This is a genomic window from Bacillus cereus group sp. Bce019 (assembly GCF_051781745.1).
Taxonomy (GTDB): domain Bacteria; phylum Bacillota; class Bacilli; order Bacillales; family Bacillaceae_G; genus Bacillus_A; species Bacillus_A cereus.
Genome location: NZ_JBPWJX010000013.1, coordinates 1 through 115,343 on the forward strand (window position 1 = coordinate 1; position 115,343 = coordinate 115,343).

The following is a 115,343-nucleotide window of genomic DNA, read 5'->3' on the forward strand; positions in this document are numbered from 1 at the left end:
CCGGTACAATATCGAACTCATGCCCTAAAGGCTGCCTAATGAAACGACCTGTCTAACTTTATGGGGTCAGTTCATATGGATAGCTGTCTTTTTATTATTTGTGTTGACTTGACTACTTATATATATTCACAAGTGAAACAACATAATATTAATACGGAAAAATATATTAATATGAATTTTTGCATATTTTAAAATTCAATATATCCCTCAAAAACTTTTAATTGTATAATATATTTTGTCATATTTTTAGATTTTTCGACATAAATCAACAAAAAATAGAGAACGTATTGGGAGAAGACATTATGTATACAAAACTATTAAAATCAATTACATCATTATCACTTATTGGTGGTGCGTTGTTATATACAAATGGCAGCGATGTAAAAGCTGCTGAAGTGGGTGTTTTTTCTGATGTGCCGACATCACATTGGTCATATCCTGCAATTAAAGATTTAGCCAGTAAGAATATTATTTCCGGTTATGGAAATGGGATATTTGGTTTTGGAGATGTTGCGACAAGGGAGCAAGTTGCGGCTTTAATTTATCGAGTGTTAGTACCGAATAAACAAGGCGGTTCGTTTAGTAATGATGGAACTCGTTACGTATTAAAGGATGGGTCTACGTTTAAAAATCCTTACGGTGATATTAATCAAAGTTCTACAATGTTCCCAGAAGAGGTATTAACTTTAACGAATTTAGGAGTTTTTAAAGGTGATGAAAATGGCCAATTTAGACCGAAAGCTTCTGTGAGTCGTGCGGAAATGGCACAAATTCTTACAAATGCTTTCCATCTTGCGGCAAAACAAAAACATACCTTTAAGGATGTTCCAAATCCATTTTGGGCAGAAAACGCAATTAGTGCAGTGCAGTCAAATGGAATCGCAGATGGCACAGGGAACGGGAATTTTGAACCGTATGGCACAGTAACACGTGAACAGTATGCGCAGTTTTTATATAAAACTTTGAAGTATAAAAATGCTGATGTGAAAGACACAGGAGATGCGGCATTATTAACAGCTTTTAAAGAGGAAGTACAAAAGCGTATTAATACATACGAGACAAATATTACACTTCCATATAAAACGAAAAACAATAATACAGAAGAAGTGATGAATACACTCTTTAACGCATATAAAGAAGTTGCAAGTAAAAATGAGTATACAAATAATAATAGATCGAATGTTTCATATGGACTTTCTGGATCACCTGGAAATTATACGTTTACGCTTAAGATTACATATCGTGAAACGAAAGAACAGACGGAATATGTCATGAAACAAGCGAAAGCAATCGTTTCTTCTATTACTCAAATTGGAATGGATGATCACGAAAAAGTGAAGGCGATTCATGATTATGTAGTAAAACATGTTTCTTATGATACGTCTTATAAAGCTTACACAGCATATGAAGCACTTGTAAATCGTTCTGCGGTTTGCCAAGGTTACGCACTATTAACCTATCAATTATTAAAAGAAGCAGGAATTGAAAATCATTTCGTGACAGGAACTGGGGACGGACAACCTCATGCTTGGAATTTAGTGAAAATCGAAAACAAATGGTATCACCTTGATACAACATTCGATGATCCGGTTCCAGATGAGCAGGGCCGCGTAACGTATTCGTATTTCAATTTATCAGATGAACAAATCGCAAGAAATCATGAGTGGAACCGCGGAGACTACCCGCAAGCTACAACAAATTATTATAGTACACTGACAAACAAAATTGCGGCAGGTAGTACGAAAACGCCTGCATATCAGCAAATATTAAAAGATACAAAGTTAAACTATTTAGGAAATGAATATATCGCAAATAACTATACTGAATTAAAAAATAAAATGCAGCAGCGCTATAGTGCAAAGCCAGAAAAGATAGAAGTACTTTATAAGCAATCAATGAACGGTGCACTGCAAGATGTGAAAAAGGCAATTGGGGAAATCGGTTATCCGCAAGGGGCAAATCGAGTTTCTTATAAAGCGGAGCCTTACAATGCGAAAGAAGGATATTCTTTAGTGACGATTGCGTTTACGTATTAAGAATGAAAAAAAGCATCTGTTTTAGATGCTTTTTTTTATTGTATTAATTCGACAGAATGTGACAAGTGAAAGGGATTTGGTCTGTTATGATAATTTTTGTAATTTTACATTTTGGAGGATTAATCATGAATAAAAAGAAGATTTTCGCTGCGTTAATAGGAATTGTAGCCTTATTTGTAATTATTAATGTAGTTATTACGAAAGAGAAAACGACATCAACTAGTGAAAAAATGTACTCTGAGAAAGAATATAATAAATTAGTAGATGAACATTTTGAAGAAACGCAAAAGTTGAAAAGTGATATGAGTGTGTTAGAAACTGAAAAAAAATCTCTTGATGAGCAAGTGAAGAAGTTAAAAGATGAGTTAGCGAAAAAAGAGCAACAAGTAGCACAGCAGCCGGTTCAACAAGAACAACCAAAGCAGGAACCACAACAACCAGCACCAGCGCAACAGCCGGAAAAGAAAGAAGAGCCAAAACCAGAACAACCTACTGGAGCATTCGAAAATCCAATGAAAAGCATAAACAAAACAGAGGCAATGAATAAAGTAAAAGAAAAGGCGAAGAAAGACTTCCAAGATGATTATATGACACAAAACTTTGTTGCGGAGGAACAATCAAAAGCATTTGATTTCTTAAACAGTATTGAAATTAAATCACAAGAAGAATTAAATGTAATGAAGAATGCATTGAAAGATTTTTCTAACGACTTTATGACCGCGAAGTTTGTTTATGAAGAGCAAATGAAGGCGAAGAATAAGCAAGGGTAAAACAAAAACGCTATCTTTTAAAAAGGTAGCGTTTTTGTTTTGGGTTATAAAGCTATTCCTACATTTGACATATACAGTCTGACTGTATAAAATTTAACTATACAGTTTAACTATATAGTTTAGCTATATATTTATCGTTACATTGGAGGTCTTTATGAATAGAGATAAAAATTTACCATTAACGGAAACAACGTATTACGTTCTTTTAGCTTTATTAGAGCCAGCTCATGGATATTTAATTATGCAAAAGGTGGAGGAACTGAGTAATCATCAAGTGAAAATCGCAGCGGGTACATTGTATGGTGCGGTTGAAAATTTATTAAAACAAGGGTTAATTGAATCGGTAAAAAGTGAAGATAAACGAAGAAAAGTGTATGTCATTACGGAACGCGGGAAAGAAGTATTGCATTTAGATTTTATGAGAATGCAGCACATTATTGCGGTTACAAAGAGTTTATTACGCGTATAGTTAGGGGGAAACGATGATGTGGAGATTGAAATTCTTTTTAGATTTTGAGAAAGAGGAAAAATGGTTAGAAGAGATGGCTTGGAAAGGCTATCAACTGGAAAGCACTACATTTGGTTATACATTTAGATATACAGAGCCGGAAGATGCGACGATTAGAATAGACCATAGAGTATTTAGTAGAAAAAGTGAATTTATTAATTACTGCACGTTATTTGAAGATAGTGGTTGGGAGCATATAGCCGGTAATCGTTGGTCAGGTACGTACTATTTTAAAAAGGTAGATGAAGAAAGTGAAGATGACATTTTTTCAGATCCAATGTCACGAGCAGGGAAGTATAAGCGTCTATCTAAAACATTTTTAGAATTAGCAATCTGTTATTTGCCGATATTATTTTTATTTATGTATAGTAATACAATGAATTTAGGAGCCTTTGTAAATCCGAAAGAACTATACTTGACGCCAGGATTATGGGATAAGCAAGGTGTATCATTTCTATGGTCATTCTTATTTGAAACGCCATTTGCATTAATGAGAGGACTTTTTATGACATTTATCCCCGTTGCGACATGTATGTTTTTCGTTTGCTCGTATAAAGCAAATCGATTGTATGAAGAGAGAAGATGATAGGATGGATCCCCTGAAAGCTTAAACTCTTGGGATAGATGGGCATCTATAATGACACTTTTCAAAAGAATCAGCTTTATAGAGCATACCCATAGTTTATAGTCTACTATATACATTTTCATGAATATGTATAATTACATGAAATTTCAGTGAAAAAGAGAGTATACTTTCGTATTGTGTAATAAAGATAAAGTCCGCCTACGGAAATAGGCGGGCTTTTTTTACTTATAAAAAAAAGGCAACCTTTAAGGTGTCTTCCTTCGATTTGAAACATTTTACCAAGTTAAGTTTTTGTGATAATAAACTCTTTTAATTGGAATGAACCCACGTAGTAAATCACTTTATTTTTAAGCATCATTCTCAACAAAAGTGAATATTTTCATTATCCTTTTCACTACAAAGGGTAGTAATTTAGAAGCTAAAAATGCAAGTACGAAAGCAATTCCCCATGTTTTCATCCATGATTTGAGAAATAAAGCTGTATATCCAACATTCATTGAAACCATGACGAAAGAGATAATACTAGATATACCTAAAATCATAAAGATATTAAAAATTAATGGTTCGAATTTTTTATTGATTTTCAAAATTAACACCTATTTTCTATATATGCTTTGCTGCCTGATTTCACCAACATCTAATCTTACAGTTTGAAATCTAGGTTGTCCAGCTTGTTGTACTTTTCTGCAATAGGAACAATAGGTATATAACTAAAGCGTAAATAAACGTCTTCATAATATATCATTAATATTTCTGCTTTGGATGATAAGGAGCAGAACTCGATAGGCTGTATGAAGAGAGAAAGAATCCCCTTAAAGGAGATCCTTTTTACATTTTAAAGAAATCCTTCATCATTTTAGCATCTTTAATATTCACTATCACACCTTCTACCTTATCTTTCTTCTCATCTTTAGCAATTGTAATTTGTTCCTTATTATCAACCCAAACAAGAAATTCTTCTTTTGCGTCATCTTTATATGTAACGGTAATAGTAGAATGTGCAGATTCTCTCTTTTTTTGATCTAAAGTGATAGTTTTAGGTGTTCCATTTTGAACGGCTGAAACGATAGATTTTATCATTTCTTTATTATCTGTTTGAGATTTGGAAGTAGTATGATTTGTTGTTTTTAGTATTTCAATGTCTGAAATATTTGCGGAGTTTAATTGAAAGGTATATTGTGTATGTTCTTGCTTAACTTGTGAAGCTTTATCTGTAGCCGAGGTGCTTGTACAACCTATTAAAGTGAAAGATAGAGCGGTTAGTGCGCATATAGATATGATTTTTTTCATAGTATCCCTCCTTAAGATTAATTATAACAATATTCTGTAAAATTAGGTAGTTATTGTAAGGGGAAGATGTTTTAAAGTGGTAAATGATGTTGTTCATTTTCTATTAAAATCAAAATTCACATAACTTTTTTCATATTTTATGTTTAACATTTCGAAAATAGGTGTACTACATATAATATAACAAATAATTCATTTTAAAGGAGGAAGTTAAAGATGGAAACGAAGTATAGTAAACCTTTTGTATATGAATTTATTACGGAGAAAGAGGTCATGAATGCGGCGAATGATCTAGTAAAGAAAGGAATAGACCAAAAAGATATTTACGTATTAACACACGAGAAAGAGAGGACAGATAGAATCGCAGATAATGCAGACGTGAACACGATTGGAATAAAAGAGGAAGGACTTGGGACAAGCATTATTAATGTCTTTCAAAAAACGGGAGATCAGTTAAGAAATAAGATGCAGGAGTTAGGGCTTAATGAGGAAGAAGCAAACTTCTACGAAGAAAAGCTAGATGAAGGGAAGATCTTGTTATTCGTTAAAGATTTAGAAAGAGTCGGTGAATGGTTACACGAAAGAAGATGCATGTATTCTATTTAAATTTGTATCCTGTAAATCTATAAATCTATTACGAAAAGGAGATGGGAAATATGAGTGAGAGCGGACTAAAAGAACAAATTACGGGTAAAGTGGAAAAGACAAAGGGACAAGTAAAAGAAGGAATTGGTGAAGTTACAGAAGATAGAGAGTTGAAAAATGAAGGGAAGTGGGAGAAGACGAAGGGAACGATAAAAGAAAAAGTCGGAAAAGTGAAACAAAAGATAAGTGATGGATTGGATAATAAAGAATAATACATGTTTATCAGGCTTTGGTTACATACCAAAGCTTGATAAATCCAATATAAAACGAATATAGGAGGTTTAATTGTGGGACTTATTATTACGTGTATTGTAGGTGGACTTATTGGTGCGTTAGCTGGAATGATTACGGGAAAAGACTTTCCTTTAGGTATAGTTGGTAATGTGATTGCCGGATTAATTGGATCTTGGGTAGGTAGTGCGTTATTTGGTCATTGGGGTCCTGAATGGGGAGGCATTTTCGTTCTTCCAGCGTTATTAGGTGCAATCGTCTTTATTTTAATCGTTACATTCTTCTCTAGAATGTTGCGGAAAGCGTAAGTATGATAATGAATAGTAATCTTAAGTTTATTATATATAGCTATAAAATTAATGAACTGATAAATATACATAAAAAAAGCATCCAATTAAACTAATTTGGATGCTTTTTTTATGTAATCTGCATAGGAAAGAGTGGAGGATGAAGAACCCTCACTCATTAAAATTACACTTTCTATTATGTATTAAACCATCGTTACTTTTTCACAATTATTTATTTTTACGACCTGCCTCGGTTCTATATGAGATAAGTCTTCGCTATTACCGATATCTACTACAATTGTATTCGTTAGTATGTTAATAATGGAACCAATTAATTTTGTAGCATGATCGTGTCGATAAGAAAATTGAACAAAATCTCCCTTTTTAAAGTTGTGCTCTTCCATAGATAGATCCCCCTAAAAATAATGTTTATACATTATACATACACAAATTTATAAGTTTTAAACATTTGATAGTATTTTTTACGTGTTAAGCCGAGAAAGGTGTAGAAAATTTATTTATAATGAAAATAAAAAAATATGTTTAAAACTAATTTTTATGGGTAATTAAATAGTAAAAGTTCGAGATAAGGGGGCGGAAATGATGAATTTGGAAATAAATATTTTGCAAAATGATGTAGGTTATACGGTACAACTTAATGGTGAGATTGATGCGTATACGGCATCAGATTTGAAAAATAAGGTAATGCCTATTACAAGCGAAAAAGAGGTTCATATTGTAGTAGATTTTCATAACGTAGATTATATGGATAGTACTGGTTTAGGTGTTTTTATAGCGCTATTAAAAGCAGTTAAGAAAAATGATGGAAAACTAGAGTTTATCGGTGTATCTAAAAGGTTAAAAAGATTATTTGATATTACAGGGTTAACAGAAATATTAAATTTGAATTCCGATTTTGAAAAAGTAGAAAGAAGGTGACTAGGGATGATGGAGAGATTTGAAAAGATAGAAATGAAAATTCCTGCAAAGGCAGAATATGTGGCTATTATTCGTTTAACAATGGCTGGTGTTGCGAATCGAATGGGCTTTGCTTATGACGATATAGAAGATATGAAAATTGCTATTAGTGAAGCATGTACAAATATTGTACAACATGCATATAAAGAAGACGTTGGAGAAATTGCAATTGTCTTTGGACTATATGAAAATCGATTAGAAATTATGGTTGCGGATAATGGGGTTAGCTTTGATTTTAATAACTTAAAAAGGAAAGTTGGTCCGTATGATATTAGTAAACCAGTAGAACATTTGCCGGAAAATGGTTTAGGTTTATATTTAATTAATACGTTAATGGATGATATACAAATCATGCATGATGAGGGCATGACGGTTTTAATGACAAAATATATACAAAGAGAGCAGGTGGAGAATGATGGAAATCCAATCTCAACCTACGAATCTTACTAAAGAAGACGTTATTAAACTAATTGCAGACTTCCAACAAAACCAATGTGATGAAGCGCAGGAAAGGTTAGTTGAGCATTATAAAAATCTTGTCTATTCCATTGCATATCGCTATTCAAAAGGCGGACCGATGCATGAGGATATTATACAAGTAGGCATGTTAGGGCTCTTAGGCGCAATAAGAAGGTATGATTATTCGATAGGGAATGCCTTTGAGCCTTTTGCAATACCTACAATAGTAGGCGAAATAAAGAAGTATTTACGTGATAAAACTTGGGGCATTCACGTTCCAAGGCGAATTAAAGATTTAGGCGGAAAAATTAAACTTGCGATAGAGGAGTTAACAGATCATCTGCAACGTTCGCCGAAGATTATAGAAATCGCGGATCATTTAGGACTATCGGAAGAGGAAGTTCTAGAGATTATGGATGCGAAAAATAATTATCGAGTATCTTCCTTAGATGATGTAGTTGAAAATTCATCTGATGGAAGTTCGGTAGCGAGAATTGAATCTGTAGGTGAAGTAGAACAAGGATATGAAGAGACAGAAAGGCGTCTCGTTTTAAAGGATATTTTTAACGTATTAAATGATACGGAAAAGAGTGTTATTCATTATATATTTGGAGAAAATTTAAATCAAAAAGATACAGGGGAACGGTTAGGTATTTCACAAATGCACGTTTCTCGTATTAAAAGACAAGCGATAAGTAAATTGAAGCAAGCCGCATTTTTAGATACATAAAAAATTTAAAATAATGATGTTTAAAACATGAGAAAAGGGGTACTTATTAAGTATAGGAGGAGATATGAAAATGTCACACGATGTGAAAGAACTAATCGAAGGATTGAATGAAGATTTAGCAGGAGAATACTCAGCAATTATTATGTATAATCATAATGCAGCTACAGTTTCTGGTATATATAGACAAGTGTTAAAGCCTTTCTTTGAATCTGAAATTAGTGATGAACAAGGACATGCCCTATATTTAGCGGAGAAAATTAAGACGCTAGGTGGTACCCCCACTACGACCCCTTTACCAGTGAAACAAGTAGAAGATGTTAGAGAAATGTTAGAATCCGCTAGACAATCAGAATATGAAACAATTAAGCGTTATGAAACGAGAAAAGAACAGGCAGCGAAATTAAATATGACAGAGTTAGTTGTAAAACTAGAAGATATGATTGCCGATGAAACAAATCATATGGAAGAATTAGATCGTCTTTTAAATGATAAAGCAATGGTGTTAAATTAAAAGTAGAAATTTATAGAGTGAAAGAACAAATTCCTATTTCTAGGGGTTTGTTCTTTTGTTGTATAAATATGTTTGAGTAAGAAATTTTCATTTTGTAACTGAGTATGTAATACTAGAAAAATAGAAAATGATAATAGATTTACATTTTAAATAAGAAAAGGGGAAATAACTTGTGTCCATTTTAATTGTTGATGATAATCCGGTTAACATATTTGTAATTGAGAAGATTTTAAAACAAGCCGGATATCATGATCTTGTATCACTCAATTCTGCACAAGAGCTCTTCGAATACATACATTTTGGAAAAGATTCTTCCAGGCATAATGAAATTGATTTAATATTATTAGATATTATGATGCCTGAAATTGATGGACTTGAAGTTTGTAGGCGATTACAAAAAGAGGAGAAGTTTAAAGATATCCCTATTATTTTTGTTACAGCTTTAGAGGATGCAAATAAATTGGCCGAAGCTCTTGATATGGGGGCAATGGATTATATTACGAAACCTATAAATAAAGTTGAATTATTAGCACGTATGCGTGTAGCGTTACGCTTGAAATCGGAATTAAATTGGCATAAAGAACAAGAAGAAAACCTTCGGAATGAACTAGATTTAGCTACGCAAGTACAAAGAAACTTATTAAGTAGCCCATTAAGAGAAGATTATATAAAAATTGAAGCAAGTTACTTACCTTCATTTAAACTAGCTGGAGATATGTATTACTGGTATAAAATTGATGAAAACCGCTACGGTATTATATTATTAGATGTGATGGGACATGGCGTATCTGCTTCATTAGTTTGCATGTTTATTTCGTCTGTATTACGTGAAACGATTAAATGTTTAATTGATCCAGAACTTGTCATTAAAGACTTAAATAAATATATGACTCTTTTACATAATGAAAATGACAATATTCCCTATTATTTTACGGCCATATACTTAGTAGTTAATACAGAAAATAGAACGATTGAATATGTCAATGCAGGGCATCCTTCTGGATATGTTTTAGTTGATGAAACAAATGTAGTTGAACTAGATCGCGGGAGTTGTGCGGTAGGATTTTTTGATGAAATAAAAGTTGAAAAGACAGTTATACCTTTTGAGAAAAATGCTCAAATCGTATTATTTACAGATGGTGTTCTTGAAGCAATTGCAAATGATGAATTTGAGGCTGAAGAGAAATTACGTAATTTTACAGAAAGAAAATGGGGAGATTTAGAAGGCGAGATAGAAGGGTTTTACAAGGAAGAACAAAAGAAAGCGCAATCAGATGATATGTGTCTAATTATGATACAAACGAATGCGAAATAAAAAGCGTATGAAATCCAAACAGAGGATTTCATACGCTTTTTATTGTATTTTTTGATAAATTTGTTCGCTAGGATTAAATTGCGTATAATGCGGCATTATATTTGAAAAACGAAGAGTTTCTTTATTTCCTAAACATAGAAATCCATTGTGACCTAAGCTTTCATAAAATAGTTGCTGCACTTGATTTTGAAGTTTACTTGTAAAGTAAATTAAAACGTTACGACAAAGTATAATATGAAATTCGTTAAAAGATTGATCGGTTACTAAATTATGCTGTGCAAAAATAATGTTTTGTAAAAGTGATGGATTAAAATAAGCAAAACGATTATCTGTTGAATAATAGTTAGAAAATGCTTGTGTACCACCAGCTTGTAAATAGTTTTTCGTATAAGTTTGCATTTTATTTAACGGAAGGATAGCTTGTTTTGCTTTTTCTAACACATTTGTATTCATATCTGTTGCGTAAATAACCGACTTTTCACTTAATCCTTCTTCGTGAAGTAAGATGGACATTGATAATACTTCTTCACCAGTTGCGCATCCAGCATGCCAAATTCTAATTTCAGGATGCTTTTTTAATTCAGGAATAACATGCTCTCTAAGCGCTTTAAAAAAGGTAGGGTTACGGAACATCTCAGTTACATTAATTGAGAAATCATTTAATAACTGTTCTAAAACCCCTTCCTCGTGAATTACTTTTTCAATTAATTTTGAAATGGTTGGGATATTAGAGAGCTGCATTCGATTACAAATCCTTCTATAAATAGATGTGCGAGCATATTGGCGAAAATCAAATCCTGATAGTTTAAATACCGCTTCCAATAGTAATTCAATTTCTAAGTTCGTGCGCTCATCCGTATCTACTGATGGATCAAAATTATAATACTTATTTTCCACTCCAACTAAACCTCACTTATTTTATTAACCATACACTCATTACCGAATAGAGTTGATGTAGGTTTAATGGTTTACTTATATAATCTGAAGCGCCAGCAGATAAACATTTTTCCTTATCATTTGGCATTGCTTTAGCAGTTAATGCGATAATAGGTATTTCATTTAACCCTAAGTTCATTCGGATATTTTCCATCGTTTCATAACCGTCCATATTAGGCATCATAATATCCATTAAAATAAGGTCAATATTTGTATTGCTTTTTAGTATTTCTAAACACTCTATGCCGTTTTGGGCAGTAATAATGTTGGCATTTTGTTTTTTTAATGCATTTTGTAACGCAAATATATTTCGATGATCATCATCGACAATTAAAATTGTTTTCTTTTGGAAGACGTTATTTGTTTCGGTAGTAACAATAGTTTCTTCAACAACTTCAGCAGGAATAACATCTTCTATCGTTGCTGCGACTTCTAAATTGGATAACTGTATATCTGGTAATCCATTTGGAAGGTTAGGAATATATACCGTGAAAGTACTACCTTCTCCTATATTACTCTCTAACGTAATCCAACCACCTAATAATCTCGCAAACTCTTTACAAATAGATAAACCTAATCCTGTACCACCATACTTCCGAATCGTTGCGCCATCTGCCTGTTGAAAGGCTTCGAAAATAAGTTGATGCTGTTCTTTAGCGATACCAATACCAGTATCTTTTACTGAAATTGTAATCCAATCTTTACTTATAGACTGCATATCATGACTTAAATTACTTGTTTCTATCGAATCGAAATGTAAAGAAACGGATCCTTTTTCTGTAAATTTAAATGCATTGGATAATAAGTTTTTAATAATTTGCTCAATCCGTTTTGCATCTGTATAAAACAGATCAGGAATCGTATCACTGTCTTCAATAGTAAATTCGACATTTTTTTGTGCAGCTATATGTAAAAAGTTTTGATGCATATTGGCTGCCATGTCACTTATGTTCGTTGCTTCAAAAATGATGTCTAGTTTGCCTGCTTCTACTTTAGATAAATCGAGTATGTCATTAATTAAAGTAAGTAAGTCTTTCCCTGATGAATGAATGACAGTTGCTAATTCAATCTCATCGTCGGATAAATTGTTATCATGATTTTCTCTTAACATTTCAGATAATAGTAAAATACTATTTAACGGTGTGCGTAATTCATGTGACATATTTGCTAGGAACTCAGATTTGTATTTTGAGCTGCGTAACAACTCGCTTGCTTTTTCTTCTAATTCTGATTTGGTAATTTGTAAGTCAGCTGTCTTCTGCTCAGCCTCTTCAGTTCTAGACTCTAATTGTTCATTCGTTGTTCGTAATTCTTCTGCTTGCATTTGTAGTTCTTCCGCTTGCGTTTGCAATTCTTCTGATTGAACTTGTAACTCTTCTGTCATTGCTTGTGATTCATGTAAAAGAGTTTGAATTCGCATACGTCCCATAATGCTATGGATTGTTAAACCTAGATTATCAACGGTTTGTTGAATTAAATCTTGATGTAAATCTGAAATCTCAGTTACACTTACTAACTCCATTACTGCGATCACTTCATCCTCAAATAAGATAGGGATGACTAGTAGATTTTTAGGACGTATTTCTAATACTCCACTAGTGACATAACGAAACTCTTCGGGTATATCCCTGAGAATAAAACTTTTCTTTTCTAAGGCAGACTGTCCAATGAAACCTTCACCCATTTGAATGGATTGTTTCCCAATATCAGCACCTTGATCGGCGAAAGAAGCTTTTTTCACATAGTAGACAGTTTCTTCATATTCTTCACGTACATAAAATGCACCGCAAGAAGTTTGCGTTTTTTGTATAATTCCACTAAGAAGTTTTTTACCTAACATCTCAATAGAAGATACACCTTGATACAGTAAAATTAATTCTGCAAGCTCAGTTTGTAACCACTCTCTTTTTGATATTTCGTCTAGTAGGTGATTTGTTGTATGAGCAAGATCTTTTATTTCATCATGTGTATTTACATGAATTCTCTCCGTAATTTTTTCTTTAGAAGAAATGGATTTAATAGCTTGAATTACATTTTTAATCGTTTTTGTAATGGAATTCGAAATATAGAGTGAAACGATAATGGCAACACAAGAAAGTAAGAACAATAAACTGTATAACCAAATCTCTAATTTATTATTTTCAGTATCTAATTGTGCAGCTCTTTTTTTCGTTAGTTGCTCCTCAGTGCTCCGGAAGTTAGTTACCTGCGATTGTAATGATTGAATTTGAGTCGTGTCGATTGTTTGTACATTATTACTATTATTATTATTTGTAATGAGTGGGTGAATCTCTTTATTAATCCAACTAGTAATGTTTTCGTTAATTTGTTTTAATTTTTCTTGCTGAGAGGGGTTATCCTCTAATAAAGCAAAAAGATCTTGATAATGTTTTTCGTAATCCTTTTCCGCAGAGTTAAGGGATTGCACGTAATTAGGGTTATTAGAAATGATAAACCCTTTCGCTTTATTTTCAATTGTTAGTAACTCTTTCTCCACTTGATTCGTTAAATTGAGAACTTTAAAATCGTGATCAATAATAAAATTTCGAGATTTTTGTAAGCTGGAAATCTCATTGTTTAACATAATGAAAGAAACAAGCAAGAACAAAATGATAACTAAATAACCAGCCATAATTTTGTAGCGAATACTAAATTTTGCTTTCGAGTTCATTAAAAATTCCTACCTTCAAGGTTATTAAAACTTTTCTATTTTAAAGAATGAAAAACGTAATATATATTATATCAGTTTTCATAAGGTCAAACTAGAAATCCCCCTATTGTATTAGGGGGTTCTTTTTAATAGAGGAAATCATTTTGAAATATAAAAACATATATGAAAGGTAGTAGACGAGGGAATAGAGGATAACAAACATTCTAAGAAGGGAAGAGTGTTCTTAAAGCTCTTTTTGCATCTATTCCTTCAAAAATAAATAATACAAGATCTCTCTTTTTTACAGTAAGGAAAAATGATACTAATGTGCTTAAGTTTTTAATAGAAGTAAGTGTTCCGTGTTTACTTATAAATACATTCGTTTGAAATGTTGTCATTAAAGCATAAAAATGATGAATCTGGGTTATTGTAGGTGTTTCATTATAAAGAATAGTAGTAGAGTGAATGGCATTCATCGTAATATTCCTTTCCATATAATAAGCATAACAATATAAACATACCCGTTTTAAAAAATGTTAAACATATAAATAAGAAAAAATATAATTATAGTTTTTTACGTTTAGAAAGAGTTACGGAGGGTATACATATACTACAAAGAGATTGACCGAAGATGAATTGTAAGATTTTATACTTTTACTTTAAATAAAAAGGAGACTGTTACATATGGATAAAATGATAACGGATATTACATTTGATTTCATTTACTTGTTAAGTAGTTCTCTTGTAATCCTTTTATTATTGGCGTTTTTCGTAAATGGATATGTGAATGAAAAAATTAGTGTATATAAAAACGAAGAGTAATAAAGAAGCATTATATAAAACTTTAGGAGGTTAATAGTTATGAATATGGATAGAAAAATAGTAGGTGTTTTTCAAACAATTGATGATGCGGCACTCGTTATTAATGAATTAAAGGAAAAAGGATACTCGGCAGATAACATTTCAGCTATTGCGAAAGATCAAAAGGAAATTGAACATCTGGAAGAAAAATCAGGTGAGAAAGTGAATCATGAAACTGCACATAAAGCGGATATCTTTTCAGCGACAGGGCTTGTAGCTGGAGGAGTAGCAGGTGGACTCGGAGGTTTATTAACAGGTCTTGGTGTACTTGCCGTATCTGGACTGGGCCCAATTGTAGCAGCGGGACCTATCGCAGCAGCTATTGGAGGAGCCGGTATTGGCGGAGGAGCTGGAAGTTTAATAGGAGCATTTATCGGATTAGGCATTCCAGAAGAACACGCTAAGAAATATGAAGAATACATTTACGATGGAAATATATTAATTTTAGTAGATGCAAAATTAGATGATAAGTTAGAAATCTATAAAATATTTGATAAGCATCATGCTTATAACTCTGATTTCTTTAAATAAAATGTAAACAAAGTAAATATCGTTTTTTGGTCTTACAACTTTGGTGCGACCGAGGAGTCGTATGACTATAAGAGAGGAAGGGCTTATAGTAAAAGATCAAGTTCTATTACGTTATTTTAAAAGGAAAGAGGTGTCTATTCGTGATTGTAAAAATATTAAAAGATAGTAGTAATAGTTTCCTTTGTACAGTTCAAAATAAAAATGGAGATCAGTATGTGAAGAAATGGTTTCGTAAACATGAAAACAATGAAGAATTAGGACGACCAACTTTTAAAGAAGTAGAACGCGACTGGAAAGAAAATAGGGAATCGTTTATATATCCTAATGTTAAAGCACTTTATTAAACATAATAGGCATTTTATTCTTACAAAACTGTCACATTCCTGTAAGGTAATTCAATAGATTAGTTGTTTGTTCCATGTCATAATAAAGACATAAGAAAGCTTATTAAAACTACAACTTATTAGGAGAGTGTCAGTCATGATTGTAACAACAACGTCTGGAATTCAAGGTAAAGAAATTATTGAGTATATCGATATTGTAAATGGTGAAGCTATTATGGGTGCAAATATTGTCCGCGATTTATTCGCTTCTGTTCGTGATGTTGTCGGTGGTCGTGCTGGTTCTTACGAAAGTAAGCTAAAAGAAGCTCGTGATATCGCAATGGATGAAATGAAAGAACTTGCAAAACAAAAAGGTGCGAACGCTATCGTTGGCGTTGACGTAGATTACGAAGTAGTTCGTGATGGAATGTTAATGGTTGCTGTAAGTGGTACAGCTGTACGTATATAAGTAAATAAAAAAACAGGCTCACCCCTTGAAGTTTATGCTTTGAGGGGGGTTTTTTTGTTCATAACTAAAGTTAAGAGGGAAAAGAGCTGATTACTATCCTACTTATTTCAAATGTAGTATGTTATTTCTGACGGTAAAAGTACTAATATTTATGTATTTAACGAAGATGTTAACTTTATGACAAATAATAAAATTGCTATTTGATGTACGGCCAGAATGAGTGGTAGGAATAATTTTAGAGAGTGTATAGTTAATAGAAATAAACGATGGAGCATGTAAAGAGTTATATTACATAAAATTTATTATGAATGGAGGCGGTTACAATATGTTTTGGTTAGGATGTTTTTTAGGATACATTGTAGGTTCTGTTATTACATGTGCGCTACTTTACTTTGGATATAGATCCCATGAAAACAAAAAAGCGGATATACAACAGAGGGAGGAGAGGAAAATCAATAAAAAAGGTGTATAGTAGGTGAAAGGTAAGGTGATAGTTTTGATGCAAAAATAAAGGACAGTACATATTTTATATGACTATTATGTACTGTCCGGCTTATTCTTTTTGGATTAGGAAAAATTGTTGCCTGTCTTACTATAAATTTCATAGGCGAAATAACCAAATAAATAGCCTATTCCAGATCCTAAACTAACTGAAAGCAGGGAGAAGTCCGGGAAAAACATACCGAAAATCAAACCGATTATACAGCCAACAAGCATTCCTATAGGTATGAGACTATCTAATAAGTTTTGAGCTTCTTTTGATTTTTTCTTACCTAATTTTCCGTTCTTATATTTATGTTCCAATCTTTTTATTACAAATACTACAATTCCCCCGACTAGTATAACAGGCCAAATTGCCGAAATTAACCACATGTGAAAATCTCCTTTCACCTTTTAATAGAATTATACCAGATACTTACAAATGTTCGCTCTTAAAGGTATTATCTAGTCTATTTAAAAGGCCAATCAAAAAGACTCCTTCCTTTGCATTTAATAACTCGTCAAAAACACTTTCCGATACGATAAACTTAACTAAATCTATACAATTCAATCAAATTTACACAAGTTAGTGCTTCAAAGTGTTCTCGCAGCCCCAAAGGGACGAGGGGTATAACACTCCACACGAGGCAGTATCGTTACCTCCTATTATCAAGCATTTATTTTACCCATCTTGATAAATTTATCGAAGCATTCAAATCTCTATCGTGATGGCTATTGCATGAAGCACAACACCACTCACGTATTTTTAAACTCCACTGTCCTTCTGGTTGAACTGAATGGTCGTATTTTACGCCGCAACATGAACAAATCTTGCTTGAGGCGAACCATTTATCAGCTTTTACATACGCAATGCCATATTTCTCGCACTTGTATGATAAACATTGAAAGAAGAAGTTTAATTTTTGAAATAAAAATGCTTTCGATAGTTTTTTGTTTTTTAACAGGTTTGAAATAGGTAAGTCTTCCACTACAATCCTCATTGGTTTGGTTTTCACCAATTTAGCTGTTGCTTGATGGATATGGTTATTTCGGATATTCGTAATTTTCCTAGATAACCGCAGGTGCTCAGCTTTCGCTTTTTCATATCCGGCGGATTGAATTTTCACACCTTTTTTAAATCTCCTAGACATATCTCTTTGCGCTGACTTTTTCCTTTTCAAAAGTTTTTTAACCTTAGCATCTTTGTTTATATTTCGTTCTTTCATACCATTAGAAGCTACAAACAGCTCTTTTAAACCAACATCCACACCAATCGACTCATCGGTTAGTTCTTGGGATTCAAAATCTTCTTGGAATCCTACACTTATCCACCAGTGACGACCATCAAATGTAACTCTTGGATTGGATGGTTTTTTGTTTCTTGGTAGTTGTTGGCTTGTTTTCACTTCTCCAATAGACTGAATATGAACGACTTTTTTTCCTATAATCAGTCTTTCATAATTGGCATAAAATCCTTGGATCAAATCTTTTTTGGATTTATAAGAAGTGTGAGAACCATTTTTGTAATTTTTGAACGAATTTTTTCTCGCCGTATCAAAATCTTTTGAAGCCTGCTTGGGAACTTGTGCATTAATGTCTTTTAACCACTCATATCTCTTTCGCTTCTTGATCTTTGTAAATCGTTTCTGTAAAGCTAACTGTGAAACAGATTTTCCAAATAGCTTATAATATCTATCACTCATTCTTTTACAATAGTTATAAGCGAATCTTGCAGCACCAGCATGGTTTCTAAGCACTTGTTCTTGTTCAGGCGTTGGAATCATTCTAACTTTCTTCGCCAATATCATCAGAATGTAACTCCTTTAATGAAAGATTTGTTCTTCTGAATCGTAGCGTGTTCCACCAGCATTCTCCTGAGACTACTCGGATGCAAACCTGTTAATTCTGATACTTGACTAACTCGTAAAAATTTCATTATTATTCTTACCTCATTGAACCTATCATAGAATGTACGTTCGGTATATTCAATGAGGTTTGATAGATTTAATTAAATGTATCTCGTTCAACTAAGGGCGCAATTCCTTAGCTAGTTCTCTTATGAACTTCTCATATTTTCACATGAGCGCAGACTATATGTTTATCTCTTTAGAGATAGAGGATTTTTCCATCACCATAGGCTTGTGATGTACTCTCGTCAGTTATACGAGATAGTCGTTGAACGTTCATCTTATCCATTTTGACTTAGATGATTCGAGGCGGAAGACCCATTGTTCTAGTGTTTAGGATTTAACCTTGCACCATCTGATTGATTTTTTCTGCTTTCGCGACATTCACGCTCGCTATTTCTAGCCACGTTGTAGTTCAATCAGCTTTAGGGATTGCCCGCAGTTAACCCTCACTACTAGCCAATCACTTGACTAGCAGGGCTTACTGATATATTTAATTAACTTTGGTTATAATTGGTTAAATAAATCGTAACAGTTAGTTACCCTTTCGTTTTCTCAGCAGACTGCACAACATCAACCGCCGCTTGTACATCCGCTAAGTCATATGTAGAATGTACCGTCATAAAACGTAATTGCTCATTTTCAACTAAGCGAATTAAGTGACGAAACGTTTCTTGCCATTTATGTGGTGACACTTCTTTATTCCAATGTCGTAAATGAAATATGTTCGCGTGCACTTTTGCTTTCGTGACAATTTCGGCCCAGTTCACTTGTATTCCTGATAGAAGACCGATCGTTAAAAAGTGCCCGTTTGGACGTAAGGAGAAAGCTAATTCATTTCCATCCGGCCCTCCGATAGAATCAATCGCAGCATCTGCACCGAGACCGTTTGTTAATTCCATAACGGTTTCATAAAGCGGGGCAGTGGAAGTATCAATTACATATGCAGCACCAAGGCGCAGTAATTCTTCTGTATGCTTATTATTTCTTGTAACGGCAATTAATCGGAAGTTCAATATTTGTGATAACTGCGCAAATAGATGTCCAATAGCGGATCCGCAAGCATTCACTAATAAAACATCATTCCTCTGTAAGTTTAGCGTTTCTGTACAAGTAACCCACGCCGTAAGAGGATTAATATACATTTGTGCCGCTGTAAAATCATCAATAGAATCAGGAATAGGGACTACAAAATCAGCTGATGTTTTCACATACTCTTGCCAAGTACCTTCTCCACGTAACGGTAAAACACGTTTACCGATAAGTTCTCTAGAAACAAAAGCCCCTACATCTTCTACAATGCCAACACCTTCATAACCAGGTATGTTAGGTAACGGAATTCTATGGGCATACGCTCCGGTAACAGGAATTAAGTCAGACGGATTAATTGGTCTAATTAACATACGAACTAGCACTTCATTCTCTTTTAATGGTTCTATATTTTTATATTCAACTTGTAATACATCTTTTGGATTGCCAAACTTGTGAAATTGAATGCATGTTCCGTGCAACATAAATGTTCCCCCTTAGTTTGATTGGGTTTATTATAACATTTTTAGTTTGAGTAATTATTTCATTAGTACTAAATAAAAGGGAACAGAAAATCTTCTTTTATACTTTGAGGAGGGGTTTTGATTGTCTAAACTTTAAATAGATATATTAATTATGTAGTATTGTAGAATTGATTTTCTAAACAAGTTATTAGGTATATAGTAATATAAAAAAAGGCGCTCTTGTGAGCGTCTTTTTCCAACTTGAGATAGATGTATCATTATTATTATTATGCTGGGGTACATAATTTTCGTTTGAAGTTTTCTCACACAAATGATCTGTGTATCAATTTGTTTTTGATATACAGATCATTTGTATGATAATTCTTATAAATAATTGCTGAATAATAATCTTACATAAATGCTTTTAAAAGTTCTTGAACTAATGGAATTACCCCACCTACAAATTTTAAAACTGCCATTGCGATTTCCATATGAGTGCCTCCTTTTTTAATGGTAAGATGTAATGAATCTTTATACACCTATTATAGTGAGCGCTTACAAATACATCAATGCATTTCGATATGCAATATTTCATATTTTTATTCAGTAATGAGGATAAAGAGGAATTAATAATTTATCTCGCTATTTGTAGGGGGGATTGCCTGTAAAAGCACAATTGGTGAGGGCTAATAACCAATGGAGATAGACAAAAGCTCCACTGATTAAAGTTTCACTTTATCAAAATGTAAGCCGCATCTTGTATAATATAATGGTGGAGGTCGAATATGAAAAAAATAAATTCAAATATAGATTTGGATAAAAATGTATTGGAAGCGGTATTTATTCCAAGAAGGTTTATTATTTTATGGATTACACTCGTATATATAGCTTCACTGCTTTTAGAATTTCGTAATAATATTCTCTCGATGGATAGTTTCTTCTTTACAATGGTCATTGTTATTCATACTGTTTTTCATTGGTATGCTAGTTCATTAAGGAATAGGCAATTGTTATATTTCTTTTTTGTACAACTGTTCATTGTGTTTTTGGCTGCATTCATTGCATCAAATGCTTCGATAGCAATTTTTGTTGGATTAACCCCTATTTTAATTGCCCAAAGTCTATATGTTTATCACAATATATTTAAAGTAATAGCAGTTTTTACTCTTATGTATGCAATATTTTGTACTGCAATTAGTATAAATTATGGTGTGAATAAATTAGCTATTCTTATCTCTATGTTTCTGTTAGTGTTAGCAATTATTATTCCTTTTTCTTATATTAATAAGCAGCAATATGATGCACGGAATCGTATACAGAGCTACCTTCAAGAGTTAGAGTCTGCATATATGAGAGTAGAAGAATTGACATTAGCTAATGAAAGACAGCGAATGGCAAGAGATTTACATGATACGTTAGCGCAAGGTTTAGCCAGCTTAATTATGCAATTGGAAGCAATAGACGCCCATATGCAAAAAGGGAATACAGGGCGATCTCAAGAGATTATGAAACAAACTATGATAAGAGCGAGACAAACTTTACATGACGCAAGGCTGGTTATTGATGATTTGCGTCATACTACTAATTCATTTAATAAAGCTGTAGAGGAAGAAGTTCAACGTTTTTCTGAGGCTACGTCTATACATGTGAGATTTACTATTCAAAGCCCCCCGCATATTTCAAGATTAGTAAAGGAACATTGTTTATATGTAATTAGTGAATGTTTAACGAATATCGCAAAACATTCGCAGGCAACAGATGTAAATTTGAAAGTTGAATATAGCGATAACCTTGAAAAACTTACTATTGAAGTTGAAGATAATGGAATTGGTTTTGACACTGGATATATCGGTAAGAATCCTGGACATTACGGCTTAATTGGCTTAAATGAGCGAGTTCGATTGATTAATGGAGAAATACATATATTGAGTGAAAAGATGAAGGGTACGAAAGTGTGTATTCAAGTACCTATCAATAATGAAGGAGATAGCGATGAAGTATAACGTATTAATTGTGGATGATCATTTCGTTGTAAGAGAAGGTCTGAAATTAATAATAGAAACGAGTGATTCATTTCAAATTATAGGTGAGGCTGCAAACGGAGAAGAAGCCCTTTCTTTCATAGAAAAAAAGAAACCTGATGTTATTTTAATGGATTTAAATATGCCTAAAATGAGTGGTTTAGAAACAATTGAGGCTTTAAATAAAAAACAAAATCATACGCCGATTATTATATTAACTACTTATAACGAAGATGAATTAATGTTAAAGGGAATTGAGCTAGGAGCAAAAGGGTATTTGTTAAAAGATACGGATCGTGAGAATTTGTTTCGAACATTGGAAGCGGCTATTCGAGGTGAGATTTTACTACAACCCAATATTATGGAAAAAATAGTGAATTATAAAAGGAAAGAAGTATATGCTGATAAGGTTGAAGAAAATAACTTAACAGAAAAAGAATTGTTTGTGTTGAAAGCTATTGCGCGTGGAAATAAGAATAAAGAAATTGCATTCGATATGGGAATAGCTGAGCGAACAGTAAAAGCGTATTTAACAAATATATACAATAAATTAGGTGTTAATTCACGGTCAGAAGCAGTAGCTGTATCTATTGAAAGGAAGTTAATTCATTTTTAAAACATTATATATGCCCAATCGTACATTATAGGCTTGCCCTTTTGTACGATTTTTTTATTATTTTCTCATGTTATGCTTTAGAAAGCATGAGAGATTTAAGAACGCTCTAATTGCATTACACAGACGTTTTTAATGTGGGAAAGGAAGAAAATAATTAAATGGCAACTTTGTTTTTAATTTCTGTAGTTATTTTCTTTATTTGGCTGCAAAGTAAACAAACAAAATTAAACTGGATACATATTATTACTTTTCTCATGATGATAGGGATTATTACTTATACGGCGCCGCAACCGATGACTAGAGATTTACAAGCAGAGTTATTGGCAGTTACGCTTTTTTCTTTCGCTATTGGTGTTTGGCAAGGTGGAGGAATTACAGTTTGTTATGAGGATGGAGTTTTATATATTACAAATGGAAAACAGTATTCCATTTCATGGATTCTTTTAATAATCGGCAACATAATTATTATTAACACATTTGAAGGTGGATTTACATTTAATGGATTGTGGATTATTTTGTGTAGTGTTGTCATTGCATCTGGGTTGAAAAACAGTATTCTATGCATTCTGTACAAATTAACAGTGCGAAATTGAATGGGAAAAGGATATTTTTTTATGTTGATATAGAAATTAATACTATAAGTTCATCAAAAGATTGTAGTCGATAAAAACGAGAAGGAAGAATGGGGGAGTTAGCGTAGATGTTTCTACCTATTACTACATTTGATAGGTTTATTTGGCTGGGGAATGTTGCTTCGTCTTCAGAAAAGATTAACAGGAATCTGGCGTTTTCGAGGGCTGAAGAAAGTAATGTTAATTTGTGTAAAAAGAAATGTATAGGTTCAATTAATAATATGCATCAAAAAATAACGATAGCTTCTGTGGAATATGGTCATAATTTTGTGTTGGGTCGTGCAGAACCTCATTCAACAATTGTCATAACAAGTGGTGATATGTATGTTGGAAGCGGACGGGTTAATAAGTATGGGGAATTTAAAGTATGTACGAATGATTATCTAGAAAGAAATTTAGTAATAGAGATTCAGTTAATAATGGATGGTTTTTATCAAGAGAGTATAACGGTAAAGATAGAACGTTAAGATAGGATTATTTCTTTTTTTCCACTATATAAAAAGGAAGCAACCGTAGTTGCTTCCTACATTAATTAAGCTGAAGCTTTCTTCATTCTCTCAAGTAAACTAGATAACACATGCGTACGATACGATTCTAGTTTTTTACCTTCATAAGTACGGATACCTAATTTTTTAAGTTCTTTTACATACCAACCTTTGCTTCCGAAATACATGTGATCGCTCCCCTTCAACTTTGTTTTATTTGTTCTGATTGCACATGGAGGTCCAGGTAATATAATGAAGGAAATGAATTTCGCGCGAAAATGGTTAACTTTGTTGCAAAAGACATATATACTAAAGATAGTATACAACGAGGTGGACAAGACGTGATTATAGAGAAGCACGAAATTCAAATTGACCAAATTACGAGTGGTAAGGTGAATATCTTTACTTTCTATCGAAATAGAAAGCAAATTGATGATCAGTTTTTACGATTGCAAGAACCATCGCTTACAGCAAACTACTTCTTCCATTTTCATTTTGATGCAGAGAGCTTGCATCTACTGCAGAAAGAGTTTCCAAGCGTATATCCGTACGACGGTAGTGAAACGATTCACGACTGGACGGAAAAGATGAAAGCAGAATTGCAACATCAGATCCAAACAGGAAAATGGAATAAACGCGTACGTATCGGTAATCGCATTCTAGATGTGGTGTTTACGTGGTGTGACGAAGATATAGTAGAGTGAAAAAGAAGCGGATGACGCTTCTTTTTTTAGCGCTGGAATAAAACGAGCTTACCTGCAGAAGATGTGCAGCGATGTGTTTTTTCATACAATCCTTTTTCTTGTAAAATAGATTCACCTTTTGCTTTCGCTTCTTTTTCAGTTGCCGCCTCGAATGATTCGTCTAATGCTTTTGAACCATCTTTTTCAAAGACTGTTAGAACGTATACTCCCATGAAAATTCCCTCCAATAATAAAAATCAGAATCTTATAACTATTTTGGCATAAATCACTAGAATATGCAAAGAAATATATGACATTGCGTGGTAAAATAAAGTGAAAGTTTTATGGACATTAGATTTACTATTCGTAGTAAAGTACGGAAAAAGAAAGGATCGTTATTTGTGAAACAAGTGAAGTTTATACATGCGGCTGATTTGCATTTGGATAGTCCGTTTAAAGGAATGGAGATGAATGTACCGCAGTCTGTTTGGGAGAGAATGAAGCAGAGTACGTTTGAATCGTTCGAACGTATTGTTGATAAAGCGATTCAAGAGCGCGTTGATTTCGTATTGCTAGCCGGGGATTTGTATGATGCGGAGACGAGAAGTTTGAGGGCGCAAGTGTTTGTGCGCGAGCAAATGAAGAGACTATCGCAGTACGATATCCCTGTTTTTATTATTCACGGTAACCACGATCATTTAGGGGGAAGCTGGGCAGCAATTGAGTTTCCGGAAAATGTTCACGTGTTTACGGAGCCTTACGTAGAAGAGAAATCATTTTATAAAAATGGTGAGCTATTAGCTTCTATTTACGGGTTTAGTTATTTGCAGCAAGCGGTAACGGATAATATGACAGCGCAGTATACGAAAATGAGTGATGCGCCTTTTCATATTGGCATGCTTCACGGAAGTGTGGAAGGGGATGCAGAGCATAATCGCTATGCACCGTTTCAAATTCGTGAGCTGAAAGAAAAGCAGTTTGATTATTGGGCTCTTGGCCATATACATAAACGTGAAATTTTATTAGAAGAGCCATACATCGTTTATCCAGGGAACATACAAGGTCGTCATCGTAAGGAAATAGGCGAGAAGGGTGCGTACCTGATTGAACTTACGAAACAAGGAACGCAATGTTCATTTTTCCATACGGCAGATGTTGTGTGGGATGAGATAGAAGTGAATATTGATGGACTTGAAACTGTTGATGATCTTATGACGGCAGTGTCAACAGCGATGAATGAATGTCGAAGAGAAGAGGAAGGGACGCTTTTAACTGCCGTATTTACAGGACAGGGACCACTTTCTCCTTATTTGCGTGATGAAAAACGTGTTGAAGAAATTTTTCATATTTTAGCAGCTGGCGAAGAGCGAAAAGATTTCGTGTATGCGATGAAGTGGAAAAATGAGACGGTCTCTTTTGCGGAAATCGAACGTTTGAAAGAAGAAAATCATTTCGTCGGTAGTGTGCTAAAGGAGTTAGAAGCTTTCACAAATATGGACGGCGTATTGCGCACCATTTGGACATCTCCTGTAGCGCGTAATAGTATTGAACCTTTTACAGAAGAAGAGAAGAAAGAGATTCAGAAGGAAGCGGAAAATATTATTTTAGAACAATTATTCCAGCAAGAGAGGGATAAAAAATGAGAATGGAAAAACTCCATATTTATGGGTACGGAAAATTAGAAAATGTGGAAATAGATCTTTCAACGCTGACGGTGTTGTACGGTGAAAATGAAGCGGGAAAATCGACAATTCGCTCGTTTATGAAAAGTATTTTGTTCGGCTTTCCGACGAGAGGACAGCGCCGTTATGAACCGAAAGAAGGCGGCAAGTATGGTGGTGCGATCACTGTACAAACAGAGAAGTACGGCCTTTTGAAAATTGAACGATTACCAAAGACAGCCAATGGCGAGGTAACCGTTTATTTTGAAGACGGGAAAACGGGTGGCGAAGAAATTTTACACGATATATTAACCGGGATGAATGAAAGTTTATTTGAATCAGTCTTTTCTTTTGATATGCATGGTCTTCAAAACATTCATCAGCTAGGCGAAGCGGATATCGGCAATTATTTATTTTCGGCAAGTGCAGTCGGAAGTGATGCGTTATTGCAGCTCGATAAAAAGCTAGAAAAAGAAATGGACCAGCGCTTTAAACCGAGCGGACGTAAACCAGAAATTAACGTGTCATTGCAAGAGATGAAGAAACTGGAAGAGAAGATGAAAGAGTGGCAAGGAAAAATTGGCACGTATGAAAAACAAGTTGAGCAGTTAAAAGAAAGTGAAGAGAAGCTTGTTTCTGTTCGCGCGGAAAAAGAGAATGCAGAAAAACGAAAGCAAGATTATGAAATATTAGCAGCGCTTGAACCTCTCGTTATTGAAAAACGTGCGTATGAGAAAGTGTTAGAAAATGAGAATGGGCAATTTCCTGTAGATGGAATGGCGCGCTATGAAGCGATTAAGGCAAAAATGGAGCCGCTTCAGTTGCAAGTTGATTCGCTCCATAAAAAAATAGAGAATGTGCAGTCAGAAATAGAATCGATTCAAATAGATGAAGAGTTTTTACAAAAAGAAAGTTATGTAGAAGACCTTCGTATGCAGCATATGTCTTACGAAAATGCACGCCAAGAAATGCGTGATGTAACAGGAACGATTACGAATATAAAAGAAGAGCTTGCAGAAATTGAGCAACAAATCGGCACTACTTTTGAAGAAGAAACAGTTCTTTCGTTTGATATGAGTTTGGCAACGAAAGAGTTAATTATGCAAACGGTGCAAAAGGCGCGCGAATTAGAAACGCAAAAAGCACAGCTTGATGATCGCTTTAAAGTAGCGCAGGAGCAATTAGAAGAACAAGAGGAAAACATAAGACAAATTCAGAAACAAATGTTAGCGGATGAAGAGCGAAATACGTTAGTTGAGAAAGAAAAGTCATTCCAAGATGCGGCGTTTATCGGTATGGGCGCTGAGCGAATAAAGCGCAAGTATGAGGAAAAAGCAGGAGCGGCGATGCAAAAGAAAAAACAGTGGCAAAGAGTTTGTCTTCTGTTACTTCTTATTAACACAGGCGTTTTGTTTACAAGCTTATTTATAGATAACCGAGCGCTCTTATTTATTAGTGTCATTGTTTTTGTAGGGATTGTTCTTGCTCTTGTTTTATATAAAGATCCGTCCAGTGGATTACAAGAAGAACTTCTTACTCTTCAGCAAAGTGCTGGCGGGAGACAAAGTGAAGAAGCGATGACTGTACGCTACCAGTTAGAAAAAGACGAAGAGATTCGTAAGTTATTTGAGCGTGAGTCTTATAAATTGCAGCAAATGGAGCGAGCGTATGATAAAGTCGTTTCATCGTATGAGGAATGGGAGAGAGAAACGTTCCGCATGAGCGAACAAGTCAATGTATATAAAAAGCGCTATACGTTCCCTGAATTTTATACGTATGCGCACATATTACCTGCGTTTGAGCGTATGGAAAAAATGCAGCAATTATATCGTGAATTAGAGAAACAAGCCAAGCGAAAATCTTCATTATATGAAATGATTTCGCAATTTGAACATAAACTAGAAACTGTTATCGGTAGTGCGGAGTATAGTAAGCTACACGAGGCACAAAGTCGTATGGAAAATGAGAAAGAGAAGCGCCAAACTTGTAAGCAGTTAAAAGAGAAGTTAGCTGAGTGGCAAGAAGAATATGAGTTCACACAGGAGCAATTGAAACAACTATTAGTAGAACGAGACAGTTTATGGCATATCGCAGTGTCTACAAATGAAGAGATGTTTTTAGAGGCAGGTAAGTTGGCAGAAAAACGTGAAGATGCTGAGAAACAAGTCGGGCGTTTATTACCGCAAATTGATCTGTTAGAACAACGTTTAACGAGTTTATCATTAGCTGAACATTATGAGGCTGATGGTTATGATGAAAAATTAAAGCAAGAAATGACAACCGCGCAAAACTGTCTTACGAAAGAGAAAGAACTGACAGAGCGCATTGCGAAACATCGTATGGAAATTGCGAATTTAGAAGAAGGTAGTACGTACGGTGATTTAATGCATGAATGGGAAATGAAAAAAGCGCAAGTGCGTGAACAAGTGAAGAAATGGGCTGCTTATGCGGCCGCCAAGACAGTGTTAACGAAAACGAAGCAATATTATCATGAAGTACATCTTCCTCGTATTTTACAAAAATCAGAAGAGTATTTCGTCTATTTAACAGGCGGCCGATATAGTAAAATCTTTTCACCGTCAGAGGCGGAGCCGTTTATTGTAGAGCGTAACGATGGTATGCGTTTTTATAGTCATGAACTAAGCCAAGCGACAGCTGAGCAGTTGTATTTATCGCTGAGATTTGCGTTAGCGAACACATTTGAACATGATTATCCATTTATTATTGATGACAGTTTCGTGCACTTTGATGCGGTAAGGACGAATCGTACGATTGAACTTATAAAGGAAATTGCAAAGGATAGACAAGTCATATTCTTTACATGTCATGCGCATTTACTCGCGTATTTTACAGAAAAACAGATTATAAAATTAACGCATATGCGTAAAGAAAACGAGTTGTAGTGTGCTATACTAAAAGTAACTGATTTGGTGGAGGAATTCGAATGAAAAAGAAAATTGCAGAGTATGAAGTTGGTGAACAAGTCGATGTTTTCTTGTTAATTAAAACAGCGACAAAAGGTATCGCAAGCAATGGAAAGCCATTTTTAACAGTAATCTTACAAGATCCAAGTGGAGATATTGAAGCGAAGCTATGGGACGTATCACCAGAAGTTGAGAAACAATATGTAGCGGAAACAATCGTGAAAGTAGCTGGTGACATTCTAAACTACAAAGGACGTATTCAATTACGTGTGAAACAAATTCGTGTTGCGAATGAAAATGAAGTTACGGATATCTCAGATTTCGTAGAAAAAGCACCAGTGAAAAAAGAAGATATGGTTGAGAAAATTACGCAATACATATTTGAAATGAGAAATCCAAACATTCAACGTCTAACAAGACATTTATTAAATAAGCATCAAAACGAATTTTTAGACTATCCAGCAGCTACGAAGAATCATCACGAGTTCGTATCTGGACTAGCTTACCATGTCGTATCGATGCTTGATTTAGCAAAAGCTATCTCAAATCTATACCCATCATTAGATAAAGACTTACTATATGCAGGCGTTATTTTACATGACCTTGGTAAAGTAATCGAATTATCGGGCCCAATTTCTACAACATACACGTTAGAAGGAAATTTACTTGGCCACATTTCGATTATGGTGAACGAAATTGGTAAAGCAGCAGACGAGCTGCAAATCGATGCAGAAGAAGTATTAATTCTTCAACACATCGTCCTTTCTCACCACGGAAAAGCAGAATGGGGTAGCCCAAAACCACCATTAGTAAAAGAAGCAGAAATTCTGCATTACATCGATAACTTAGATGCAAAAATGAACATGATGGACCGCGCATTAGGACGCACAAAACCAGGTGAATACACTGAGCGTGTCTTTGCACTTGATAATCGATCTTTCTATAAGCCGTCGTTCCATAATTAATATTGTGAATAAAGTGGCCTCATTAAGTTTTGAAAGCTTAGTGAGGCTATTTTTATAGGAAGTAAATAGTATGATACGAAAAATATCTCGAATTTGAGATAAATCTCTTGCTTTTTAATCACTTGAGGTGTAAAGTGATAGTAACGAAAGCGATTGAGTCATATGAAAAACATACACTCAGTTGTTTTCGATTAAAAACAAAGTAACTTATACAGTAAAAACTAAGATGAATTTACAAAAACATAATTAAGAATAAATTGAAAAGCTAAAAACCATATTAGTTGTGGGAAATGTTATTTTTTTAGTTATCACTTGACTAGTAAAACGAAACGGAGGAATAACCAATGTATGAAATTAAAGGGCATCATCACATTTCAATGGTTACGAAAAATGCAAATGAAAATAATCACTTTTATAAAAACGTGCTTGGCTTACGTCGTGTGAAAATGACAGTAAACCAAGATGATCCGTCAATGTACCACTTATTTTATGGAGATAAAACAGGAAGTCCAGGCACGGAATTATCATTTTTTGAAATTCCATTAGTAGGAAGAACATATCGCGGCACGAATGCCATTACTCGAATTGGATTACTCGTTCCTTCAGAGGAAAGCTTACATTACTGGAAAGAACGATTTGAGAAATTTGATGTGAAACATAGTGAAATAACAACATATGCAAATCGTCCTGCTTTGCAATTTGAGGATGCTGAAGGTCTTCGCTTAGTACTACTCGTTTCAAACGGAGAAAAAGTAGAGCACTGGGAAACTTGGGAGAAATCAGAAGTTCCTGCAGAGCATCAAATTCAAGGAATGGGTTCTGTAGAAATGACCGTTCGTAGACTTGATAAAATGGCGAGTACACTTACAGACATGTTTGGTTATACAGAGGTTAGCCGCAGCGAAGAGGAAGCAATTTTCCAGTCCATTAAAGGAGAGGCTTTTGGAGAAATCGTTGTGAAATATTTAGATGGTCCTACTGAAAAACCGGGCCGCGGTAGCATTCACCATTTAGCAATTCGCGTGAAAAACGATGCAGAGCTTGCTTATTGGGAAGAACAGGTGAAACAAAGAGGCTTCCATTCTTCAGGAATCATCGACCGTTTCTATTTTAAAAGCTTATATTTCCGCGAATCAAACGGAATCCTATTTGAAATTGCGACAGATGGACCAGGGTTTACAGTTGATGGAGATGTGGAACATTTAGGAGAAAAACTTGATTTACCACCGTTCTTAGAAGATCAGCGTGCAGAGATTGAAGCGAATTTAGCACCGATTGAAGAGAAGTAATAGAAGAAAATATACAACTTTAACATATAAATGAAACCCATTGGAGGAATATAAAATGAACCAATTAAAAGGAATTCACCACGTTACAGCGATTACAAGTAGTGCAGAAAAAAACTATGAGTTTTTCACTCACGTTTTAGGAATGCGTTTAGTTAAAAAAACAGTAAACCAAGATGACATTCAAACGTATCATTTATTCTTTGCAGATGATAAAGGTAGTGCAGGAACAGATATGACATTCTTTGACTTCCCAGGTATTCCAAAAGGAGTACACGGTACGAATGAAATTTCAAAAACTTCATTCCGAGTGCCAACTGATGCAGCATTAGCATATTGGGTGAAACGTTTTGACCGTCTTGAAGTAGAACATACAGGAATTAAAGAGCAATTTGGTAAGAAAACTCTTTCTTTCGTTGACTTTGATGACCAACACTATCAATTAATCTCAGATGAACTTGATAACGGTATAGAATCAGGTACACCATGGCAAAACGGACCAGTTCCGTTAGAATATGCAATTACTGGTTTAGGCCCTGTATTCATTCGTATCGCGAACTTTAGTTTCTTCAAAGAAGTGTTAGAAAAAGTTTTATTATTTAAAGAGGTTGCGCAAGAAGGAGAATTCTATTTATTTGAAGTGAACGAAGGTGGAAACGGTGCTTCTGTCATTGTAGAACATAATACGGTTCTTCCAGAAGCACGACAAGGTTTTGGTACGGTTCACCATGCTGCATTCCGCGTAGAAGATCGCGCTGTATTAGAAGAATGGATTGAGAGAATCAGTAGCGTTGGACTTCCTTCATCTGGTTATGTAGACCGTCATTTCTTTGAATCATTATACGCAAGAGTTGCACCACAAATTTTATTTGAATTTGCAACAGATGGCCCAGGATTTATGGGAGATGAGCCATACGAAACACTTGGCGAAAAATTATCTTTACCTCCATTCCTAGAGCCAAAACGTGAAGAAATTGAAAAATTAGTTCGTCCGATTGATACAGTGAGAAGTACGAAGGAATTTATTAAAGAGTAAAAATATAGAGATAGTAAGTAGGAGAGCAAGTAGTTTTAGCGGAGTGCTGGAACTGCTTGCTTTTTTATTTATTCTAGTAAGTTTTCTGACAATTGTTTCTCAAGTTATTAAAAAGGAAAACTTTGGTATAATTAATTAAAATATTAAATTTTCTGATAATTATTTTTCAATGCATAGAAAAGGAGTGGTAATATACAATTTTGATAATTGTATAAAAATACTAATTTTGGAGAAAAGGGGATGCGGAGTGTATGGGAGCAGATGTAGTAACGCGGGAGCAAATGAAACATTCTTTAGATGATTGGTATCGTGTAATGTTGCAGCAAAATATAGAGAAAGCTACGGAAATGAAAGAGGAGATTGAAAGTAAGATTAGTGGTTTGGACGTGGATCAGGATGTATTGCTTTATCATGCGTTGTTGAATTTTAGATATGATGCATTAGTGGATTGGATTGGGGTTAGAGAAGATAGTTTTGATAAAGTGGAATCTTTTGAAATCCCGGCAGAAGGTGTTCTAGCTTATTACTATCACTTTTTTAAAGGGTTTCATTGCACATTAATTTCAAATTATAACGAAGCGAAAGAACAGTATGAGCAAGCTGAGAAGTTATTGAAATATATTGCAGATCCGATAGAACATGCGGAGTTTCATTATCGGATGGGGAATTTCTATTATCAAAAATATGACCAAGTTCATGCAATAGATTACTTGAATAGGGCAAAAGCAGCATTTTTACAATATCCAGGTTATGAAATAAAAGTAGGATTATGTGAAAATGCTTTTGGACTATGTTGTGTAGACATAGATCACTATGAATTAGCGGAAGAAAACTTTAATTCTGCTATGGAAGTATTGCAAAAAGCAGATCAAAAAAAATATATGCTAATGGTTCGGCATAATTTAGCTTGGCTTTATGCTAGTCAAAATCTTTCAGAATTAGCAATTCGTCACATATCTGAGGTGACCAAAAACTACCCAGAACACTTTAAAGCCTTATTTGTAGAAGCGCGTGAACATTACAAATTAGGACAATATAATTTAGCGAATCCAATCGTTGAAAAAGGTTTAAATATTTGTGTTGATTTAGGAGAAAAAGAATTTCAACATCGGTTTAAAATTTTGAAAGAACTCAATGGAAAATCTTCAGTATCAATTATTGAAGATGTAATTTTAGAAGGACTTTCTTATTTTGAGAGAGAAAGATTATGGGATTGTATTCAAGAATACACTGAAATTTTAGCACTGAAATTTTATGAATTTGATGATCATGTTAAGGCAAGTAAATATTTTTATATGAATAATAAGGCTCAAAAAAATATATTGGAAAAGGGAGCGTTAAAATAATGAAGAAATTTCGTTTGGCTATTGTTGGGACTGCATTAGTAGGGGTATTATCAATTGGGTTCAATAGTTCTTTTACAAATCAAGCTGTAAATATTGGTGACACAGGAGGGGCACCAGCAAGACCAGACTACGTTAATATTGGTGACACAGGAGGAGCACCAGCAAGACCAGACTACATTAACATTGGCGACACAGGCGGAGCACCAGCAGATAATAAAGGCGACGGCGGAGTAAGCCAACTATAATAACAAAGAAAGGGACTTCAACATGAAGTCCCTTTTTCTATTTTCAGGCCATGTAGAGAAAAGAATTGACTTACTTTAAATATGTAACTATAATAGTTACAAAATAACCATTAGTGACAGAAATGAGTTATATTTTTTTAGTTTAATTGTAACTGTATTAGTTACAATTAAAAAGAGAACATAAAATAACCAAAAAATGTAAAAACTTTTAAATAGCAACAAGAGAAAGGAGACGGGAACTTTGAAACGGTTTAAGTTTTATATGATTAGCGGTATTGTGCTCGTTTTGTTAATTGTTTGTAATTTCGTCGATAAGCCGATTGCGAAGGTTGGAGAAGTGAAAGATACTGTTATGATGAAGCTGAATACGAAAGAGAGTATGGCGCAAATTGATGGGCAGACGATTTATTTTAAACAAATTGGTGAGGGAAAACCTCCTTTACTTATGCTGCATGGGTTTGGTGGTTCTTCTGATGGGTTTAGTGATATTTATCCGGAACTAGCGCGAGACCATACGATTATTGCGGTTGATATTTTAGGGTTTGGGCGTTCTTCTAAGCCAGTTGATTTTCAGTATTCGTTTCCTGCGCAAGTGAATTTATATTATAAGTTAATGAAGAAGCTCGGATACGATCAGTTTGCAGTGCTCGGCCATTCAATGGGCGGAGAGATGTCCCTCAATTTAGCGTATTTATATCCAGACGCAGTGACGCATCTCATCTTGGCGGATGCTACAGGGATAGAGTCTTTCCAGCAAAAAGAAAGTTATGAAGTACCACCGCTATCGACGGACTTACAAACTGTAACTGAGATTACGAAGTATAATAAAAATGAAGTGAAAAATAGTCGTGATGATAAAGAGCATTATGATCAGCTTACGAAAATGAGAGAGCGCCGCATTGCGATGGAAGCTGATAAAATTAAGGTACCGACTTTAATTATATGGGGACGACATGATAAAAGTGTTTCTTGGAAAAATGGTGAACTGTATCATGAGCTATTTGCGAATAGTACGTTTCATATTATTGAAAAAGGATACCACGCACCGTTTCGTCAGGAACCAATTGAGTTTATGGAATATGTACAAGCATTTTTCGCGAAGCATCCACAATAAAAATTTTAAGCATAAATCCACTTCCTTCCTCATAAAGTGAAACTAATAAGGCTTGTCTAAGGAAAGGAATGAAGTGATTTGGAAACTTTACCATGGTGGGTGTATCTTGTGATTGTCGGGATTGTACTAAGTGGCTACATGGTTTTATATACTTCGAAAAAAGAGCAAGATATGGATAATGAGTTTATTGAAAAAGAAGGCGAAGTATATATGAAGCGTTTAGAAGAAGAGCGTGAGAAACGTAATCAGGATAGTGATAAAGATTCGGTATTGCTTTAATAAAAATTTTGAAAGGCTACCACCTAGTAGGATTTTATATCTAGGTGATAGCCTGTTTTTCTGGGGGAGCAGTATATGTTCATCAAGCTAAGGTTATATTAGTTTAATTTTACATGTATAAGAGAGTCATCATAAACTTTTATTGATGGTATTTATATATATTTTTACTCATAAGAATGGAACTAGTGGGGATTTTACTGGGGGGGGGATTAACAATGCATAGGGATGAAACTTCATTACATCCTGATACAGGTGTTACATCTGTAATGTTTGTTGAGCGTTCATTAAATGAAATTCGTTTTTGGTCTAGAATCATGAAAGAGCATTCTCTTTTTCTTCGCTTAGGGTTTAGATGCGAGGATACGCAATTAATCGAAGAGGCTAATCAATTTTATCGATTGTTTGAACATATTGAACAAATAGCGCATTCCTACACAAATGAAACAGATCCTGAGCAAATCAAAAGATTTAATGCAGAAGTACAACAAGCCGCAACTAATATTTGGGGGTTTAAACGAAAAATTTTAGGGTTGATTCTCACATGTAAATTGCCAGGACAAAATAACTTTCCACTGTTAGTTGACCATACAAGTAGGGAAGCTGATTATTTTAGAAAACGTTTAATACAATTAAATGAAGGTAAATTAGATGCTCTTCCTGATGCTATTATTAAAGAAAATGTTTTCTTTTTACGGATTATGGCAGACCATGCTAAATTTATTGGCCATCTTCTTGATCCGTCGGAAAGAAAGCTTGTAGATACAGCACGAAATTTTAGCAATGATTTTGATGAATTGATGTATCAAGCAATTGACTTAGAATCTATGAAACCACAATCCCAAACAGCTCCTCTTTTAGATCAATTTTTAGATCAAAATCGCGTGTCAGTTGCATCTCTTCGGGATTTTAAGAAAACAGCACGTGATTTAATTGAGCAATGTAAAATAAAGAGCATTATTCATCCATTATTAGCAGACCATGTTTTTCGTGAAGCTGATAGATTTCTTGAAATCATTGATATGTATGATGTTCATCTTACAAATATTCAATCACAACCTAGATATTAGAAGATAAGGAAAGATACTATTTTTCCTTAAGCTGAGAAGTTAACAATTTATTGTTAGCTTCTTTTCTTTGTGATTAAAATTTTCTTTTAAGGACTACATAAATCCCTTTGACCAAATATGTAATTCTTTGTAAAATGTTATATATGGAAAGATTATGAATATACAGGAAATCTATGGGTAGTAGATTCTAATAAATTACTCGGGGGAAATTTATTAATTAAGTATATTAACTTTTTTACATTAAATTTTACAACTAAAGGGGTATTAGTAATCATGAAAGCAAAAAAATTAGTAAGTTTAGCATTACCAGTTATGTTATTGAGTGGTTGTATTACAATTGAAACTGATGGTAAGAAAGCTGAAACAAAGAAAGAAGAGACGCAAAAGGTAGAGAAAGAGAATAAGACTTCTGAAAAAGAGAGTAAGTCAACTGATAGCAAGAAAGAGGATAGCTTATCTGTAGCGAAAGGTGAAGGTACAAACAGTAGTTCATCAAGTAGTCAACAAAGTTCCTCTTCTAATTCTTCAACTGGTAAGGTAACTGGTTCTGATGTTGAAAGGTATAAGGCAGATATCATAAACGGTGCTACTCAAATTGAAGATACAATGAAATTAATTGAAGGAATAGCAGATTCAGACGTAAAATCATACAAACAAAAGAAAAGTGAAGTACAACTAAGTTTAGGTGGAGCAAAGGCAACAACGAAGAAACTGAAGAATTTACAAGCGCCCCCTGAGTTACAGGGAGAACAGGCGAAGATAAAGCAATCGATGGAACTGTATGCGGATTGTTTTCAACTTCTTTTTGATGCATTGGACCAAGAAGACGAGAGTAAAATGCATCAATCATTAAGTAAAGCACAAGAAGGTTCAAAACTGTTTGAAGAGGCAGCGAAGAGTATCGGTAGTAAAACCAACTAAAAATAAAGTATTTAAAGGGGTATTTGTAAGTGCAGTTGGTGCAAGTGAAGAGTTAGGAATTAGTTATGGAAACACATTACAAATTTATCATATGGACGATAATGTTCGTATTCGATATGTAAAACAATAAATAATTGGTGAAAAACTCTGTAATAAATTTTACAGGGTTTTTTATTAGTTTTAATTTAATTTCTTCATTATCTTTCCAGACGCTGTCCATACTAGTATAAGTTGAGAAATGAACAAAACGATAATGATAGGAAGATAATGTAACTACATAGTAACTGTAACCATCTAAAGCCCAATTCATACACTATGGTGGAGGATTTTCACCTAATAAGCGGATGAAAAAGGAGCGTAATGATGAAAAAACGTATTGTTAATGAAGCGGGAGGAAGTATACCACAACCAATCCGCAGCGACGGAGCAGGTGCGATTGATTCTGGACCTCGTAATGTTATGCGGGATATTCAAAATCCGAATATGCTTGTTCCGCCTATAACGGATGCAGGGTTAGTTCCTAACTTGAAGTTTTCATTCTCGGACACTTCTATGATTTTGAAACAAGGCGGGTGGTCTCGGGAGATTACTGCTCGGGAACTACCGGTTTCGACGACGATTGCGGGAGTAAATATGAGTTTAACGGCTGGTGGAGTACGAGAACTACATTGGCATAAAGAAGCGGAATGGGCGTATATGCTTTTAGGACGGGCACGTATAACGGCTGTAGATCAAAATGGACGGAATTTTATTGCTGATGTTGGACCAGGTGATCTTTGGTATTTTCCGCCTGGTATTCCGCATTCCATTCAAGGATTGGAACATTGTGAGTTTTTGCTCGTTTTCGATGATGGGCATTTTTCTGATTTATCTACTTTAGCTATTTCTGATTGGTTTGCACATACGCCGAAAGAAGTGCTATCGGCTAACTTCGGAGTGCCGGAAAGTGCTTTTCATTCCATTCCTTCAGAGCAAGTGTATATTTATCAGGGAGAGGTACCAGGTTCGCTTGAGAGTCAGGAAGTTCAGTCGCCGAAAGGAGAAGTTCCTTTAACATTTAAACATGAATTGTTAAAACAAAAGCCGATTAAGACGCCTGGTGGTAGCGTTCGAATTGTAGATTCTACAAATTTCCCTATTTCGAAAACAATCGCAGCAGCGCTCGTTGAAGTGGAGCCTGGTGGAATGAGAGAGCTTCATTGGCACCCGAATAATGATGAGTGGCAATATTATCTTACCGGGCAAGCGAGAATGACGGTGTTTCTTGGAAATGGTACAGCTCGAACATTTGATTATAGAGCTGGTGATGTCGGATATGTACCATTTGCGACGGGGCATTATATCCAAAATACAGGTGACGAAACATTATGGTTTTTAGAGATGTTCAGAAGCAATCGTTTTGAAGATGTATCGTTAAATCAATGGATGGCACTGACTCCTAAAGAAATAGTGGAGAGTAATATACGTGTTGGGCCGCAAGTAATGGATTCTCTGCGTAAGGAGAAGTGGCCTGTTGTGAAATATCCGGGATTTTCATATAGTCCGAAAAATGATGAGTAAAATGAAAATTTACGTTATTCTTTCTGGAGAATGATAAGAAAGGATGGCGTATTTTTTTATGCTTAATCTAGTCTTAACTAGTATCTGTTCGTTGTATTATTGTTCGGGAAATTATTATAGAAGAAAAATATATGAAATCGACATACTACATAGCTTTATTTTTAGGTGTAACGCACAAGTTGCACAGCTAACGCAACGACAACTCGCTTTACTCTTCATTATGTATTTGTCCATACTAGACGTAGAGAGGTGATAAACACAGTATGATTTTTAGCGAACGTTTAAAAGAAGAACGAGAAAAACGAAATTGGTTGCAACATGATTTGGCTGAAAAAATTCATGTAAGTAGGCAATCTGTTTCGAAATGGGAGACGGGAAAGAACTATCCGAGCATTGAAATTATTATTCATTTAAGTGATCTGTTCGGTATTACAATTGATGAACTGCTAAGGAGTGATGAAGAATTGACGCAGAAAATAATTGAAGATAGTAAGCAATTGGCGTATCCAAAATGGAAGGTGTTTTTGGATAGTCTATTTATGATAGGAGTATTTTTGTTTATTGCAAAAATCGTTGTATGGATGCTAAATAAGTTTGCTGGAGCAAGTATTACAATTGTAGCAGATGCGCCATATGTAATGAATCTTTTGCCCCTTGTATTCATGATTATAGGTGGTATAGGTTCTGATAAGTTGAAGAAAATATATAGATAAGAGAAAGATTTGAAAGAAATCCCCGACACTAGCTGTTCTTTTCACTTAAATTGTGTACTATAAAGGATAGGATGACATAAAGAAGGGGACGTATAGAATGGAATTTCATGAACAGAAAATTTTGCCGGCAGTGAGGCAAATTAAAGATTTGGAAAAGCTATTACATAGTTCGTATGAATATATCGTTATTTTAGATATTCATGTCGGCCAATTGAAGAGTGTTATATCACTTGCGAAGCAATATTGTAAAAAGGTATTTTTACATGTGGATTTAATTCATGGTTTGCAGAGTGATGGGCATGCGACGGAATATTTATGTCAGGAGTTTAGACCGTACGGGTTACTTTCAACAAAGGCGAGTGTTATTATGAAGGCGAAGCAAAAAGGTGTTGTGGCAATACAACGCATCTTTTTAATCGATTCGAGTGCGATGGAGAAGAGCTGCAATCTTTTAGATAAGACGAAACCGGATTATATTGAGGTACTTCCTGGAGCATTAACGGATGTTATCGCTGAAGTGAAAGAGCGTACTGGTGTACCGATTTTAGCAGGTGGTTTTATTCGTACTGTAGAAGATGTGGAAAGAGCATTAAATGCTGGTGCGACAGCAATTACGACATCAAAACGTGAACTATGGAAACATTACCAAAAAAAGTGACGAAAATGTGAATTTTTTCGTTGACACCGCTTTCATTTACGGTTAACATTATAGACAAGTTAATAAACGTGACGGAGAAAAGTAGAGATCCACATTTCATTGTTTCTATATAAATTTATATAGAAGCGTGCAAGCTGTGGGTCTTTTTCTTTTGACAAAAACGAATGGCCATTCATTTTACCTCTATCACATTTGAAAGCGTTTAAATTGATTGTGGAGGGATACTATGTCAGCATTTTTAGGAGAGTTAATAGGGACTGCGTTGTTAATCGTACTTGGTGGCGGCGTTTGTGCTGGTGTAAGTTTAAAGAAATCGTTTGCGAAAGATTCAGGTTGGATTGTTATTACAATGGGCTGGGGCTTAGCAGTAGCGGTTGCAGCGTATGCGGTTGGATCAATTAGTGGGGCACATTTGAATCCAGCTTTAACGATAGGATTAGCATTTAAGGGAGCGTTCCCATGGAGCGACGTACCAGGTTATATCGTAGCACAAATGATTGGGGCAATTATCGGGGCAGTTATCGTATATTTACATTACTTACCACACTGGAAAGAAACAGAAGATCCAGGAACAAAGTTAGGTGTATTTGCAACAGGTCCAGCAATTCCGAACACATTTGCAAACCTTTTAAGTGAAATGATTGGAACATTCGTTTTAGTATTTGGTATATTAGCAATTGGTGCAAATAAATTTGCAGATGGATTAAATCCATTTATCGTAGGTTTCTTAATTGTAAGTATTGGTTTATCATTAGGTGGGACAACAGGATACGCAATTAACCCAGCGCGTGATTTAGGTCCGCGTATCGCACACTTCTTCCTTCCGATTGCAGGAAAAGGCGGTTCAAACTGGAAGTATGCATGGATTCCAGTAGTTGGTCCAATTTTAGGTGGATCACTTGCAGGTTTATTCCATCAAGTTGTATTTGAAGGAAAACAAAATTCAGCACTTATTTATGTGATTATCGCAACTGTGATTGTACTAGCAATCTCTTATATGACAAGTAAAAAAAGCGGAAGCAATACAAATAGTAGAAAAGTAGCATAAGGGGGAAACCGATATGAAAAAATATATTCTTTCATTAGACCAAGGAACAACAAGCTCACGCGCAATTCTTTTCAATAAAAAAGGTGAAATTGTTCATTCAGCTCAAAAAGAGTTTACACAACATTTTCCAAAGCCGGGCTGGGTAGAGCATAATGCACAAGAAATTTGGGGATCTATTTTAGCAGTTATCGCAACTTGCTTAAGCGAAGCAGATGTAAAACCAGAACAAATCGCAGGTATCGGTATTACGAACCAACGTGAAACAACGGTTGTATGGGATAAAACAACTAGTAAACCAATTTACAACGCAATCGTATGGCAATCTCGCCAAACAGCTGAAATTTGTGATGAGTTAAAAGAAAAAGGTTATAGCGAAATGGTTCGCGAAAAAACAGGTCTTTTAATTGATGCATACTTCTCTGGTACGAAAGTAAAATGGATTTTAGATAACGTTGAAGGTGCAAGAGAAAAAGCAGAAAACGGCGATCTATTATTCGGAACAATTGATTCGTGGCTTGTATGGAAACTATCTGGTGGTAAAGCACACGTAACAGATTACTCAAACGCATCACGTACGTTAATGTTTAATATTCACGACTTACAGTGGGATGATGAGCTTCTAGAAATGTTAACAGTACCAAAGAGCATGCTTCCAGAAGTGCGTCCATCATCTGAAATTTACGGAGAAACAATTGATTACCACTTCTTCGGCCAAAATGTACCGATTGCAGGTGTAGCTGGTGACCAACAAGCAGCATTATTTGGACAAGCTTGTTTCGGTGAAGGTATGGCGAAAAATACTTACGGAACTGGTTGCTTCATGTTAATGAACACTGGTGAAAAAGCAGTAGCTTCTGAGCACGGCCTATTAACAACAATTGCATGGGGAATAGATGGTAAAGTAAACTACGCATTAGAAGGAAGTATTTTCGTAGCAGGTTCTGCAATTCAATGGTTACGTGACGGAATGCGCATGTTTAAAGATGCAAGTGAGAGTGAAGTGTATGCGAGTCGCGTTGAATCAACTGACGGTGTATACGTTGTACCAGCATTCGTTGGACTAGGAACACCTTATTGGGATAGTGAAGTACGCGGCGCTATGTTTGGTGTAACACGCGGTACGACGAAAGAGCATTTCATTCGTGCAACGCTAGAATCTTTAGCTTACCAAACGAAAGATGTATTATGCGCAATGGAAGCAGATTCAGGTATTGAACTGAAAACATTACGCGTTGATGGCGGAGCGGTTAAAAATAACTTCTTAATGAAGTTCCAAAGTGATATTTTAGATGTTCCTGTAGAGCGTCCAGTAATCAACGAAACAACGGCTCTAGGTGCAGCATACTTAGCTGGTCTTGCGGTTGGATATTGGAAAAACCAAGATGAAATTAAAGAACAGTGGCATATGGACAAACGCTTTGAACCAACGATGGAAGCGAAAACAAGCGAAGAGCTATATGCTGGATGGAAAAAAGCAATTGAAGCAACAAAAGCTTTCAAATAATCATAAACAGTGTTATAATGGTGACAAGTTAATAATTCGGTAGGAGATTTGGAGAGACCACAACGCGCTATAGAGGCGAAATCTATAGCGGAGTTTGTGGTCTCTTTTTTCGTTATCAAAGGGAGGAATTACCATGAAATTTTCAAGTAAACAACGTAAAGACGTATTAAACGGAGTAAATAAACAAGAGTTAGATGTGATCGTAATTGGTGGAGGTATTACTGGTTCTGGTATTGCATTAGATGGAGCAACACGCGGGTTATCAACAATTGTGTTTGAAATGCAGGACTTTGCAGCAGGTACATCAAGTCGTTCAACGAAGCTTGTACACGGTGGTCTACGTTATTTAAAACAACTTGAAGTGAAAATGGTAGCAGAGGTGGGTAAAGAGCGCGCGATCGTATATGAGAACGGTCCCCATGTAACAACACCAGAGTGGATGTTACTTCCGTTCCATACAGGCGGTACGTTCGGATCATTTAGTACATCAATTGGTCTTCGTGTATACGACTTCTTAGCAGGTGTAAAACGAAGCGAGCGCAGAAAGATGTTTAACCGTGAAGAAACATTAAACAAAGAGCCTCTTGTAAAAAAAGAAGGATTAAAAGGCGGCGGTTACTACGTAGAATATCGTACAGATGATGCGCGTCTTACAATTGAAGTAATGAAAGAAGCAATTGAGCACGGTGCAAAAGCTGTTAACTACGCAAAAGTAGATAGTTTCTTATATAAAGATGGAAAAGTATGTGGTGTACGTGTAATCGATTTACTAGACGGAGAAGTATACGAAGTTTACGGTAAGAAAATTGTAAACGCAGCTGGCCCTTGGGTAGATACACTTCGTGAAAAAGATAACTCGAAAAAAGGAAAAGTACTTCAGTTATCAAAAGGTGTTCACTTAGTAATTGATCAAAAACGTTTCCCATTAGGTCAAGCGATTTACTTCGATACACCAGATAAACGTATGGTATTCGCGATTCCACGCGGCGGAAAAACATATGTAGGTACAACAGATACGTTCTATGATAAAGACGCAGCTGTACCACAAATGACAACAGAAGATCGCACGTACATTATTAATGCGATTAACTACATGTTCCCAAGCGTGAAAATTACAGAGAAAGACATCGAATCAAGCTGGGCTGGTGTACGTCCATTAATTTACGAAGAAGGTAAGAGTGCATCTGAAATTTCTCGTAAAGACGAAATTTGGACTTCTGAATCTGGTTTAATTACAATCGCAGGTGGTAAATTAACTGGATACCGTAAAATGGCTGAAATGGTAGTAGACTACGTAACGAACTTACTACAAAAAGAAGGTCATAGTGCATATCCGAAGAGCGACACGAAACATATGCCGATCTCTGGTGGACATGTAAGTGGTTCACAAGGATTCCCAGCATTCGTTGCGAAAAAAGCAGGAGAAGGTACGAAATACGGTTTAACGACAGCACAAGCAGAAGAATTCGCGAAATTCTACGGCTCTAACGTTGATGTACTATTCGACTTAGCGAAAAAACATAAAGACGAAGCGAAAGAATATAACATGCCGCTAGACGTTCTAATCCCACTTGTATACGCAATGGATTACGAAATGACAGCAAAACCAGTCGACTTCTTCGTACGCCGCAGAGGCGCTGTATTCTTCAACATCCACTGGGTATACGAGTGGAAAGAAGCAGTAATCAACTACATGGCTGCGAAACTAGGCTGGAGCAAAGAAGAACAAATGAAATATACAGCTGAACTAGAAAAAGCACTAACAGACGCTGTAATTCCTGTCGATCAACAAGAACAGGCGGCTGCTTTAGCGTAAAATAGAAAACCACCTGAAGGGGAGCCTTTAGGTGGTTTTTTCTCTTGACTAAAAATAAATAAAATGTGTTACAATGATGATAGAGTATTTAGTATGAATTTTGCATAAAATAAAGAAGACAGAAGCCTGAGAAACTTCTGCCTTTGTAACCTAACTTGCTATTGTGGTGGTAGTAGGTGCGGTTATAAGACAATTACATTAACGTTTTAGCCGAGAACCGCCCTTACCTTTTCCACGAAGCAGGGTGGTTCTCGCTTTTTTGTATACAGAAATTAGCCACGGACCGACGTATCTTCTACCGATGACAACGCCAGCTCCGGTTAGGATACCATACACTAATTTAATTACAAACATCGCGATCATATTATCACCTCCCCCCCTTTTTTCAAAATGGAAGAGATGATTACCACACCTACTAGTTATAGCTTATTAAGTTACGTATTCATTGTATTATGTTTTAAAATAGGGAACAAGACATATGGATGAAAAGCCCTAGTTTTAAATGGTTGGTTAGTGTGTAAAGTGAGGCTTGTCATCTACAACTTGTTTGTGAGGTGCCTACAAGTTAAGGTTTTCATTTGAGTTACGTTTCTTTTCTTTAATTTCATTAAGTTGTTCCATCAAGAATATAGCATCAGATTTTGTTAATTCAACTTTCGGAATGCCATTTTCAAAAATGATATATGTTTCTTTTAGTTCGTCAGTAAGTAAGCGTTTTTCACTATGGCTTACAGAAGCAATAACAGGTTGCTGGTTAATCTGAGTTTCTTTATGTTGCTTATCTTTTTGTATAGTTTCCTGTTCTTCACCATCATTGATATCTTCAAGCTCTTTTCTCCAATCGTTACGATCATCTATAATGGCTTTTATAAATCTATCCATAGCAGTAAATATTGTTATAGAAATCCATGTCATATAATCTGTGATTGGATTTGGAATATCCAGTTCTATTAATACACTAAAATCTTTAAAACTCTTCAAGATTACTAAAATAATGATTAAAAAGTAACTTATAATTCGCCTGACATTTTGTTCTACTTTATTTCTTGTTAAATAAACAAACATAACTAAAAAAATAGGGATACTTAAACAAAAAATATAAAATAGATGTATCGAGATATTATGGAAAGTAGTGATTCCGACTATTATTACAAACAAAATTAAATCATATACCAAAAATGTATAAAGGGTTTTAGAAGAATTTTGTATTCGGTTTATAATATAAAAATTTTTATCAGCAATTTTTTTTGATATTTTTCCAATTATGCCTTTGTACTCTACACCGTGTGCTCGTAAATTAGATAAAGTGCTTCCAAATAATATGATTACTGTTAAATAAATTGAACATACGTAAACAAATTTATTTACCGCTTGTTCAATTTTAAATAGAAGTGTATCAAAAGTGGTATAAATAAACCAAATTGTAGCAATTAACATTATAACTTCTATAACTATCATGAATCCGGATAGTTGTTTTTTGAAGCTTTTAATTAAAAATGATGAAATAAATTGACTTATCTTTTCTAAAATAGGGACTACAATCTTAGTTACTAAAAAATATACTGGAACGGGAATTAGTATAAACATCATTAATAAATATATAATAAAACCTGTTAAATCACTCACATCTTTTTCCTCCAAAACTATTATTGTCGCTATCTAGATTTACTCCAATGTATTGTACCTCCTGTAAATCTGGAGAATACTACTAGAAATTGATTTGCATCTAGTTGTGAGTAGGAGACCGACAATATTTTTGATTGGTAAAATTCACTGTTGAGATCCTCCTTAATGAAATATTTATTATATTTTCCGTTTACTCAAGGTGTCCTTGTTATAAATTTCAAAACCTTTGAATCGCCTCGTTATAAAATGGTTAATCTTACTGGTATTATACATATGTAAATGATAACAGCGTTCAAATGAAATACACAGTTGAATTAGAAAAAGCATTAACAGACGCTGTAATTCCTGTAGATCAACAAGAGTAGGCGGCGTTAGCGTAAAATAAAAACCACCTGAAGGAGAGCCTTTAGGTGGTTTTTTGTGTGTTATTTATCGGATAAGAAGTGTGGAGAATTTGTTGGTTTTGATATTATTATGAAATAGTGGATTATTTAATCGGGTGTTAGGAGGACTCAATTAAATGGGTTCTCTTTTTAATTTAGTTAAGGGCACCTTGTTCAAAGAAAATCACCTAGAAGTTTTCCGGTAATGACTTTGATAAAAACATTTATGGCAATCCAGAACTACTAGAAAACTAAGACAAAGCCCTTATTGCAAACTTAAAGAGCGCCTTGGGAGAAAGACGCTCTTTAGGTGAATGTATTGTAACGACTATTCGGTTTATTATATGTAATTTGCTGAGGAAGTGTTTTATAAAACATGTTATTATCAATTACATTTTTTTATTTAATTTATAAAACTTTTCCATACAGTGCGTCGTCTAATATATGGGAAGGAGGAAATGCTGTGGATGAATTAACGATAGAAGCGTTTGAAATAGAAGATAAGGAGGACCTTATCGATGGAATAATGAACAAGTATGGACAAGAAGTCTTACAGCTTGTGTATTCATATGTGAATAATAAAGAGGTTGCGGAGGATGTAACGCAAGATATATTTGTGAAATGCTATAAATCTCTTCATACATATAAAGGGAAATCGAATGTGAAAACGTGGTTATGGAGAATTGCGATCAATCATTGTAAGGACTATATAAAAAGTTGGTATAACAAAAAGGTAATCGTTACAGAGGATGAATTTGCGTATATTGGGATTCAAAATGATAGTGTCGAACAAACTGTTATTCAAAATGCGGAGGACCGTGAGCTCGCTTCTGCAGTAATGAATTTACCGATAAAATATCGAGAAGTGATTTATCTATTTTATTATGAAGAGCTTTCAATTAAAGAGATTGCTATGGTAATAGACGTAAAGGAAAATACGATAAAAACGAGACTGAAAAAAGCGAAGGAACTTTTGAAGGAAGGATTGGAGGAATAATCAAATGGAAGATCGATTAAAAGGCTTGCGAAAATCAATGGAGAACACAACGTTTAAACATTTGAGTTTTTCTGATCAACACCAGAAGCAGGTGCGCGAAAAAATTAAGCAATCGTCCGAAAAGGAAGAAGATATCCTTTTAGCAGTGTTACAACTTCTTATGAATGAAAAAACAGGTTATGAATTGATGCAGTTGCTAAGAGGGAGAGGGATTCAAAAATTCGAAGGTGATGAAGGGTCTCTATACACTTTATTACATCGTTTAGAACGGAATCGCTTTATCCAATCTAGCTGGGATCACGCAGGAGCTAAATATTATCAATTAAATGATAAAGGAAACAAGATGCTGCGAAAGGCAGAGAAGAATGCTACGAAGGCACGATTTATATTAAAAGGCTTAGTACAGGAGTGAGAAAAAATTGAACAAAAAAGGGGAGCGTTTTTTAAAAGAAGTTACGAACCATATTAAATCAAAAGAAGCGAAGGACTTAGTAGCAGCTGAACTAAATTTTCACTTGAAACAGGCGAAGAATATGTGGATGGATAAAGGATTAAGTGAGGAAGTTGCTGAAGATAAGGCTGTTGAACAAATGGGGAGTCCGATTAAACTTGGCCGGGAACTTAACAAACTTCATAAGCCAAAGGTGGATTGGTTCTTACTTATTTTATTAGTAGCTGCTATGGGGTTAGGGTTTTTACCAATAATCGCTCTTGGGCATACGAACGATTTACTAATGAACAAAGTAATTTTTGTAATTCTCGGCATTGCAACAGCTGTTGGGATGATGCTGCTTGATTACCGGAAGCTAGAAAGACTCGGGTGGCTGTTTTATACAATTGGAATACTTATCTTGTTAGCTATAAAATGTTTTCCGACTGGTTACGTGATTGGGGAAGCGATAATAAAAATTGGCCCCATCAAAATTGACTGTTTAATGACGATACCATTCTTCTTTTTAGCTTGGGCTTCGTTTTTCAATAATAGTAGGTTAAAGTTTATACATCTTCTCATGTTGTACGTATTTTCTTTATATTTATTTTCAACTATATCAATTCTTTTACCCATTTTCATCTACATTACGATGGTATTTGTTATGCTTTGGTGGAGTAAGTTAGGAAAGAAAACGGCATGGCTCATTACGATTTTACCTATTGTACCATTGATTATTAGGGATCTACTTTCCTGGTCTGCTGTAAAAGAATACCGTATGGCCAGAGTTTTAGGAATGTTAAACCCAGAGCATGATCTATGGTATTTACGTTTAAAAGAGGCGATGTCTTCAGCAGGTTGGTTTGGTACATATGAAAATATAAAGTCTATCCGTGCTGCCCATACTGATTTTGTATTTGCAAGTTTGACTTACTATTATGGATATGTACTTGCGCTAGTTCTTGTCGTGATTCTTTCTCTTTTTGCAGTAAGAATAATGAACATAGCTTATAAAATAAATGATGGTTATGGTAAATTGCTTCTCGTTGGCGGAGTGACTCTTTTTGTAATCCATTTTATTTGTAACGTTGGCATGACCCTCGGGATATTACCACGTGTTTCTATATCATTACCTTTTATTAGCTACGGATTGATACCAACTCTGTTTCATGCATTTATAATGGGAATCGTACTAAGTGTATATCGACGTAAAGATATGTCGTTTAGAATGAGAAAAACACCTTGATACTTATTATAAGTTGTATATAAAAGTATTCATTATTATGATCAAGTACAAACGGAAATAGATAGTAGAAGAGGGTTATGATAAATAACCCTCTTTTCGTGTTTAAATAAGTGCACTCTCTTTAACAGAAATACATAATTCAGAACGAGAGATTGATTCAGTTAGTTGCTGTAAATAAGAGTATTCTTCCGCATCTTTTTCAAAAGTGTTAGGATCCAATAAAGGTGAAGAAAGAAGTACAACAATCGTAAGTATGTCTGCATCATGAGAGACGATGTTATAACCTGCAAATACAGGTCGTTTTAAGTCTTTTACTTTTTGAATCATCTGATGAAATTTCGTAACACTTATATTGATTTGTGCGAATGGAAAGCATTTTTGGGTAGGATTCTCGATGGTCTTTCTAATTTTATAATCGTATACATAGTAGTACTTTTCTTGCTGCTCAAGTGTTTGCAACTCTTTCGTTAATAAGTGGTATTTGTCTGTAAGTCCAGTTGTGAGTGCACGATGTTCTTCGCCAACTAATAATGTGAAAGGTCTTGGTGAGGAAATTGAAATGGTGCGGAAGTTTAGGTTAGTAAAAGTTTGATTAGATTGTAAAATGGTATGTAATTTTTCGGTAGGAAATTCACCGTCATAAATAGCAATGAAATAATGATTCATATTTCCACTCCTTGTTTTTTCTAAAATGATATATTCTACTTTAAAGGTGCAAATCCTGCGCAAAAAAAGAAACACCTTGATTGTTATCAAGGTGTTGTAATAAGCTCAAAACTCTCCGAATCAGCCCCAAGTATAAAAGGACTAACTTCGCCAACGCTATAAAGTTGTAATTCGTGCATTGCGCGCGTACAAGCAGTGTAGAACAATCTACGAACGCTCTCATCGCTGTACACATCTTTAGAAGCATCGTAAATAATAACAGCATCAAATTCGATACCCTTCGCTAAATAAGCAGGGATCACGACGACGCCTTGCTCATACTCGGCTGAGTTACTCTTCACGAGTTTAATATTCTTGATATGATTAAGTGCTTCGTAAGCAGCGGCGCTTTCAGCCGCAGATTTACATATAATTGCGATCGTATTGTGCTGCTCTGTTTGTAGTGCAGCAACTTTAGCAGTAATATGTTCGTGTAGTTCGTTGTGATTAGCTACTTTCGTCACTGTAGGTTTCGCGCCGTCACGTTCAAAGGCGTGAATGTTCTTCCCTTCCGGTACGAGAGCACGTGTAAATTCAATAATCGGTTTTGTTGAGCGATAGCTACGAGTTAAGTTAATGCCGTTTGTTTCGTCTGGCCCGTATAAATTCGTAAGTGTATCGAAATTCACCGTTTCACTCGCATGGGCAAATATCGCTTGGTTAAAGTCTCCGAGTACCGTCATTCTTGCAGCAGGGAAGAGACGTTTTAAAAACTCGAACTGGAACGGAGAGTAATCTTGCGCTTCATCTACGAGTACGTGTTTAATCGATCTGTTCGTTTGGAAGCCTTCAATTAATTCTTTTAAAAGTAAAAATGGAGTCGCATCCTCGTAATATAGCTTTCCTTCATCAAGCATATTTACTGTTAATGAGCAAATATCATCCCACTCTTTCGGTTTTTCCCCAGTAACCCATGATGCATCTGTGAAAAGCTGTTTATATATACCTGTAAAATTGATGAAGCGCAATGTTTGAACGCCTTTACGAAGAGGCTTCAATTTTTTACGGACAATCATACGCCCAAGTACTCTTGTTTCTTTCTCAAAGTCTTGAAAGGAGTTGTCATCAAACTCGCCTTTTTTCTGTAAATATTTATAAGCCTTTTGGTATTCATCTTTACTAAGTAATTCAATTTCCTCTTCTACCCAAGGCTTTTTCAGTTCTGCTTTTTCAAGTGCATCTATTTGCTTATTTAGCCAATCCGTTAACTTCTCAATTCGGCTATGGAAGCGGAGAGAGGAGTCAGTATTATAAAATTGCTCTGTGATTTCTTTAGCTGAGGCAATTAGTTTCCCTCTAAATTTCATTCCTCTAAATAGCATGCCTGAAGATTCAAGAGACTGTCTGTAAGCTCTAATCATCTCGAAAAATTGAGTAGATGCTTTAAATCGGATGCTAGCATTTCTCGTTTTATAGGTAGGGCTATTTGTTTCAGTTAGCATATATTCTAATTGCTCATAAGGGTCTTCAACGTCAAATGACTTACTCAGTCTATGATTTAAATATTCTTGGAATGTCACTTGCTGCATATTTTCTTCACCAAGTTCAGGTAGTACGTTAGAAACGTAGCTATTGAACATAGAGTTAGGGGAGAAGAGAATAATTTGATCTGCTTTTAGCCATTCGCGATATTTATATAGTAAGTAGGCGATTCGCTGAAGGGCAGCTGACGTTTTACCGCTACCAGCAGCTCCTTGCACGATAAGGAGTCGGCCTTCATCGTGACGGATAATTTCATTTTGCTCACGCTGAATCGTAGCGACGATGCTCTGCATATGTTTGTTCGTACCTTTTCCGAGCGCTTGTTGCAGAATTTCATCACCAATCGTGAGGCTCGTATCGAACATAGAATCAATCTCACCATTTTGAATAATGTATTGTAATTTTTTCTCCACATTACCGTGGATTACGCCTCCTGGTGTACTGTATTCAGCTGGTCCTGGTGGATAATCGTAGTATACACTCGAAATAGGTGCGCGCCAGTCATATATAAGAAAGTTTTCTCCGCTAGCATCCGTAAGTGTAGCAACACCGATATAAATTTGATCCGCAGCAGATTCTCCTTCTTCTTTGAAATCAATTCGTCCAAAATAAGGTGCTTTATGCATGCGTTTTAGTGCGGCAAGTCGATTAAAGGTGTGCTTATGAGTAATTTGTGTGACAGCTAGTGACTGAGCTTGTTGTCTTAAGTTGATAACTGTTTCAAGATAATCATCAAAAGTATCCGTGTTCACTTTCACATCATCCCAAAAGTGTTTACGAATATTGATTACTTCTGCCCGGCGTCTGCCAGTTTCGTTTTCCAGTTTATCAATTTGCTCCTTAATCGTTTCGATTACGGTATCCAATCTTTTTTGCTCTAAATCAAGTTTTTTGTTCATACGGTAGCACTCCTTTAAAAGTGAAAAATAGAGGTTGACTGAAGATATGTTTTGGTGTACAATTAAGATACGGATAAATACGTTCCTTTCGTTTTAGAAAACGTGTTTCTGTACTAATTTAACATAGTTTTTGAATTTAATCAATGATAATAAGATAAACCTTGGTTCTGCGTGGCGTGGATCAAGGTTTTTTTGTGTTTTTCTTTAAGGAAGAATTGCAATTTTATTGAGGAGAATGTAAGTAAAGCAAAGAAGAAAATCAGGAATAGGGGGATACTGATGCAAAAATATTTTGAGGAAGCGCATCGTTTTTGTTCTCGTAATAGAAAGCGCTTAGAAAAGGATGTTATATGTGGTTGTTTCTATTGTTTAGAAATTTTTCATCCAGAAAAAATTACAGAGTGGTGGGATGATGATAACACAGCAGTTTGTCCGCATTGCGGGATTGACTCTATTATAGGAGAAAATTCTGGATTTAAAATTACAGAAATGTTTTTAAGTGAAATGCATAAAAGATGGTTTTAGTTAAACGAATGAAAAAATAAACTTTCATTAACGAAGAGGATACATAAAAAAGCTCGGGCCGAAGCCCAAGCTTTTTTTTACTTCATTATTTCTTTTCTTCTTTTTTATCGTCAGCTTTTTTCTCTTCGAAAAGATCTTTTAAATCTTTATCGTCAACTTTTACGTCAGCTTTTTTGATTTCTTTCATCATAAGATCGTTCATGAATGCGCCATCTTGCACTTTCTTCGCAATAAGTTCTTTTTTGATGTCAGCTTTAGATTGTTCGAATGATTTTTCTGGCTCTTTAATGTCTGTAACTTTAATGATGTGGTAACCGAATTGTGATTTTACAGGCTCACTTACTTCATCTTTTTTCAGTTTATAAGCAGCATCTTCGAATTCTTTAACCATTTTACCAGGTCCGAAGAATCCTAAGTCTCCACCTTTTTCTTTTGAGCCAGTATCTTCAGAGTATTGTTTCGCTAACTCTTCGAAAGATTTACCTTGTCCAAGTTCTTCTTTTACCTTTTTCGCAGTAGCTTCATCTTTTACAAGAATGTGGCTTGCTTTAATTTCAGGCTTGTAGTTGTCTTTTAATTCTTTATCAGTGATTGTTTTTTCAATTGCTTTTTCTTGAGCTAATTGAGCACGTAACATATTTTTAAATGTTTCTTCTTTCAGACCTTGTTGTTTTAACAGTGTATCGAATTGATCACCAACTTGTTTTTTCGTTTCATCGAACTTTTTATCTACTTCTTTGTCGTCTACTTTGTAGTTTTTAATAAGTACTTTTTCCATAACCATGTTGTTTAGTACTTGTTTACCAGCTTGTGTCTTCATTTGATTGTAAAATTCTTCTTTTGTAATGTCACCAGCTTTAGATGTAACAATTTTGTCTGATGATGATGTTCCACATGCTGATAATGCGATTACACTTGTTGCGGCTAAGGCAAGCATAGCTTTCTTCATTCGATAAACACTCCTACTATTATGTATTTTTAATTTATCCTACACCAATGAATTTTGATTCATAAGAGCCCGATTAAGTCTCACTGATACTTTTGCTTTTTTATATTGGTAAAGCGCGCTTAACAGGGCTTACCGAGGCTGAGGATAAAGTTTTGATGAATGTTTTGTTCTATAGTATAAGCAATATGTACAAAATTTAATATATCATATTTCGAACCGTTTTCATATTGATAAAGAAAAATTAACCAGCACGTGTCAGATTTTGAAAGTGTGCCATATTGGGCGTATGCCGCATATACAGAATAGAGGAGGGGATGGGGATGAATTCTCAACTTATTTTATTACTTGTACTGTTTATTTTATTGGTTATTGTAGGTATAATTTGCTTATAGAGGAAAAAAGTGAGGAAGGGGCTTTCCTTCCTCACTTTCCATGAAATATAATTTCTATATAACTAGAAATTAATAAAATTGTTATACATACATTAATAACCCGAAAGACACCGGGCTGGCGGCTCGCAGCTATTTGTTTTCGTTCACACAGTGTATGTGTCATGAAATTCGTGTAAAATATAACAAGAAGTGCAAATGCGACAAAAACAACTGTTATAAGTGTCATGAGGCGAGACCTCCTTTTGGCTAAAATACATATACATATATTGTATCACACGATATTTTGTTCGTGTTACAAAATTCGGAAATAGAAGACTTTGTGTTAGAAAGTGAGGGAGAAAATGGACGTTGTTAGAAGATTAGAACAAGCTGAATACTATGTAGACCTACTATTTAAAATGATTGATGAAGAGAAGTGTCCATTTTATTCTTTGATCATAAAGAAAAAAGCTCGTAAAAAAGATATTGAACGTATACTAAATCTTTGTGAAAAACTGAACGAGCAATATGTAGTGGAGAAAGCAGAAGGGCTTCTTTTGTTCGATGCGCTGTTAGATCAATTTGAAAAAGCGCTTCCACATCAGCTCGAAGTACACGAAACTGCGGAAGCGCTAGCAAAACAAGGTTTATTTAAGCCGCTTATGAATGAATTCTTAAGCATGATTGCGAAAAAATAAATAGATTATTTCTTAACTAACTTTTGATCGGATTCTGTAAAGTTCTCTTCAATATCTTCTAATGATTTCTCAAAAATATCGATAAAGTCTTGTCCATAAATATTACGCAGGATTGCAATCAGTTCGATATTTTCTGGGAACTTCCCATAAAAATTACGAAGTGCAAGAGCCCCATTAAACACTGAATTATTTTCAGGATCATACTCCTCCATTAAGCGAAGTAGTAATTCTTCCCCTTTGTCTGTAATTTCAATGTACGTATTTCGTTTATCATCTTCCTTTTTTGAGAATACAAGATAGCCGCGTTCTTCTAGCTTTTTAGAGAAGTTAAACGCCGTTGATACGTGCATAACTCCAAACTTAGCAATCTCAGAAATAGAAGCCCCTTTTAAATGATAAGCGATTGTTAAAATATGATGTTCATTAATATTTAAATCGTAAGGTTTAATCCACTGCTGCCAATCTTTCTCTACACATTTCCATAACGCTTTCGATAATTGAGCAATGCGTTGGCTGAAAATCATCGCTTCTTTTACCGAGTAATCTTTTTCTCCACTTTTCATTTACTCACCCACTTTAACATTCTTTTTTCATTACTATCTATTATGCCAGTAAAATAAAAATTAATAAAGTCTTTTTGTGAGAATTGTGAAAATTTTTCGGAAAAATGACATTCTATACAAATCATGCATAACTATGGAAGCGTTTTATGAGTCATGAATACATACGTTGTCCTTACATGTTAAGTGATAACATATATTGTAAATGCATAAAAACACGGCATATCTATACGACATGCCGTGTCAAGGTCAATTTATATAAAAAATATTTGTTATATGCAAAAAACTAAGCAGGAATTTGTTTACGCTTTTTCTGGAACAGCTTCTTGTAGTTTCTCAATTGACTTTTGGATGTCCAAAATTTCTTTCTCAATATGGCGCTTGTTTTGAGAAATATCTTGCTTCCAGTTAGAAAGTGTATCGTGCATATCGTCTTTTAATTCTTGGAACACTTCTTTACCTTCTGAAGCAGTTTCAACGATTTGACGTTTTAATAATTTCGTATCAGCTGTAATATCAGCTAAAGTCTTTTTAATATCATTTCCTTTTTCTTTTAACTTGCCGCGCATGTCTTTACCAGAAGAAGGAGTTGAGAAAAGAACAGCTAGTCCAGCAACTGCTCCGCCGCAAATAACACCTGTAATAAAGGATTTAGCTTTTGACATAAAAGGAGGCCTCCTTATTTTTTGTTCGTATTCATGATGGAAAAATATGCATATCTTTCTTATATGTGCTATGCACAAACAATCATCCCTGAGCATTTTAAGTAAAGAAACAAGCCATGCGGAATTTGATGACTTCAGGGAAGTGGCTTGTTATGTATTACGCCTTCTTATAGTGTCATTATTTCACACTATTTGCAATTGTACTTGCGATGTTTTGTAAATTTTCCATAGTGTATTCATTTTGGTGTGATTTCCAAACAGCACCGAAACCATCTTTTTCACCGTAGCGTGGAATTAAATGAAGGTGGAAGTGGAACACAGTTTGTCCAGCTTTTTCACCGTTATTGTTAAGTAGGTTAAAGCCAACTGGATTAAACTCTGCTTTAATCGCATTTGCGATTTTTGGAACGACAGAAAAAATATGTGATGCGATTTCTGGCGTTAACGCAAAAATGTCTTGTTTGTGAACTTTCGGAATAACAAGAGTATGTCCTTTTGTTACTTGACTAATATCTAAAAATGCAAGCACATGTTCATCTTCGTATACTTTTGAGCAAGGGATTTGCCCGTCAATGATTTTACAAAAAATACAATTGTCTGCTGTATGATTCATTGATCTCATCCTTTCAAATATCCTTAGCCGTATTTTACCATAATTACATAAGAGAACAAACACGAAAAACAGGAAGCTGACTCAGCTTCCTGTTTTCTGAAGAGGGATTGAAAAAGCATTATCGTAATTTACGTTTCGCAGACACCTCATTTATTTAAGAAATGCACGGTAAATCGGCTAAAGTTTCTGCCGCAGACACCCCATTTTCAAGTGAAATGAATTGCAATCTTTTTTAAAATGAAATTGTTTATTTTTTAAAACAGTATATGCTCTTTCAGAGACACCCCGTTTCGAAAATGAAACAAATGATCTGGTTATGTGTAAATTTCATTGTCCAACTTGGACACCCCATTTCATGATGACTTCACTATGTTGTTGTACTCATCAATTGGTGGTTGCTTTTTCAATGTGTTCCTTCTTCAATAATTATGATGTCCGCTTTCGGGAAATTATATGCTAATAAGTTTAAAAAATTTTTTTGAGTACATGGATACTATGTAGTACAGCATAATTTTTGGTAAGATGAATATAGAATGAATACTAATGAAGAAAGTGGTGTCGTATGAGCGAGTTATTGCGTGTAGAAAATGTTACAGGAGGATATACGAAACGACCTGTATTAAAAGACGTTTCGTTCTCTGTTAATAAAGGCGAACTTGTCGGCTTAATCGGTTTAAATGGAGCTGGTAAAAGTACGACGATTAAACATATTATCGGTTTAATGGAACCGAAAAAAGGAACTGTCACAATTAATGGGAAAACAATTCGTGATGATATGACGGCGTACCGTTCTAGCTTTTCATTTATTCCGGAAACGCCGGTATTATATGATGAATTAACGTTAGAAGAGCATTTGAAATTAACAGCTATGGCGTATGACGTGGATGAAAAACAATATGAAGAACGTGTAGGACAACTACTACAAGAGTTTCGTATGAAAAATCGTTTAAAATGGTTTCCATCTCATTTCTCAAAAGGGATGAAACAAAAAGTAATGATTATGAGCGCATTTTTAGTGGAGCCATCTCTTTACATAGTAGATGAACCTTTCGTTGGATTAGACCCGTTAGCGATTCAATCCCTTCTTCAAATGATGGACCAAATGAAAAAGAGTGGTGCCGGTATTTTAATGAGCACACATATTTTAGCGACGGCAGAGCGTTATTGTGATTCGTTCATTATTTTGCATCAAGGTGAAGTAAGAGCGAAGGGAACGCTATCTGAACTGCAATCACAGTTTAATATGCCAGGTGCAACGTTAGATGATATTTACATCGCGCTAACAAAGGAAGAAGATTATGAATAGCACAGCGTTATGGAAAGAACGATTTCGTCACTTTCTAAAAGAAGTTCGTACATATAGTAAATACGTATTTAATGATCATTTGAAATTTATTTTCGTGTTCATCATCGGTGCGGGAGCGTATTATTACCAGCAATGGTTACAAACGTTAACAACTTCGTTTCCAACTGCGCTCGTAATGGCAGTATTAATTGGACTCGTGTTAACGGCTGGATCCATTCAAACGTTATTAAAAGAAGCGGATCTCGTTTACTTACTGCCAGTTGAAGAAAAGTTAAAACCTTACTTCACAAAGGCATTTCTTTTTACATTTATGATTCAGTTATACATAATCGCAATCGTAGCAGCCGCGCTTGCTCCGTTATACTTCCAACAAATGAAGCAAACAGGAGCTGGCTACATATGGATCGTACTCGCATTTGTCATTGTAAAAGCGTGGAATTTATTTGTAGCGTGGGAAAAGTCATTTTTAACAGATCAAAATATACAAAGGGCTGATTGGTTTATTCGTTTTATCCTAAACGGTTTATTTGTATATTTCCTTGTAGAACGTACTTCAGTTCTTTTCATTGGTGGAATCGTCCTTCTCATGGTGTTATACCTTGCTATCATGCATCAAATGGTCAAAGGAAAGCCACTAAACTGGGAGTATTTAATTTCCGAAGAAGGTAAGAAGATGATGCTGCTGTACCGCATTGCGAATATGTTCGTTGATGTACCAGCATTAAAAGAAAGAGTAGCCCGCAGAAAATGGCTAGATTTCATTCTGTCGATGATAGGCGAAAAGCGTACATATTTATACTTATATACGAGAACATTTTTAAGATCTGGTAATTATTTTGGATTATATGTGCGTCTGCTCGCTCTTGGCGGAGTAATTCTTTACTTCATTCCATTTTTATATGGACGATTTATCGTAAGCCTTATCTTCCTATACTTAATCGGTTATCAGCTATTAACTTTATGGAAACATCATCGCATGAAAATTTGGCTTGATTTGTATCCAGTAGGGGGAGAAGAGAAGAAGAAAGATTTTCTTACTTTACTAAATGCGATCCTTATTACCGGCAGTGTTATATTTACAATTATATTTGCACTTGCGACGAAAGATTTCATGATGACGGGAATTTTACTAGTCGTGAGCATAGTATTTAGTATCGGTTTCGTTTATCAATACGGGGCAAAACGTATTGAGCGTTTAAATTGAAAGGAATGAACCTATGATTACATATGAAGAAAAGGTTATAAAAGAGCTGGAGCAGTGGAAAGCTACATTCATGAAAGATTCTTCTATGATGACACGGTTCTCCAAAAAAGTGCAGACGAAGGTGCAACAGCTCATTCCGGCGAAAGTACAAAAGGTACTAACAGAGACGATTCGTATGATGGTGCAAACGATTAGCGCCGGGTCAAACTTTATAAAGCCGAAGCTAAAAGAGACGACATGGTCACTGCAAAGACGTGACGATGAAGTTCGTAAAAAAATGGATGAGTACAAAAAAATAGCAGCGGCAGAAGGAGCAGGGACTGGAGCTGGTGGTATTCTCCTCGGTCTTGCTGACTTTCCGCTTTTACTTACAATTAAAATTAAATTTTTATTCGATGCAGCGACATTGTACGGATTTGATACGAGTAAACAAGAAGAGCGTCTTTTTATCCTTCACGTTTTCCAACTTGCCTTTTCAAGTGACGATCACAGAAAAGAAATATGGAAAGCAATCGAAACGTGGGATACAGAAAAAGAAAATCATATGGACTGGGAAAAGTTCCAAACAGAATACCGAGACTATATCGATTTAGCAAAAATGCTTCAGCTCGTCCCAGTAATCGGTGCCCCAGTCGGCGCATATGCGAACTATCAATTACTGCAAAGGCTTGGAGAAGTGACGATGAATTGTTATCGTATGCGATTGCTGAATAGAGATTAAAAACAAGGCGTCCTACATATGTAATGTAGGACGCCTTTTCTTAGAAGCTAAGTCCGATATAGCTAACTCCAACTATAATCAATACGATAAAAAGTACAATGATTAATGAAAATCCGCTTTTACCAGCTTGTCCCGCTTCACCGCCGACATTACCACCACTACCGCCATTACCACCAAGTCCCATATGATATCCTCCTTATTGTTATATGTTGCTTTTACTTTATAACTTTCTGTATTTTCCAATAAACACCTTCTGTAGTGCTAACTAAATTGAAAATCATTTCGTTTTGTTTTATAATTTACTTACCGACCGGTAAGTAAAAATAAGTGAGGTACAGTATGACGAAGAATTTACAAACATCGCAGAACATTGTAGAGGCATCATTTAAACTTATGGCAGAACACGGCATTGAGAAGATGAGTCTTTCTATGATTGCGAAAGAGGTAGGTATTTCAAAACCGGCTATTTACTATCATTTTTCTTCTAAAGAAGCGTTAGTTGATTTTTTATTTGAAGAGATTTTTTCTGATTATCATTTTGCAAATTACTTCGATAAAGAGCAGTATACGAAAGAAAACTTTGCAGAAAAGCTAATCGCAGATGGTTTACATATGCTCTCTGAGTATGAAGGACAAGAAGGAATACTACGCGTTATCAATGAATTTATCGTAACTGCATCGCGAAATGAAAAGTACCAGAAACGTTTATTTGAAATACAAGAGGATTTCTTACATGGTTTCCACGATTTATTGAAGAAAGGTGCGAGATTGGGCGTTGTGTCACAACATGAAACGGAAGAAAATGCTCATACGCTAGCGCTCGTGATCGATAATATGAGCAACTATATGCTCATGGGATTCCAGTTAAAGTATAAAGAAATTTGGATTCGAAATGTGAAAAACGTCATGAAGGAGGAATAAAAATGAAAATGCAAAAAAACTGGTGGCTCGGTTTTCTTGGATTTATTGGGGTTTATAAAATACCAGGTATGATTGAAGCTTTTCAAGCGGATGGAAATTGGATGAAGTTAATCGGTTTCATTTGGCTACTTTGGTTCGGATATTTTATTCCTGAGAAGAAAGAAGATTAAATTCCAATTTTCTGTAAAGTTACGTAAAATATAGATTAAGAGTATTCATATATTAGATTACTAGATTTGGAGTGGTTACATGGATCCATTGAAAAATGAAATTCACCCTGACATGGTCAAGGTGTGGAAAGCGCGTTCTTTAATTGAGCTAGGAATCAGTATTATAGTCATTTTTGCATATCTTTTCTTTATGATTAAGTTTAATTGGTGGGCTTGGATTTTCTATGTGCTCATCGGATTAACAATTGTATATACACCGTTTGATTACTTTACGTTTCCGAAACTACGTCAACATTATTACAGCTACCAACTAAATGAAGAAGAACTTGAAATTCAGCATGGCCTTTTCGTTGTTAAGCGCGTATTAGTGCCGATGATTCGTGTACAGCACGTAACGATTGAACAAGGGCCAATTATGAGAAAATACGGATTAGCAGAATTACACATTTCAACAGCAGCAACTTCTCATAGCATCCCAGGTTTAACGATGTATGAAGCTGAAATGTTGAAAACGAAAATCGCAGAATTAGCGAAAGTGAGTGATGAGGATGTATAAAAGGCAGCATCCAATCACGATGTTATTAGAGTTAAAAATAACAGACTTTATACCACTCATTATTTTCATGTTTAGCTTAAACGGAAAGTTCCCGTTTTGGTATTTAATTCCCGCTGCATTCGGTTTACTCACCGTCTTTTCAGCGTTTGAAAAATGGTATTACACAACATACTGGGTCGAAAATAACGTATTACATGTGAAGCAAGGTCTCTTCGTAAAGAAGGAGAGCTACTTAAATAAAGAACGTGTTCAAACGATTAATACAAGTTCTAACGTACTATACCAAATGCTCGGTTTGAAAAAAATTCAGATTGAAACAGCTGGCGGGGGCGATGAAGCAGAAGTTAGCTTAGCTGGAATTACGGTAGAAGAGGCGACGGAGCTTATTACTTTGCTAAATGAGCCAACTCCAGAAGTGAAAGCAGAAAAAACGTTAGACGAAGCAGCAGAAAATACAGTAGAAAAAGCAATTGTTACAGAGGAAAAACAAACGACAGAGTACAAATTAACGTGGAAAGAGATTTTAATAGCCTCTGTTACATCTGGTCAATTTGGATTATTATTCTCATTAATCTTTTTTGTGTATCACCAAGTAGATGAGTACATTCCGAAATGGATAGAGAATAGCGTAAAGTCGTATGTAATGGAACATGATATATATGGCTGGATTTTTATGATAGCTATTTTGCTCGTCCTTTCGTGGATTATATCGACAATTGGTTATGCGCTAAAACATGGAGATTTCACAGTGAATCGAAGAAATGACGAAGTCCGTATTTCGCAAGGATTACTGGAGAAAAAAGAACTCGTACTAAAATTGCACCGTATTCAAGGGATTACGATAAAAGAAGGTATTTTACGCCAACCGTTCGGTTATTGTGCTGTGCAAGTAGAAGTCATTCAAAGTAAGGGAACGGGTGACGAAAAAGAAAAAGTTACACTGCATCCTATCATTCGAAAAGATCGAGTGCAACAATTACTCGCGCATTTACAATTACCATACGAACTGAATGCAAATATTACTTCGTTACCAAAAGCAGCATTGCGCCGCTATCTCATTGATAGTTTCATCTTTTTCGCTATGCTCGCAATCCCGCTTACTGGAATAAGCATATACTTTGAAAAGTATTACATCATGTGGGCATTACTACCGCTCGCAATCCTTATCTTTACACTTGGATACGCAACATTTAAAACAAATGGTTACAGTGTTAACGGAGAACAAATTACACTTGTCTATCGTAGCGTCGGAAAATATACAGGACTTATTAGAAGAAGACACGTCCAATCAATGGAGAAGACACAATCATATTTCCAGCGCCGTGCGGATTTATGTACGTATAAGTTTTCGAGTGCATCATCTAGTTACAAAATAGAGCATACGAGAGTAGAAGATGCGGAGAGAATGCAGGATTGGTATAAGAAGAAGTTAAGTGAGAATTAAGTGGAACGGCTCGTCTTTCGCGGAAGACGGGCTATTTTTTTATGCGAAAATAATGAATAATATATGTAAAGAAAAAAGCGAGGTGAATGAGAGTGAGCAAATTTTTAATACCGTATTCATTTTCTATATTAAGTTTCTTTATTTCAGCAACAGCACTTGATTTATATGATAGGATGGGAAACAATAGTGAGCTGGTTTCGCCGAACATAATTGGAAAGATAATTCAATCTACTGCGCAAATGGGAGTCCTTACATTGTATTTCGGAGTACCTATTATTTTAGGTGGCTGTTTACTTGGTGAGCTATTGTTTAGAGGTATCATTTTACGATTTAAACTAAGCTATATTCTATCTTTATTATTATATTTACTTTTAGCTTTTAGTATTGTTTCTGTAACGGTTGGAATTCCAACTACATATGAGGATTCTAATACTACTTTCATGGTAATAACTATGATTTGCGCTGTTACATTCTTTATGGGCCGGAATATATGGGAGAAAAAAGAAATGAATAATGGAGTAACAGAATGAAATATACATGTCCGTGCTGCGGGTATAGAACAATAGAAGAAGAACCACCAGGTACATATGAAATTTGTAATATATGTTACTGGGAAGATGATGAGGTACAGTTTAACGATCCTGACTTTGAAGGCGGTGCAAATGAAGTCTCGTTAAGACAAGCACAGAAAAATTTTATTGTATTTGGTGCTTGCGAGGAATGTTTTATTGGATTAGTTAGAAAATCGACTAGTGAAGATGTGAAGGATGCTAGTTGGCAGCGAATTTGTTAAGTGAAATGTTATTACTCAATTCAATGGGAGTAATAACATTTTTTATTTAGTGCTGAAAGAATTACTGCCGTCTTATAAAGTAATAAGAAGGACTAAATCGGTAAATTTTATTAATGGATATATTTTCAATAAATACAAAAGTATAGATGTATAGTCAGCTTTGTGTATTTAATGTTATCATATTGAATGATATGGAAATTCTTAATAGAATAAGTAACTGAAAATTCAAAGGTAATGAAGCTTTTGTTGTATAAAGAAAATACTTAGTAGTAATCAACAATATTAAAAATAAGATTCGTATTTATATAAATTTAGTAGAAATGGGGTTTTAAAAAGGAATGAGTATAAGCATAACGCGGCAAAAGATTTTGGCGGCCGCTTCTCAAATTGTGCAATGTAAAGGGGTTGCTAAATTAACCTTAGAAGCAGTGGCAAAAGAGGCGGGTGTAAGTAAAGGTGGATTATTGTATCACTTTTCAAATAAAGAAGCTTTAATAGAAGGTATGATAGTCAGAGGGGTAGAGGATTATGAAGGGGCCATTTACAATAAAGTAGCGGAAGACTCAGAGAGGAAAGGGAGATGGGTTCGCTCTTTTGTAGAGGAAAGATTAAATAATGAGAGAAGAACAGAAGAGTTATCTAGTAGTATGATGGCAGCATTCATGTTAAAACCTGAATTACTTGAGCCATTACAACAATCATTTCAGCAACTGCAAAAGAATATAGAAAATGATGAGATAGATTCAGTTTGTGCAACAATTATTAGATTAGCAGCAGATGGATTATGGTATTCGGAATATTTAGGGGTTGGAAGACTAAGCCCCGAGTTAAGAGAAAAAGTGATTCAAGCTCTTATTAGTAATTCATATAAATAGAATATACGAACTTTATAATGCGAAAATAATTCACCATTGCTTCTTTAATGTAGTGGTGAATTATTTTTTTTATTAGAAAAATAGAACAATTTTATAGAGTATTGAATTATAACCGTCCAGACGGTATAGTAATATTTGGTTTAAGAGGAAAATGAAACAAAAAAAGAATAAAAGATATTTTTAGCACACTATTCGAAAGGATAGGCCGCAAAGCTTAGAGTCTACGGTAATACATATTGGTTACTAAGATCGTCTGGTTGCACATTTTTGATGCAACCGGACGGTCTTTTTTTGTTATATAAATATAAAAAATAGGAGGGAACTATGCAAATGAAAAGTACTAAAAGACATATTTCAATGGTTTCATTAGTTTTTCTAGTATTATTTTCAGTGCTGAATGTGTGGGCTCCAGTTATTCAAGCTGCTGTGATGAAAAGTCCAGTGGACGAAATTAATATTTCCCGTACTGATGGCACGACATCTGAACCGTATCAAGCCTCAGATGGTATGAAAGTAGAAGTAAAGTGGTCAGCTAAAGAAAAAATAAAAAGTGGAGATCAATTCACAATTGATATGCCAAAAGAGTTTCGAAAAGACCTTATGAATATGAGTTTTCCTTTAAAAGATGCTGAAGGAAAAACAGTTGGTACATGTGAGATGAAAAAGGGTCTATTAACGTGTACTATGGGTGATTACGTAGAAGGAAAGAATAACATTAAAGGTTCTTTATTCGTAGAATTCTACTTTGGTCTAGAAGCATATGATGGTGTTAAAGAAATTCCATTAGAATTTAACGTTGATGGTCAAATCGTCAATAAAGAAGTAAATGTAAGTAATACGACAGAGAGACCGAAGCCACAGCCCAATACAGATAATCTATTGAAATGGGGTTCTTATAATCAAGAAGATCCTTCGATTGCTGATTGGCTTGTATATGTAAATGCAACTGGAACAGAAATGCAAGATCTTAAATTAACAGATACATTAGGACCTGGGCATGAGTTAATTACAGACAGCGTAGTATTAGAAGAGGCTGTATTTGAAGATGGTTATGCACCAACAAATATTAAGCCAGCAGATTTATCTAACATTAAAATTAATGCAACAAAGGCTGGATTTACAATTGAGTTTCCAGACAGTTCAAAAGGCTATATTTTAAGATATAAAACAAAGGTTACAAATCCTGCTGCAAAGCCTCATAAAAATACTGTGAAATTAGAAGGTAAAAATATTAAAACTGAAGAAAAAGTAGGACAAGTATTTGTAAGTGGTGGGGGAGGATCCGGTTCAGGTGACAATAATCCACCTAGCATTGAAAAAAATATAGTTGATGAGAATGGCAAGCTTGTAGAGAATGAGCAGTTAACAAAAATGGATCAAGTGATTCAATATCAAGTTGGTACACACATACCGAACGATCCTCCTAAATACACATCTATGGTAATTAGTGATGATTTAGAAGATGTTTTAGAAGTATTAGAGGCAAAAGTGTATGATCAAAATGGCCAAGATATTACTTCTAAAGGAACGTTAAATATAGATAAACAAAGAAGTGAAGTAACATTTACGTTTGGTGAGAGTTTTGACTATAAGTCATATGAAGACCAGAGAATCAATCTTAGTATCAAGGCGAAAATTAAAAATAATGCAGACTTATCTTCCTACGTAGATAAGAAGATTCCTAATAAAGCGGAATTACATTTTGATGATAAAACATTAACATCAAAAGAAGTAACTATTACGCCGCCTGAAGCTCCAAAAGACGGTACAGTATCGATTCATAAAATAGATTCTGAGAATCCGAACAAAGGGTTAAAAGGTGCCGAATTTGAAGTTCGAAATAGTGCAAATGAAGTTGTTGCAAAACTGAAAACGGACGAAAAAGGTTTTTCAGTACCTCAAACTTTAGCTCCTGGAACGTATAAAGTTTATGAAACAGTAGCACCAGAAGGATATCAAAAATTAAAAGAACCAGTAGAGGTTACACTTCAAGCTGGAGAAACAAAAACAATTGAAATTAAAAATACTATGCAAAAGGGTCAAATTGAAGTAAAGAAAATTGATTCGGAAAATGGTGAAAAACCATTAGCAAATGCAGAGTTTGATATAGTAAAAGACGGTGTAGTAGTCGAACATATTGTTACAGATAAAGATGGTAAGGCAATCTCTAAACCGTTAGCACCAGGAAAATATATTTTAAAAGAAACGAAAGCGCCTGAAGGCTACCAATTAAAAGAAACAGAGTTCGAAGTAAATGTAACAGGGGACGGCATATTCCCAATACAAGTGGAAAATGCAATGGTAGACAAAGGTAATATAGAAATTACAAAAGTGGACAAAGAAAACGGGGCAGTATTAGCGGGTGTCGAATTTGAAGTCCAAGATGAGAAAGATGAAGTAGTAAGAAAAGTAGTAACAGATAAAGAAGGAAAAGCAAACGTTTCAGATTTATCAGTAGGAAAGTACAAATTAGTAGAGACGAAAAGTTTACCAGGTTATAAAAAGCTAACAGAACCAGTACCATTTGAAATAAAAAAAGGTATGACAAAAGCTTTAGCAATAAAAGTAGAAAATGAGCAGTTAGACAAAGGCTCAGTAGAAATTATAAAAATAGATAAAGATAGCCAAAAAGTACTAGAAGGCGTAGTCTTCGAAGTGCAAGATGAGCAAGGCAAAGTAGTAACAGAAGTAAAAACAGATAAAGATGGTAAAGCAAAAATCTCTGATTTATCAGTAGGGAAGTACAAATTAGTAGAGACGAAAAGTTTACCAGGCTACAAAAAGCTAACAGATTCAGTATCATTCGAAATTACAAAAGGTATGACAACAGTCCTATCGTTGAAAGTAGAAAATGAACAGTTAGATAAAGGTTCAGTAGAAATTACAAAAATAGATAAAGACAGCAAAAAAGCATTAAAAGGCGTAGTTTTTGAAGTGCAAGATGAAGCTGGAACAGTAGTAAAGGAAGTAAAAACAGATAAAGATGGTAAAGCAAAAATCTCAGATCTATCAGTAGGAAAGTACAAATTAGTAGAGAAAGAAAGTTTACCAGGCTATAAGAAATTAACAGAGCCAGTATCGTTTGAAATTACAAAAGGTATGACCGAGATTTTATCATTAAAAATAGAAAATGAAATGGTAGATACGGGAAATATAGAGATAACAAAGATAGATAAAGATAATAAAGCACCGTTAGCGGGAGTAACATTCATCGTACAAGATGAAAAGGGTAAGGAAGTTACGAAAGTAACGACAGATAAAGAAGGAAAAGCAAATGTTTCAGATTTACCTGTAGGAAAGTATGAATTAGTAGAGGTAGAAAGTTTACCTGGTTATAAAAAGTTAGAAAAACCAGTATCATTTGAAATCAAAAAAGGCATGACCGAGGTCCTATCATTGAAAGTAGAAAATGAAATGGTGGATACAGGGAATGTAGAGATAACAAAAATAGATAAAGATAGTAAAGCTCCATTAGAAAATGTTGTATTTGAAGTACGTGATTCAAAAGGAAAAGTAGTTGCAAAAGTAACGACGGATAAAGAAGGAAAAGCAAACGTTTCAGATTTACCTATTGGAAAGTATGAGTTAGTAGAAGTAGAAACACCGGCAGGATACAAACCACTAGAAAAGCCAATTTCATTCGAAATTGAAAAGGGTAGAGTAACAGCATTACAATTGACTGTAGAAAATGAATTAGTGGATACAGGAAATGTAGAAATTACAAAAGTAGATAAAGAAAATAAAGATGCTTTAGCTGATGCAGTCTTTGAAATTCAAGATGAAGCAGGACAAGTAGTCGCTAAAATAACGACAGATAAAAAAGGACAAGCACAAGTTACTAATTTATCAGTTGGCACATACAAGTTAGTAGAAGTAAAAGCACCAAAAGGATATAAACAATTAGTAGATCCGATTACTTTCCAAATTGAAAAAGGTATGACAAAATCTCTTGCTTTAACAGTAGAAAACGAAATGTTAGACAAGGGAAATGTGGAAGTAACAAAAGTAGATAAAGATAGTCAAAAAGTATTAGAAGGCGTAGTCTTCGAAGTACAAGACGACAAAGGCAAAGTAGTAACAGAAGTAACGACAGATAAAGATGGAAAAGCAAACGTTTCAGATCTATCAGTAGGAAAATACAAATTAGTAGAGACGAAGAGCTTACCAGGTTACAAAAAATTAACGGAACCAGTATCATTTGAAATCAAAAAAGGTATGACGAAAGTTTTATCATTGAAAGTAGAGAACGAACTGTTAGATAAAGGTTCAGTAGAGATTACAAAAGTAGACAAAGAAAGTGGCGCAGTATTAGCGGGCGTAACATTCGAAGTGCAAGATGAAAAAGGCAAAGTAGTAACAAAAATAACGACAGATAAAGAAGGACAAGCAACAATTTCAGATTTACCAGTAGGAAAATATAAGCTAGTAGAGGTAGAGAGCTTACCAGGATATAAAAAACTAGCGAAACCAGTATCATTCGAAATCAAAAAAGGTATGACAGAAGTTTTATCACTAAAAGTAGAGAATGAGCTAGTAGATAAAGGTTCAGTAGAAATTACAAAAGTAGATAAAGATGGTCAAAAAGCATTAGAAGGCGTAGTCTTTGAAATCCAAGATGAAGCAGGAAAAGTAGTAACAAAAGTAACAACAGATAAAGAAGGAAAAGCGAAAATTTCAGATTTATCTGTAGGGAATTACAAACTAGTAGAAGTAGAAAGCTTACCAGGCTACAAAAAGCTAACAGAGCCAGTATCATTCGAAATCAAAAAAGGTATGACAGAAGTTTTATCACTAAAAGTAGAGAATGAATTAGTAGATAAAGGCTCAGTAGAAATTACAAAAGTAGATAAAGATAGTCAAAAAGTATTAGAAGGCGTAGTCTTCGAAGTTCAAGACGACAAAGGAAAAGTAGTAACAGAAGTAAAAACAGATAAAAATGGTAAAGCAAAAATCTCAGACTTATCTGTAGGAAAGTACAAATTAGTAGAGAAAGAAAGCTTACCAGGCTACAAACAATTAACAGAACCAGTATCATTCGAAATTAAAAAGGGTATGACAGAAGTCTTATCATTAAAAGTAGAGAATGAACAGTTAGACAAAGGTTCAGTAGAAATCACAAAAGTAGATAAAGATAGTCAAAAAGTATTAGAAGGCGTAGTCTTCGAAGTACAAGACGACAAAGGAAAAGTAGTAACAGAAGTAAAAACAAATAAAAATGGTAAAGCAAAAATCTCAGACTTATCTGTAGGAAAGTACAAATTAGTAGAGAAAGAAAGCTTACCAGGTTACAAACAATTAACAGAACCAGTATCGTTTGAAATTACAAAAGGTATGACAGAAGTTCTATCATTAAAAATAGAAAATGAAATGGTAGATACGGGGAATGTAGAAATCACAAAAATAGATAAAGACAGTAAAGCACCATTAGAAAATGTTGTATTTGAAGTACGTGACTCAAAAGGCAAAGTAGTTGCGAAAGTAACGACGGATAAAGAAGGAAAAGCAAACGTTTCAGATCTATCAGTAGGAAAATACAAATTAGTAGAGACGAAGAGCTTACCAGGTTACAAAAAGTTAACGGAACCAGTATCATTCGAAATTACAAAAGGTATGACAAAAGTCTTATCATTGAAAGTAGAGAACGAACAGTTAGACAAAGGTTCAGTGGAGATTACAAAAATGGCCGCTGAAAGCAAGGAAGTCTTATCAGGAGCTGTGTTTGAAGTTCATGATGAAAAGGGAAAAGTAGTAGTGAAAGTAACAACAGATAAAGATGGAAAGGCAAAAATCACAGATCTATCTGTAGGTAACTACACACTAGTAGAAGTAGAAGCACCAAAAGGATATGAAAAATTAACTAATCCAATTCCATTTGAAATTACAAATGGAATGATAAATGCAGTTCAATTAGAAGTATTAAACAAATTGAATCATTTAGCACCACCAGGTCCAGAAACACCAGATCCAGAAAAGCCTGGAACACCAGATCCAGAAAAACCTGGAACACCGAATCCAGAAAAGCCTGGAACACCGAATCCAGAAAAACCTGGAACACCGAATCCAGAAAAGCCTGGAACACCAAATCCAGAAAAGCCAGGGACACCGAATCCAGAAAAGCCTGGAACACCAGATCCAGAAAAACCTGGAACACCGAATCCAGAAAAGCCTGGAACACCAGATCCAGAAAAGCCAGGGACACCGAATCCAGAGAAACCTGAAAAAGAATTACCGAAGACAGGGCAGAAAATGCCTGTGGAACCATATATGGGAGCACTTCTTGTAATGATGAGTTTTGGGTTAATCGTATTAGGTAGAAAACAGCAGAGATAATAAAGGTGAAAAGGTATCCTCAAAGTATTTGAGGATACCTTTTTTAGCATAAAAAAAAGCATCTAGCAAAAGTACTAGATGCAAATAAAAACACAAGGGAAGACAAAATTCTTCCCTTTTCCCGTATGTAATTATATCAAAAAATTTATAAAAAACTAGCTATATTTAAAATATAATTTTTAAAAAAGTTATATACATAAATAATTGCAATACGCGCAGTTTTATCTTTCTGAAAAATCCATTTCTTTAATTTCGAATATTAAGACTAATGTTGATAAATCTTCAGATAATTAGAAAAAATAACCAAAAGGATATATAATATTGCTTAATAAATAATTTTAATGAATTACATATATTTCATTTGGTGTATTAATTGAATATCATAATTTTAAATTTTATTAAGCAAGAATCTCGGTTACTTATTGCATTTCTAACATAGGGTGAGATAGAAAAATACAATAGTGTGGAGGTTTTTATAATGACGTTTGTTCTTAGTAAAATGAATGGGTTTAGCATAGAAGAAAAGGTACATGAATTTGAATCTAAAGGATTCCTTGAAATCTCAAATGAAATCTTTTTACAAGAGGAAGAGAATCATCGTTTATTAACACAAGCACAGTTAGATTATTATAATTTGGAAGATGATGCGTACGGTGAATGCCGTGCTAGATCTTATTCAAGGTATATAAAGTATGTTGATTCACCAGATTATATTTTAGATAATAGTAATGATTACTTCCAATCTAAAGAATATAACTATGACGATGGCGGGAAAGTTAGACAGTTCAATAGCATAAATGATAGCTTTTTATGCAATCCTTTAATTCAGAATATCGTGCGTTTCGATACTGAATTTGCATTTAAAACAAATATAATAGATACAAGTAAAGACTTAATTATAGGTTTACATCAAGTAAGATATAAAGCTACTAAAGAAAGACCATCTTTTAGTTCACCTATTTGGTTACATAAAGATGATGAACCAGTAGTGTTTTTACACCTTATGAATTTAAGTAATACAGCTATTGGTGGAGATAATTTAATAGCTAATTCTCCTCGGGAAATTAATCAGTTTATAAGTTTGAAGGAGCCTTTAGAAACTTTAGTATTTGGACAAAAGGTCTTCCATGCCGTAACGCCACTTGGAACAGAATGTAGTACGGAGGCTTTTCGTGATATTTTATTAGTAACATTTTCTTATAAGGAGACAAAATGAGAGAGAATAAAATAATTATGATTTCTGGAGCCAATAGCGGTATAGGTCATGCTTGTATAAAATACTTTTTAGAAAAATCATTTCATGTAATAGCGCTTGATATTAATAATAATAACTTAATAGATTATATGAAAACAGATATGCCTTTGAAAGTAGTGCAAATTGATTTAAGTAATAGCGAAGCGATTCATAATCTTTTTACTCAATTAGATTTAGAAAAGCTTTCTCCTGATATATTAATAAATGCAGCTGGTATTCGAGAGATAACACCTGTTTTACATTTATCCGATGATATGTTTAAAAAAGTAATTGATGTAAATTTAGTAGCCCCATTTATCCTTTCTAGGGAAGTAGCTAAGCGATGGTGTGAATCGAAAATAAAAGGTTGTATTGTGAATATAGCTTCGGTTTCTGGATTAATGGCTGAACCAGAGCGAGCTGCTTATGTTGCATCAAAGCATGCTTTAATCGGATTGACTAAACAGATGGCTATGGAATTTGGGAAGCAAAATATAAGGGTAAATAGCATTTCTCCCGGTGTTATTAGAACCGAACTTACAGAAGAATACTTTAGTAATAAAGCCTTGATGTCTATGATAAAAAGTAATCAATCTTTAGATACTTGGGGGTTGCCGCAGGATATTGTTTCATGTATTGAGTACTTGATTTCTGATCAGGCCCGCTTTATTACTGGTTCTAATTTTGTAATTGATGGTGGTTGGACTGCTGGGAAAAATTTATAATTGAGTGTTTTTGAGGAAAAGCACCTGTCCTTTTTTAGGCTGGTGTTTTTCTCACTATAAATCGAGTTTTTATTGGAGGGGGATTAATTTGCTTCAAAAGAGTTTTAAGCAAGAGAAAACGGTACCGGCCTTAAAGATGATAGCATCAATGGTTATCTTTGGATCAGTTGGATTTTTTTCTGTTCAAACAAACTTACCTTCGTTTGAATTAGTGTTTGTAAGGTGTATTTTTGCGACAATATTTTTAAGTGTATGCTGGTTGCTTACAGGGCAATATAAACAAGATAAATGGGAACGAAAAGAAGTTATTCAAGTTTTAATATGTGGTTTTTTCTTAGTATTTAATTGGGTTTTCTTATTTAAAGCCTTTGAAAATATGTCAGTTACCATTGCTATCTCAGTTTATCATCTTGCACCAGTAATTGTACTGTTAATTGGAAGTATCGTCTTTAAAGAAAAATTAACATTCATATCTATCATTTCAATAATTGTGTGTTTTGCAGGAGCTTTATTAATTGCTGGTATCGATGGAAGCTTCTCTGTCGGTTCATTAATGTCTTCAGGTATGATATGGGGATTTCTTGCGGCTCTCTTTTATGCATTTACAACTTTATTTGGTAAAGGGATTAACAAAATGAGTGCGTATGCAATGACATTTTTACAAACATTCTTGGGGATATTTCTTTTAATACCATTTATAGATTTAGATGCTTTTAGTGGCCTCACTCAAAGTAATTGGACATATATTATAGCTACTGGTTTTATTCACACAGGGATAGTATATTATCTGTTTTTTGATAGTTTACGCTATTTATCTACAAAAACAATCTCAATATTAGTTTTTTTAGATCCGGCAGTGGCAATATTATTAGATACTGTACTTACTGGATTCCGTCCAACTTTAATGCAAATAACAGGAATTCTTTTTATTTTTATTGGCATGACTTTAACATTAAAAAAATCTAAAGATAAAAAACTAAGCCAAAAAGAAAAGCGAATTGAAAGCGATGCTAGTATATCTCAACAATAATGAAATATATTGTGTATAAAACGATAAACCTTGCATGAATCATGTAAGGTTTATTTTAGTTCAATATAATTCATATTTATAATACATAATTTTCAAAACTGAGGTATGTGTTTCTTTAATATGCTTTTGATTCAACTATTTTTATTTGACTATAAATTTACAAAAATGTATATAAAACCTTATTTTTTGATAATATATAAGTAATAAATTCATAGAATTGGAGTGATGGGATGCAGCCTTTAGAAAGGGAGATTCATTCTAATATGCTGAAAGTGTGGAGGATGCACGCTTTAATTGGGGCGGTAGTTATACTAACAGTCGTAATTGCGTATTTCTTTTTTATGATTAACTTTAACTGGTGGGGCTGGTTGTTCGGACTATTAGTAACAGGAGCTATTACATTTATTCCCCTTGATTATTTTGTGTTTCCAAATTTACGTCAACGCTATTATAGTTACAGATTAAATGAAGAAGAGATTGAGATTCAAAAGGGAATGTTCGTTGTAAAACGCGTACTTATTCCGATGATCCGTGTGCAGCACGTAACGATTGAGCAAGGGCCGATCATGAGAAAGTATAATTTAGCAGAATTACATATTTCAACAGCCGCAACTTCTCATAGTATTCCAGGTTTAACGAAAGAAGAAGCAGAACAGCTGAAAAGACAAATTGGAGAACTTGCGAAAGTGAGTGATAAGGATGTATAAGAGGCAACATCCGATTACGATATTGTTAGGTATTAGGATTGCGAGTTTGTTGCCACTTATTATTCTTGTTTTATTTAAACCTGATGAACAAGTGGAACCTTGGTATTTATTTTATCTTTTTCTTCTGGTTGTTTTATTCATCATGGCTATTTTTTCAGCAATTAAATGGTATTTTAAAGTGTACTGGATTGAGAATAATATTTTACATATAAAGCACGGTGTTTTTGTAAAGAAGGAAAGCTATTTAAATAAAGAGCGTGTACAAAATATTAGTACGTCTTCTAACATCATTTATCAAATGCTCGGACTTATGAAGTTAAATATAGAAGTAGCCGGTGGTGGTAATGAACCAGAAGTGATGTTGGCTGGTATTAAAGAAGACGAGGCAAAACATTTAATTTCTTTATTACATAAGAAAGAAACTACTGTAAAAGAAGAAATAGAAGAGGAAGAAAGCAAGACGGTTTATCAGTTAACAGCGAAAGAGGTTTTAGCCGCAGCGATTACATCTGGTCGGTTCGGACTAGTGTTCTCTGGACTAGTACTTCTTTACACAAAGTTTGATTTTGTTCTTCCTGAAGGATTCACAAGTAAAGTAGAAGCGTATGTAATGGGAAACGGTGTTTATAAACTAATTGTAATTGCATTAATTTTAATGACAATTTCGTGGATTATTTCCACGGCTGGATATGTGTTGAAATATGCAAACTTTAAAATTGAGCGAAAAGGGGAAGAGATTCGTATCGTTCAAGGATTATTTGAAAAGAAAGAGTTTGTCTTAAAATTGCACCGCATTCAAGCGATTACTGTAAAAGAAGGTATGCTTCGCCAGCCGTTTGGCTATTGTGCTGTTGAAGTGGAAGCAATTCAAAGTATTGGAGCAGCAAGTAACGAAGTAATGTTGCATCCATTTATGAAGAAAAAAGATGTACAGCACCTGATCACATATTTAGAGTTACCATATGAAATCGAAGCGGAGATCGTTCACTTACCAAAAACAGCGTTGCGTCGTTATTTCATTATGGGCTGGTTAATAAGTATCATACTCACAGTTCTAATTGCCAGCGTGAGTATATATTTTAAACAATATATTGCGTTGTTTGTTATTTTACCGTTATTTATCGTGTTTTCGTTACTTGCGTATGCTAGATATAAAAGTGGCGGTTATGAATTAAGAGAAAATCAACTAACGGTTGTATATCGTAATTTTTCGAAATATACAGGAATAATGCGAAGAAGACATGTTCAAGCAGTAGGTTATAATCAATCGTATTTTCAAAGAAAAGATGAATTATGTACAACTCTTGTAGCGGTAGCTGGGCGGGGTTATGAAGTAAAGCATATGAGAAAAAAAGATTCACTTCGTATATATAATTGGTACAAAGAAAAAGGAAACACCGGTGTGTAATGGTGTTTCCTTTTTGTGTCATGATTTGTCGATAAGTCGATATATTCGAAGAATCGCTGATATAATTCGAGTTGCGCCGATATATCCAGAAAATCGCTGATATAATTCGAGTTGCGCTGATATATTCGAAAAATCGCCGATATAATTTCACATACCGCTGTTTTCCGAACTCTAAACTCCAAAAAATTAAACTAAAACATCAAAAGTAGTCACAAAAGATGGACGAGAGAAAATACTCTTTTGCTGTTCCGCATGTGGATGCGCTGGAGCTTGTCCTTCTGCTTGCGTGGGACGTTTTTTATGAGCGTTTTCGAATGAACGTGATTCTGTCCAGTCTTTAAAGTTTTGCTCTGTTTCCCACATCGTTAAGATGACGTATGTATCGTTACTTAATGGACGTAGAACACGGATTGCTTGGAATCCTGGTTCGTTTTCAATAAGGCCTGCGCGGTTTTTAAAGCGGTTTTCAAATACTGGGCGACCTTCGTCTGTGACAGAAATGTTGTTACAAACGATATAGCCAGGTTGTCCTTTAAATTCACCGACAGCATCTAGTACATCATATTGAAGTGAACCTTCTACAGATTCTTCTGTATTTTCTTTATAAAACATATTTTTTTCATCATTTTTTGCAGTGAAATGTGCTTGTTCTAGAGGTGTTTCGTATGAAATAATAGCCTTCATTTTAATGCCCCCCTTAATAGTTTGTTTCTATTATATCAACTCTCTTAAAAAACTTCGAAGATTATATACATAAAGATACTTCTTTTTCAAATAATAAATGTACCATCATTTGGAAAGAAGGACGATGTATGAAGAAAGTAAAGTGGACTTTATTAGGCGGCGTCGCAACGTTCGTAGTAGCGATTGTAATCTATAAACTTATCGTGTTAGCTGGTGGCTATATGATGGATGAAAAGCAGCTCGTTTTCCACTCTTCATCACGTATCGTTGACCAGAAAGGGAAAGAAATTACGAAATTATACGTAGAAAATAGAGAGCTCGTACCGATCGAGCAAATTCCGAAGTATGTGCAGCAGGCGTTTGTTGCGGTGGAAGATTCTCGTTTTTATGAGCATCAAGGGATTGATTATCCGTCTATATTCCGTGCTCTTTATAAAGATACGTTAGCTGGAGAAAAGGTAGAGGGCGGTAGTACCATTACGCAGCAACTCGCTAAAAACGTCTTTTTAACTCGTGAAAAAACATTTACGCGCAAATTGAAGGAAGTCGCAATTTCTCTTCAATTAGAGCAAAAATATACAAAGCAACAAATTCTTGAAATGTATATGAATCATATTTATTTTGGTCATGGGGCTTACGGCATTCAAGCGGCAGCAAAGTTGTATTTTAATAAAAATGTTGAGGATTTAACAGTAGAGGAAGGGGCAATGCTTGCAGGCCTTCCGAAGTCACCAAACGGATATTCACCGTACTATTCTGCAGAGAAGAGTAAGGAACGCCGTGATCTAGTGTTGTCACTTATGCATAAACAAGGCTATTTGACTGCAGAAGAAAGCGTTCGTTATCAAGGGAAGACAATTGCTCTATATAAAAATTTAGATGAGAATGAGCTTGCATATATGCCGTATATTGATATGGTCATAGATGAAGCCGCTCGTTTATACGGATTGTCTCATCAAGAAGTACTTCGCGGAGGATATACGTTTGTCGTACCTATGGATGAAAAGATTCAAAAGGTAGCATATAACCAGTTTCAAGATGCAAGGAATTTCCCTGGGAAAGAAGAGGGGGCGCAAGGTGCTTTCTTATTAATGGATAATCGTACGGGAGGGATTAAAGCGGCGATTGGGGGAAGAAAGTACGTCCCGAGAGGATTTAATCGTGTTTTTGCCAAAAGGCAGCCTGGATCTGTTTTAAAACCACTTATCGTTTATGCACCAGCACTAGAAACGAAAAAGTATAATCCGTATTCTTTATTAACGAATGAAAGAAATTCTTTTGAAGGGTATGAACCTCGAAATTATAATCATGAGTATTCAAAAGAAATGACGATGTATGATGCGATTTTAGAGTCGGCAAATGTACCGGCAGTTTCTTTATTAAATGAGTTAGGGGTAGAAGAAGGAAAGCAATATTTAGAAAAAGGAAATGTTCATATTGCAGATGCTGGTTTAAGTACAGCGCTTGGCGGATTGAAAAATGGCGTTTCAACATTTGATCTTGTAAAAATGTACCGTTCATTTTTAGCAAATGGAAATATTATCGAGCCGCACGTTATTGATAAAGTATTAAACAGACACGGTGCAGTCATTGGGGAATCTCCAAAAGTAGAGACAAAAATCTTCTCGAAGCAGACAGCATGGTATATGACGAAAATGCTAGAAGGAGTTGTGAAGGAAGGGACAGCAAGAGTTGGTGTATATAACGGTGCGTTAGCTGGAAAAACGGGTACAACTTCATTGCCAAATGACGATAAGGGAGCAAGAGATATGTGGTTCGTTGGTTATACACCGAACTTAGTAGGCGCTGTTTGGATTGGTTATGACCGTACGGATAAGGAGCATCAGTTGCAAGGAGAAAGTGCATCTGCGACAAAATTGTTTAAGAAAATTTTAACGAAGTCTAATGTAGAACATAAAGAGAAGTTTATGAAGCCTGAAGGTGTGGAAACAATCGGCGCTCCGATTCGGCTGCGCAAAATTGAAGATGTAAAAATGAAATTATCATTTAGCCCTTTCGGTTTATTTAAAGCAAAATTAAGCTGGACGCCACTTCCAGATAACAGAATTATGTACCGAATCTATAGAGTGGAGAACGGAATTCATACGCATGTTAGCACTGTAAATGGTGCTGGGGAATATGAGGAAAAGTTCGTTAACATATTTTCAAAACCGAGCTTTTACGTTGTACCATATAATACACAAACGAATCGTGAAGGAGAAAAGTCAAAAGTAGCTAAACCATAGTTTTTCTCTGTGTTATAATAAGAATGTTGTGAAAATAGTAAGCGTTTTTACGAATGTTTGTGTCAATTTAATGAACAACGTACATAATATTATGCATTTTGTTTTTACAAGCTGTATAGTAAAAAAAGATAAATATCGAACGTATTCGAAGCATTGGTAAGGAAGGGAGCAAGGGTCTTGGTAAGAACTATAAATGAGACATTTTTAAAAGCATGTAGGGGGGAACGTACCGATTATGTACCAGCATGGTATATGCGTCAAGCAGGTCGTTCACAGCCGGAATATAGAAAGATTAAAGAAAAGTATTCTTTATTTGAAATTACACACAATCCAGAGTTATGTGCTTACGTTACAAAATTGCCGGTTGATCAGTATAACGTAGACGCAGCAATTCTTTATAAAGATATTATGTCACCACTACCTGCAATTGGTGTGGATGTAGAAATTAAATCAGGTATTGGCCCAGTTATCGATAACCCAATCCGTTCTTTACAAGACGTAGAAAAACTAGGGGAAATCAATCCAGAAGATGACGTACCGTACATACTAGATACAATTCGTTTATTAACGACAGAAATGTTAGACGTACCGTTAATCGGTTTTTCAGGAGCTCCATTTACATTAGCGAGCTATATGATTGAAGGCGGTCCATCTCGTAACTACCATAATACGAAAGCGTTCATGTATGCAGAGCCAAAAGCTTGGTTTGCTTTAATGGATAAACTAGCAGATATGGTTATTACATATTTAAAAGCGCAAATTAACGCAGGAGCAAAAGCAGTTCAAATTTTCGATTCTTGGGTTGGAACAGTAAATGTAGCAGATTATCGCGTATTTATTAAACCAGCAATGGAGCGTATTTTTGCAGAAGTTCGTAAGATGGGTGTTCCAATGATTATGCACGGCGTAGGAGCTGCACACTTAGTGAATGAGTGGCACGATTTACCGCTTGATGTAGTCGGCTTAGACTGGCGCTTACCGATTGAAGAAGCACGTGCACGGGGCGTTCATAAGGCGGTACAAGGTAATATGGACCCTTCATTCTTACTTGCACCATGGTCTGTTATTGAAGAACATGTAAAAGGTATTTTAGATCAAGGGATGAAACAGCCGGGTTATATCTTTAACCTAGGTCACGGTGTATTCCCAGAAGTAAATCCAGATACATTAAAACGTTTAACTACATTTATTCATGAATACTCTAAAGGGCAGTTAGCGAAGTAAAGGAGCATTGCTGTATGAAAAAGAAAATTGGTTTGCTTGTAATGGCATACGGAACGCCATATAAAGAAGAAGATATTGAACGTTACTATACACATATTCGCAGAGGAAGAAAGCCAAGTCCTGAAATGCTGGAAGATTTAACAGAGCGTTACCGTGCAATTGGTGGTATTTCTCCTTTAGCTACTATTACATTAGAGCAAGCTAAGAAGTTAGAACAGCGTTTAAATGAAGTACAAGATGAAGTAGAGTATCATATGTATCTTGGCTTAAAACATATTGAACCGTTTATTGAAGATGCAGTGAAAGATATGCATAACGACGGAATACAAGATGCAATCGCACTTGTTCTTGCACCTCACTATTCTACGTTTAGCGTGAAATCATACGTTGGACGAGCACAAGAAGAAGCTGAGAAACTTGGAAACTTAACAATTCACGGCATTGATAGCTGGTATAAAGAGCCGAAATTCATCCAGTACTGGGTTGATGCAGTGAAAGGTATATATAACGGTATGTCAGATGCAGAGCGTGAAAAAGCAGTATTAATCGTATCTGCACATAGCTTACCAGAGAAAATTATTGCAATGGGCGATCCATATCCAGATCAATTAAATGAAACAGCGGATTATATCGCGCGCGGAGCTGAAGTAGCAAACTATGCAGTAGGCTGGCAAAGTGCAGGAAACACACCAGATCCTTGGATTGGTCCAGATGTACAAGATTTAACGAGAGAACTAAATGAAAAGCACGGTTATACTTCATTCGTATATGCACCAGTTGGATTTGTTGCGGAACATTTAGAAGTTTTATATGATAACGACTTTGAGTGTAAAGTTGTAACGGATGAAATTGGCGCGAAATATTATCGTCCAGAAATGCCAAATGCATCGGACGCATTTATTGATTGTTTAACAGATGTTGTATTAAAGAAAAAAGAATCTGTACTGTAAGAAGAAAGGGGGATCCTGCTTGAGGAAAAAGGTTGTGATCATCGGCGGAGGCATCACTGGATTAACAGCAATGTATAACTTACAAAAAAATATTCATGAAAAAAACTTGCCGATTGATACATTACTTATAGAAGCATCGGGTAAACTTGGCGGAAAAATTCAAACCGTTCGAAAAGATGGATTTACAATTGAGCGCGGACCAGATTCTTTCTTAGCACGAAAAGAAAGTGCAGCTAGATTAGTGAAAGAATTAGGTCTTGGCGATGAACTTGTAAATAATCAAGCCGGTCAATCATTTATCCTTGTAAACAATCGGTTACATAAAATGCCGAATGGATCAATGATGGGAATTCCAACGCAAATTACGCCGTTTCTATTTTCCGGGCTGTTCTCCCCAATTGGTAAACTAAGAGCTGGCTTTGATCTATTAATGCCGAGGTCAAAGCCAGTATCTGACCAATCACTCGGACAATTTTTCAGACATCGTCTTGGAAACGAAGTGGTTGAAAACTTAATAGAGCCGTTACTATCGGGTATTTATGCAGGGGATATTGATGAAATGAGCTTAATGTCAACATTCCCGCAAATGTATCAAATTGAGCAGAAACATCGCAGTATTTCACTCGGTATGCGTACGCTCGCTCCGAAAGAAGAGAAAGCTGAACCGAAAAAGGGAATGTTCCAAACAGTGAAAACAGGTTTAGAATCTATCGTAAAATCTCTCGAAGCAAAGATGCATGAAGGTACGATAATAAAGGGAACTCGCATTGAAAAAGTTGCAAAACAGGGTGATGGTTATACGATTACTCTTAGTAACGGAAAAGAAATAGAAGCGGACGCCATCGTAGTGGCAACTTCGCATAAAGTATTGCCGTCCATGTTTGCTCAGTACAAGCAGTTTCGTTTCTTCCGTAATATTCCATCCACATCCGTTGCGAATGTGGCACTTGCTTTCCAAAAGTCTGCAATCCAGCGCGATATTAATGGTACAGGATTTGTCGTATCACGAAATAGCGATTACACCATTACAGCATGTACGTGGACGCATAAAAAATGGCCACATACAACGCCAGAAGGAAAAACACTCATTCGCTGTTACGTTGGACGTGCTGGTGATGAAGCGGTTGTAGAACAAACTGAAGAAGAACTCGTTCAGCTCGTACTAGAAGATTTAAGGAAGACGATGGATATTACAGAGGATCCAGAGTTTACAATCGTAAGTCGCTGGAAAGAAGCGATGCCTCAATATACAGTAGGCCATAACGAGCGAATGAAGAAACTCACAACATTTATGGAGAAAGAGTTGCCAGGTATATACTTGGCAGGTAGCTCCTATGCTGGTGCTGGACTTCCAGACTGTATGAATCAAGGTGAGGAAGCTGCAAAGCGTGTATTATCTCATTTGGAGAAAGTAATAGATGCTGAATTAATCCCACAATAAATTATAAGAAACGCCTTCAATCATATTGAAGGCGTTTCGTTTATTATATAAAATACTTATTCGCCAATAAACATATATAAGTTATTTGGCTTTATAACAGCATCTCCTGCATAAATAACCCAATCTGTTAAGTTATCAAAATCTAAATGATAACTATTTCCTTTACTCATATCTTCTATAAAATATGGTTCATTGATGAGTATTCCTTGAATGAAATCTTCCGTAATGTTTTGCATTTCAAACCACATATGTTCACTTTTTCCTTCTTCGTAGGAGACACCAAACTTAGCAAGGAAACGAAAATCTTCATTTGATTGTTCAATGTGAAAAATGTTGCTGAAATACCCGAAAGTATTTTTCGCATTGTAAGCCATACGATCGGTTTCACTATTTGTTTTATAGAACATGAGCCCTGTAGCTTCCTCGTGTTCTTTGAAAAAACTTTCAATATATTCTTCTGAAGTATTAAATTTGAATAAGAGAACGGATGGAGATTGATGGTATTTATCTCGGGCATCCATTCCGCCTAAGAATGTATTTTGTGCATCTATTGGCTGTAATTTCACTTCTTCATCCTCGATTGAAGATAATTGGTCCATACTCGTTTTATGCCCTATATAAGATAATCCTTTCTCCCACGGAACGGCGACTGTATGTATAGAACCTTGCTGACTATGCGCGATAACGATAGGCTCATTCATAGGGACTTGTCCATTCTCAACGGCATTATTAGCAAATGTTTGAAAGAGATCGCCAATGCCGTAGTAGGAAGAAATACGATTTGGAATAATTAACTCTATTTCAGTTACGCCCGCTCTTAAAAGGCCGTGTGTATGAAACCAATATTGCGTAGGCTCGCCTTCTTTATCGTCTTCATAAACGGAATGAATAACGTATAAGTCAGGAATGTCAGGTAATAATTCATTTTCAACGTGATATTCAATATAGTTTCTAGATATCACTTTCATTGCTGCACTTGAATCGATTACAAATAACAAATCTGGGGCGAGGTTCCATAAAAATTGTATTTGCTGGAAAAAGCAGTCGAGTACATCGCCTACAAATAGCGTACGAGTGAAAATTTCAGTACCGAAAGCCGCATCTTCAAAATTACGATCTACAATTGTAGAATCTTGTCTATTGTACATTTTATATTCTTCTGGGTCATTCGCCTCATCAATATGCAGTTCATACGGTATGATTGTTTCATCCATATGTAACTCAACAATAAGGCTTGTCTCATCACTATAAACAATTTTTAACTCATCAACTTTAGTAGCGATATTTTCTAGCCGTTGTTTTAACTGCTCAATTGTAATTCTAGTTGGTATAACAGCAATCATATCTGAAAAATGACGTTCTAATGTTCCATTCATAGCTGCGCGGTATGTTTCTGTTTGCACTTCCATCCAATCACTCCTATTCAAATGAATCCATTTTACATGCCAATCAAATGTCGATATTTTCTGTTTTCTCTCTCTAACATTATAGAGTGCATTTGTAGAAGGTGTAAAATTATTATTTTGTATTATAGTTTGAAAGCTTGTAAATTAAATAAATCTTTTGTAAAATTTGTCGAAAAATAGTTCTATATAACGAATCATTTGTTATGATAGAAATGCTGAGAAAATATGAAATAGGGAGAGGAAAATGGCTGTGAAGAAATTGTTAAGCGTCTTTTTATCATTCTTGCTATTGCTTTCATTTACTGGAACTTTAGCGCAAGCAGAAGAAACTGCTTCTATGTCAGTAGAAAAAGCAATTCAAGTATTTAAGCAGCAAGGGAAAACGAAGGGGATTGTGGAAGGATATATTGTCGGATATACGCAAAGTTCTTCTAAATATACGAAGGATCCAGCTAAGTTTGATGATACAAACGTAGCAATTGCAGATTCGCCAAACGAAACGAATCCAGACAAAATCATGCCCGTTCAGTTGCCAAAAGGTGATGTGAGAACGGCAGTGAATGTAAAAGATCACCCTGAAAATATCGGGAAGAAAGTTAGTTTGACTGGGACTCTTGAATTATATTTTAGTAACCCAGGTCTAAAATCAGTAACAGCTTATAAGTTTCAAGGTGAAGGACAAAACCGTGTTAGCGATGTAGTAGCTTCACCGAACGGCGGAGAAGTTGCTAAAGGAACAGCGGTAACATTAACGACGAATACAGAAGGCGCAACAATCTACTATACGTTAGATGGCTCTAATCCTACTAATAAAAGTGTTCGTTATAATGGACAAATTATAGTGAATGAAAATAGTGTAGTGAAAGCAATCGCAGAAAAAGAAGGACTTACTTCTTCAGCAATTTCGACATTTTCATTTATTATCGTAAATAATGAACAGGTTCGTATTCATGACATTCAAGGAAAATCACATATGTCTCCTTACAACGGGAAGAAAGTATACAATGTGGAAGGCGTTGTAACAGCGCTTGATAAAAATGGTTTTTATATAGAAGACAATCAGCCAGATAATGATCCAGCTACTTCAGAAGGTATGTACGTATACAAAAAAGATGCGAATGTAGCAGTAGGAGATCTTATTCAAGTTGATGGAGTAGTAGAAGAATATGTTGGACCAGGATATGCAGAGCGATTTGAAACAGACTTAACGACGACAGAAATTAAGGCGAGTCGCGTTGTTGTAATCGCAAAAGATCAATCTTTGCCGGCACCGATTGTACTTGGGGAAAACGGTATGAAAATCCCAGACCAGATTATTGATAATGATGCATTCGGTTTATTTGATCCAAATGAAGATGCAATCGACTTTTATGAAAGTATAGAAGGTATGCGTGTTACGATGCCAACACCAAAAATTATTGCACCTCAGAAAAACGGAAATTTATATGTAACAGTAAAAAATGGTGGAGATAAAGTAGTAACACAATATGGCACACCTCTATTAGATGAAAATCAATTAAACCCAGAGCGCCTTTCTGTAAAAGTACCTCGTGATTATGTAGCAAAAGTAGGAGATACTTTCACTGGAGATATAACAGGGGTAGTAGGATATGATTACGGTTCTTTCCGTATTTCGCCAATAACAGAACTGCCAGCTGTAGTGGATGGTGGATTTAAGCAAGTAGGCGCAAATATTCAGCCACGTCTTGATAAGTTAACGGTTGCTACATATAACATTGAAAACTTCTCAGCGAATAAAAAAGAAACAACAGATGAAAAGGTAAAAGCGCTAGCGTATTCTATTAAATACAACTTAAAAATGCCAGATATTATCGGTGTAGAGGAAATGCAAGATAATAACGGATCAATTAATGACGGTACAACAGATGCGTCATTAAGCGCAAAACGTATCATTGATGCAGTTCTAGAAATTCGTGGACCGAAGTATGAGTATGTAGAAATCGCTCCAAACAATAATCAAGACGGAGGAGCACCAGGAGCGAATATTCGCGTCGGCTTCTTCTATAATCCATCACGCGTGAAATTAGCGCCGGTACCGAAGTTACTTGATAAAAATGTTGTTCGTATTGGAGACGAAAATCCATTATTTGAAAGTACACGTAAACCGTTAGCGGCAGAATTTACGTTCCAAGGACAAAACATTGTTGTCGTTGCAAATCACTTAAACTCAAAACTAGGAGATGCAACGCCATTTGGAAAAGTGCAGCCGCTCGTATTAAAAAGTGAAGAAAAACGAATTCAGTTAGCACAAGAAGTAAATCATTTCGTGCAAGGAATTCAGAAAAAGAATACGAATGCACCAGTTGTCGTGTTAGGTGATATGAACGATTTCGAATTCTCTAAACCACTAAAAACACTAGAGGGAACAATCTTAAAAGATATGTTAAACACAGTGCCAAAAGAGAATCGTTACACGTACATTCACGAAGGAAATGCACAAGTGTTAGATCATATTTTAGTAACAAATAATATCGCACCACACACAATTGTAGATCCAGTGCACTTAAACTCAAATATAATGAAAGAGCACGGACGTGTAAGCGACCATGACCCAGTACTTGCTCAAATTGATTTGAAGAAAGCTTCTTAAAGAAAGGAACGCTTAGGTGACTAAGCGTTCTTTTTTGGCATCGTTATAGAATAGTATAAAGAGATAATTCCTTTTTTTGTAATCTAATGATAAAATTGATTGAATATTTAGTTTTTAATAAGGGGGACAACAATGCAGTTACAAATAAATGGAAAGGTAATGAATCAGTTTGCAATTTTTTTTAGTACGATCATCATGCTTCAGTTTGTAGCTGATATAACAGGACTTACAAGCAATCTAGATATTACGTATAACTTAATACATACAGCAGCTTCTTATATAACATTTAGTTTGGCGGTTATTTTCACTTTAATAGGTGCAAGAAGAGAATTAAGTAAATATGCAATTGTTTCATTATGTTTAGTAATAGCGATTAAAGCGATTTATTTTGTAGCGGTTGTTATTTTATGGGGATTGGCAGGTACACCGTAAGTGAATAGTAAATAAAACCCTAATTTCCAATATAGTAAGGAAATTAGGGTTTTATTATACTTGAAACGCTTTTCTGCACCGCTCTCTTTTTTGCAACCTTCTTCTATATTTTTTTCTATCACGTTTTACTCCTTGTATATACATGATTAAGCTAACGAAGAGGAAGAAGGCACATTGTATTGTCAAAATATATGGTGACATGCCATGCAGCGGCTGCCTTGGATCATATAAATGAATAGGTGCTCCGCCTATTGTAGGGAGTACCGTATTTAGCAGGACGTAAGGAATAGAGGTAGTTGCAAATGGAAATAGAAGCGCCATATAGTCCTTTTGGGACCATGCAGATGCAGCAAGTCCTAAAAGAGCCATCAAACCTGCAAATAAAAAATTAATTCCGATATATACAGCAATGTAAGTGATGGGAGAAGTTTCATATAAGTTTGCGAACATCCCGTTATCATTTATAATGCCTGAACCAGCCGTTGGTACTCCGTCTGGAATGGTTAATTTGCAAAATAATAACGATAAGATGAATGGAAATGTATAAAGAAGTCCGCCGCAAAAAAATGTAACGATATATTTCGTTACTGAATAAGAAAATAAAGAAATTTCTTTACTGACAAACGGTTTAAAACCATCGGACTTATCCGAGTTATAACTTGTACTAAAGGGAAGACTTGCAATAACTGGCATTAATAATAAATAAACATCCATTTCATTTCCACGAAATCCAATCCATTTAATATCCGTCGATATAGGTCCATTCGCAGCGTCTCCTAAATAACGAATTACATAATAATAATGATAAATACAAATAAGAACAAATCCACTAAACATAATAATTAAAGAAACACGATTACAAAAAGCTTGCTTTATATTTAAACGAAGCGCACGCATCATGACTGAAAAAGCCTCCACTATTTTGATAAACTTGTCTATTTTCTATATTACTATTAATTGTAAAGATTTTCTTGTTTTTTTATTTGATTATTTGAAAAAGAGGAATTTTGTTGTTGTGAGGTAAGGTTTAGCTGAAAGAAATTTTTCTAAAATATGGTTGACAATTAAGTATTACATTTGTAATCTTAATTGTAGATTACAAATGTAATACTTAGGAGTGAAACATACGATGACAAATCAATTACCTAAAATATCTGAAGCGGAATTAGAAATTATGAAAGTACTTTGGTCGAGTTCTCCACAAACAGCGAATGAAATTATAGAAGAACTGGAAGATGCAATGGACTGGAAACCAAAAACAATCCGCACATTAATTAATCGATTAGTACAAAAGGAAGCCGTTTCTTACCATCAAGATAAAGGGCGAATGTATGCTTATTATCCGTTAGTATCACAACATAATTATTTGCAAGTGGAAACGAAATCTTTACTAAAACGTTTTTGCGGTGCAGCGTTTAAACCATTACTTGTTAATTTCTTAAAAGAGGAGAAATTATCTTCAGAAGATATTAATGAATTAAAACGCATTTTAGATGAGAAGACAGAGGAGAATAAGAGGAAGGATCGATAAAAATGATAAACACGCTTATAAATGTATACCTTCCTCATTTTTTTGATTGGCTTATAGAAACGTCACTTATGGCTAGCATATTAGTCGGATTTATTTTATGTATAAAAGTTCTATTTAGAAATAAATTAACCCCCCGGTGGCAATATATGCTGTGGATCGTATTAATGATAAGACTCCTTTTACCGTGGTCGCCAGATAGCTCTTATAGCATTTACTCATTACTTTCTTATAGTTCTAGCGTATCGGAAGTTATTCCCAAAAATATGCCGGCTACTGAGAATATAGTAAACATAGAAAGCGACCGTAAAGTGGAATTGAAATCAAATCCTAAAATGGTGACAAAAACTAGCGAACCGGAAGTAAAAGTCAGTTCGGAAAAACAGACTACATTTTCTTTATACCAACTTGCTTTGTATGTTTGGCTAGCTGGGGTAATCATATTAGCAGCCATCACGTTTCTTACAAATAGACGTTTATATTCTTACATAAAGAAACAACCGGATATTACGGACGAACAGGTCACTACAGTGTTTAATCGCTGTAAGCAGTCTATGAAAATGAAGAAGGCAGTTTCATTACGTCTTGCAGGAAAGATTGCAAGTCCAACGGTTTTTAGTTTCTTTCGCCCGAAAGTATTACTATCAAAAAAACATATGAAAGTATTAAATGAACAACAATTACAATATGTCTTTTACCATGAGTTAGCTCATATTAAGAGAAACGATGTAGCTGTAAATTGGATTATGTACAGTTTAATCCTATTAAATTGGTTCAATCCGATTCTTTGGTACGCCTATTTTTGTATGCGAGAAGATCAAGAATTAGCCTGTGATGCATATGCACTTACTTTTATAGATAAAGAGGAACAAATTGCATACGGACATACAATTATTACCCTTCTAGAACACTATTCCTATCAAGTACCAAGCCTAGCAAATTTAAGTAGAAATAAACGAACACTAAAAAGGAGAATCGTTATGATTAAAAAGTTTCAAAAGAAATCGTATCGTCTTTCTTTACTTGGGATTATTGCTATAGTTGCTATAGCATCCCTTTCTTTATTCAACGCACGTACAACGGAAGGAAAAGAAAAGCAAGAGGATAAAGTAGAGCAGTCAAAGGATGCTTTCCAAAATGCTGTAGATACATTATTTGGTACAGAGGAAAAGGCGAGAAAAGAGTGGGGAATGTCAAACTGGCAATATGAAAACCGAACAGCCTTTTTATATCATGCTGAAAAAGCTTTAACAAAGGAAGAGTTTGAGAATTATGTGCAGTTATATAAAGAGGTATTACAGATCGAGAAAAAAGGATTAGTTAGATTAAACTTACCCGAAAATTTCCAAGGGGATATAAAAGAGGTGAAAGAAGAGCGCTTAAGTACAGAAAATCGTGAAAAATTAAAAGAAATTCGTAATAAAACAACTCCTTATGAGGATAAGGTAGGGAAGTATTTAACATATACAGTTGAAGAAGTGCAGCAACATGTTGATTTCCAAATTAAGAGGCCAACTTATACAATTAAAGGATATACCCAAAAAGACGAAAGGGTGAATTATTATCTTAAGATAAAGCCGGAATTCACTATTGAATTAGAATATACGAACGGAAAAGGAAATTATACAATTTCTCAATCGCAAGTTTTTGGGGAAAGCAAAGACCCATTTAGCCACCAGTTTGTAGTGCCTGAAAATATAGAACAGTACGAACTAGAAGGGAATCAAATATTCTACGCTACTCATCACTCGGATAGTAATTTACAAGGTATGAAGATGATTGTTCCAGCAAAAGGGAAAAATAGTGCATACCAAATCGTTATTATTAATCATAGTTTAGAGAACCAAGGAGAAGCAGTATTCGATAAGAATGTAAATAAAGAAGAATTAGAGAAAATTATGCTTTCTATGTTGAAATAGCAAAAAGGTGTTCTTAAGATGTATATCTCTAGAACATCTTTTCCTTTTCTCTTTTCTTCTGATAAACTATGGAAAGTATGATATAACTTGACTGAAATCTTTTATACTGGAAATAATAAAAAGAGAACTTGTATAGAATGTAAGCGTGTGGTAATATCAAAGATGTACTGATTGACTATATTATCCAATTGGTCATTTTTGGAGGTGAAGATGTGGCGATAGATCGAAAACGTTCTATTATTGAAGCTGCAACAAAGTCTTTTTCAGCGTTCGGTTATAAAGCAACAACGATGGATCAAGTAGCGAAGTTAGCGAATGTAGGAAAAGGAACGATTTATACTTTTTTCAAAAATAAAGAAGAGCTATTTGGCGAAATTATTTCTAATTTAATTACAGAAATGAAGCAAGTTGCAGAAAGTGCAATTCGTTCAGATGTTTCATTTTTTGAAAATGTACATAGAGCATTATATAGCATCTTGGAATTTAGAAAAGAACATCAGCTCATGATTAAATTAATTCAAGAAGAGCGCGATATGGGAACGAAAGAAGTACAAGAAGTTATGCAACAAGTTGATGTGGAAATCGTTTCTGTTATTCAATCGTATTTAAAGATTGCGATTGAAAAAGGTGAAATTAGCAAATGTGATCCAGAAATTACAGCATTTATTATGCTTCGTCTATATGTATCGCTTATTTTTGATTGGGAAAAAAATCATGAACCGCTAGAAAAAGAAAAAATTGCAGAGTTATTTGAACTTTATTTACTAAAAGGATTGTCAAACTAAGATAATCCTTTTAATTTTATAAAAAAATGACCGAATGAACAATGTGGTCATATATTTAAGTTAAGGGGGGATATAGAAAAAATATAATCATAATGAGAAAAAGTTGCATAGTAATAAATTCGGGGATAAGGCATATGTATGAACAAGTATAGCCTTTTTGTTTGGGTAAAAATGACTATATGAACATTTTGGTCATTTGATAAAAGGGGGAGAAATTATGAAAGGGAATCAGTTACTTCGGAAAGAGTTCACAGAAATTATAAAAAGTAAAAAAATATTAATTCCAATTATTGCGGTCTTATTCGTACCGATTTTATATGCAGGGATGTTTTTGTGGGCCTTTTGGGATCCGTATAAACAGTTAGATGACTTACCAGTTGCAGTAGTCAATTTAGATAAAGGCGCAGTATTTGATGGGAAACCAATTGAGGTCGGAAAAGGGCTCGTTGATAATTTAAAAGATAATAAAAGTTTTAAATGGGAGTTCGTAAGTGAAAAAGAAGCGAAGAAAGGAATGGAAGGTAGAAAGTATTACATGTTAGTGCGCATTCCAGATGACTTCTCAAGTAACGCTACAACGTTACTAAAAGACAATCCAAAGCCATTAAACTTAGAGTACATTCCAAACGAAAGTTTAAACTTCTTATCTTCACAAATTGGAGGAACAGCCATTGAAAAGATTAAAACTGAAGTATCAAGCACGTTAACGAAAACATATGCAGAGAAAATGTTCGATTCTATTAAAGACGTCTCAAAAGGATTAGCAGATGGAGCGGAAGGGGCAAGTAAACTACACGACGGATCAAGTGAGTTGCATGATGGTTCAAGTAAAGTGACGGATGGCCTTCATACGCTTCAAGGGAAATCTGGGGAGATGAAGGATGGAGTTGGGAAACTATTTGATGGATCTGGGAAAGTGACAGCAGGTTTAAATACGTTAAATAGCAAAACCGGTGAAATGCAAATAGGTATCGGGAAATTAGTAGATGGCTCCGGAAAAGTAACAGATGGTTTACATGTATTAAATAGCAATGTAGGTATCGGAAAATTAGTAGATGGGTCAGGAAAAGTAACAGACGGTTTACATGCACTAAATGGCAATGCGGGTATCGGGAAATTAGTAGACGGCTCAGGAAAAGTAACGAACGGTTTAAATACGTTAAATAGTAAAACAAGTGAGATGCAAACAGGTATCGGAAAATTAGTAGATGGGTCAGGAAAAGTAACAGACGGTTTAAATACGTTAAATAACAAAACGGGTGAAATGCAAAAAGGTATTGGCGAATTGCGTGATGGATCTGAGAAAGTGACCGGTGGTTTGAACAAGTTAGTAAGTAAATCCGGTGAATTAAAAACAGGAACAACTGATCTATCAAATGGTATGGAACAACTGGTTGGGGGACAAAAACAATTAGAGGTAGCTTCTCAAAAAATTGAAAAGGGTTTGCAAGATTTAAATAGTAAAGTGAAAAGTTCTGCTGCAGGTTTAGAGGAAATACAGTCGAAAGGCCCTTCTATATTGAATACAGTAAATGAGAAAATAGATGGAGCTGGGGCGAATGTAAATCAGTTAAATGAACTTACGCAATCAACAGCAGGAGATGCAAAAAATGCAGCGCAAGATGTAGCGAATTTACAAAAGCAAATCGAGAGTTTACCGAAAGAATATCAAGAGCAGTTACAACCATTTATAACAAGTGCTGTAAAAAGTACAGCTACAGTTCAACAAAAAGCTGCCGGAGTAGCAGGTGGAACAAATAAATTAAATGAAGAAGTAAAACAATTAAAAGGCGAAATAAATCAAAAAACAAGTGATGCACAAAACAAACTACCGAATACAGCGAAATTGGACTCTTTAACAGAGGGTATTGAGAAATTATCCAGTGCACAAAAAGGATTTGTTGAAAATTTCCAAGGGTTTGGTAAGAATTTAAATGTAGCAAAAGAAGGCGCAAATAAATTTAAAAATGAATCCGGTCAATTAATTGATGCGATAAATCAATTAGCAGATGGCTCTGGTCAAGTAACAGGCGGTTTAGGAACATTATCTGCAGGAGCAAATCAAATGGCAGGTGGTGTACATCAATTAGCAGATGGCTCAAGTCAAGTAACAGGCGGTTTAGGAACATTGTCTGCAGAAGCAAACCAAATGGCAGGTGGAGTAAATCAATTAGCAGATGGCTCAAGCCAAGTAACAGGCGGTTTAGGAATATTATCTGCAGGAGTAACGAAATTAGCGGATGGCTCAAGCCAAGTAACAGGCGGTTTAGGAACATTATCTGTAGGGGTGTCCCAATTAGCAGATGGCTCCGGTCAAGTAACAGGCGGTTTAGGAACATTATCTGTAGGAGCAAATCAAATGGCAGGTGGAGTAAATCAATTAGCAGATGGCTCCGGTCAAGTAACAACAGGCTTAGGCACATTATCAAATGGCTCAACCCAGCTAATCGACGGAGTAAATAAACTAGCAGACGGATCAGGAAAAGTAACTGATGGACTAGTGAAAGTAAATGATGGTTCAAGTGAACTTGCAGAGAAACTTGGCGAAGGAGCAGAAAAAACTGGTGAAGTAAAAGGGACGGATAAAACGTATGATATGTTTGCAAGTCCTGTAAAAGTGAAGACGGAGAAAATGGCGGAAGTTCCTAACTACGGAACTGGATTTACGCCGTATTTCCTATCACTCGGTTTATTCGTTGGGGCATTACTATTATCAATCGTATATCCATTACGTGATACAGTAGGAGTTCCAAAATCAGGATTTAGTTGGTTTATTAGTAAGTTCGGCGTACTACTATCAGTTGGTATTATTCAAGCGATAGTAGCAGATGTTATATTACTGTTCGGATTGGGTGTAGAAGTACAAAGCATTCCATACTTCATACTCTTTAGTATCATTACAAGTTTAGCATTTATCGCATTAATTCAATGTTTAGTAACAGCATTCGGTGATGCAGGCCGTTTTATTGCCATTATCACATTAATTATGCAGCTTACAACGAGTGCCGGAACATTCCCGCTAGAATTGATTCCGAAGTTTTTACAACCATTCAATGCTTGGTTACCGATGACATACTCTGTATCAGGATTGAAAGCAGTCGTATCGAGTGGAGACTTTGACTTCATGTGGCAAAACATAGGAATGCTCATGATCTTTATCGTTGTATTATCACTTGGAACGATCGCTTCCTTAACTTTGATGCACAAACGACAATTTAAAAATGTTGCTGAAAATCAATCGGTTGAAGCGTAGATAAAAGCACCTTTTTGGTGCTTTTTTATTTTAATAGAGGGCACATCTTTTCCTTAGTTCATCTATAAATCTTTCTAAAAGCTATAAAAACGAAAGAAAAGGAATTACAACAATTTACAGAGAAACATAGGGTAGAGGAGTTGATATGATGAAAGGCAATCTTACTTATTATTTTATCGTAAATCCGCTAATAATCTTTCTTGTTTATGCCCTTTCACCTATATTGTTTGATAAAGAAGTATATACAAGTATGAAAGATGCATTTGGAATACTTACGTTCTATTATGTGTTAATGGGTGGATATTACTTTATTGATATTTTAAGTGAAAAGATAAAGAAAAAAAGTGATGGAGGATAACAAAATGACTGAAAGTGAAATGAAATTCCGGGATACGACCATTCGTAACTTTTTCGATAAAGAGGATCGTTTAAAATCGATTCCAGGTCAAAAGAAGAAAAAACTAGTATTGTTAGAGCATTTAATTAGCAAGTTAAATGCTGAAAATCAATATACAGAAAAAGAAATTAATACATTTATAAAACAATATCATGATGATTTTTGTACAATTAGACGTGAATTTATTGTACAGGGGTTTATGAATAGAGAGGATAATATGTACTGTATAAACGGGAGAGAAGTTTGGACGAAGTGGGAGGAGTTAAAATAATGAATCAGCGAGGGGATCCCCGCTGATTATAAGCCTGTGCTAGTCTTGCTGTTTCTTTGTAGTAAGTCTATGAACGCTTCAACATTCGAACTTGTAATGTATCCAAGTGTTATATATTCATCTTCATAGTAAAATATTATTTTTTTGTCAAAGATTCTTCTCTTCGTTTCTATGGATAGAATTTTTTCATAATCAAATTCGGCAATGAATGTGTTTTTATATTGGCTAAAAAAGAGAAGTCTTTGATTAGTAGCAAGTAACATGCCAGGATACGGGACTTTATGCGTAATCATATAGCCAGTAAGTGAACATTTTAAAGTAGATAAAATCTTTTCTTCTTTATGTAATAGTTGTTTTGCAGCTGTTAAGATTGGATTCATTGCATACATTCCTTTTATTTTGATGTATGAATATTGTATCAAGAGTAAAAAGATTCTCAATATGTAATATTGCATATTGGCCGTTTTATCGTTGTAATATTATTTTTAAAAAGAAAAAGTACGAGGTGATTCAATGATACGGTTAGTAAAAGAGACTGATGCAGAAGCAATTATGAATATTAGAAAAGAAATTATATTATCGGAAACTACTACAAAATTTTTCATAGTATCCCCAAAGAAGTTACCGAATGATATGAATGCAGAAAGAGAAAAGATACGGAAAAGTAATGAGAAAGGTAATCTTTATATCGTGTATGAAGTAGATGGGAAGGTAGTTGGCTTTTTACTTTTCAACCGATATGAACTAGAACGGTTACAACACGCAGGCACAATGGGAATGGGGATTAAAGAGGCGTATTGTAATCAAGGCATAGGCACGAAATTAATTGAATTTCTTATTCGTTGGGCTAAAGAGCAGAAAGGTTTAGAGAAAATTTGCTTAGGCGTAGTTTCTATTAATGATAGGGCGATTAAGGTGTATAAACGTATGGGATTTGTAGAGGAAGGCAGACAAAGAAAGCAAATAAAGTATGAAGATGGATCATATGGAGATGACGTATTGATGGGGTTTTATATTGAATGAAACAAAGGAGTTTTCTATTGATAGCACGTGGGATTTTATGAGTAATTGTATAGGCGATGCATACGTTAGTGAAGAGACTGCCAATATTGGCAGTCTCTTTTTAGTGGAAATGTTAACACTTAGCAAACCTTAAGCTCCAATCTTTCTTTCTGACGAAGATGATGAGCAAAATGCATAGAAATAAGTTGAAACCATTCTGCTGCATTTAAGTAACCAAGCCCAGGATGTTCGACTTTACAATCACTTGGAATAGAAGAAAGTGTTGGCTCAATGTCTTTAACAACTGTAATTAATTCTAGCATACGTTTTTGTATTTCTTCTTTATTAGAGGGATTTTCAGGTGTATATCCAGGATGATTTGGTACTTTGATTTGTATATCCGGGAAAGCACCAAGTTTATATACTTTTTCACCCATATCCGTTTTCTTGTTAGTTGCTGATGGTGTTTCAGTTTTACATTTCGCGATTGCATCTAACTGCATATATGTAGAGGCAATTAAATGACTATACATTTGACCGAGGGACCATTCTTCGCTAGACGGCTTCGTCCTAAATTGTTCTATAGAGTACCTTTCTAATTCCTCTATGTAATACGTAGCTAATTCCTCAAATTTCTTCATATTGCTAACTCCTTTTTATGAAAATGTATTTGTTAATACCTACTATAAAGGAGGGCTACTGACAGCATTATGTCAGTAGTGAAATTAAAGTTTTAACATTTTTTTTGCTTCATCACGGATTTTCTCAGAAAGAATTTTTGGCTCAAGTACTTGCACTTGGCTTCCCCAGCTCAATACCCATTGAAACACTTCGTCTATGTTTCTTGATTTCAAAAAGACGTGAAAATCGTTATCTCTATGTTCATATGAATCTATAAAAAAATATCGTGATTCAATAATTTTATGTGCAATATGAGATGGAAACAATAAATGGATTGTAACAGTACGATTGCTTTCAGGCTTATAGTTTTGTAAAGAAAAGTCTTTCGGTTTTGTGAAAAATTCTTGTTCTTGCTGTAACGTATCCATACGATCTAAGCGGAAATTGCGTATTTGTTTTCGAAGTAAACAGTGGGCAACGATGTACCAAATTCCTGAAATATTGACTAAGCCATAAGGATGAACGGTCCGCTTTATTTTTGTAGTTTCTCTCGGTTTCCGATAAGAAAAAGAGATAGCTTGTTCTTTTTGAATAGATTCTTGCAATAGGAGAAGTTGATTTTCTAGTTTTTCTTGTTCAGATTGCTGATGTGAAAATATAGGAGAAAGGAAACGAAAAGTTTCTCGTAATTCCTGGGCTTTCTTTTGTTGATCAGCAGGGAGAACAATTTCAAGTTTCTCTTTTGCTGATCGTGCATGTACAGAAAAAGAAGAAGTGAAAGTTTTCTCGATATAATCACCGCCTAGTAAAAGAGTAACAGCCTCTTCAGGCGTAAGCTGAATGGGGGGCAAGAAATAACCATCCATTAATGAATAACCGTGACCAGGCATTGAATAAATAGGAACACCTGATTCGTTAAGTGCATCCATGTCTCGATAAATAGTCCTTATACTTGTTTCGAATTTTTCAGCTAAGCTTTTTGCTGTAACAGTTTGTCTTCTTTGTAATTCAATTAATATGGCTAATAAACGATCTGTCCGATTCATGAAATATCACCTTCAAATTTTTATAAATATGCTTACTATAAACTTCTAAAAGCAGTATGTTTTCCCCTCCCATTAACAGACTTTTACCTATGTATAATATTAATATAGTAAAATCATAACAACCGATATTGCAGTTTCCAATAATATACTATATAATCAATTTAAGAAAACGTTTTCATGCAAAGGGGGAGAATTTCGTGTCGACTATAGAGGACGTGGCGAAATTAGCGGGGTTATCAAGGACAACGGTTTCTAGGGTGATTAATAATCATCCATATGTTTCAGATGAGAAGAAAAAAAGGGTTCAATTAGCAATGAAGCATTTAGGCTTCGTTCCTAATTCTGCGGCGAGAAGGCTTCGTAAACAAAAAACGGAAACAATTGCGGTGCTAGTTCCAAGGATTACAAATCCTTTCTTCAGTAGATTTATCGAAGCAATCGAGATTGCTGCTTCTGAACATAAATATAAACTGATTATTTGTCAAACAAGATATTTACCGGAAAAAGAGATGGAGTATTTACAATTATTATCTACGAAGCAAGTAGATGGGATTATTCTATGTTCACTAGAAAATCCGTGGGAAGATGTAGAGCCATACTTACAGCACGGTCCAATCGTGTTGTGTAATGAATATATTGAGGAAGCAAATATTCCAACAGTGAAGTTTGATCATGCGCAAGGAGCATACATAGCTGCGAAGCATGTGTTAGATCAAGGATATCGTAATCTTATTTTTTGCCGTGGTAACGAAACCAAAGTCGTTAGCCAGCAGCGAAAAATGGGCTTTTTACGTGCAATAACTGAGAAGAGCCGCCAAGTAGAAGCGATCGACTTTCTTGAAAACGCTTTCTCTTGGGAAGATGGAAAACGAATATTCCATGAAGTATTAAAGGACAAAAAAAATCCTACCGCGATTTTGGCAGGAGGCGATGAGGTAGCAGCTGGAATTATCTCAGAGGCGAAACGCCATAACTGGAGCATTCCAGATGATCTCGCTGTTATCGGTTTTGATAATCAAATATTATCGCAGATTACAGAACCAGGTATTACGACAATTGAACAGCCAATTGATGAAATGGCCCGAAAAGTTGTCGACCTAATGATGGATAAAATCCATACGAAAAATTATCGAAAAAAAGAATTGTATGAGTTTGAACTGGAGCTCTTGGTGAAAGGTTCAACGATGAAGGATAAGATGTTATTAGCCTAGTAGACTATGTCTGCTAGGTTTTTTTCTGTTCACAAACTACTATTCTTCGTGAACGCAATCATCACATTTGTTATGGTATGCTTCGTGCTGCTCATCAATTTCTTTCCCGCAGTGTGCACAAGTTTTCGTCGGTAAATTTCTGAAAAACTCCATTGGTTGATCGATCATGTCAATCCCTCCATTTCCATTTCTTACTATCATTGTATTAGTACAAAAAATAAAAGTCAACAACTGTTTTATAACAAAATTGAAAATTAATGAAAAAGTTTAGGAAATGGATTATAGTTAACAATGTAGGATGTAAGTAAAACATGCATTTCTACTCGGTTTTAGAAAGGATGGATACATATGAAAATGACTGTTGTCGGCTTTTGGGGCGGCTTTCCAGAAGCGGGAGAAGCAACGTCGGGGTATTTGTTTGAACACGATGGTTTTCGTTTACTTGTAGACTGTGGTAGTGGTGTACTAGCACAGCTTCAAAAATATATAACACCATCTGATATAGATGCAGTTGTACTGTCGCACTATCATCACGATCATGTTGCAGACATTGGGGTATTGCAATATGCGAGATTAATTACGAGTGCGACAACAAGGCAACTACCAGAACTACCAATATACGGTCATACATTTGATGAGAATGGATTCAACTCTTTAACGCATGAACCGCATACGAAAGGAATCGCGTACAATCCAGAAGAAACACTTCAAGTTGGACCGTTCTCGATTTCGTTCTTAAAAACTGTTCATCCTGTTACATGCTTTGCGATGCGTATTACAGCTGGAGATGATGCTGTAGTATACAGCGCTGATTCCAGTTATATTCCTGAATTCATTCCATTCACGAAAGATGCTGATCTTTTCATTTGTGAGTGTAATATGTATGCACATCAAGAGGCTGCAAAAGCAGGGCATATGAATAGTACAGAAGTAGCAAGTATTGCAAAAGATGCGAATGTAAAAGAACTTTTATTAACGCACTTACCGCATACAGGTAACCCATCTGATTTAGTAACAGAAGCAAAACAAATTTTCAGTGGCCATATTACGCTAGCGCATAGTGGTTACGTATGGAACTCATGAGGTGATACGATGTTATTTATTGATAATAAAGGAATTACAGATCCTAGAATAAACTTAGCGATCGAAGAATATTGTGTGAAAAATTTAGATATTAACGAAACATATTTACTGTTCTACATAAATGAGCCTTCGATTATCATTGGTAAAAACCAAAACACAGTAGAAGAAATTAATGCAGATTACGTAAAAGAAAAAGGTATTCATGTCGTTCGTCGTCTATCAGGCGGAGGCGCAGTATATCATGATTTAGGAAACTTAAACTTCAGTTTTATTACGAAAGATGATGGAGACAGTTTCAGTAACTTCAAAAAATTCACAGAGCCTGTAACGAAAGCGCTTAGTAAATTAGGTGTAAATGCAGAACTAAGTGGTCGTAACGACATTTTAGCTGAAGGTAGAAAAATTTCAGGTAACGCGCAGTTCTCAACGAAAGGTCGTATGTTCAGTCACGGTACGTTACTATTTGACTCTGAAATCGATCACGTCGTATCAGCGTTAAAAGTAAAAATGGATAAAATCCAATCAAAAGGTATTAAATCAATCCGTAGCCGCGTTGCGAACATTACAGAGTTCCTAAACGAAGAAATGACGACAGAAGAGTTTAGACAACTTCTTCTAGAAACAATTTTCGAAGGAGAAACAGAAATCCCAACGTATGAATTAACAGAAAATGATTGGAAAGAGATCCACAAACTTTCTGAAGAACGTTACCAAAATTGGGATTGGAACTACGGAAAATCACCGAAGTTCAACTTACAACATTCACACCGCTTCCCAGTTGGACAAGTTGATGTTCGTCTTGAAGTGAAAAAAGGAACAGTAACAGAATGTAAAATTTACGGCGACTTCTTCGGTTCACTAGATGTTCATGATATCGAAGAGCGTCTAACAGGCGTTCAGTTCGATAAAGATGCATTCACTGCAGCTTTAGAAGGCGTAGATATCGCACGCTACTTCGGTAACATTACAATAGAAGATTTCTTACATTTATTCTTCTAAAAATGAGGGAGGCTGCCATAAAGGCAGCCTCTTTCTTTTTGTAGTTTTGTCGATATAATTCCATTTACCACAAAATGTATACTTACAGGACATCTGCCTCTTATAAAGGAATATATATATGAAAAGGAGGCGAATCGAAATGAAAAGAGTAATGTACGTTATATTATTGCTCAGCTTCGTCATCGGAATGACAGCGTGTAACAGTGGATTGCCCTCAAGTCGTACAATTTTGTCTATCGGAAAACCGGCTGAGGATAATGTTATATATTTTACGCATACAGATAACAAACGAAAGATACATGATATACAAGACATGTTTCAAAATAAGAAGTGGAAAAGAAATGAAACATTCAGCACTGTTAATAAAACGCCAGATGTCGTCTTATCAATAGATGAAAACAACAAAGGGTTACCGACGTTATATGTTACGGTGTATTTTCATGAAGATGGAGCGGACGCTCTTAACTTGCACGGCGAGCATACGACGTTAAATAAAGAGGAACTTAATAAACTTAGAGAAAAGATGAATGCATATTATCCTAAAATGATTTCTGGTCTAGTTTCATAAATTACTTACAAATAAAATCCCCGTATTCTTCCAAAGTAAACTAAGAGTAGGTAGTCTGTCTATATGCAGTTAATAGAATATCACTTGCCACTTTAATTTTCTTTTAATATAATTAATTTAGAATTTTTAAATATTCTAAATTTTATAAAGGTGGGGTTTTTGTGAATCTCGTTCAATCTTTGGCTGAAACGGCAAAAAAGAAGGGGGATAAACCGGCTTATATATTTATGGATCAGTCGGTCTCATATGACCAATTAAACAAAATGGTCACAAGGTTTTCTGGCAATTTAGCAGAAATGGGCATTGGAAAAGGGGACAATGTCGCATTAGTTGTTGGGAACTCACCACATTTTTTGGTCGGTTTATACGGAACAATGAAAGCCGGAGCAACTGTTATTCCAGTTAATCCAATTTATACAGCAGACGAAATGCATTATATTTTACAAAATGGAGATGTAAAAACAATCATCGTACTCGACGTCCTTCTACCTGTTATACAATCTCTTACAACAAGACTTCCTTCATTAGAAAACATCATCATATGCGAAACCTCATCAGATTTTAACCATACAGAAACCGAAAAAATGAAAACGTTTACTAGTTTTGTGGGGACTGGAGATACAACTTACGAAGGTCCTGAACTAGATGAAGAAGATGTAGCGGTTATCCTATACACTTCGGGCACAACTGGAAAACCGAAAGGCGCTATGCTTACACATAAAAATTTATATAGTAATGCAAGCGATGTGGCTTCGTATTTACAATATACGGCTGATGACCGTGTTGTTGCGGCACTGCCTATGTTCCATGTATTCTGTTTAACAGTTGCGGTAAATGCACCGATTGTGAACGGGGCAACGATTTTAATGTTACCGAAATTTAGTCCGAAAGAAGTATTCCGTATTTGTCGTACGTACGAACCAACGATCTTTGCTGGCGTACCGACGATGTACAATTATTTATATTTATTTGAAGAAGCAAGCGCAGAAGATGTGAAGACGCTTCGTCTTTGTATTTCCGGTGGTGCATCGATGCCTGTTGCTCTTCTACAAAACTTTGAAAAACGTTTTAATGTTATTGTTTCAGAAGGATACGGTTTATCAGAAGCATCACCAGTTACTTGTTTCAATCCGCTAGATCGTCCTCGTAAACCAGGGTCGATTGGCACAAATATTTGGCATGTAGAAAATAAAATTGTAAATGAACTTGGGGAAGAAGTACCTGTCGGCGCAGTCGGTGAATTAATCGTTCGCGGACCTAACGTTATGAAAGGATACTATAATGCACCAGAAGATACAGCTGCGACATTGAAAGACGGCTGGCTATATACAGGTGACTTGGCGAAAATGGATGAAGAAGGTTACTTCTATATCGTTGATCGTAAAAAAGATATCGTCTTAGTTGGCGGTTATAACGTATACCCTCGTGAAGTAGAAGAAGTATTATATACGCACGAATCAGTAGCGGAAGTTGTCGTAATCGGTGTTCCTGATGAAAACTTAGGAGAAGCTGTGCGAGCGTACGTCGTTTTGAAGCAAGCAAACGTAACAGAAGAAGAACTAATGCATTACTGTACGTTACATTTAGCGAAATATAAAGTGCCGAAAAGCATTGAGTTTTTAATAGAATTACCGAAGAATACGACTGGTAAGTTGTTAAGAAGAGCATTGAGAGAGAAAGCGATGCAAGTGTAATGAAGAAAAGGTCTCCTAAAAGATATTTTAGGAGACCTTTTCTTTGTTTATCGTAATAACTTTTTCTCATATGAAATGTAGTCGGAAGTTTGTATATATAATAGCGGAGCGTGTTCAAACAACTATTTGATACGAGTAGTAATGAAGATATTCTTCCTACGTTCTTACATAAAATTTTTAATTTTGGATATTTGTATCATATGTTTCTGCGACAAACACAAAGTCTACATGCTCTTTATCAATAAAAATACTTGTTTTAGATGGAAGACCTGTTATGGTAGAAACAATATCAACCTCAACAAGGTCAAATCCTACACGATAAGCATCTTCAATTTCAATTCCACCAGTTAGAAAAATGCAATCCATCCCCAAATGACTTAAATACAAATACATTTTCTTTCAAACTTTTATTATCCATTTCAATCCATTCTTCGTTAATATAAATCTTAAATGTTGTGCACTTTGGAACACATTTGATGTGATGTATCCCTTTATAACTATTAAGTGAAAACATATAGGTATGAGTTTCTTTAAAGTTAATATCTATCCCGTATTTAAAAGCAAAGGTTTTATATACCATTTCATAAAACAATGGCATTACAATATCATCCCATGCGTCATAGGCAAAAGCATGAATTGGTATTAGATGAGGATATAAACTTACAATCGCTTTTTGAAAATTAATTAAGATGGTTGTATCTGTAATTTCTTTTAAAGAATCATCTATTTCATGATCATAATCTTTCGAAATTCTGTTATCAATCATATGACAAACTCCTTACCTAGTCTTCTATATACTACGTTTTTCCGCATCATCAGTTACGTTCCTTCTTCAACTAAATTGCAAGTTTAACCGATGATTCCAAAAAGGCCCTTGTCTTATTTTATCAATCGTTAAATGGGGTGGGGATACTACAAGCATTAATGAGATAAGAAATCGTCTTTTCTTTTTTATGATAGATGTATTTATTTTTAAACTTCAATTTAAATCAAAACATTCGTGTGACAGATGGTTCGCAAACGTATCGATTTGATTATGACGATCAAGGAAATGTTCGTACGTATACAGCCGGAAATGGTTCAGGTTCGACGTTTAACTATGACCATGCGAACAAAATTAAAGATTTAGTAGTAGGTACATCGAGTGGTAATCTTCTATCTGAACGATATGAATATGACCAAGCAGGTAACCGTACGAAGATTAAACATGAAGGTGCGGGCGGAAAAGTAACAGAGACAAACTTTGTATATGACCCGATTAACCAATTATTAAATGAAGCATTACCAAACGGAACAACTAAATCTTACACATATGATGGATTTGGAAATCGTACGAGTGTGAAAGTTGTAGAGAATGGAAAAGAAACAAAGTCTATAGCGGCAACATTCAATGAAGGAAATCAGCTTGTCAAATTCGGAAACGAATCGTTAACGTATGATGCGAATGGAAATCGTACATCTGATGGAAAGTTCCGTTAATTACAGAATGAAAGATTATATAACTTTTAACAATGCGCTTAATACGAGTGTAGCTATGATTAGAGAGTTTTGTATGTGTAAAATAACTCCAAAAATATAAGGATATATTTTGAGGGCGTATGATTATATAGTATATTTATTGATTCGAATCTTTAAAAGGAGGGGAAACATGGGGAAAATAATAGGGATTATTCTGATTATAGGGGGTATGATTGCATTAATTTATGCAATGATACAAATCTATCGGCAATGGAAAGAAAAAGGGCCTTCTTTTGCTCTTAAATCAATAATTTTCCTAGCCGTAAGCATTTTGCTAGATACTGCAACAACTATTATATTGTGTATAGTAACAGTATTCATTGGTATTTGTTTAATTATCTACACATAATAAGTTCAAGAAGGCTAACTTATCGATTGTTACTAATTGGAGGGATTGGATGAACTTCATTTTACATGGATCTAAACATACAGTTTTAGTTTCGTTTTTGACTCATTTCAAGGTAGGGAAAAAGAGTATAATTGGCTTATAACAGACATGGAGATTGTCACATATCAGGAAGAGAAACTTATCCGAGATTATCCTAAAATGTCGCATCCAATAGTTTGGATAGCAGGTGAAGATATTTCAAATCTCGTAAAGAAATATAATCCTCAATTTATTTGGGGCGTACTATCTGCGTTTGATAAGTCTATAAACATTGATATTAATAATTTGCTTGTAGAGCCCTATGCAAATGGAAACGAAGGGCTCTGGGTACCAAGTCCAAATATTCAGCACCCTCAAGCAAAACTTGAAATTGTTTGTTGGGATTCCAGTTTGATGTTGTTATTAAGTAACGATATAAATATTGATGATAAATTTAGAAATTACTTTAAAGAAGCTAGGGATTTAAATGGAGACAAAATTAATCCGTTATACGAAACAGATATGGAAAAGGGAACGGTATGCATACTCTACAAGTAGCGTATTATAAGGTGAAAAACGGGTTCTCTGTTAGAGTAATTAGATTATTATTGATTTATAAAAACAAATAGGAATAGATAAACTTAATATTATTAAATGAGAATAGTAGGATGGAATAAGGATAAATATAACTTTGAGAGAAAAGAAGGTGTATTATATGGAGTTTACATTTGAAAAGGTTCAACGTATTGAAGATGCAAATATATACCGTGTTAGTAATGTAACTGATATTTATGAAACAGATTTATTTGATGATTATAATCGTAATGTTGATAATTTAAGTTTACTTGTTCAAGAGAGGATTAATCAGTTTATTGTACATGTAGATAAATCTGAGGAAAAAAATGTGAAAGAAGAACTAGAGTCTAAAAACATTTCCTACACAGTTTTTGATTCGGGAAGAAGGAATATTTTCTTTATTTTTGATTCTATACCAAGGACAGAAGTATCATATATAATCAAGTATTTTTATGGTGTAAGTATAGAAAATACTTTTGCTATTATCAGTTTAGGAAATAGCGTTGGTATTAAACTAGAGGAAATAAATCAAAGTAAATTGATGAAGTGTTTAATGGGAGAATGTGTTGTACCACAAATCGAATTAGTTCCATCATCGGCGTGTGCATTTATCCAATATGATGGTGCGCTTTTAACAATTGCTAGTAATAATTTTGATATTTGTGCAACATGAAAATAATAAGATGTAATTAAATGATTTTTTTAGCGCAAGGAGATACTGGAGATGTCCAAAGTTAATTAATAGATATATGTCACACCACTTATATTTTTCAGAAAAGGTGACTTTAAGAATATAGGAGGATAAAAGATACATGGATAAAGAATATGAAGAACTCATAGTTAGGAGTTTTTTTCAAAAAAAAATCCAGGATAGAATTATTTTTGAACTAACTTCACCTAAAAAAGAGTGAAGGCATTAGGGCGTTTGGCGCATAACCATGATACTATCTTAAATTCTATGTATTTTGAATCTATCCCCAAAAATATGGTGTATGCTGAAGGAATATCAACGCAATTAAAAAAATATGGAGCAAAGGATTCTTGTTACGTATCGGTATAATGTTGATAACAAATTAATGGTAGTTTAAGATGCATGGCAATGTTACATATTAGTATGATGTGAATGCAAAACGATTGTTGAATCTTTCTAGTGAAAATAGAATAGCTGCATTAAAAATTTACAATGAACCTTATGCTATAGGAAAAGAAAGAAGGAATTGTTGATGTGGATAGAGTTTCTAGAATTTTTAGAGTTTATTATAGTTTTGAGTTTAAGTCTTATATTAACATTGGTCGTTTTTTTTCAAGAAAATTATCTGTTTGATATTAAAGAAAGTATTACTAATAATAAGATCTTGTTAATTATTCAAGTCACACGTATTTTAATGGGAATGTGGATAGTATTTGTTACAGAAACTACTATAATTGCTGTTTCAAAAGTGACTGCAATTCAATTAATTATTTTACTTCTTTTTTGGGCATGCTCGAAGTATGTACAAAAAACTCGTGAAAATTGGCTAATTACTATAGTTGCTTTTGTTGTTTATGGTGTTGGTACATACATGTATATTCAGTTTGCTTTTAGAGGCTATTAATATATCACCAGAAAAGTTAGTGGTTAGAAAGATGCATTTGTTAAATGTTTGTATGAAGGAAGAGCGAATATAGGCTCTTTTTTCTTTATATAGGATAGGACATGTATCTAATCCTCGTGGGATAAATCAAAATAGAGAACGGGAAGGAATTATATGAACAAAAAAGAATTAAAATTAAAGCTACTGCAAGGTCTAATTGAAGATTTTTCTGCTATTTAATATTTAGAGGTCCTAAATATTTTTAGTTGTGGGGATGTACCTACAATAAGTTTTATAGAAACATTGTGTAGATTAAAGTAGTTCTCTTTTGCAGAAAGTAATGTTGTAGATGATGATTTTAGTGTCTGTAAAGGGATAGAATTTGGTAGCTTTATGGATAAGAGGCATTATTCGCATAAAAATAAGAGTTTTAATGGTATACAGGAGGGTATTATAATGAAATTCCCAAAAGATGAAGATGGACAAGTATTAAATATGTTATACAAGCAAGGTATAGATTTTAATAAAAAACATATAGTAGATTTCTTTATTGCAATTCCTGATCAAGACAATGGAGAAAAAGTACTTGTTAGATTACAAGCATTGGGCTTAAATTGTGAATTAGATTATAATGAAGAATTTGAAGATTGGACATGTACTTGTTCTAAAGAAATGTTCTTAATTTATGAGGATATCGTAGAGATGCAAAAGGAATTGAATAAACTTGGTGAAGAGTTTAGTGGATATACAGATGGTTGGGGTGCATTTGTGTAATAGTGAATTTAATTATCGTGATAAAATAAATTAGATGGAGTAAAGAAACTATTTATGGAAAGAAGGGCTTATATAAGTTCTTCTTTCTTTGTATATATTAATATATCTTAGTGGTAGAAACGTATATGATGTGTGGGCGGGGGGCTACCGGTAAAAGCCCGATTGGTAAGGGCTAATTAAAGTTTCACTTTATATAGGTTTTGAGAGAGTAAGATATAAGATATATTGTTTGTAGTGGAGATCTTGAATGAAGGGAGCGTGTGATAATTGGCAATGACGGATGAACAATTCGAGAAGTATCTTGTTATGTGTTATGACAAGTTAGAGAGTAAACAGCAAAAATTCATTTCAGATTATAATATCTATAACTTTGATGAGTATTGGTATGATCAAGATCAATGTATATTACAGTTTTAAAAAAATGGTCAAGTATTACTTGAATTTAGTGTTGTTTTTATAGGTTCTTGGTCTGGAAAGAGTAACAGTTGGATGTGGTCTTGGGCTAATGAGAATGTGGCTGATTATGCAAGAATAAAGTCTAATCGTTTGAAAGATTTGCAAAATATTACAGATAATGAAATTTTTATAAATTCGCTTTTTGAATGTGATCAAGAAACTGCGTATGAGCTAGCGGCCTTTTCCATTGAGTATTTAGATGCAGAAGGAGTGTATATCGCACCAGGTGAGAGAAGTGATGTATTTATGGCTGTTATGTCACCGCATGCATTGTGAGTAGAGCATATGAAAAATATAGATAAGGTAAAATGAAAAAGGAGTACAGTTTAATAAATTAATAAAAGGTATCATAGGTCCCCGATGCATGGTGATAAATTTAAAGGAGTGAATTATATTGCTTGAAGTAAAGTTTTACGATTGGAAAAAAAACCGTCCTAAAAAACATTATTTGCTTGTACATGAAATTAGAATTTTTGAGCTAATTTTCTCAAAGAAAGTTAGCGAGTTTGAGATGGGATTAAGAGAGATTGAAAAAGTAACTGTCTTTTGTTTAGCTAACGAAAACACTGATATTTCATATGAAGTGAATAGAGCTTTGGGTGAAATTCGTATATATGTTCCATATGATTTTATGGACTTTTTAGCATTAAATTCAGTTGAAGAGAAATACAAAGAGTTTTGCAAATTAGTACGTCAATATATTGTCCCTGGACTTGAAGAAAACTCTACTCTTTCATCATCTGTTGTTAAAGGGTATATAGAGGAATCTTTAGATGAAATTGTGAAGCAAAACTATGAAGGAATATTTTTAGTTGGAAAGACACCTAAGAAAAGTCCAAGCCGTAAGAAGATAGCGATATTAAAAGGAATTCATCGTGTTAAAGGTTTCCAGCTACGATGTGAAGTGTATGATGAAAAGGGATTAAAGATTCGAGATCAACTATTGGTGGAAGAGGTAGGTAACGAAATGGTATATTCTAGATTCTTAGGGACATTAAAATGGGAAAGTGAAAATTTAATAGTAGTCAATTCTAAATCCAGTAGTTGGAAAGAAGAAATCTATCTTTAATAACAAGATAGTATAGTAGAAAGAGGGTTGTAGAGCATAAATGAATTTTTTTCAGAAAAATAAATTAAGTGACATTCAGAAAAAATACTATGAACATTTTGGAGAGCCGATTCAATTTGTTAATTATTATAGCCGTGGATCGGTTATGTATTTTCAAACGGATGATACGCTTTATTATGTTAATTTACTGAATGTATGAGGTGATAAATGTGAATGAACGTTTAAAGAAAATTGCAATGTTAAGAGAAAAGGTCGAGGAAAAGGCTACTAGAGAAAAGTTTTTGATGTTATGTCCGTCTATAAAAGAATTTGAGATTATTAGCGGGAAGAAAATTGCTTCATTAGTAAACTTTTTAATTGATGAAACACCGAATCCTATCAAAGTTATGAGTAAATTAAATGCTGAACAAGTTATCAATGAAATAAAAGAATTTGAACGTGAATTAACTAGTTTATTGTCTAAGAAGATTATTCTATGGTATGCACATGAAAATTGGGACTTTGGTGTGCAATTAGAATTAGAAGATTTCATGTTATATACAAAAGAAGTATTACATTTCATTGGATATGATGATGCTCAAAGATCATTAATTTATTCTAGCCTTATTGTAGTAGATGCATCTATGAGAAGTGGCTTTACTTTTCTAAAGAATGAGTATGATCTTGAAATAGTACTATGGAAAGAAGGCTGAATGTATTAGTGTGTTTTGAAACAAATTGGATGAATGGTTGGATTTATTATTAGAAGAAGTGGTACGTGGTTTAGTGTGATAGAAAGAAAAAGAGAGTCTTCAAGGGATATGTATAAGAGAGTAAAGGAGAGAAAATATGTCTTTTTATAAAGAGGAAATAAAAGGGGATAAATTGATTATAAGTGATGAAAGCATTGATATTTTAATGGATGCTTTTCAAAATAAAGGTGAAGAGATGCCTAAAAATATATCATGGAATTTCATAGCGACGGTATTACTCGCGGGATCTTATTATGAATAAGTAAAAAACGAAGAGTCTAAATAGTCCCTTCGTTTTTTTACTTATTTTTTTTCTACCAATTTTTTATTCTTCCAATCTAGTGTGAACAATTTATTAAATGTTTTTTGATCAACGTCTTTTACGTTGTTTCCAACCCAGTTTGCAGTTCCGAATGTGTAGCCTGGACGAAGTTGGTAGTCATCGGCGTGTTTTGTATAAGCGACCTGTAAGTTAGATTGATCTGTATTTTTTTCAGAGATAACAACAGCAATCATACCAGGAGAGAAACCACTATTTGTTAATGCTGGAAGTTGATCCATCGGTATTAAATTACCTTTTGCATCAGATTCATATAGGTATGTGCGAGAGTACATGAAAAGTTGGTTTCCATATAAAGAATGATAGGAGTCACGTGTATAAATACCCCAGTTTTGATTGTTATATCCGTTAAAGAATACGTTCCACTTTACGTTTTTGTTTGTTTGGTCAATTAAATTTGTTTTATAACTAGTTTGTTTATAGCTTACAGAGTCAGACCAAGTGACTTGACCAGTTGCACCAGCTTCACCGCTAGGGCCATTAGGCGTTACAGAAGCTTTAACAGAGCCACCAAGTTGATAAGATACGCTAGATGTTACAGTCGTTTCTTCTACAGCATTTGTAGGTGCTACGTTAAAGAAACGAGCGCTGTTATCTTGAAGGTTAAATGCAACATCATATTGTGAAGGATAACGTAATGTTGCACTAGCGCCAAGGATTGGGTAGTTATCAATAGGTGCATCACTTATAGTAGGATTTGCTTTTAAAAAACTACCAGTTGTATTAATAACGGCAATCTGTTTATCAGCGCTTGGGTCATCGATAAAAGTTACCTTTAAAGACATTGTCATATTATCAGCTTGATCATTATTAAATGTATTATAGCTCGTATGTGTTTTTGCGTTTTGTCCGATATCTGTTACAACTTGTGACGTCGTTTGAGCGTAAGCAGCAGGTGTTGAAAGAGTTAAAGCGCTACTAGCAAAAACAGCGGATAATGCTAAACATTTTAAGTATGTTTTAGAACGTTTCATACAATCACTTCCTTTTATCTTTGTCGATATATGTCGTATTACATTTATATCGTAACATGAAAATAAAACGTAATGGATGGTTATGCATAATTGCATAGATGAGTTTTGAAAGATAAAGATAATAGAATTTCATCCAACACTTAAGACTCAAAAATGTCCATTACAGCCGTTCTTAAAAATTTTAAGACAATATGTTTATCAATGTTCTTATTCTGAAGATTGAAGCGCTTAATATTTACGTTATAAGTGCATAACAAGTTATAATAGAAGAAATCAATAAGGAGGCTGGCTGTGAAGAATCTTCGTTATCTCAATATATTTACCATATTAATTATATACACACTACTTATGTTTTACATCGGCTGGAACGGATGGGTTTGGCTTCATGCGGTATTTGGCTGGGAATCTTGGGGATATTATGCTTTCATAGTCGCATTTATTTCATATGCGTACATTCTCGTGCAAGTGTTTAAGTTTTTGCCATTTCTGCGAACGATAGGTTCGATTTGGTTTGCGGTCATCCAATACGCGCTTATGTTGTTGCCATTAGCTGATATTATGGTCTTTCTTTTACAGTTTTCAGTAGAGAAAGAAGCAGCAATTATTTGGACAGGGGCGGCTGTGATAGCTGCATTTATCTTTATCTTTGCGTACGGAGTATTTAATGCGTATAGTCCGGTAGTAAGAAAGTACGAAGTGCACATACCGAAAAAGGTAGAGGGGCGTAAAAGTTTACGCATTGCGATGGCTTCTGATATGCATTTCGGTAAACTGTCTGGCGTTTCGCATTTAAAAAGACTTGTTCGTCATGTAAATGAGATGGAACCTGATATTATTTTACTGCCAGGTGATATTATCGATGATCATCCAGGTGTGTTCATTCAAAAGAATATGGGATCGATTATGAAACAAATGAAAGCTCCATTAGGCGTATATGGCGTTTTAGGAAACCATGAATACTACGGCAGAGCAGTTCCAGAGTTTTTACAAGAGATGGATAAGATTGATATTCGTATTCTTTTAGATGAAGTGCTTACAATTGAAGATGACTTTTATCTCGTTGGAAGAAGAGATAAAACAGAGCGAGATCGCCAAAGCTTTGAACAATTAATGAGTACAGTGGATAAATCCATGCCAGTTATCGCAATGGATCATCAGCCATTTGAGTTGAAACAGGCAGCGGATGCTGGTGTAGACTTATTATTATCCGGTCATACGCACCGCGGACAAATGGCGCCCAATCATATTGTAACGAGAAGAATGTACGAGCTAGACTGGGGATACGCACAAAAAGGCGCGTTCCACGCAATTGTTTCTTCTGGATTTGGATTTTGGGGACCACCGCTTAGACTTGGAAGTAGGTCGGAGATTGTGCAGGTAGAAGTTACATTTGAATAGGGGTTATGAAATAGAGAGCTGATGGCTCTCTATTTTTTCAATAAAAACAAATAACAATAAATATTTATGTTGGTGCTAATTTCATAAAAGAGATAAGATTATAAGACTCGATTAAAATAAAGGGGGGATTGTAAGTGATCATATCAGATGTACTATACGGAGAATTTGAAGTGGATCAAGTAGTAGAAGAATTAATTTCAAGTAAGTCTATGCAAAGGCTAAAAGGCATTCATCAAAATGGCGCAAGTTACTTAATGAACGAGAAATGGAATGTAACGCGCTTTGATCATTCAGTTGGTGTTATGTTGTTAGTTAAAAAACTAGGTGGTTCAGTAAAAGAACAGATCGCTAGTTTACTGCATGACGTATCACATACTGCTTTTTCCCACGTGATTGATTACGTTTTTGATAATGAAGATGAAAGTTACCATGAAGAGATATTTAGTTCTGTTGTGAAAAACTCAGAAATTCCAGCGATCCTTGCGAAGTATGGTTATAACTATGAAGATATTTTGTTAGATGATTCGAAGTGGACGTTACTGGAAAGGTCAGCGCCCGAATTATGTGCAGATCGAGTGGATTATACGTTACGAGATATGTATACATACGGATATATTTCTTTAGAAGAGGTTCATAGATTTTTAGAGGATATTATCGCAGTAGAGGGGAAAATGGTCCTTCAAAGTATCGAAATGGCAGAGTGGTTTACAGAAACGTATTACAAAGAAGTAATCGATTTCTTTATGAAACCAATGAATATTTACGGAAATGATATGTTAGTGAAAACGTTAAAGTTAGCTCTTCATAAAAAGGTTATTCATGCAGATGATTTCCTTCTTGAAGATGCTGAGCTTATTTCGAAATTGCAGCAATGTAATGATTCAGAAGTCCATGCTTTATTAAGAAAAGTTCATCCCAATGTAAAAGTAAAAGAAGATAGAGACGATTACGATTTGTATCAGAAAAATAAAGTCCGTCTTATTGATCCGCCGTTACTTCGTGAAGGGAAAATCGTTCAGTCATCTGTTGTGTCAGAAAACATAAGACAGATGAGTGATATTGCTTATGAAAAAGCGGTGAGAGGGATGTATGTGAAAGTGATTTCGAATTAAAAAAGAAGTAGCGCATCGTTTTTAGAGCGCTACTTCTTTTTTATTAATGATCAAACCAATTCCAAATCTCAATATCTCCAAGAGTCGCATAACGTACGTGCGGGGAGTTTTGTAATTTTAATAACTCTTTCGACGGGCCAGTAATGACAATGCCGTATACTTTTACGCCATTCTCTTTTACATATTCATAACGTTTATCTAAGTTTAGTTCTTTCTCAGAAAGCGCTGCTATTTTGCTTACCGTTTTTTTATGGATAGAAAGGACGCGCATCATTTCGGTTATTTTGTCTTCTTGCGTTTTCTGCCCGTCAGTTTCATTATCGAGGAATCTTACATGTTCTGGAAACCCTATAGCTTCTCCGCCATGTAGGATATAGTCATCTACATTTTTTCTTTCTTGTCCTGTATCTAAAGCGTACCATAAAGGAGTTGGAGGGAGTTCTTGTGCCTCGAATGTGCTATATAAAAGCGGTTCTAATTCTTTTAAAGTGTAAGCTTTATCAAAAGAAATTGCTACTTCTGCAACGGTTCCATCATGTACTTTTGCAAGTGTATCCCATACTTTTTTTGATGAATCCTTTAAATAATCACCCTGCTCTGTTTTTGGATGAACAAAGAAGAGTTTTGGTTGATAGAACGGATTCATCCAAGTTCGCTTCGTAACATCTACAGATGATAAGAAGCTTTTTGTTTCTATTGTACCGAGGGGCATTTCTTTTTTACCGACGGTTCGTACTAAATCAAATTGGCTATTCGTACGGAAAAAAGCTTCTACACTTGTTCCGCCTCCCATAACACGGCTATTTGGGATCGTTGCTTCAAGTGCAAGCGAAGGAACCTCTCTAATTTCTTCTCCTTTATAATAGTCAATATGGACGAGCATTCGGTAAAATGTTTCTTGCATGAGATCTTCCGCATAGTGGGAATCTCCGGTTAG

The 115,343-nt window shown here is 34.8% G+C and carries 117 protein-coding genes, 8 pseudogenes and 1 riboswitch (1 of these 126 running past the window's edge); of the genes and pseudogenes, 91 read left to right on the top strand and 34 right to left on the bottom strand.

Features of this window, described 5'->3' with window-relative positions:
- Positions 1-302 precede the first annotated feature (302 nt).
- The 4 genes from ACS2QP_RS17485 (at position 303) to ACS2QP_RS17500 (ending at position 3,900) form a co-directional block, all read left to right on the top strand.
- Positions 303-2,036, top strand: a complete 1,734-nt coding sequence (locus tag ACS2QP_RS17485) for an S-layer homology domain-containing protein (RefSeq protein ID WP_438882690.1) — start codon at positions 303-305, stop codon at positions 2,034-2,036.
- Positions 2,037-2,161: 125 nt separating this feature from the next.
- Complete coding sequence (locus ACS2QP_RS17490) at positions 2,162-2,806, top strand: hypothetical protein (RefSeq protein WP_438882691.1); 645 nt, start codon at positions 2,162-2,164, stop codon at positions 2,804-2,806.
- A gap of 154 nt (positions 2,807-2,960) precedes the next feature.
- On the top strand, positions 2,961-3,275 hold the full coding sequence (locus tag ACS2QP_RS17495; protein ID WP_017673390.1) for a PadR family transcriptional regulator: 315 nt from the start codon (positions 2,961-2,963) through the stop codon (positions 3,273-3,275).
- Between the two features lie 13 nt (positions 3,276-3,288).
- The gene (locus ACS2QP_RS17500; protein ID WP_438882692.1) at positions 3,289-3,900 is read left to right on the top strand and encodes a DUF2812 domain-containing protein; all 612 of its coding nucleotides are present in this window, start codon (positions 3,289-3,291) and stop codon (positions 3,898-3,900) included.
- Positions 3,901-4,247: 347 nt separating this feature from the next.
- On the opposite strand, the gene ACS2QP_RS17505 is transcribed toward ACS2QP_RS17500, so the two are convergent.
- A complete protein-coding gene (locus tag ACS2QP_RS17505; RefSeq protein ID WP_000700225.1) occupies positions 4,248-4,487 on the bottom strand; it encodes a DUF2798 domain-containing protein in 240 nt (79 codons plus the stop codon).
- 241 nt (positions 4,488-4,728) lie between these two features.
- Complete coding sequence (locus tag ACS2QP_RS17510) at positions 4,729-5,190, bottom strand: hypothetical protein (RefSeq protein WP_326234751.1); 462 nt, start codon at positions 5,188-5,190, stop codon at positions 4,729-4,731.
- A 213-nt stretch (positions 5,191-5,403) separates the two neighbouring features.
- On the opposite strand from ACS2QP_RS17510, the gene ACS2QP_RS17515 reads away from it, so the two are divergent.
- The 3 genes from ACS2QP_RS17515 to ACS2QP_RS17525 all read left to right on the top strand — a co-directional run bounded on the left by ACS2QP_RS17515 (position 5,404) and on the right by ACS2QP_RS17525 (position 6,371).
- Complete coding sequence (locus ACS2QP_RS17515; RefSeq protein WP_063535801.1) at positions 5,404-5,793, top strand: general stress protein; 390 nt, start codon at positions 5,404-5,406, stop codon at positions 5,791-5,793.
- A gap of 50 nt (positions 5,794-5,843) precedes the next feature.
- Positions 5,844-6,044: a CsbD family protein gene (locus tag ACS2QP_RS17520; RefSeq protein WP_000004267.1), complete on the top strand. Its 201-nt coding sequence runs from the start codon at positions 5,844-5,846 to the stop codon at positions 6,042-6,044.
- A 75-nt stretch (positions 6,045-6,119) separates the two neighbouring features.
- Positions 6,120-6,371: a GlsB/YeaQ/YmgE family stress response membrane protein gene (locus ACS2QP_RS17525; RefSeq protein ID WP_000522903.1), complete on the top strand. Its 252-nt coding sequence runs from the start codon at positions 6,120-6,122 to the stop codon at positions 6,369-6,371.
- 182 nt (positions 6,372-6,553) lie between these two features.
- Here ACS2QP_RS17525 and ACS2QP_RS17530 read toward each other — a convergent pair whose 3' ends face one another.
- Entirely contained in the window at positions 6,554-6,754 is a 201-nt protein-coding gene (locus ACS2QP_RS17530) for a methyltransferase (protein ID WP_000390989.1), read from the bottom strand.
- A 196-nt stretch (positions 6,755-6,950) separates the two neighbouring features.
- On the opposite strand from ACS2QP_RS17530, the gene rsbV reads away from it, so the two are divergent.
- From rsbV to ACS2QP_RS17555, 5 genes are all read left to right on the top strand, one after another.
- A complete protein-coding gene (gene rsbV, locus ACS2QP_RS17535) occupies positions 6,951-7,289 on the top strand; it encodes an anti sigma b factor antagonist RsbV (RefSeq protein WP_002106052.1) in 339 nt (112 codons plus the stop codon).
- 6 nt (positions 7,290-7,295) lie between these two features.
- Entirely contained in the window at positions 7,296-7,778 is a 483-nt protein-coding gene (gene rsbW, locus ACS2QP_RS17540; protein WP_000970576.1) for an anti-sigma B factor RsbW, read from the top strand.
- Positions 7,741-8,517, top strand: coding sequence for an RNA polymerase sigma factor SigB (sigB, locus tag ACS2QP_RS17545; protein WP_063535804.1), 777 nt, complete (start codon positions 7,741-7,743; stop codon positions 8,515-8,517). Before rsbW ends, sigB begins: the two co-directional genes overlap by 38 nt.
- 70 nt (positions 8,518-8,587) lie before the next feature.
- Positions 8,588-9,028, top strand: coding sequence for a ferritin-like domain-containing protein (locus ACS2QP_RS17550; RefSeq protein WP_332285297.1), 441 nt, complete (start codon positions 8,588-8,590; stop codon positions 9,026-9,028).
- A 172-nt stretch (positions 9,029-9,200) separates the two neighbouring features.
- On the top strand, positions 9,201-10,343 hold the full coding sequence (locus ACS2QP_RS17555) for a fused response regulator/phosphatase (protein WP_332285269.1): 1,143 nt from the start codon (positions 9,201-9,203) through the stop codon (positions 10,341-10,343).
- Between the two features lie 39 nt (positions 10,344-10,382).
- On the opposite strand, the gene ACS2QP_RS17560 is transcribed toward ACS2QP_RS17555, so the two are convergent.
- The 3 genes from ACS2QP_RS17560 to ACS2QP_RS17570 all read right to left on the bottom strand — a co-directional run bounded on the left by ACS2QP_RS17560 (position 10,383) and on the right by ACS2QP_RS17570 (position 14,405).
- Complete coding sequence (locus ACS2QP_RS17560) at positions 10,383-11,240, bottom strand: CheR family methyltransferase (RefSeq protein ID WP_332285270.1); 858 nt, start codon at positions 11,238-11,240, stop codon at positions 10,383-10,385.
- A gap of 16 nt (positions 11,241-11,256) precedes the next feature.
- Entirely contained in the window at positions 11,257-13,950 is a 2,694-nt protein-coding gene (locus ACS2QP_RS17565; protein ID WP_332285271.1) for an ATP-binding protein, read from the bottom strand.
- A 203-nt stretch (positions 13,951-14,153) separates the two neighbouring features.
- The gene (locus ACS2QP_RS17570) at positions 14,154-14,405 is read right to left on the bottom strand and encodes a hypothetical protein (RefSeq protein WP_438882717.1); all 252 of its coding nucleotides are present in this window, start codon (positions 14,403-14,405) and stop codon (positions 14,154-14,156) included.
- A gap of 208 nt (positions 14,406-14,613) precedes the next feature.
- On the opposite strand from ACS2QP_RS17570, the gene ACS2QP_RS17575 reads away from it, so the two are divergent.
- From ACS2QP_RS17575 to ACS2QP_RS17590, 4 genes are all read left to right on the top strand, one after another.
- Positions 14,614-14,751, top strand: a complete 138-nt coding sequence (locus ACS2QP_RS17575; protein ID WP_438882693.1) for a hypothetical protein — start codon at positions 14,614-14,616, stop codon at positions 14,749-14,751.
- Between the two features lie 39 nt (positions 14,752-14,790).
- Complete coding sequence (locus tag ACS2QP_RS17580) at positions 14,791-15,321, top strand: general stress protein (RefSeq protein ID WP_074563243.1); 531 nt, start codon at positions 14,791-14,793, stop codon at positions 15,319-15,321.
- A gap of 140 nt (positions 15,322-15,461) precedes the next feature.
- A complete protein-coding gene (locus ACS2QP_RS17585) occupies positions 15,462-15,665 on the top strand; it encodes a DUF4028 family protein (protein ID WP_001970570.1) in 204 nt (67 codons plus the stop codon).
- Positions 15,666-15,801: 136 nt separating this feature from the next.
- Positions 15,802-16,113, top strand: coding sequence for a YbjQ family protein (locus ACS2QP_RS17590; protein ID WP_000637511.1), 312 nt, complete (start codon positions 15,802-15,804; stop codon positions 16,111-16,113).
- Positions 16,114-16,680: 567 nt separating this feature from the next.
- Here ACS2QP_RS17590 and ACS2QP_RS17595 read toward each other — a convergent pair.
- The 4 genes and pseudogenes from ACS2QP_RS17595 to ACS2QP_RS17610 all read right to left on the bottom strand — a co-directional run bounded on the left by ACS2QP_RS17595 (position 16,681) and on the right by ACS2QP_RS17610 (position 20,588).
- A complete protein-coding gene (locus ACS2QP_RS17595) occupies positions 16,681-16,986 on the bottom strand; it encodes a hypothetical protein (RefSeq protein WP_000266262.1) in 306 nt (101 codons plus the stop codon).
- A gap of 284 nt (positions 16,987-17,270) precedes the next feature.
- A complete protein-coding gene (locus ACS2QP_RS17600; protein ID WP_438882694.1) occupies positions 17,271-18,401 on the bottom strand; it encodes an RNA-guided endonuclease InsQ/TnpB family protein in 1,131 nt (376 codons plus the stop codon).
- A gap of 638 nt (positions 18,402-19,039) precedes the next feature.
- Positions 19,040-20,014, bottom strand: coding sequence for a zinc-dependent alcohol dehydrogenase family protein (locus tag ACS2QP_RS17605; protein ID WP_088298514.1), 975 nt, complete (start codon positions 20,012-20,014; stop codon positions 19,040-19,042).
- A gap of 389 nt (positions 20,015-20,403) precedes the next feature.
- Positions 20,404-20,588, bottom strand: a pseudogene (locus ACS2QP_RS17610) (hypothetical protein).
- Positions 20,589-20,778: 190 nt separating this feature from the next.
- Here ACS2QP_RS17610 and ACS2QP_RS17615 point away from each other — a divergent pair.
- From ACS2QP_RS17615 to ACS2QP_RS17630, 4 genes are all read left to right on the top strand, one after another.
- A complete protein-coding gene (locus ACS2QP_RS17615) occupies positions 20,779-21,996 on the top strand; it encodes a sensor histidine kinase (RefSeq protein ID WP_088298513.1) in 1,218 nt (405 codons plus the stop codon).
- Positions 21,986-22,630, top strand: coding sequence for a response regulator (locus ACS2QP_RS17620; protein ID WP_000876838.1), 645 nt, complete (start codon positions 21,986-21,988; stop codon positions 22,628-22,630). Before ACS2QP_RS17615 ends, ACS2QP_RS17620 begins: the two co-directional genes overlap by 11 nt.
- 158 nt (positions 22,631-22,788) lie before the next feature.
- Entirely contained in the window at positions 22,789-23,223 is a 435-nt protein-coding gene (locus ACS2QP_RS17625; RefSeq protein ID WP_088298512.1) for a hypothetical protein, read from the top strand.
- Between the two features lie 107 nt (positions 23,224-23,330).
- Entirely contained in the window at positions 23,331-23,729 is a 399-nt protein-coding gene (locus ACS2QP_RS17630; RefSeq protein ID WP_048526528.1) for a hypothetical protein, read from the top strand.
- A 65-nt stretch (positions 23,730-23,794) separates the two neighbouring features.
- Here the strand turns inward: ACS2QP_RS17630 and ACS2QP_RS17635 are convergent, their stop codons facing one another.
- Positions 23,795-23,935 carry a YflJ family protein gene (locus ACS2QP_RS17635; RefSeq protein WP_000273536.1) on the bottom strand — a complete coding sequence of 47 codons (141 nt, stop codon included), beginning with the start codon at positions 23,933-23,935 and terminating at the stop codon, positions 23,795-23,797.
- Between the two features lie 153 nt (positions 23,936-24,088).
- Between ACS2QP_RS17635 and ACS2QP_RS17640 the strand changes: the two genes are divergently transcribed.
- A complete protein-coding gene (locus ACS2QP_RS17640; RefSeq protein WP_000582792.1) occupies positions 24,089-24,451 on the top strand; it encodes a hypothetical protein in 363 nt (120 codons plus the stop codon).
- A gap of 26 nt (positions 24,452-24,477) precedes the next feature.
- On the opposite strand, the gene ACS2QP_RS17645 is transcribed toward ACS2QP_RS17640, so the two are convergent.
- Entirely contained in the window at positions 24,478-24,663 is a 186-nt protein-coding gene (locus ACS2QP_RS17645; RefSeq protein ID WP_000539551.1) for a YhzD family protein, read from the bottom strand.
- A 168-nt stretch (positions 24,664-24,831) separates the two neighbouring features.
- Between ACS2QP_RS17645 and ACS2QP_RS17650 the strand changes: the two genes are divergently transcribed.
- From ACS2QP_RS17650 to glpD, 18 genes are all read left to right on the top strand, one after another.
- A complete protein-coding gene (locus tag ACS2QP_RS17650) occupies positions 24,832-26,073 on the top strand; it encodes a metallophosphoesterase family protein (protein ID WP_142293353.1) in 1,242 nt (413 codons plus the stop codon).
- Positions 26,070-28,994, top strand: a complete 2,925-nt coding sequence (locus tag ACS2QP_RS17655; protein WP_438882695.1) for an AAA family ATPase — start codon at positions 26,070-26,072, stop codon at positions 28,992-28,994. The genes ACS2QP_RS17650 and ACS2QP_RS17655 overlap by 4 nt, the downstream gene beginning before the upstream one ends.
- Before the next feature lie 41 nt (positions 28,995-29,035).
- A complete protein-coding gene (yhaM, locus tag ACS2QP_RS17660) occupies positions 29,036-29,980 on the top strand; it encodes a 3'-5' exoribonuclease YhaM (RefSeq protein ID WP_000726642.1) in 945 nt (314 codons plus the stop codon).
- A gap of 344 nt (positions 29,981-30,324) precedes the next feature.
- On the top strand, positions 30,325-31,269 hold the full coding sequence (locus ACS2QP_RS17665; RefSeq protein WP_048656396.1) for a ring-cleaving dioxygenase: 945 nt from the start codon (positions 30,325-30,327) through the stop codon (positions 31,267-31,269).
- A 55-nt stretch (positions 31,270-31,324) separates the two neighbouring features.
- On the top strand, positions 31,325-32,302 hold the full coding sequence (locus ACS2QP_RS17670) for a ring-cleaving dioxygenase (protein WP_063535816.1): 978 nt from the start codon (positions 31,325-31,327) through the stop codon (positions 32,300-32,302).
- 251 nt (positions 32,303-32,553) lie between these two features.
- On the top strand, positions 32,554-33,648 hold the full coding sequence (locus tag ACS2QP_RS17675) for a hypothetical protein (protein ID WP_332285278.1): 1,095 nt from the start codon (positions 32,554-32,556) through the stop codon (positions 33,646-33,648).
- Positions 33,648-33,893 carry a Phr family secreted Rap phosphatase inhibitor gene (locus ACS2QP_RS17680; protein ID WP_000714514.1) on the top strand — a complete coding sequence of 82 codons (246 nt, stop codon included), beginning with the start codon at positions 33,648-33,650 and terminating at the stop codon, positions 33,891-33,893. The genes ACS2QP_RS17675 and ACS2QP_RS17680 overlap by 1 nt, the downstream gene beginning before the upstream one ends.
- 241 nt (positions 33,894-34,134) lie before the next feature.
- Positions 34,135-35,007, top strand: coding sequence for an alpha/beta fold hydrolase (locus ACS2QP_RS17685; protein ID WP_139310374.1), 873 nt, complete (start codon positions 34,135-34,137; stop codon positions 35,005-35,007).
- A 78-nt stretch (positions 35,008-35,085) separates the two neighbouring features.
- Positions 35,086-35,286, top strand: coding sequence for a sporulation YhaL family protein (locus ACS2QP_RS17690; RefSeq protein WP_000449223.1), 201 nt, complete (start codon positions 35,086-35,088; stop codon positions 35,284-35,286).
- A 215-nt stretch (positions 35,287-35,501) separates the two neighbouring features.
- The gene (locus ACS2QP_RS17695; RefSeq protein ID WP_000554486.1) at positions 35,502-36,353 is read left to right on the top strand and encodes a DUF2935 domain-containing protein; all 852 of its coding nucleotides are present in this window, start codon (positions 35,502-35,504) and stop codon (positions 36,351-36,353) included.
- Between the two features lie 273 nt (positions 36,354-36,626).
- Positions 36,627-37,274, top strand: a complete 648-nt coding sequence (locus ACS2QP_RS17700; protein ID WP_332285279.1) for a DUF7018 domain-containing (lipo)protein — start codon at positions 36,627-36,629, stop codon at positions 37,272-37,274.
- Complete coding sequence (locus ACS2QP_RS17705) at positions 37,234-37,404, top strand: hypothetical protein (RefSeq protein WP_332285280.1); 171 nt, start codon at positions 37,234-37,236, stop codon at positions 37,402-37,404. Before ACS2QP_RS17700 ends, ACS2QP_RS17705 begins: the two co-directional genes overlap by 41 nt.
- A gap of 233 nt (positions 37,405-37,637) precedes the next feature.
- Positions 37,638-38,834, top strand: coding sequence for an oxalate decarboxylase family bicupin (locus tag ACS2QP_RS17710; RefSeq protein ID WP_332285281.1), 1,197 nt, complete (start codon positions 37,638-37,640; stop codon positions 38,832-38,834).
- A 263-nt stretch (positions 38,835-39,097) separates the two neighbouring features.
- Positions 39,098-39,547 (top strand): helix-turn-helix domain-containing protein, encoded by a 450-nt coding sequence (locus ACS2QP_RS17715; RefSeq protein ID WP_332285282.1) that lies wholly within the window; start codon positions 39,098-39,100, stop codon positions 39,545-39,547.
- Between the two features lie 97 nt (positions 39,548-39,644).
- Positions 39,645-40,205: a glycerol uptake operon antiterminator GlpP gene (glpP, locus tag ACS2QP_RS17720; RefSeq protein WP_000394285.1), complete on the top strand. Its 561-nt coding sequence runs from the start codon at positions 39,645-39,647 to the stop codon at positions 40,203-40,205.
- Positions 40,206-40,431: 226 nt separating this feature from the next.
- A complete protein-coding gene (glpF, locus tag ACS2QP_RS17725) occupies positions 40,432-41,253 on the top strand; it encodes a glycerol uptake facilitator protein GlpF (protein WP_001272200.1) in 822 nt (273 codons plus the stop codon).
- Positions 41,254-41,266: 13 nt separating this feature from the next.
- Complete coding sequence (gene glpK, locus ACS2QP_RS17730; RefSeq protein ID WP_000760011.1) at positions 41,267-42,757, top strand: glycerol kinase GlpK; 1,491 nt, start codon at positions 41,267-41,269, stop codon at positions 42,755-42,757.
- A gap of 133 nt (positions 42,758-42,890) precedes the next feature.
- Positions 42,891-44,573, top strand: a complete 1,683-nt coding sequence (glpD, locus tag ACS2QP_RS17735; protein WP_063535821.1) for an aerobic glycerol-3-phosphate dehydrogenase — start codon at positions 42,891-42,893, stop codon at positions 44,571-44,573.
- A 198-nt stretch (positions 44,574-44,771) separates the two neighbouring features.
- On the opposite strand, the gene ACS2QP_RS17740 is transcribed toward glpD, so the two are convergent.
- On the bottom strand, positions 44,772-44,936 hold the full coding sequence (locus ACS2QP_RS17740; protein WP_000561154.1) for a hypothetical protein: 165 nt from the start codon (positions 44,934-44,936) through the stop codon (positions 44,772-44,774).
- Positions 44,937-45,131: 195 nt separating this feature from the next.
- Positions 45,132-46,199, bottom strand: a complete 1,068-nt coding sequence (locus ACS2QP_RS17745) for a hypothetical protein (RefSeq protein WP_332285285.1) — start codon at positions 46,197-46,199, stop codon at positions 45,132-45,134.
- 846 nt (positions 46,200-47,045) lie between these two features.
- Here ACS2QP_RS17745 and ACS2QP_RS17750 point away from each other — a divergent pair.
- Genes ACS2QP_RS17750 through ACS2QP_RS17760 form a run of 3 tightly spaced genes read left to right on the top strand, consistent with a single transcriptional unit; the run spans position 47,046 to position 49,255 of the window.
- A complete protein-coding gene (locus ACS2QP_RS17750; RefSeq protein ID WP_438882696.1) occupies positions 47,046-47,579 on the top strand; it encodes a sigma-70 family RNA polymerase sigma factor in 534 nt (177 codons plus the stop codon).
- A gap of 4 nt (positions 47,580-47,583) precedes the next feature.
- Positions 47,584-47,991, top strand: a complete 408-nt coding sequence (locus tag ACS2QP_RS17755; protein WP_000390150.1) for a PadR family transcriptional regulator — start codon at positions 47,584-47,586, stop codon at positions 47,989-47,991.
- Positions 47,992-47,998: 7 nt separating this feature from the next.
- Positions 47,999-49,255, top strand: coding sequence for an FtsW/RodA/SpoVE family cell cycle protein (locus tag ACS2QP_RS17760; RefSeq protein ID WP_149215001.1), 1,257 nt, complete (start codon positions 47,999-48,001; stop codon positions 49,253-49,255).
- A 102-nt stretch (positions 49,256-49,357) separates the two neighbouring features.
- On the opposite strand, the gene ACS2QP_RS17765 is transcribed toward ACS2QP_RS17760, so the two are convergent.
- Entirely contained in the window at positions 49,358-49,921 is a 564-nt protein-coding gene (locus tag ACS2QP_RS17765; RefSeq protein ID WP_332285287.1) for a hypothetical protein, read from the bottom strand.
- A gap of 86 nt (positions 49,922-50,007) precedes the next feature.
- Positions 50,008-52,341 carry an RNA polymerase recycling motor HelD gene (gene helD / locus ACS2QP_RS17770; protein WP_438882697.1) on the bottom strand — a complete coding sequence of 778 codons (2,334 nt, stop codon included), beginning with the start codon at positions 52,339-52,341 and terminating at the stop codon, positions 50,008-50,010.
- Between the two features lie 279 nt (positions 52,342-52,620).
- Here helD and ACS2QP_RS17775 point away from each other — a divergent pair, with 279 nt between their 5' ends.
- Positions 52,621-52,866: a cytoplasmic protein gene (locus ACS2QP_RS17775; protein WP_332285289.1), complete on the top strand. Its 246-nt coding sequence runs from the start codon at positions 52,621-52,623 to the stop codon at positions 52,864-52,866.
- 85 nt (positions 52,867-52,951) lie between these two features.
- On the opposite strand, the gene prsA is transcribed toward ACS2QP_RS17775, so the two are convergent.
- Positions 52,952-53,815, bottom strand: coding sequence for a peptidylprolyl isomerase PrsA (prsA, locus tag ACS2QP_RS17780; RefSeq protein WP_332285290.1), 864 nt, complete (start codon positions 53,813-53,815; stop codon positions 52,952-52,954).
- A 423-nt stretch (positions 53,816-54,238) separates the two neighbouring features.
- Positions 54,239-54,433 (bottom strand): hypothetical protein, encoded by a 195-nt coding sequence (locus ACS2QP_RS17785; RefSeq protein WP_000172690.1) that lies wholly within the window; start codon positions 54,431-54,433, stop codon positions 54,239-54,241.
- Positions 54,434-54,548: 115 nt separating this feature from the next.
- Here ACS2QP_RS17785 and ACS2QP_RS17790 point away from each other — a divergent pair, with 115 nt between their 5' ends.
- On the top strand, positions 54,549-54,884 hold the full coding sequence (locus tag ACS2QP_RS17790) for a DUF1878 family protein (RefSeq protein WP_000383655.1): 336 nt from the start codon (positions 54,549-54,551) through the stop codon (positions 54,882-54,884).
- A 5-nt stretch (positions 54,885-54,889) separates the two neighbouring features.
- Here the strand turns inward: ACS2QP_RS17790 and ACS2QP_RS17795 are convergent, their stop codons facing one another.
- From ACS2QP_RS17795 to ACS2QP_RS17805, 3 genes are all read right to left on the bottom strand, one after another.
- Positions 54,890-55,447 carry an HTH-type transcriptional regulator Hpr gene (locus ACS2QP_RS17795; RefSeq protein ID WP_000834924.1) on the bottom strand — a complete coding sequence of 186 codons (558 nt, stop codon included), beginning with the start codon at positions 55,445-55,447 and terminating at the stop codon, positions 54,890-54,892.
- A gap of 299 nt (positions 55,448-55,746) precedes the next feature.
- Positions 55,747-56,109 carry a YtxH domain-containing protein gene (locus ACS2QP_RS17800; RefSeq protein ID WP_000030300.1) on the bottom strand — a complete coding sequence of 121 codons (363 nt, stop codon included), beginning with the start codon at positions 56,107-56,109 and terminating at the stop codon, positions 55,747-55,749.
- 178 nt (positions 56,110-56,287) lie between these two features.
- A complete protein-coding gene (locus ACS2QP_RS17805; RefSeq protein WP_001016835.1) occupies positions 56,288-56,722 on the bottom strand; it encodes an HIT family protein in 435 nt (144 codons plus the stop codon).
- Positions 56,723-57,284: 562 nt separating this feature from the next.
- Between ACS2QP_RS17805 and ecsA the strand changes: the two genes are divergently transcribed.
- Genes ecsA through ecsC form a run of 3 tightly spaced genes read left to right on the top strand, consistent with a single transcriptional unit; the run spans position 57,285 to position 59,953 of the window.
- Positions 57,285-58,028: an ABC transporter ATP-binding protein EcsA gene (gene ecsA, locus ACS2QP_RS17810; protein ID WP_030023737.1), complete on the top strand. Its 744-nt coding sequence runs from the start codon at positions 57,285-57,287 to the stop codon at positions 58,026-58,028.
- Positions 58,021-59,232 carry an ABC transporter permease EcsB gene (gene ecsB / locus ACS2QP_RS17815; RefSeq protein WP_332285292.1) on the top strand — a complete coding sequence of 404 codons (1,212 nt, stop codon included), beginning with the start codon at positions 58,021-58,023 and terminating at the stop codon, positions 59,230-59,232. The genes ecsA and ecsB overlap by 8 nt, the downstream gene beginning before the upstream one ends.
- Positions 59,233-59,245: 13 nt before the next feature.
- Positions 59,246-59,953, top strand: a complete 708-nt coding sequence (ecsC, locus tag ACS2QP_RS17820) for an ecs operon protein EcsC (RefSeq protein WP_000634142.1) — start codon at positions 59,246-59,248, stop codon at positions 59,951-59,953.
- Between the two features lie 40 nt (positions 59,954-59,993).
- Here ecsC and ACS2QP_RS17825 read toward each other — a convergent pair whose 3' ends face one another.
- Positions 59,994-60,137, bottom strand: coding sequence for a YjcZ family sporulation protein (locus ACS2QP_RS17825; protein ID WP_438882698.1), 144 nt, complete (start codon positions 60,135-60,137; stop codon positions 59,994-59,996).
- A 155-nt stretch (positions 60,138-60,292) separates the two neighbouring features.
- Here ACS2QP_RS17825 and ACS2QP_RS17830 point away from each other — a divergent pair, with 155 nt between their 5' ends.
- The 13 genes from ACS2QP_RS17830 to ACS2QP_RS17890 all read left to right on the top strand — a co-directional run bounded on the left by ACS2QP_RS17830 (position 60,293) and on the right by ACS2QP_RS17890 (position 76,146).
- Complete coding sequence (locus tag ACS2QP_RS17830; protein ID WP_063535829.1) at positions 60,293-60,874, top strand: TetR/AcrR family transcriptional regulator; 582 nt, start codon at positions 60,293-60,295, stop codon at positions 60,872-60,874.
- Positions 60,875-60,876: 2 nt separating this feature from the next.
- Positions 60,877-61,044, top strand: a complete 168-nt coding sequence (locus ACS2QP_RS17835) for a hypothetical protein (RefSeq protein WP_000783813.1) — start codon at positions 60,877-60,879, stop codon at positions 61,042-61,044.
- 79 nt (positions 61,045-61,123) lie between these two features.
- A complete protein-coding gene (locus ACS2QP_RS17840; protein ID WP_063535830.1) occupies positions 61,124-61,600 on the top strand; it encodes a PH domain-containing protein in 477 nt (158 codons plus the stop codon).
- Complete coding sequence (locus tag ACS2QP_RS17845) at positions 61,593-63,044, top strand: PH domain-containing protein (RefSeq protein ID WP_438882699.1); 1,452 nt, start codon at positions 61,593-61,595, stop codon at positions 63,042-63,044. Before ACS2QP_RS17840 ends, ACS2QP_RS17845 begins: the two co-directional genes overlap by 8 nt.
- An 86-nt stretch (positions 63,045-63,130) precedes the next feature.
- Positions 63,131-63,574: a hypothetical protein gene (locus ACS2QP_RS17850; protein WP_089607274.1), complete on the top strand. Its 444-nt coding sequence runs from the start codon at positions 63,131-63,133 to the stop codon at positions 63,572-63,574.
- Positions 63,571-63,837, top strand: coding sequence for a CPCC family cysteine-rich protein (locus ACS2QP_RS17855; RefSeq protein WP_438882700.1), 267 nt, complete (start codon positions 63,571-63,573; stop codon positions 63,835-63,837). Before ACS2QP_RS17850 ends, ACS2QP_RS17855 begins: the two co-directional genes overlap by 4 nt.
- Positions 63,838-64,175: 338 nt before the next feature.
- Positions 64,176-64,712, top strand: coding sequence for a TetR/AcrR family transcriptional regulator (locus tag ACS2QP_RS17860; protein ID WP_000028022.1), 537 nt, complete (start codon positions 64,176-64,178; stop codon positions 64,710-64,712).
- Between the two features lie 172 nt (positions 64,713-64,884).
- Positions 64,885-64,977, top strand: a riboswitch (cyclic di-GMP riboswitch).
- Between the two features lie 59 nt (positions 64,978-65,036).
- Positions 65,037-71,042, top strand: coding sequence for a SpaA isopeptide-forming pilin-related protein (locus ACS2QP_RS17865; RefSeq protein WP_438882701.1), 6,006 nt, complete (start codon positions 65,037-65,039; stop codon positions 71,040-71,042).
- A 478-nt stretch (positions 71,043-71,520) separates the two neighbouring features.
- On the top strand, positions 71,521-72,258 hold the full coding sequence (locus ACS2QP_RS17870; protein WP_000144813.1) for a 2OG-Fe dioxygenase family protein: 738 nt from the start codon (positions 71,521-71,523) through the stop codon (positions 72,256-72,258).
- Positions 72,255-73,001: an SDR family NAD(P)-dependent oxidoreductase gene (locus tag ACS2QP_RS17875; RefSeq protein WP_001208940.1), complete on the top strand. Its 747-nt coding sequence runs from the start codon at positions 72,255-72,257 to the stop codon at positions 72,999-73,001. The genes ACS2QP_RS17870 and ACS2QP_RS17875 overlap by 4 nt, the downstream gene beginning before the upstream one ends.
- Positions 73,002-73,089: 88 nt before the next feature.
- The gene (locus ACS2QP_RS17880) at positions 73,090-74,031 is read left to right on the top strand and encodes a DMT family transporter (protein ID WP_000939625.1); all 942 of its coding nucleotides are present in this window, start codon (positions 73,090-73,092) and stop codon (positions 74,029-74,031) included.
- Between the two features lie 230 nt (positions 74,032-74,261).
- Entirely contained in the window at positions 74,262-74,738 is a 477-nt protein-coding gene (locus ACS2QP_RS17885) for a PH domain-containing protein (protein WP_001182728.1), read from the top strand.
- Complete coding sequence (locus ACS2QP_RS17890; RefSeq protein ID WP_063535838.1) at positions 74,731-76,146, top strand: PH domain-containing protein; 1,416 nt, start codon at positions 74,731-74,733, stop codon at positions 76,144-76,146. Before ACS2QP_RS17885 ends, ACS2QP_RS17890 begins: the two co-directional genes overlap by 8 nt.
- A gap of 186 nt (positions 76,147-76,332) precedes the next feature.
- Here the strand turns inward: ACS2QP_RS17890 and hmoB are convergent, their stop codons facing one another.
- Positions 76,333-76,830: a heme-degrading monooxygenase HmoB gene (hmoB, locus tag ACS2QP_RS17895; RefSeq protein WP_000644062.1), complete on the bottom strand. Its 498-nt coding sequence runs from the start codon at positions 76,828-76,830 to the stop codon at positions 76,333-76,335.
- Between the two features lie 128 nt (positions 76,831-76,958).
- Between hmoB and ACS2QP_RS17900 the strand changes: the two genes are divergently transcribed.
- From ACS2QP_RS17900 to hemY, 4 genes are all read left to right on the top strand, one after another.
- A complete protein-coding gene (locus tag ACS2QP_RS17900) occupies positions 76,959-79,076 on the top strand; it encodes a transglycosylase domain-containing protein (RefSeq protein WP_410989632.1) in 2,118 nt (705 codons plus the stop codon).
- Positions 79,077-79,253: 177 nt separating this feature from the next.
- Positions 79,254-80,300 carry a uroporphyrinogen decarboxylase gene (hemE, locus tag ACS2QP_RS17905; RefSeq protein ID WP_000252605.1) on the top strand — a complete coding sequence of 349 codons (1,047 nt, stop codon included), beginning with the start codon at positions 79,254-79,256 and terminating at the stop codon, positions 80,298-80,300.
- A 14-nt stretch (positions 80,301-80,314) separates the two neighbouring features.
- The gene (hemH, locus tag ACS2QP_RS17910; RefSeq protein ID WP_000726800.1) at positions 80,315-81,250 is read left to right on the top strand and encodes a ferrochelatase; all 936 of its coding nucleotides are present in this window, start codon (positions 80,315-80,317) and stop codon (positions 81,248-81,250) included.
- Between the two features lie 19 nt (positions 81,251-81,269).
- Positions 81,270-82,691, top strand: a complete 1,422-nt coding sequence (hemY, locus tag ACS2QP_RS17915) for a protoporphyrinogen oxidase (RefSeq protein WP_153582208.1) — start codon at positions 81,270-81,272, stop codon at positions 82,689-82,691.
- 56 nt (positions 82,692-82,747) lie between these two features.
- Here hemY and ACS2QP_RS17920 read toward each other — a convergent pair whose 3' ends face one another.
- Positions 82,748-84,100 (bottom strand): DUF4026 domain-containing protein, encoded by a 1,353-nt coding sequence (locus tag ACS2QP_RS17920; RefSeq protein ID WP_438882702.1) that lies wholly within the window; start codon positions 84,098-84,100, stop codon positions 82,748-82,750.
- Positions 84,101-84,341: 241 nt separating this feature from the next.
- On the opposite strand from ACS2QP_RS17920, the gene ACS2QP_RS17925 reads away from it, so the two are divergent.
- Together ACS2QP_RS17925 and ACS2QP_RS17930 are read left to right on the top strand one after the other, a co-directional pair.
- Positions 84,342-86,708, top strand: a complete 2,367-nt coding sequence (locus ACS2QP_RS17925) for a DUF6359 domain-containing protein (RefSeq protein ID WP_438882703.1) — start codon at positions 84,342-84,344, stop codon at positions 86,706-86,708.
- 132 nt (positions 86,709-86,840) lie between these two features.
- Complete coding sequence (locus ACS2QP_RS17930; protein ID WP_001176843.1) at positions 86,841-87,140, top strand: hypothetical protein; 300 nt, start codon at positions 86,841-86,843, stop codon at positions 87,138-87,140.
- 54 nt (positions 87,141-87,194) lie between these two features.
- Here ACS2QP_RS17930 and ACS2QP_RS17935 read toward each other — a convergent pair whose 3' ends face one another.
- Entirely contained in the window at positions 87,195-88,040 is an 846-nt protein-coding gene (locus ACS2QP_RS17935) for a hypothetical protein (protein WP_000984145.1), read from the bottom strand.
- A 229-nt stretch (positions 88,041-88,269) separates the two neighbouring features.
- Between ACS2QP_RS17935 and ACS2QP_RS17940 the strand changes: the two genes are divergently transcribed.
- The 6 genes from ACS2QP_RS17940 to ACS2QP_RS17965 all read left to right on the top strand — a co-directional run bounded on the left by ACS2QP_RS17940 (position 88,270) and on the right by ACS2QP_RS17965 (position 95,293).
- Entirely contained in the window at positions 88,270-88,671 is a 402-nt protein-coding gene (locus tag ACS2QP_RS17940) for a BlaI/MecI/CopY family transcriptional regulator (protein ID WP_000184510.1), read from the top strand.
- 2 nt (positions 88,672-88,673) lie between these two features.
- Positions 88,674-90,587: a M56 family metallopeptidase gene (locus ACS2QP_RS17945; protein ID WP_438882704.1), complete on the top strand. Its 1,914-nt coding sequence runs from the start codon at positions 88,674-88,676 to the stop codon at positions 90,585-90,587.
- 212 nt (positions 90,588-90,799) lie between these two features.
- Entirely contained in the window at positions 90,800-91,372 is a 573-nt protein-coding gene (locus ACS2QP_RS17950) for a TetR/AcrR family transcriptional regulator (protein WP_000963381.1), read from the top strand.
- Between the two features lie 217 nt (positions 91,373-91,589).
- Positions 91,590-94,625 carry a YhgE/Pip domain-containing protein gene (locus ACS2QP_RS17955; RefSeq protein WP_332283548.1) on the top strand — a complete coding sequence of 1,012 codons (3,036 nt, stop codon included), beginning with the start codon at positions 91,590-91,592 and terminating at the stop codon, positions 94,623-94,625.
- A 145-nt stretch (positions 94,626-94,770) separates the two neighbouring features.
- Positions 94,771-94,983 (top strand): hypothetical protein, encoded by a 213-nt coding sequence (locus tag ACS2QP_RS17960; protein ID WP_001986098.1) that lies wholly within the window; start codon positions 94,771-94,773, stop codon positions 94,981-94,983.
- Positions 94,984-94,987: 4 nt separating this feature from the next.
- Positions 94,988-95,293, top strand: coding sequence for a DUF2087 domain-containing protein (locus ACS2QP_RS17965; RefSeq protein WP_000140291.1), 306 nt, complete (start codon positions 94,988-94,990; stop codon positions 95,291-95,293).
- Positions 95,294-95,319: 26 nt separating this feature from the next.
- Here the strand turns inward: ACS2QP_RS17965 and ACS2QP_RS17970 are convergent, their stop codons facing one another.
- On the bottom strand, positions 95,320-95,673 hold the full coding sequence (locus tag ACS2QP_RS17970) for a PH domain-containing protein (RefSeq protein ID WP_001068220.1): 354 nt from the start codon (positions 95,671-95,673) through the stop codon (positions 95,320-95,322).
- A gap of 133 nt (positions 95,674-95,806) precedes the next feature.
- On the opposite strand from ACS2QP_RS17970, the gene ACS2QP_RS17975 reads away from it, so the two are divergent.
- Positions 95,807-96,316 carry a GNAT family N-acetyltransferase gene (locus ACS2QP_RS17975; RefSeq protein ID WP_000620468.1) on the top strand — a complete coding sequence of 170 codons (510 nt, stop codon included), beginning with the start codon at positions 95,807-95,809 and terminating at the stop codon, positions 96,314-96,316.
- A gap of 119 nt (positions 96,317-96,435) precedes the next feature.
- On the opposite strand, the gene ACS2QP_RS17980 is transcribed toward ACS2QP_RS17975, so the two are convergent.
- Positions 96,436-96,936: a DinB family protein gene (locus ACS2QP_RS17980; RefSeq protein WP_017674287.1), complete on the bottom strand. Its 501-nt coding sequence runs from the start codon at positions 96,934-96,936 to the stop codon at positions 96,436-96,438.
- A gap of 84 nt (positions 96,937-97,020) precedes the next feature.
- Positions 97,021-97,962, bottom strand: a complete 942-nt coding sequence (locus ACS2QP_RS17985; RefSeq protein ID WP_001082260.1) for a helix-turn-helix transcriptional regulator — start codon at positions 97,960-97,962, stop codon at positions 97,021-97,023.
- A 197-nt stretch (positions 97,963-98,159) separates the two neighbouring features.
- On the opposite strand from ACS2QP_RS17985, the gene ACS2QP_RS17990 reads away from it, so the two are divergent.
- Entirely contained in the window at positions 98,160-99,173 is a 1,014-nt protein-coding gene (locus tag ACS2QP_RS17990; RefSeq protein WP_000103715.1) for a LacI family DNA-binding transcriptional regulator, read from the top strand.
- A 39-nt stretch (positions 99,174-99,212) separates the two neighbouring features.
- On the opposite strand, the gene yhfH is transcribed toward ACS2QP_RS17990, so the two are convergent.
- Positions 99,213-99,341 (bottom strand): protein YhfH, encoded by a 129-nt coding sequence (gene yhfH / locus ACS2QP_RS17995; RefSeq protein WP_000567010.1) that lies wholly within the window; start codon positions 99,339-99,341, stop codon positions 99,213-99,215.
- A gap of 180 nt (positions 99,342-99,521) precedes the next feature.
- On the opposite strand from yhfH, the gene ACS2QP_RS18000 reads away from it, so the two are divergent.
- The 4 genes from ACS2QP_RS18000 to ACS2QP_RS18015 all read left to right on the top strand — a co-directional run bounded on the left by ACS2QP_RS18000 (position 99,522) and on the right by ACS2QP_RS18015 (position 103,517).
- Positions 99,522-100,256, top strand: a complete 735-nt coding sequence (locus tag ACS2QP_RS18000) for an MBL fold metallo-hydrolase (RefSeq protein WP_063535849.1) — start codon at positions 99,522-99,524, stop codon at positions 100,254-100,256.
- Positions 100,257-100,265: 9 nt separating this feature from the next.
- Positions 100,266-101,255 carry a lipoate--protein ligase gene (locus ACS2QP_RS18005; protein WP_332283553.1) on the top strand — a complete coding sequence of 330 codons (990 nt, stop codon included), beginning with the start codon at positions 100,266-100,268 and terminating at the stop codon, positions 101,253-101,255.
- 139 nt (positions 101,256-101,394) lie between these two features.
- A complete protein-coding gene (locus ACS2QP_RS18010) occupies positions 101,395-101,823 on the top strand; it encodes a hypothetical protein (RefSeq protein WP_000832612.1) in 429 nt (142 codons plus the stop codon).
- Positions 101,824-101,984: 161 nt separating this feature from the next.
- Positions 101,985-103,517, top strand: a complete 1,533-nt coding sequence (locus ACS2QP_RS18015) for a fatty acid--CoA ligase family protein (protein ID WP_001055150.1) — start codon at positions 101,985-101,987, stop codon at positions 103,515-103,517.
- 177 nt (positions 103,518-103,694) lie between these two features.
- On the opposite strand, the pseudogene ACS2QP_RS18020 reads toward ACS2QP_RS18015, so the two are convergent.
- Positions 103,695-104,283 (bottom strand): annotated as a pseudogene (locus ACS2QP_RS18020) (hypothetical protein).
- Between the two features lie 218 nt (positions 104,284-104,501).
- Between ACS2QP_RS18020 and ACS2QP_RS18025 the strand changes: the two are divergent.
- From ACS2QP_RS18025 to ACS2QP_RS18075, 11 genes and pseudogenes are all read left to right on the top strand, one after another.
- Positions 104,502-104,993: pseudogene (locus ACS2QP_RS18025) on the top strand (RHS repeat-associated core domain-containing protein); the annotation flags it as partial.
- Positions 104,994-105,165: 172 nt separating this feature from the next.
- Positions 105,166-105,384: a hypothetical protein gene (locus ACS2QP_RS18030; protein ID WP_000516158.1), complete on the top strand. Its 219-nt coding sequence runs from the start codon at positions 105,166-105,168 to the stop codon at positions 105,382-105,384.
- A gap of 49 nt (positions 105,385-105,433) precedes the next feature.
- Positions 105,434-105,960: pseudogene (locus ACS2QP_RS18035) on the top strand (hypothetical protein).
- A 157-nt stretch (positions 105,961-106,117) separates the two neighbouring features.
- Positions 106,118-106,651, top strand: coding sequence for a hypothetical protein (locus tag ACS2QP_RS18040; RefSeq protein ID WP_000397231.1), 534 nt, complete (start codon positions 106,118-106,120; stop codon positions 106,649-106,651).
- Positions 106,652-107,201: 550 nt separating this feature from the next.
- Entirely contained in the window at positions 107,202-107,573 is a 372-nt protein-coding gene (locus ACS2QP_RS18045) for a hypothetical protein (RefSeq protein ID WP_438882705.1), read from the top strand.
- Positions 107,574-108,008: 435 nt separating this feature from the next.
- On the top strand, positions 108,009-108,326 hold the full coding sequence (locus tag ACS2QP_RS18050; RefSeq protein WP_061456909.1) for a ribonuclease E inhibitor RraB: 318 nt from the start codon (positions 108,009-108,011) through the stop codon (positions 108,324-108,326).
- A 273-nt stretch (positions 108,327-108,599) separates the two neighbouring features.
- Positions 108,600-109,058, top strand: a pseudogene (locus ACS2QP_RS18055) (DUF6882 domain-containing protein).
- 118 nt (positions 109,059-109,176) lie between these two features.
- Complete coding sequence (locus ACS2QP_RS18060; protein ID WP_438882706.1) at positions 109,177-109,851, top strand: hypothetical protein; 675 nt, start codon at positions 109,177-109,179, stop codon at positions 109,849-109,851.
- Positions 109,852-109,891: 40 nt separating this feature from the next.
- A complete protein-coding gene (locus tag ACS2QP_RS18065) occupies positions 109,892-110,050 on the top strand; it encodes a hypothetical protein (protein WP_438882718.1) in 159 nt (52 codons plus the stop codon).
- Between the two features lie 10 nt (positions 110,051-110,060).
- Positions 110,061-110,543: a YxiF family protein gene (locus ACS2QP_RS18070; RefSeq protein ID WP_086410601.1), complete on the top strand. Its 483-nt coding sequence runs from the start codon at positions 110,061-110,063 to the stop codon at positions 110,541-110,543.
- 136 nt (positions 110,544-110,679) lie between these two features.
- Positions 110,680-110,844: a hypothetical protein gene (locus tag ACS2QP_RS18075; RefSeq protein ID WP_000011709.1), complete on the top strand. Its 165-nt coding sequence runs from the start codon at positions 110,680-110,682 to the stop codon at positions 110,842-110,844.
- A gap of 41 nt (positions 110,845-110,885) precedes the next feature.
- On the opposite strand, the gene cytK2 is transcribed toward ACS2QP_RS18075, so the two are convergent.
- Positions 110,886-111,896 carry a beta-channel forming cytolysin CytK2 gene (gene cytK2 / locus ACS2QP_RS18080; protein WP_438882707.1) on the bottom strand — a complete coding sequence of 337 codons (1,011 nt, stop codon included), beginning with the start codon at positions 111,894-111,896 and terminating at the stop codon, positions 110,886-110,888.
- Between the two features lie 143 nt (positions 111,897-112,039).
- Positions 112,040-112,153, bottom strand: a pseudogene (locus ACS2QP_RS18085) (TetR family transcriptional regulator); the annotation flags it as partial.
- Positions 112,154-112,187: 34 nt separating this feature from the next.
- On the opposite strand from ACS2QP_RS18085, the gene ACS2QP_RS18090 reads away from it, so the two are divergent.
- On the top strand, positions 112,188-113,294 hold the full coding sequence (locus tag ACS2QP_RS18090; protein WP_438882708.1) for a metallophosphoesterase: 1,107 nt from the start codon (positions 112,188-112,190) through the stop codon (positions 113,292-113,294).
- A 134-nt stretch (positions 113,295-113,428) separates the two neighbouring features.
- Complete coding sequence (locus ACS2QP_RS18095) at positions 113,429-114,406, top strand: HD domain-containing protein (protein WP_438882709.1); 978 nt, start codon at positions 113,429-113,431, stop codon at positions 114,404-114,406.
- Between the two features lie 43 nt (positions 114,407-114,449).
- Here the strand turns inward: ACS2QP_RS18095 and ACS2QP_RS18100 are convergent.
- Together ACS2QP_RS18100 and ACS2QP_RS18105 are read right to left on the bottom strand one after the other, a co-directional pair.
- Positions 114,450-115,259, bottom strand: a pseudogene (locus tag ACS2QP_RS18100) (anti sigma factor C-terminal domain-containing protein); the annotation flags it as partial.
- Positions 115,248-115,343: pseudogene (locus ACS2QP_RS18105) on the bottom strand (sigma factor); its annotated part runs 72 nt beyond the window's last position; the annotation flags it as partial. The pseudogenes ACS2QP_RS18105 and ACS2QP_RS18100, both read right to left, overlap by 12 nt.

Bases quoted from the DNA above. Each gene is read 5' to 3' on its own strand.
- ACS2QP_RS17565 (WP_332285271.1), bottom strand. From the start codon at position 13,950: ATGAACTCGAAAGCAAAATTTAGTATTCGCTACAAAATTATGGCTGGT.
- ACS2QP_RS17960 (WP_001986098.1), top strand. From the start codon at position 94,771: ATGATGAAAGGCAATCTTACTTATTATTTTATCGTAAATCCGCTAATA.
- ACS2QP_RS17500 (WP_438882692.1), top strand. From the start codon at position 3,289: ATGATGTGGAGATTGAAATTCTTTTTAGATTTTGAGAAAGAGGAAAAA.
- ACS2QP_RS17945 (WP_438882704.1), top strand. From the start codon at position 88,674: ATGATAAACACGCTTATAAATGTATACCTTCCTCATTTTTTTGATTGG.
- ACS2QP_RS17805 (WP_001016835.1), bottom strand. From the start codon at position 56,722: ATGAATCATACAGCAGACAATTGTATTTTTTGTAAAATCATTGACGGG.
- ecsC (WP_000634142.1), top strand. From the start codon at position 59,246: ATGATTACATATGAAGAAAAGGTTATAAAAGAGCTGGAGCAGTGGAAA.
- ACS2QP_RS17785 (WP_000172690.1), bottom strand. From the start codon at position 54,433: ATGACACTTATAACAGTTGTTTTTGTCGCATTTGCACTTCTTGTTATA.
- ACS2QP_RS17795 (WP_000834924.1), bottom strand. From the start codon at position 55,447: ATGAAAAGTGGAGAAAAAGATTACTCGGTAAAAGAAGCGATGATTTTC.
- ACS2QP_RS17570 (WP_438882717.1), bottom strand. From the start codon at position 14,405: ATGAATGCCATTCACTCTACTACTATTCTTTATAATGAAACACCTACA.
- ACS2QP_RS17925 (WP_438882703.1), top strand. From the start codon at position 84,342: ATGGCTGTGAAGAAATTGTTAAGCGTCTTTTTATCATTCTTGCTATTG.
- sigB (WP_063535804.1), top strand. From the start codon at position 7,741: ATGATGGAAATCCAATCTCAACCTACGAATCTTACTAAAGAAGACGTT.
- ACS2QP_RS17575 (WP_438882693.1), top strand. From the start codon at position 14,614: ATGGATAAAATGATAACGGATATTACATTTGATTTCATTTACTTGTTA.
- ACS2QP_RS17680 (WP_000714514.1), top strand. From the start codon at position 33,648: ATGAAGAAATTTCGTTTGGCTATTGTTGGGACTGCATTAGTAGGGGTA.
- ACS2QP_RS17920 (WP_438882702.1), bottom strand. From the start codon at position 84,100: ATGGAAGTGCAAACAGAAACATACCGCGCAGCTATGAATGGAACATTA.
- ACS2QP_RS17865 (WP_438882701.1), top strand. From the start codon at position 65,037: ATGCAAATGAAAAGTACTAAAAGACATATTTCAATGGTTTCATTAGTT.
- ecsA (WP_030023737.1), top strand. From the start codon at position 57,285: ATGAGCGAGTTATTGCGTGTAGAAAATGTTACAGGAGGATATACGAAA.
- ACS2QP_RS17665 (WP_048656396.1), top strand. From the start codon at position 30,325: ATGTATGAAATTAAAGGGCATCATCACATTTCAATGGTTACGAAAAAT.
- glpF (WP_001272200.1), top strand. From the start codon at position 40,432: ATGTCAGCATTTTTAGGAGAGTTAATAGGGACTGCGTTGTTAATCGTA.
- ACS2QP_RS18005 (WP_332283553.1), top strand. From the start codon at position 100,266: ATGTTATTTATTGATAATAAAGGAATTACAGATCCTAGAATAAACTTA.
- ACS2QP_RS17875 (WP_001208940.1), top strand. From the start codon at position 72,255: ATGAGAGAGAATAAAATAATTATGATTTCTGGAGCCAATAGCGGTATA.
- yhaM (WP_000726642.1), top strand. From the start codon at position 29,036: ATGAAAAAGAAAATTGCAGAGTATGAAGTTGGTGAACAAGTCGATGTT.
- ACS2QP_RS17630 (WP_048526528.1), top strand. From the start codon at position 23,331: ATGTTTCTACCTATTACTACATTTGATAGGTTTATTTGGCTGGGGAAT.
- ACS2QP_RS17765 (WP_332285287.1), bottom strand. From the start codon at position 49,921: ATGAATCATTATTTCATTGCTATTTATGACGGTGAATTTCCTACCGAA.
- glpD (WP_063535821.1), top strand. From the start codon at position 42,891: ATGAAATTTTCAAGTAAACAACGTAAAGACGTATTAAACGGAGTAAAT.
- ACS2QP_RS17590 (WP_000637511.1), top strand. From the start codon at position 15,802: ATGATTGTAACAACAACGTCTGGAATTCAAGGTAAAGAAATTATTGAG.
- ACS2QP_RS18045 (WP_438882705.1), top strand. From the start codon at position 107,202: ATGTGGATAGAGTTTCTAGAATTTTTAGAGTTTATTATAGTTTTGAGT.
- ACS2QP_RS17825 (WP_438882698.1), bottom strand. From the start codon at position 60,137: ATGGGACTTGGTGGTAATGGCGGTAGTGGTGGTAATGTCGGCGGTGAA.
- ACS2QP_RS17975 (WP_000620468.1), top strand. From the start codon at position 95,807: ATGATACGGTTAGTAAAAGAGACTGATGCAGAAGCAATTATGAATATT.
- ACS2QP_RS17870 (WP_000144813.1), top strand. From the start codon at position 71,521: ATGACGTTTGTTCTTAGTAAAATGAATGGGTTTAGCATAGAAGAAAAG.
- yhfH (WP_000567010.1), bottom strand. From the start codon at position 99,341: ATGATCGATCAACCAATGGAGTTTTTCAGAAATTTACCGACGAAAACT.
- ACS2QP_RS17550 (WP_332285297.1), top strand. From the start codon at position 8,588: ATGTCACACGATGTGAAAGAACTAATCGAAGGATTGAATGAAGATTTA.
- ACS2QP_RS18075 (WP_000011709.1), top strand. From the start codon at position 110,680: ATGTCTTTTTATAAAGAGGAAATAAAAGGGGATAAATTGATTATAAGT.
- rsbV (WP_002106052.1), top strand. From the start codon at position 6,951: ATGATGAATTTGGAAATAAATATTTTGCAAAATGATGTAGGTTATACG.
- ACS2QP_RS17955 (WP_332283548.1), top strand. From the start codon at position 91,590: ATGAAAGGGAATCAGTTACTTCGGAAAGAGTTCACAGAAATTATAAAA.
- ACS2QP_RS17510 (WP_326234751.1), bottom strand. From the start codon at position 5,190: ATGAAAAAAATCATATCTATATGCGCACTAACCGCTCTATCTTTCACT.
- glpP (WP_000394285.1), top strand. From the start codon at position 39,645: ATGGAATTTCATGAACAGAAAATTTTGCCGGCAGTGAGGCAAATTAAA.
- ACS2QP_RS18010 (WP_000832612.1), top strand. From the start codon at position 101,395: ATGAAAAGAGTAATGTACGTTATATTATTGCTCAGCTTCGTCATCGGA.
- ACS2QP_RS17840 (WP_063535830.1), top strand. From the start codon at position 61,124: ATGGATCCATTGAAAAATGAAATTCACCCTGACATGGTCAAGGTGTGG.
- ACS2QP_RS17530 (WP_000390989.1), bottom strand. From the start codon at position 6,754: ATGGAAGAGCACAACTTTAAAAAGGGAGATTTTGTTCAATTTTCTTAT.
- ACS2QP_RS17700 (WP_332285279.1), top strand. From the start codon at position 36,627: ATGAAAGCAAAAAAATTAGTAAGTTTAGCATTACCAGTTATGTTATTG.
- ACS2QP_RS17855 (WP_438882700.1), top strand. From the start codon at position 63,571: ATGAAATATACATGTCCGTGCTGCGGGTATAGAACAATAGAAGAAGAA.
- ACS2QP_RS17790 (WP_000383655.1), top strand. From the start codon at position 54,549: ATGGACGTTGTTAGAAGATTAGAACAAGCTGAATACTATGTAGACCTA.
- ACS2QP_RS18030 (WP_000516158.1), top strand. From the start codon at position 105,166: ATGGGGAAAATAATAGGGATTATTCTGATTATAGGGGGTATGATTGCA.
- ACS2QP_RS17985 (WP_001082260.1), bottom strand. From the start codon at position 97,962: ATGAATCGGACAGATCGTTTATTAGCCATATTAATTGAATTACAAAGA.
- ACS2QP_RS17615 (WP_088298513.1), top strand. From the start codon at position 20,779: ATGAAAAAAATAAATTCAAATATAGATTTGGATAAAAATGTATTGGAA.
- ACS2QP_RS17930 (WP_001176843.1), top strand. From the start codon at position 86,841: ATGCAGTTACAAATAAATGGAAAGGTAATGAATCAGTTTGCAATTTTT.
- helD (WP_438882697.1), bottom strand. From the start codon at position 52,341: ATGAACAAAAAACTTGATTTAGAGCAAAAAAGATTGGATACCGTAATC.
- ACS2QP_RS17580 (WP_074563243.1), top strand. From the start codon at position 14,791: ATGAATATGGATAGAAAAATAGTAGGTGTTTTTCAAACAATTGATGAT.
- ACS2QP_RS17775 (WP_332285289.1), top strand. From the start codon at position 52,621: ATGCAAAAATATTTTGAGGAAGCGCATCGTTTTTGTTCTCGTAATAGA.
- cytK2 (WP_438882707.1), bottom strand. From the start codon at position 111,896: ATGAAACGTTCTAAAACATACTTAAAATGTTTAGCATTATCCGCTGTT.
- glpK (WP_000760011.1), top strand. From the start codon at position 41,267: ATGAAAAAATATATTCTTTCATTAGACCAAGGAACAACAAGCTCACGC.
- ACS2QP_RS17800 (WP_000030300.1), bottom strand. From the start codon at position 56,109: ATGTCAAAAGCTAAATCCTTTATTACAGGTGTTATTTGCGGCGGAGCA.
- ecsB (WP_332285292.1), top strand. From the start codon at position 58,021: ATGAATAGCACAGCGTTATGGAAAGAACGATTTCGTCACTTTCTAAAA.
- ACS2QP_RS17605 (WP_088298514.1), bottom strand. From the start codon at position 20,014: ATGTTGCACGGAACATGCATTCAATTTCACAAGTTTGGCAATCCAAAA.
- ACS2QP_RS17740 (WP_000561154.1), bottom strand. From the start codon at position 44,936: ATGATCGCGATGTTTGTAATTAAATTAGTGTATGGTATCCTAACCGGA.
- ACS2QP_RS17755 (WP_000390150.1), top strand. From the start codon at position 47,584: ATGGAAGATCGATTAAAAGGCTTGCGAAAATCAATGGAGAACACAACG.
- ACS2QP_RS17835 (WP_000783813.1), top strand. From the start codon at position 60,877: ATGAAAATGCAAAAAAACTGGTGGCTCGGTTTTCTTGGATTTATTGGG.
- ACS2QP_RS17860 (WP_000028022.1), top strand. From the start codon at position 64,176: ATGAGTATAAGCATAACGCGGCAAAAGATTTTGGCGGCCGCTTCTCAA.
- ACS2QP_RS17845 (WP_438882699.1), top strand. From the start codon at position 61,593: ATGTATAAAAGGCAGCATCCAATCACGATGTTATTAGAGTTAAAAATA.
- ACS2QP_RS17980 (WP_017674287.1), bottom strand. From the start codon at position 96,936: ATGAAGAAATTTGAGGAATTAGCTACGTATTACATAGAGGAATTAGAA.
- ACS2QP_RS17520 (WP_000004267.1), top strand. From the start codon at position 5,844: ATGAGTGAGAGCGGACTAAAAGAACAAATTACGGGTAAAGTGGAAAAG.
- hmoB (WP_000644062.1), bottom strand. From the start codon at position 76,830: ATGAAGGCTATTATTTCATACGAAACACCTCTAGAACAAGCACATTTC.
- ACS2QP_RS17655 (WP_438882695.1), top strand. From the start codon at position 26,070: ATGAGAATGGAAAAACTCCATATTTATGGGTACGGAAAATTAGAAAAT.
- hemH (WP_000726800.1), top strand. From the start codon at position 80,315: ATGAAAAAGAAAATTGGTTTGCTTGTAATGGCATACGGAACGCCATAT.
- ACS2QP_RS17485 (WP_438882690.1), top strand. From the start codon at position 303: ATGTATACAAAACTATTAAAATCAATTACATCATTATCACTTATTGGT.
- ACS2QP_RS17600 (WP_438882694.1), bottom strand. From the start codon at position 18,401: ATGATATTGGCGAAGAAAGTTAGAATGATTCCAACGCCTGAACAAGAA.
- ACS2QP_RS17940 (WP_000184510.1), top strand. From the start codon at position 88,270: ATGACAAATCAATTACCTAAAATATCTGAAGCGGAATTAGAAATTATG.
- ACS2QP_RS17595 (WP_000266262.1), bottom strand. From the start codon at position 16,986: ATGTGGTTAATTTCGGCAATTTGGCCTGTTATACTAGTCGGGGGAATT.
- ACS2QP_RS17625 (WP_088298512.1), top strand. From the start codon at position 22,789: ATGGCAACTTTGTTTTTAATTTCTGTAGTTATTTTCTTTATTTGGCTG.
- ACS2QP_RS17515 (WP_063535801.1), top strand. From the start codon at position 5,404: ATGGAAACGAAGTATAGTAAACCTTTTGTATATGAATTTATTACGGAG.
- ACS2QP_RS18050 (WP_061456909.1), top strand. From the start codon at position 108,009: ATGAAATTCCCAAAAGATGAAGATGGACAAGTATTAAATATGTTATAC.
- ACS2QP_RS17695 (WP_000554486.1), top strand. From the start codon at position 35,502: ATGCATAGGGATGAAACTTCATTACATCCTGATACAGGTGTTACATCT.
- ACS2QP_RS17645 (WP_000539551.1), bottom strand. From the start codon at position 24,663: ATGGGAGTATACGTTCTAACAGTCTTTGAAAAAGATGGTTCAAAAGCA.
- ACS2QP_RS17850 (WP_089607274.1), top strand. From the start codon at position 63,131: ATGAGAGTGAGCAAATTTTTAATACCGTATTCATTTTCTATATTAAGT.
- ACS2QP_RS17970 (WP_001068220.1), bottom strand. From the start codon at position 95,673: ATGAATCCAATCTTAACAGCTGCAAAACAACTATTACATAAAGAAGAA.
- ACS2QP_RS17830 (WP_063535829.1), top strand. From the start codon at position 60,293: ATGACGAAGAATTTACAAACATCGCAGAACATTGTAGAGGCATCATTT.
- ACS2QP_RS17890 (WP_063535838.1), top strand. From the start codon at position 74,731: ATGTATAAGAGGCAACATCCGATTACGATATTGTTAGGTATTAGGATT.
- ACS2QP_RS17620 (WP_000876838.1), top strand. From the start codon at position 21,986: ATGAAGTATAACGTATTAATTGTGGATGATCATTTCGTTGTAAGAGAA.
- ACS2QP_RS18000 (WP_063535849.1), top strand. From the start codon at position 99,522: ATGAAAATGACTGTTGTCGGCTTTTGGGGCGGCTTTCCAGAAGCGGGA.
- ACS2QP_RS17715 (WP_332285282.1), top strand. From the start codon at position 39,098: ATGATTTTTAGCGAACGTTTAAAAGAAGAACGAGAAAAACGAAATTGG.
- ACS2QP_RS17965 (WP_000140291.1), top strand. From the start codon at position 94,988: ATGACTGAAAGTGAAATGAAATTCCGGGATACGACCATTCGTAACTTT.
- rsbW (WP_000970576.1), top strand. From the start codon at position 7,296: ATGATGGAGAGATTTGAAAAGATAGAAATGAAAATTCCTGCAAAGGCA.
- ACS2QP_RS17935 (WP_000984145.1), bottom strand. From the start codon at position 88,040: ATGATGCGTGCGCTTCGTTTAAATATAAAGCAAGCTTTTTGTAATCGT.
- ACS2QP_RS17900 (WP_410989632.1), top strand. From the start codon at position 76,959: ATGAAGAAAGTAAAGTGGACTTTATTAGGCGGCGTCGCAACGTTCGTA.
- prsA (WP_332285290.1), bottom strand. From the start codon at position 53,815: ATGAAGAAAGCTATGCTTGCCTTAGCCGCAACAAGTGTAATCGCATTA.
- ACS2QP_RS17635 (WP_000273536.1), bottom strand. From the start codon at position 23,935: ATGTATTTCGGAAGCAAAGGTTGGTATGTAAAAGAACTTAAAAAATTA.
- ACS2QP_RS17490 (WP_438882691.1), top strand. From the start codon at position 2,162: ATGAATAAAAAGAAGATTTTCGCTGCGTTAATAGGAATTGTAGCCTTA.
- ACS2QP_RS18065 (WP_438882718.1), top strand. From the start codon at position 109,892: ATGAATTTTTTTCAGAAAAATAAATTAAGTGACATTCAGAAAAAATAC.
- ACS2QP_RS17495 (WP_017673390.1), top strand. From the start codon at position 2,961: ATGAATAGAGATAAAAATTTACCATTAACGGAAACAACGTATTACGTT.
- ACS2QP_RS17670 (WP_063535816.1), top strand. From the start codon at position 31,325: ATGAACCAATTAAAAGGAATTCACCACGTTACAGCGATTACAAGTAGT.
- ACS2QP_RS18040 (WP_000397231.1), top strand. From the start codon at position 106,118: ATGGAGTTTACATTTGAAAAGGTTCAACGTATTGAAGATGCAAATATA.
- ACS2QP_RS17710 (WP_332285281.1), top strand. From the start codon at position 37,638: ATGAAAAAACGTATTGTTAATGAAGCGGGAGGAAGTATACCACAACCA.
- ACS2QP_RS17885 (WP_001182728.1), top strand. From the start codon at position 74,262: ATGCAGCCTTTAGAAAGGGAGATTCATTCTAATATGCTGAAAGTGTGG.
- ACS2QP_RS17675 (WP_332285278.1), top strand. From the start codon at position 32,554: ATGGGAGCAGATGTAGTAACGCGGGAGCAAATGAAACATTCTTTAGAT.